The 104,799-nt window shown below is 67.1% G+C and carries 96 protein-coding genes and 2 pseudogenes; 32 read left to right on the forward strand and 66 right to left on the reverse strand.

Annotated features, from left to right (window positions below; translation table 11 throughout):
* Nucleotides 1–759 precede the first annotated feature (759 nt).
* The 5 genes from SPF06_RS18520 to SPF06_RS18540 all read left to right on the forward strand — a co-directional run bounded on the left by SPF06_RS18520 (nucleotide 760) and on the right by SPF06_RS18540 (nucleotide 4,161).
* Nucleotides 760–1,479 (forward strand): DNA polymerase III subunit beta family protein, encoded by a 720-nt coding sequence (locus tag SPF06_RS18520; protein ID WP_323280621.1) that lies wholly within the window; start codon nucleotides 760–762, stop codon nucleotides 1,477–1,479.
* A gap of 345 nt (nucleotides 1,480–1,824) precedes the next feature.
* Nucleotides 1,825–2,277, forward strand: coding sequence for a hypothetical protein (locus SPF06_RS18525; RefSeq protein ID WP_323280622.1), 453 nt, complete (start codon nucleotides 1,825–1,827; stop codon nucleotides 2,275–2,277).
* Nucleotides 2,277–2,900 carry a hypothetical protein gene (locus SPF06_RS18530; RefSeq protein ID WP_323280623.1) on the forward strand — a complete coding sequence of 208 codons (624 nt, stop codon included), beginning with the start codon at nucleotides 2,277–2,279 and terminating at the stop codon, nucleotides 2,898–2,900. The genes SPF06_RS18525 and SPF06_RS18530 overlap by 1 nt, the downstream gene beginning before the upstream one ends.
* A 65-nt stretch (nucleotides 2,901–2,965) precedes the next feature.
* Nucleotides 2,966–3,541 (forward strand): hypothetical protein, encoded by a 576-nt coding sequence (locus tag SPF06_RS18535; protein ID WP_323280624.1) that lies wholly within the window; start codon nucleotides 2,966–2,968, stop codon nucleotides 3,539–3,541.
* 110 nt (nucleotides 3,542–3,651) lie between these two features.
* Nucleotides 3,652–4,161 (forward strand): hypothetical protein, encoded by a 510-nt coding sequence (locus SPF06_RS18540; protein WP_323280625.1) that lies wholly within the window; start codon nucleotides 3,652–3,654, stop codon nucleotides 4,159–4,161.
* A 96-nt stretch (nucleotides 4,162–4,257) separates the two neighbouring features.
* Here the strand turns inward: SPF06_RS18540 and SPF06_RS18545 are convergent, their stop codons facing one another.
* Both SPF06_RS18545 and SPF06_RS18550 read right to left on the reverse strand, forming a co-directional pair.
* Nucleotides 4,258–4,530, reverse strand: a complete 273-nt coding sequence (locus tag SPF06_RS18545) for a hypothetical protein (protein WP_323280626.1) — start codon at nucleotides 4,528–4,530, stop codon at nucleotides 4,258–4,260.
* A 49-nt stretch (nucleotides 4,531–4,579) separates the two neighbouring features.
* Complete coding sequence (locus SPF06_RS18550) at nucleotides 4,580–4,951, reverse strand: hypothetical protein (RefSeq protein WP_323280627.1); 372 nt, start codon at nucleotides 4,949–4,951, stop codon at nucleotides 4,580–4,582.
* Nucleotides 4,952–5,162: 211 nt separating this feature from the next.
* On the opposite strand from SPF06_RS18550, the gene SPF06_RS18555 reads away from it, so the two are divergent.
* From SPF06_RS18555 to SPF06_RS18590, 8 genes are all read left to right on the forward strand, one after another.
* A complete protein-coding gene (locus tag SPF06_RS18555; RefSeq protein ID WP_323280628.1) occupies nucleotides 5,163–5,450 on the forward strand; it encodes a hypothetical protein in 288 nt (95 codons plus the stop codon).
* A gap of 102 nt (nucleotides 5,451–5,552) precedes the next feature.
* Complete coding sequence (locus SPF06_RS18560; protein WP_323280629.1) at nucleotides 5,553–5,819, forward strand: hypothetical protein; 267 nt, start codon at nucleotides 5,553–5,555, stop codon at nucleotides 5,817–5,819.
* A complete protein-coding gene (locus SPF06_RS18565) occupies nucleotides 5,816–6,046 on the forward strand; it encodes a hypothetical protein (RefSeq protein WP_323280630.1) in 231 nt (76 codons plus the stop codon). The genes SPF06_RS18560 and SPF06_RS18565 overlap by 4 nt, the downstream gene beginning before the upstream one ends.
* Nucleotides 6,047–6,189: 143 nt before the next feature.
* Nucleotides 6,190–6,387, forward strand: a complete 198-nt coding sequence (locus tag SPF06_RS18570) for a hypothetical protein (RefSeq protein ID WP_323280631.1) — start codon at nucleotides 6,190–6,192, stop codon at nucleotides 6,385–6,387.
* A gap of 95 nt (nucleotides 6,388–6,482) precedes the next feature.
* Nucleotides 6,483–7,106, forward strand: a complete 624-nt coding sequence (locus SPF06_RS18575) for a hypothetical protein (protein ID WP_323280632.1) — start codon at nucleotides 6,483–6,485, stop codon at nucleotides 7,104–7,106.
* Between the two features lie 90 nt (nucleotides 7,107–7,196).
* Nucleotides 7,197–7,637: a hypothetical protein gene (locus SPF06_RS18580; protein WP_323280633.1), complete on the forward strand. Its 441-nt coding sequence runs from the start codon at nucleotides 7,197–7,199 to the stop codon at nucleotides 7,635–7,637.
* A gap of 188 nt (nucleotides 7,638–7,825) precedes the next feature.
* Entirely contained in the window at nucleotides 7,826–8,590 is a 765-nt protein-coding gene (locus tag SPF06_RS18585) for a hypothetical protein (protein ID WP_323280634.1), read from the forward strand.
* A gap of 212 nt (nucleotides 8,591–8,802) precedes the next feature.
* On the forward strand, nucleotides 8,803–9,744 hold the full coding sequence (locus tag SPF06_RS18590) for a DUF3560 domain-containing protein (RefSeq protein WP_323280635.1): 942 nt from the start codon (nucleotides 8,803–8,805) through the stop codon (nucleotides 9,742–9,744).
* 109 nt (nucleotides 9,745–9,853) lie between these two features.
* Here the strand turns inward: SPF06_RS18590 and SPF06_RS18595 are convergent, their stop codons facing one another.
* A complete protein-coding gene (locus tag SPF06_RS18595; protein ID WP_323280636.1) occupies nucleotides 9,854–10,021 on the reverse strand; it encodes a hypothetical protein in 168 nt (55 codons plus the stop codon).
* Nucleotides 10,022–10,089: 68 nt separating this feature from the next.
* Nucleotides 10,090–11,235 (reverse strand): phospholipase D-like domain-containing protein, encoded by a 1,146-nt coding sequence (locus SPF06_RS18600; RefSeq protein ID WP_323280637.1) that lies wholly within the window; start codon nucleotides 11,233–11,235, stop codon nucleotides 10,090–10,092.
* A gap of 60 nt (nucleotides 11,236–11,295) precedes the next feature.
* On the opposite strand from SPF06_RS18600, the gene SPF06_RS18605 reads away from it, so the two are divergent.
* On the forward strand, nucleotides 11,296–11,460 hold the full coding sequence (locus SPF06_RS18605) for a hypothetical protein (RefSeq protein ID WP_323280638.1): 165 nt from the start codon (nucleotides 11,296–11,298) through the stop codon (nucleotides 11,458–11,460).
* 8 nt (nucleotides 11,461–11,468) lie between these two features.
* Here the strand turns inward: SPF06_RS18605 and SPF06_RS18610 are convergent, their stop codons facing one another.
* The 15 genes from SPF06_RS18610 to SPF06_RS18680 all read right to left on the reverse strand — a co-directional run bounded on the left by SPF06_RS18610 (nucleotide 11,469) and on the right by SPF06_RS18680 (nucleotide 31,362).
* The gene (locus SPF06_RS18610; RefSeq protein WP_323280639.1) at nucleotides 11,469–14,885 is read right to left on the reverse strand and encodes an AAA domain-containing protein; all 3,417 of its coding nucleotides are present in this window, start codon (nucleotides 14,883–14,885) and stop codon (nucleotides 11,469–11,471) included.
* A gap of 167 nt (nucleotides 14,886–15,052) precedes the next feature.
* Nucleotides 15,053–18,409, reverse strand: coding sequence for a DUF499 family protein (locus SPF06_RS18615; RefSeq protein ID WP_323280640.1), 3,357 nt, complete (start codon nucleotides 18,407–18,409; stop codon nucleotides 15,053–15,055).
* Complete coding sequence (locus SPF06_RS18620; RefSeq protein ID WP_323280641.1) at nucleotides 18,409–21,096, reverse strand: DUF1156 domain-containing protein; 2,688 nt, start codon at nucleotides 21,094–21,096, stop codon at nucleotides 18,409–18,411. Before SPF06_RS18620 ends, SPF06_RS18615 begins: the two co-directional genes overlap by 1 nt.
* The gene (locus SPF06_RS18625; protein WP_323280642.1) at nucleotides 21,093–24,563 is read right to left on the reverse strand and encodes a helicase-related protein; all 3,471 of its coding nucleotides are present in this window, start codon (nucleotides 24,561–24,563) and stop codon (nucleotides 21,093–21,095) included. The genes SPF06_RS18620 and SPF06_RS18625 overlap by 4 nt, the downstream gene beginning before the upstream one ends.
* A gap of 174 nt (nucleotides 24,564–24,737) precedes the next feature.
* A complete protein-coding gene (locus SPF06_RS18630) occupies nucleotides 24,738–25,280 on the reverse strand; it encodes a hypothetical protein (protein WP_323280643.1) in 543 nt (180 codons plus the stop codon).
* On the reverse strand, nucleotides 25,280–26,056 hold the full coding sequence (locus SPF06_RS18635; protein WP_323280644.1) for a hypothetical protein: 777 nt from the start codon (nucleotides 26,054–26,056) through the stop codon (nucleotides 25,280–25,282). Before SPF06_RS18635 ends, SPF06_RS18630 begins: the two co-directional genes overlap by 1 nt.
* Nucleotides 26,037–26,504 (reverse strand): HD domain-containing protein, encoded by a 468-nt coding sequence (locus SPF06_RS18640; RefSeq protein WP_323280645.1) that lies wholly within the window; start codon nucleotides 26,502–26,504, stop codon nucleotides 26,037–26,039. The genes SPF06_RS18635 and SPF06_RS18640 overlap by 20 nt, the downstream gene beginning before the upstream one ends.
* Nucleotides 26,505–26,747: 243 nt before the next feature.
* Entirely contained in the window at nucleotides 26,748–26,987 is a 240-nt protein-coding gene (locus SPF06_RS18645; RefSeq protein ID WP_323280646.1) for a hypothetical protein, read from the reverse strand.
* Nucleotides 26,988–27,039: 52 nt separating this feature from the next.
* Complete coding sequence (locus tag SPF06_RS18650) at nucleotides 27,040–27,264, reverse strand: hypothetical protein (protein ID WP_323280647.1); 225 nt, start codon at nucleotides 27,262–27,264, stop codon at nucleotides 27,040–27,042.
* A gap of 109 nt (nucleotides 27,265–27,373) precedes the next feature.
* Nucleotides 27,374–29,236, reverse strand: coding sequence for a DNA cytosine methyltransferase (locus tag SPF06_RS18655; RefSeq protein ID WP_323280648.1), 1,863 nt, complete (start codon nucleotides 29,234–29,236; stop codon nucleotides 27,374–27,376).
* Nucleotides 29,233–29,424: a hypothetical protein gene (locus SPF06_RS18660; protein ID WP_323280649.1), complete on the reverse strand. Its 192-nt coding sequence runs from the start codon at nucleotides 29,422–29,424 to the stop codon at nucleotides 29,233–29,235. Before SPF06_RS18660 ends, SPF06_RS18655 begins: the two co-directional genes overlap by 4 nt.
* Nucleotides 29,421–29,696, reverse strand: coding sequence for a hypothetical protein (locus tag SPF06_RS18665; RefSeq protein ID WP_323280650.1), 276 nt, complete (start codon nucleotides 29,694–29,696; stop codon nucleotides 29,421–29,423). Before SPF06_RS18665 ends, SPF06_RS18660 begins: the two co-directional genes overlap by 4 nt.
* A gap of 90 nt (nucleotides 29,697–29,786) precedes the next feature.
* Complete coding sequence (locus SPF06_RS18670; protein WP_323280651.1) at nucleotides 29,787–30,242, reverse strand: hypothetical protein; 456 nt, start codon at nucleotides 30,240–30,242, stop codon at nucleotides 29,787–29,789.
* Nucleotides 30,239–30,817 (reverse strand): hypothetical protein, encoded by a 579-nt coding sequence (locus SPF06_RS18675; RefSeq protein ID WP_323280652.1) that lies wholly within the window; start codon nucleotides 30,815–30,817, stop codon nucleotides 30,239–30,241. The genes SPF06_RS18670 and SPF06_RS18675 overlap by 4 nt, the downstream gene beginning before the upstream one ends.
* 395 nt (nucleotides 30,818–31,212) lie before the next feature.
* Nucleotides 31,213–31,362 carry a hypothetical protein gene (locus tag SPF06_RS18680; RefSeq protein ID WP_323280653.1) on the reverse strand — a complete coding sequence of 50 codons (150 nt, stop codon included), beginning with the start codon at nucleotides 31,360–31,362 and terminating at the stop codon, nucleotides 31,213–31,215.
* Between the two features lie 207 nt (nucleotides 31,363–31,569).
* Between SPF06_RS18680 and SPF06_RS18685 the strand changes: the two genes are divergently transcribed.
* Together SPF06_RS18685 and SPF06_RS18690 are read left to right on the forward strand one after the other, a co-directional pair.
* Nucleotides 31,570–31,971: a LexA family protein gene (locus SPF06_RS18685; protein ID WP_323280723.1), complete on the forward strand. Its 402-nt coding sequence runs from the start codon at nucleotides 31,570–31,572 to the stop codon at nucleotides 31,969–31,971.
* A 182-nt stretch (nucleotides 31,972–32,153) separates the two neighbouring features.
* Nucleotides 32,154–32,363, forward strand: a complete 210-nt coding sequence (locus tag SPF06_RS18690; protein ID WP_323280654.1) for a hypothetical protein — start codon at nucleotides 32,154–32,156, stop codon at nucleotides 32,361–32,363.
* 121 nt (nucleotides 32,364–32,484) lie between these two features.
* On the opposite strand, the gene SPF06_RS18695 is transcribed toward SPF06_RS18690, so the two are convergent.
* The 5 genes from SPF06_RS18695 to SPF06_RS18715 form a co-directional block, all read right to left on the reverse strand.
* The gene (locus SPF06_RS18695; protein WP_323280655.1) at nucleotides 32,485–32,820 is read right to left on the reverse strand and encodes a helix-turn-helix domain-containing protein; all 336 of its coding nucleotides are present in this window, start codon (nucleotides 32,818–32,820) and stop codon (nucleotides 32,485–32,487) included.
* Between the two features lie 188 nt (nucleotides 32,821–33,008).
* On the reverse strand, nucleotides 33,009–33,851 hold the full coding sequence (locus tag SPF06_RS18700) for an ATP-binding cassette domain-containing protein (RefSeq protein WP_323280656.1): 843 nt from the start codon (nucleotides 33,849–33,851) through the stop codon (nucleotides 33,009–33,011).
* Nucleotides 33,852–33,856: 5 nt separating this feature from the next.
* Complete coding sequence (locus SPF06_RS18705) at nucleotides 33,857–34,921, reverse strand: ABC transporter permease (protein WP_323280657.1); 1,065 nt, start codon at nucleotides 34,919–34,921, stop codon at nucleotides 33,857–33,859.
* 101 nt (nucleotides 34,922–35,022) lie between these two features.
* Complete coding sequence (locus SPF06_RS18710) at nucleotides 35,023–36,069, reverse strand: sugar ABC transporter substrate-binding protein (protein ID WP_323280658.1); 1,047 nt, start codon at nucleotides 36,067–36,069, stop codon at nucleotides 35,023–35,025.
* 241 nt (nucleotides 36,070–36,310) lie between these two features.
* Nucleotides 36,311–37,360 carry a LacI family DNA-binding transcriptional regulator gene (locus SPF06_RS18715; RefSeq protein ID WP_323280659.1) on the reverse strand — a complete coding sequence of 350 codons (1,050 nt, stop codon included), beginning with the start codon at nucleotides 37,358–37,360 and terminating at the stop codon, nucleotides 36,311–36,313.
* A 148-nt stretch (nucleotides 37,361–37,508) separates the two neighbouring features.
* Between SPF06_RS18715 and SPF06_RS18720 the strand changes: the two genes are divergently transcribed.
* On the forward strand, nucleotides 37,509–38,696 hold the full coding sequence (locus tag SPF06_RS18720; protein WP_323280660.1) for a Gfo/Idh/MocA family protein: 1,188 nt from the start codon (nucleotides 37,509–37,511) through the stop codon (nucleotides 38,694–38,696).
* Nucleotides 38,693–39,706: a sugar phosphate isomerase/epimerase family protein gene (locus SPF06_RS18725; protein ID WP_323280661.1), complete on the forward strand. Its 1,014-nt coding sequence runs from the start codon at nucleotides 38,693–38,695 to the stop codon at nucleotides 39,704–39,706. Before SPF06_RS18720 ends, SPF06_RS18725 begins: the two co-directional genes overlap by 4 nt.
* Before the next feature lie 420 nt (nucleotides 39,707–40,126).
* Here SPF06_RS18725 and SPF06_RS18730 read toward each other — a convergent pair whose 3' ends face one another.
* From SPF06_RS18730 to SPF06_RS18755, 7 genes are all read right to left on the reverse strand, one after another.
* Nucleotides 40,127–41,353 (reverse strand): LacI family DNA-binding transcriptional regulator, encoded by a 1,227-nt coding sequence (locus SPF06_RS18730; RefSeq protein ID WP_323280662.1) that lies wholly within the window; start codon nucleotides 41,351–41,353, stop codon nucleotides 40,127–40,129.
* 57 nt (nucleotides 41,354–41,410) lie between these two features.
* A complete protein-coding gene (locus tag SPF06_RS18735) occupies nucleotides 41,411–42,442 on the reverse strand; it encodes a Gfo/Idh/MocA family oxidoreductase (RefSeq protein ID WP_323280663.1) in 1,032 nt (343 codons plus the stop codon).
* Nucleotides 42,443–42,778: 336 nt separating this feature from the next.
* Nucleotides 42,779–43,183, reverse strand: coding sequence for an ArsR/SmtB family transcription factor (locus tag SPF06_RS22175; protein WP_428985800.1), 405 nt, complete (start codon nucleotides 43,181–43,183; stop codon nucleotides 42,779–42,781).
* A gap of 12 nt (nucleotides 43,184–43,195) precedes the next feature.
* Nucleotides 43,196–44,008: an ATP-binding cassette domain-containing protein gene (locus tag SPF06_RS18740; RefSeq protein ID WP_323280664.1), complete on the reverse strand. Its 813-nt coding sequence runs from the start codon at nucleotides 44,006–44,008 to the stop codon at nucleotides 43,196–43,198.
* Nucleotides 44,005–45,102, reverse strand: a complete 1,098-nt coding sequence (locus SPF06_RS18745) for an ABC transporter permease (RefSeq protein WP_323280665.1) — start codon at nucleotides 45,100–45,102, stop codon at nucleotides 44,005–44,007. Before SPF06_RS18745 ends, SPF06_RS18740 begins: the two co-directional genes overlap by 4 nt.
* Before the next feature lie 95 nt (nucleotides 45,103–45,197).
* Nucleotides 45,198–46,232, reverse strand: coding sequence for a substrate-binding domain-containing protein (locus tag SPF06_RS18750; RefSeq protein WP_323280666.1), 1,035 nt, complete (start codon nucleotides 46,230–46,232; stop codon nucleotides 45,198–45,200).
* A gap of 114 nt (nucleotides 46,233–46,346) precedes the next feature.
* On the reverse strand, nucleotides 46,347–47,252 hold the full coding sequence (locus SPF06_RS18755; protein ID WP_323280667.1) for an alpha/beta fold hydrolase: 906 nt from the start codon (nucleotides 47,250–47,252) through the stop codon (nucleotides 46,347–46,349).
* Between the two features lie 135 nt (nucleotides 47,253–47,387).
* On the opposite strand from SPF06_RS18755, the gene SPF06_RS18760 reads away from it, so the two are divergent.
* The gene (locus SPF06_RS18760) at nucleotides 47,388–48,392 is read left to right on the forward strand and encodes a LacI family DNA-binding transcriptional regulator (protein ID WP_323280668.1); all 1,005 of its coding nucleotides are present in this window, start codon (nucleotides 47,388–47,390) and stop codon (nucleotides 48,390–48,392) included.
* Between the two features lie 421 nt (nucleotides 48,393–48,813).
* Here SPF06_RS18760 and SPF06_RS18765 read toward each other — a convergent pair whose 3' ends face one another.
* Nucleotides 48,814–48,891: a helix-turn-helix domain-containing protein gene (locus SPF06_RS18765; RefSeq protein WP_323280724.1), complete on the reverse strand. Its 78-nt coding sequence runs from the start codon at nucleotides 48,889–48,891 to the stop codon at nucleotides 48,814–48,816.
* 151 nt (nucleotides 48,892–49,042) lie between these two features.
* Here SPF06_RS18765 and SPF06_RS18770 point away from each other — a divergent pair, with 151 nt between their 5' ends.
* Entirely contained in the window at nucleotides 49,043–49,657 is a 615-nt protein-coding gene (locus SPF06_RS18770; protein ID WP_323280669.1) for an aldose epimerase family protein, read from the forward strand.
* Nucleotides 49,658–49,825: 168 nt separating this feature from the next.
* Here SPF06_RS18770 and SPF06_RS18775 read toward each other — a convergent pair whose 3' ends face one another.
* From SPF06_RS18775 to SPF06_RS18815, 9 genes are all read right to left on the reverse strand, one after another.
* Nucleotides 49,826–52,003, reverse strand: a complete 2,178-nt coding sequence (locus SPF06_RS18775; RefSeq protein WP_323280670.1) for an RICIN domain-containing protein — start codon at nucleotides 52,001–52,003, stop codon at nucleotides 49,826–49,828.
* Nucleotides 52,004–52,201: 198 nt separating this feature from the next.
* Nucleotides 52,202–54,163, reverse strand: a complete 1,962-nt coding sequence (locus SPF06_RS18780; protein WP_323280671.1) for a glycoside hydrolase family 127 protein — start codon at nucleotides 54,161–54,163, stop codon at nucleotides 52,202–52,204.
* A 163-nt stretch (nucleotides 54,164–54,326) separates the two neighbouring features.
* A complete protein-coding gene (locus SPF06_RS18785; protein ID WP_323280673.1) occupies nucleotides 54,327–55,142 on the reverse strand; it encodes a carbohydrate ABC transporter permease in 816 nt (271 codons plus the stop codon).
* A complete protein-coding gene (locus SPF06_RS18790; RefSeq protein ID WP_323280674.1) occupies nucleotides 55,139–56,116 on the reverse strand; it encodes a carbohydrate ABC transporter permease in 978 nt (325 codons plus the stop codon). The genes SPF06_RS18785 and SPF06_RS18790 overlap by 4 nt, the downstream gene beginning before the upstream one ends.
* Nucleotides 56,117–56,138: 22 nt before the next feature.
* Nucleotides 56,139–57,389 (reverse strand): sugar ABC transporter substrate-binding protein, encoded by a 1,251-nt coding sequence (locus SPF06_RS18795; RefSeq protein WP_323280676.1) that lies wholly within the window; start codon nucleotides 57,387–57,389, stop codon nucleotides 56,139–56,141.
* Nucleotides 57,390–57,472: 83 nt separating this feature from the next.
* Nucleotides 57,473–58,477 (reverse strand): LacI family DNA-binding transcriptional regulator, encoded by a 1,005-nt coding sequence (locus SPF06_RS18800; protein WP_323280677.1) that lies wholly within the window; start codon nucleotides 58,475–58,477, stop codon nucleotides 57,473–57,475.
* Nucleotides 58,478–58,677: 200 nt separating this feature from the next.
* Complete coding sequence (locus SPF06_RS18805; protein ID WP_323280678.1) at nucleotides 58,678–59,676, reverse strand: MBL fold metallo-hydrolase; 999 nt, start codon at nucleotides 59,674–59,676, stop codon at nucleotides 58,678–58,680.
* 34 nt (nucleotides 59,677–59,710) lie between these two features.
* Complete coding sequence (gene panB / locus SPF06_RS18810; protein ID WP_323280681.1) at nucleotides 59,711–60,556, reverse strand: 3-methyl-2-oxobutanoate hydroxymethyltransferase; 846 nt, start codon at nucleotides 60,554–60,556, stop codon at nucleotides 59,711–59,713.
* A 37-nt stretch (nucleotides 60,557–60,593) separates the two neighbouring features.
* Entirely contained in the window at nucleotides 60,594–61,214 is a 621-nt protein-coding gene (locus SPF06_RS18815) for a LysE family translocator (RefSeq protein ID WP_323280682.1), read from the reverse strand.
* A gap of 115 nt (nucleotides 61,215–61,329) precedes the next feature.
* Here SPF06_RS18815 and SPF06_RS18820 point away from each other — a divergent pair, with 115 nt between their 5' ends.
* Nucleotides 61,330–61,782, forward strand: coding sequence for an Lrp/AsnC family transcriptional regulator (locus SPF06_RS18820; protein ID WP_323280683.1), 453 nt, complete (start codon nucleotides 61,330–61,332; stop codon nucleotides 61,780–61,782).
* A gap of 394 nt (nucleotides 61,783–62,176) precedes the next feature.
* On the opposite strand, the gene SPF06_RS18825 is transcribed toward SPF06_RS18820, so the two are convergent.
* From SPF06_RS18825 to SPF06_RS18850, 6 genes are read right to left on the reverse strand one after another with little or no spacing between them, the layout of a single operon-like run.
* Nucleotides 62,177–63,550 carry an LLM class flavin-dependent oxidoreductase gene (locus SPF06_RS18825; protein WP_323280684.1) on the reverse strand — a complete coding sequence of 458 codons (1,374 nt, stop codon included), beginning with the start codon at nucleotides 63,548–63,550 and terminating at the stop codon, nucleotides 62,177–62,179.
* A 53-nt stretch (nucleotides 63,551–63,603) separates the two neighbouring features.
* A complete protein-coding gene (locus SPF06_RS18830; RefSeq protein WP_323280685.1) occupies nucleotides 63,604–64,731 on the reverse strand; it encodes a flavin reductase in 1,128 nt (375 codons plus the stop codon).
* Nucleotides 64,728–65,642, reverse strand: coding sequence for an ABC transporter substrate-binding protein (locus tag SPF06_RS18835; RefSeq protein WP_323280687.1), 915 nt, complete (start codon nucleotides 65,640–65,642; stop codon nucleotides 64,728–64,730). Before SPF06_RS18835 ends, SPF06_RS18830 begins: the two co-directional genes overlap by 4 nt.
* Nucleotides 65,639–66,367, reverse strand: coding sequence for an ABC transporter permease (locus SPF06_RS18840; RefSeq protein ID WP_323280688.1), 729 nt, complete (start codon nucleotides 66,365–66,367; stop codon nucleotides 65,639–65,641). Before SPF06_RS18840 ends, SPF06_RS18835 begins: the two co-directional genes overlap by 4 nt.
* Nucleotides 66,364–67,008: an ABC transporter permease gene (locus SPF06_RS18845; RefSeq protein WP_323280689.1), complete on the reverse strand. Its 645-nt coding sequence runs from the start codon at nucleotides 67,006–67,008 to the stop codon at nucleotides 66,364–66,366. The genes SPF06_RS18840 and SPF06_RS18845 overlap by 4 nt, the downstream gene beginning before the upstream one ends.
* Nucleotides 67,001–68,116 carry an ABC transporter ATP-binding protein gene (locus SPF06_RS18850; protein WP_323280690.1) on the reverse strand — a complete coding sequence of 372 codons (1,116 nt, stop codon included), beginning with the start codon at nucleotides 68,114–68,116 and terminating at the stop codon, nucleotides 67,001–67,003. Before SPF06_RS18850 ends, SPF06_RS18845 begins: the two co-directional genes overlap by 8 nt.
* A 197-nt stretch (nucleotides 68,117–68,313) precedes the next feature.
* On the opposite strand from SPF06_RS18850, the gene SPF06_RS18855 reads away from it, so the two are divergent.
* The 5 genes and pseudogenes from SPF06_RS18855 (at nucleotide 68,314) to istB (ending at nucleotide 73,806) form a co-directional block, all read left to right on the forward strand.
* Nucleotides 68,314–69,108 carry an IclR family transcriptional regulator gene (locus tag SPF06_RS18855; protein ID WP_323280691.1) on the forward strand — a complete coding sequence of 265 codons (795 nt, stop codon included), beginning with the start codon at nucleotides 68,314–68,316 and terminating at the stop codon, nucleotides 69,106–69,108.
* 298 nt (nucleotides 69,109–69,406) lie between these two features.
* Nucleotides 69,407–69,700: pseudogene (locus tag SPF06_RS18860) on the forward strand (Tn3 family transposase); the annotation flags it as partial.
* A gap of 1,059 nt (nucleotides 69,701–70,759) precedes the next feature.
* The gene (locus SPF06_RS18865; RefSeq protein ID WP_323280692.1) at nucleotides 70,760–70,972 is read left to right on the forward strand and encodes a hypothetical protein; all 213 of its coding nucleotides are present in this window, start codon (nucleotides 70,760–70,762) and stop codon (nucleotides 70,970–70,972) included.
* A gap of 449 nt (nucleotides 70,973–71,421) precedes the next feature.
* On the forward strand, nucleotides 71,422–72,945 hold the full coding sequence (gene istA / locus SPF06_RS18870; protein WP_323280693.1) for an IS21 family transposase: 1,524 nt from the start codon (nucleotides 71,422–71,424) through the stop codon (nucleotides 72,943–72,945).
* 84 nt (nucleotides 72,946–73,029) lie between these two features.
* Nucleotides 73,030–73,806, forward strand: a complete 777-nt coding sequence (istB, locus tag SPF06_RS18875) for an IS21-like element helper ATPase IstB (RefSeq protein ID WP_323280695.1) — start codon at nucleotides 73,030–73,032, stop codon at nucleotides 73,804–73,806.
* A 305-nt stretch (nucleotides 73,807–74,111) separates the two neighbouring features.
* Here the strand turns inward: istB and SPF06_RS18880 are convergent, their stop codons facing one another.
* The 6 genes from SPF06_RS18880 to SPF06_RS18905 form a co-directional block, all read right to left on the reverse strand.
* A complete protein-coding gene (locus tag SPF06_RS18880) occupies nucleotides 74,112–78,935 on the reverse strand; it encodes an ATP-binding protein (RefSeq protein ID WP_323280696.1) in 4,824 nt (1,607 codons plus the stop codon).
* Between the two features lie 766 nt (nucleotides 78,936–79,701).
* The gene (locus tag SPF06_RS18885; protein WP_323280697.1) at nucleotides 79,702–81,825 is read right to left on the reverse strand and encodes a hypothetical protein; all 2,124 of its coding nucleotides are present in this window, start codon (nucleotides 81,823–81,825) and stop codon (nucleotides 79,702–79,704) included.
* Between the two features lie 183 nt (nucleotides 81,826–82,008).
* On the reverse strand, nucleotides 82,009–82,401 hold the full coding sequence (locus SPF06_RS18890) for a hypothetical protein (RefSeq protein ID WP_323280698.1): 393 nt from the start codon (nucleotides 82,399–82,401) through the stop codon (nucleotides 82,009–82,011).
* A complete protein-coding gene (locus SPF06_RS18895) occupies nucleotides 82,398–84,503 on the reverse strand; it encodes a site-specific integrase (RefSeq protein WP_323280699.1) in 2,106 nt (701 codons plus the stop codon). The genes SPF06_RS18890 and SPF06_RS18895 overlap by 4 nt, the downstream gene beginning before the upstream one ends.
* Nucleotides 84,500–85,486, reverse strand: coding sequence for a hypothetical protein (locus SPF06_RS18900; RefSeq protein WP_323280700.1), 987 nt, complete (start codon nucleotides 85,484–85,486; stop codon nucleotides 84,500–84,502). Before SPF06_RS18900 ends, SPF06_RS18895 begins: the two co-directional genes overlap by 4 nt.
* Before the next feature lie 64 nt (nucleotides 85,487–85,550).
* A complete protein-coding gene (locus SPF06_RS18905) occupies nucleotides 85,551–87,155 on the reverse strand; it encodes a site-specific integrase (protein WP_323280701.1) in 1,605 nt (534 codons plus the stop codon).
* A 62-nt stretch (nucleotides 87,156–87,217) separates the two neighbouring features.
* Between SPF06_RS18905 and SPF06_RS18910 the strand changes: the two genes are divergently transcribed.
* Nucleotides 87,218–88,468: a Y-family DNA polymerase gene (locus SPF06_RS18910; protein WP_323280725.1), complete on the forward strand. Its 1,251-nt coding sequence runs from the start codon at nucleotides 87,218–87,220 to the stop codon at nucleotides 88,466–88,468.
* A 9-nt stretch (nucleotides 88,469–88,477) separates the two neighbouring features.
* Here SPF06_RS18910 and SPF06_RS18915 read toward each other — a convergent pair whose 3' ends face one another.
* Entirely contained in the window at nucleotides 88,478–89,467 is a 990-nt protein-coding gene (locus tag SPF06_RS18915; RefSeq protein ID WP_323280703.1) for an ATP-dependent DNA ligase, read from the reverse strand.
* Complete coding sequence (locus tag SPF06_RS18920) at nucleotides 89,448–89,654, reverse strand: hypothetical protein (protein ID WP_323280705.1); 207 nt, start codon at nucleotides 89,652–89,654, stop codon at nucleotides 89,448–89,450. The genes SPF06_RS18915 and SPF06_RS18920 overlap by 20 nt, the downstream gene beginning before the upstream one ends.
* Between SPF06_RS18920 and SPF06_RS18925 the strand changes: the two are divergent.
* Together SPF06_RS18925 and SPF06_RS18930 are read left to right on the forward strand one after the other, a co-directional pair.
* Nucleotides 89,653–90,144: pseudogene (locus tag SPF06_RS18925) on the forward strand (SOS response-associated peptidase); the annotation flags it as partial. The gene SPF06_RS18920 and the pseudogene SPF06_RS18925 overlap by 2 nt on opposite strands.
* Before the next feature lie 106 nt (nucleotides 90,145–90,250).
* Entirely contained in the window at nucleotides 90,251–90,496 is a 246-nt protein-coding gene (locus SPF06_RS18930) for an SOS response-associated peptidase family protein (protein ID WP_323280707.1), read from the forward strand.
* Here the strand turns inward: SPF06_RS18930 and SPF06_RS18935 are convergent.
* Complete coding sequence (locus SPF06_RS18935; RefSeq protein WP_323280708.1) at nucleotides 90,489–90,830, reverse strand: histone-like nucleoid-structuring protein Lsr2; 342 nt, start codon at nucleotides 90,828–90,830, stop codon at nucleotides 90,489–90,491. The two genes, SPF06_RS18930 and SPF06_RS18935, sit on opposite strands and share 8 nt — an antisense overlap.
* Nucleotides 90,831–91,379: 549 nt before the next feature.
* Between SPF06_RS18935 and SPF06_RS18940 the strand changes: the two genes are divergently transcribed.
* The 3 genes from SPF06_RS18940 (at nucleotide 91,380) to SPF06_RS18950 (ending at nucleotide 92,465) form a co-directional block, all read left to right on the forward strand.
* Nucleotides 91,380–91,625 carry a hypothetical protein gene (locus SPF06_RS18940; protein ID WP_323280710.1) on the forward strand — a complete coding sequence of 82 codons (246 nt, stop codon included), beginning with the start codon at nucleotides 91,380–91,382 and terminating at the stop codon, nucleotides 91,623–91,625.
* A gap of 154 nt (nucleotides 91,626–91,779) precedes the next feature.
* On the forward strand, nucleotides 91,780–91,959 hold the full coding sequence (locus SPF06_RS18945) for a hypothetical protein (RefSeq protein WP_323280711.1): 180 nt from the start codon (nucleotides 91,780–91,782) through the stop codon (nucleotides 91,957–91,959).
* A 65-nt stretch (nucleotides 91,960–92,024) separates the two neighbouring features.
* Nucleotides 92,025–92,465 carry a hypothetical protein gene (locus SPF06_RS18950; protein WP_323280712.1) on the forward strand — a complete coding sequence of 147 codons (441 nt, stop codon included), beginning with the start codon at nucleotides 92,025–92,027 and terminating at the stop codon, nucleotides 92,463–92,465.
* An 81-nt stretch (nucleotides 92,466–92,546) separates the two neighbouring features.
* On the opposite strand, the gene SPF06_RS18955 is transcribed toward SPF06_RS18950, so the two are convergent.
* From SPF06_RS18955 to SPF06_RS19000, 10 genes are all read right to left on the reverse strand, one after another.
* Entirely contained in the window at nucleotides 92,547–92,852 is a 306-nt protein-coding gene (locus tag SPF06_RS18955) for a hypothetical protein (protein ID WP_323280713.1), read from the reverse strand.
* Between the two features lie 116 nt (nucleotides 92,853–92,968).
* On the reverse strand, nucleotides 92,969–95,242 hold the full coding sequence (locus SPF06_RS18960; protein WP_323280714.1) for a hypothetical protein: 2,274 nt from the start codon (nucleotides 95,240–95,242) through the stop codon (nucleotides 92,969–92,971).
* 589 nt (nucleotides 95,243–95,831) lie between these two features.
* Nucleotides 95,832–96,458 carry a hypothetical protein gene (locus SPF06_RS18965; RefSeq protein WP_323280715.1) on the reverse strand — a complete coding sequence of 209 codons (627 nt, stop codon included), beginning with the start codon at nucleotides 96,456–96,458 and terminating at the stop codon, nucleotides 95,832–95,834.
* Between the two features lie 15 nt (nucleotides 96,459–96,473).
* The gene (locus SPF06_RS18970) at nucleotides 96,474–98,027 is read right to left on the reverse strand and encodes a peptidoglycan DD-metalloendopeptidase family protein (RefSeq protein WP_323280716.1); all 1,554 of its coding nucleotides are present in this window, start codon (nucleotides 98,025–98,027) and stop codon (nucleotides 96,474–96,476) included.
* Nucleotides 98,024–100,003 carry a hypothetical protein gene (locus SPF06_RS18975; RefSeq protein ID WP_323280717.1) on the reverse strand — a complete coding sequence of 660 codons (1,980 nt, stop codon included), beginning with the start codon at nucleotides 100,001–100,003 and terminating at the stop codon, nucleotides 98,024–98,026. The genes SPF06_RS18970 and SPF06_RS18975 overlap by 4 nt, the downstream gene beginning before the upstream one ends.
* A complete protein-coding gene (locus SPF06_RS18980; protein ID WP_323280718.1) occupies nucleotides 100,000–102,513 on the reverse strand; it encodes an ATP-binding protein in 2,514 nt (837 codons plus the stop codon). The genes SPF06_RS18975 and SPF06_RS18980 overlap by 4 nt, the downstream gene beginning before the upstream one ends.
* Complete coding sequence (locus tag SPF06_RS18985) at nucleotides 102,510–103,055, reverse strand: hypothetical protein (RefSeq protein WP_323280719.1); 546 nt, start codon at nucleotides 103,053–103,055, stop codon at nucleotides 102,510–102,512. The genes SPF06_RS18980 and SPF06_RS18985 overlap by 4 nt, the downstream gene beginning before the upstream one ends.
* A gap of 1 nt (nucleotide 103,056) precedes the next feature.
* Nucleotides 103,057–103,371 (reverse strand): hypothetical protein, encoded by a 315-nt coding sequence (locus SPF06_RS18990; protein ID WP_323280720.1) that lies wholly within the window; start codon nucleotides 103,369–103,371, stop codon nucleotides 103,057–103,059.
* 11 nt (nucleotides 103,372–103,382) lie between these two features.
* On the reverse strand, nucleotides 103,383–104,276 hold the full coding sequence (locus tag SPF06_RS18995; RefSeq protein ID WP_323280721.1) for a conjugal transfer protein: 894 nt from the start codon (nucleotides 104,274–104,276) through the stop codon (nucleotides 103,383–103,385).
* A 95-nt stretch (nucleotides 104,277–104,371) separates the two neighbouring features.
* A complete protein-coding gene (locus SPF06_RS19000; protein WP_323280722.1) occupies nucleotides 104,372–104,623 on the reverse strand; it encodes a hypothetical protein in 252 nt (83 codons plus the stop codon).
* Nucleotides 104,624–104,799 lie beyond the last annotated feature (176 nt).

A 104,799-nucleotide genomic window follows, 5' to 3' on the forward strand; every position in this document is an offset into this window, starting at 1 on the left:
CCTGCGGGGTAGGGGAATGCGCTGCGCGCATTCCACCCCGGCGGCCCGGCAAGCCGGTCCGGCAGGGCTTCCTGGCGCAGTGCTGCGCACTGCGTTGGCCGGGCCGTGCTGGGTGGGCTGCTTTGGGTTCCGGCTCCCCCTTCTGTAGCTTTTTCATGCGGGTTTTCGGGGATACAAGGCCTTCCGAAAGTCCGAGCCCAAGGTGTCAGGATCTTGCGTTCTCTCGGTGTCCCTTTCGGGTTCTTCCTTACGCTGGCGCCTACCCTCCCCCACGGGGCCGGCCACCCATGCGGGCGCCTTGGATACTGGATTCGTTACTTTTCTGTGATGTACTCAAATTGTTCGGAAGGAAGCTTATTTTGTCGGTCCCTCTCGATATCTTCTAAATGTCAGATCGAGTTAGGGAGGAATTCCGATGATCACGTCCCCCGCCCTGTCCGCTCCCCTGCTGAACGGCTTCACCAAGCGTGTGCTGTGCGATGCGCGGGAGCGGGGCTTCCGTGTCGATGTGCGGAAGCGCGGAGGACGCCTGGTCTTCCTCCTGAACCAGCCGGGCCGGGGCGGATGTTTCGGCTCCGTCTATGTGGGCGCCCGCAGTGGGCGCATCACGGGCGGGGTGCTGTACCGGGGCCCAAGCGATCCCAACGGGACTCGCTTCCGAGGAGCGAGGGATGTTGCCCGGGCGGTCCGGGGAGCCCACTATGTTGCGGTCCCTCTGGCAGACAACCCATCCACCAATTGAGAGGAAGGACCCTCACCATGACTACGACTACCGCTGAGGCTGTTGCCCAGAGCGCTCCGGAGACGAACGGCTCCGTGAAGATTCGGGCCGGCCGGCTCCTGAACGTCCTCGTCAACGCGGCCCTGTTCGCCAGCACCGACAGCACCCTCCCGGTGCTGTGCTGCGTACAGCTCACCGTGTCCGGAAAGTACCTCGTTGGAGGGGCAACCGACCGGTACGCGCTCGCCTACGTCAAGGCCGAGCTCGAGGAGGACGGAACGGGCGAGGCGTTCCGTGCCGTGGTGCCGACGGCGGCCCTGAAGTCGCTGACTCCGGTGCTGAAGGCCGCGGCCCGGATCGACGACACCGTCACGCTCGCGGTCGAGGGAGCCACGCTGCTCTACCAGACCGCGGAGAGCACTGGGACGGTCTCGCTCCACGATGCCGAGGCCTTCCCCAAGATCGGATCGCTCGTCGACTCAGCGGCCGCGAACATCGCGGGGCCGGTCGAGCTGTCCACCGTGCCGCTGATCTCGGTCGACCCGGGTCTGCTGGCCCGCGTCGGCAAGGTCAAGGACCACCGCGGCAAGGGCGACCCCACCCGCTCCTACGGGAAGGTTCCGGTGGGCATCCTCGCCCAGGGGGACCCCCGCAAGGCCGTCTACTGGGCACTCGAGGACTGGGCGCGAGGGCTCATCATGCCCGTCCGCAGGGACGACTACAGCCCCGAGGCTGTTATCGGAGCGTGGAACGCCTAGAGCGCCCCGCTCCCCAACAGGGGCTTTCCGCCATCAGGCGGGAGGCCCCTGCTGCCTGTCCCTTACGCGGTTTTTCCTGACGGTACGGCGGGGACCTGACTCGCGATGGTCGCGCCGTGCAGGCCCTAAGTGCGAGGGAGCCGGCAGCGATTGCGCGTACAACGAAATTGCGCGTGGCGGGAAGCATTTGGAGCCTTCGTACATTTCGCCCTGTTGGCGGGCGAGGCAGGAATTCTTCTCTCCCTGAGCCTCGCGTGCCCCGTCTGAGGCCGGGATGGGCGCTTATTTTGTCGGTCCCTCTCGATATCTTCAAAGTGTCAGATCGAGTTAGGGAGGGAAACCCACATGATTGCTCTTGACGGTTCCGACCACGCCGAAGTCATCGCTTTCGGCCTCTATGAATTCCCCGAGGCCTCCGAAGGAGACTCGTTCACGATCCACGGATTCGAGGGGCAGGCCCTGGCCTTCTCAGGCGTCATTCCGCTCCAGGGCACCGACCCTGCGCGGCCTGACCCGAAGATCGCCCGCGGGCTGCGCTGGGTCCTCTCGGACCACGGCAGCGGGGGAGGCGTCCTCGAGGCCAACACCATCTACCTCGCCGTCCATTCGAGCGCCGCTGGAGCAGGCGGAGAGCTCCTGCCGTTCTCGTGGGTCGCCGATGCTGTGCTGGAGCTCGCACAGGGGAAGGCGGACGTGATCGGGTACCTCGTCGGTCCCGGCACGACTGCCCCATACCCGCAGGCGAACGGCGACTTCGCGTTCCCCACCTCTCGGGTGCGGGCTGCTATCTGGACCTGATGGCCAACCACGGGTACATGGATCCCCGGCCCTTCGCGCCCGCCTCCGTACGGGTCACAGCCTTCGACGGGCTCTCCCCCCAAGAGATCCGGGCGAAGCTCGAGGCGGAGGTCCCCCTCGCGAAGGCCGTGATCCGGCAGTCGGACTTCACGTCCACGCTGGACCTATGGGATGAGGCGGTCGACGAGATGCGCGCCACGGGAACCCTGGACCTCGCGGACGACGTCGTCGTGCTGCTCGCGGCCCTCGCCGACCCGGACGCTCCGATGTGCATCACCGCCCGCAGTGTGGCCGCGGGGATCCCGATCTCCTCGCTCGCTCCGTACTTCTGCGGCGATCCCTCCGTCACCCCGGACTGGGGGCGCGCCAAGGCCGCCAATGCCGCGCTCGACATCCTCGCCTGCGCAGCCGAAGGCACACCTCTCGCGGCCGGTCCGCTCGCCGTGAAGGCACACCTCGCGTGGCTGGCAGGAGCCGGCCGCAACTGCCGCCGGCTCGAGGAGATGGCCTCGGACGCCGACCCACGGGAGAGCACGGTCACGTTCTTCAGCCGCCAGCTCAACAAGGCCCAAGGCATGTCCGGATGGGCTCGTGAGCCCCGAACGGCGTACCCCCGCCACTGACCCCCTCGGCCTCGCCGGGCGAAAGCGCCCGGCGAGGCCCCTCAGACCGAAAGGAAGGGCACCCCATGGCACCGAACCAGCAGGCCCGGCGCGTCCGCGGCGAGTACCGCGCCATCATCGACGAGCTCCTCGCAGAGACCGCAAGCTTCGAGGCCAACGTCTACAACGCCGTCGACCCAAGCCATGAACACATCCATGCGCAGTCCCCCGGGGAACTGGCAGCACAGCTCACCGCAGCGCTCGGAATCCCAAACCCGCTCATGTCACCCGCCGGAGAGTCCCTGATAGCGCGGATCGCGGCCTCGCTCGAGACCGGCGAGCTCGCCGACGCGCTCCGGGCCGCCGCTGCCCTCGATGTCGGCCTCGAGGTCCTCGGAGCCGACGGGAAGCGCCTGCTCATCGACGACTACTTCGCAGCCCGCGCCGCCCTCATCGGGCTCGCCGACGGCGAAGCTCGACGGGCGAAGGGCCAGCCCCTGCCCATCGACCGGTACGACCCCGGCCTCGCGGCAGCCCTCGGGACGCTTGCAGAGCGCCTCGGCTACCCGTCGACGTGGGAGGAGATGATCGACCCGGCAGAGCACTACCTCGCAGGGCTCGGCGCCGCCTACGGAAAACAGGCGTGGGAAGACGAAATCTGACACCGCCAGGACAATCAATATCGCCCGCCCGGGAATTCCCGGGCGGGCCTTATTCTGTCGGACCCTCCCGATATTCTCAGAGTGTCAGATCGAGAAATGGAGGAAACAGAATGAGCGCATGGATTGTGAGCCAAGACCATATCGACCTCATGGTCACCGTGGCACTCCGCATCGCCGAATTCAACCCCCGGTACGTCGACGTCGCCGCAGCAGGAGACGCCCTCGGCACGGACCTCTGGGAGGAGAACCACCGAAGCGTGAACCACCGCTACAGCGAATCAACACCGACCCCCGCCTACAGCTGGACGCCAGTGGCCGACGTCGAAGGCGGCGCCCCGCTCGTGGGCGCGCATCTGGTCCAGATCCTCAAGGCCGTGCACTGCTACGACTACCAGACCTGCGAACACCCCGAGTGGACCAGCAGCAAGGCCTTCTACGTCAGCCGGACCATCGAGCAGTGGGCCGAGCGACAGCTCGGGGCGATGGACTGGCCCGAGGACGAGGCCACCGTCTTCCCCGACCACCCGCCGCGGTGGCGTGGCATGGACGACGCCGCCTGGGGATGGGACCGGGAGAACGGATTCAAGGCATCTCATCCAGCCTCCCCAGCGGGAGAATGAGAAATCGGGAGGCCAGCGAAATGCGGGCCTCCCGATCCCCTTCTTCACCAATCGCGACCGGCAGGGGCGCTTTGGCTTCGCCCCGTCACCGCTCGGTCACCGTGTGTGGAGGACCGCCGCGGGCGCGTTGACTGTCAGGGGTGCGCCGACGTTCTCGAGGTGCAGTGTGTAGCCGTCTCCGCTGCGCTCGACGTAGGCCGTGAGCACGGTAGCTCCCTCGTCGTCGTCGAAGTCGACCCGCCCGTAGTCGTCGGAGTTCACCACGCGGGGAAGGCCCGTGGTGGGGTGCGCGATGGGGCCGCGTACCCAAGGGTGCGGCTCCAGTCGGTCACCGCGGTCGTACGGGGTGAGTGCGGGCTGCTTGCCCATGGCTTGTCCTTCCGTCGTGTCGGTTTGGCGGCCGGACGGCCCGGGATCGTCACGGGCAGCCCGGCCGGGCTTTGCTCAGGACTTGGCAGGCGGCGTGGAAGCGCGAGGCGGCCCGGCACCGCTCTGCAGCGGCCCGACGGATCTTCGCTCCGTCGTGGAGGCCATGGCAGACCGCGAGTACTGCGGCGAGGCCTTCGGCCATCTGTGCGGCCGAGGCCGCCCGGGCGGCGCGCAGTCGGGCATCTGCCTCGTTGAGGAGCGCTGCGGCCGCGCCTTCGTTCTCGCGCGCCTTGGCGAGGTAGAGCGCTTCCCGCTCCTCGGCTGGGGCAAGGGGGCTGATGCTGACAAAGCCGCGGAACTCCTCGGTGTCGAGGGCTTCCAGCGGCTCCGTAGAGCCAATGTGCTCGTCAATCGTGGTCATCGTGTCCTCCGTGCATCTCGATCTGACATTTATAATATATCTGACTTAGATGGTTTTTTCAAGCGGGGCGCCTCCGGGATCCGTGCTGTGAGCCTGTGGGGGGCCTCGACTGCGTGCGCCGACAAATCCCGGGAAGCTGAATTAGGGCGCTATTCTGTCGGACCCTCCCGATATCCTCAGAGTGTCAGATCGAGAAAATGGAGGAACCAAGTTGGAAGCGCAGCTCATCCCCGAAGACGAATTCGACAGCTCCTATCGGCCCATTCCCACCGAGTGCGGCGACCTCGTCCGCTTCGGCCGCGACATGGAAGGCTTTCCAGTCGATCAGATATGGGCCATAGTCGAGCCCGGGGACGGAAGCCTCTACGCCATCCTCGGCTACCATTTCGTCAACGTCATCGGGTACGTCGTCACCGAAGTCCCATGGCCGAACGAGGACATCGAAGCAGAATGGCACGTCTCCGAAGGCGACGAAGAAGATCCAGAGCAAAACGGCTGATATTCACATCCCGCCCGCCCCGGAATCGTCCCGGGCGGGCGCTTATTTTGTCAGACCCTCCCGATATCCTCAAAGTGTCAGATCGAGAGGGAGGAAGACCCCATGGCCATCAGGAAATACAAGATCTCGCGGGAAGAGCGGGTGACCCACACGGCACTGATCGAAGTAGACGACAGCAGGATTGCCCCTTACCTGTCGTCCGGCTTCGACCACTGCGCGGTGGACGCACACCGCAGCCGCGAATGGGCGCTCTGCGCAGCCTTCATGGAATCCGTCGTCGAGCTCCCGGAAGGCGAGACCACCGCGGTCCCCCCAGCCGATGACTACTGGCCCGCCGCCGACGCCCACGTCCGGGAGGTAGCGGAATGAAGTACGACGGCCGCAGCCAGACCGTGAAGGCGTTCCTCGTCATCCACGCCGACGTCGCCGACGCGATCCATGCCATCTGCCCAACCCGAGGCGAGGGAGTCTACGAGAACCACTCAACCGACGCACTCGAATGCCTCCTAGGAACACCCGACCAGGAATCTCCGGGCCACTCGACCACCTCCTCGGCCTCCGAGTGCAGGAACACATCCGCCTCTTCGGACGAATGACCTTCATCAGAGCCGCGGCCAGAGAACACGGCCTCAGCGGAATCGTCGAAGAATACGCGCAGAAAGACTGAAGACAGTCCCTGCCCCGGCAATATCCCGGGCAGGGACCTGAATCACCCATCACAGAAGGAAAGGAGAGGCCAATGGAAGCAAGCATCGAATGGTTTAGCCGAACCGGATTCGCCGTGATGATCGACGGCAACGACATCATCCACGTCAACAACATCGACCGCGAAACCGGCGACGCACTCGCGGGAATATTCGAAAGCACGGCGGAGGAAGCACCCCTGATCGTTTCACGAAAAGTAAACCTGCAGGCCCACAAAGCCATGCAGAACTGACACCCGGCCCCGGAGGCATTCTCCGGGGCTTATTATGTCGGACCCTCCCGGTATCCTCAGAGTGTCAGATCGAGAAAAGGGGAGGAAACCCGAAAATGAAACTCACCGAGAATCCATCAGGGGTCCAGGCAACTATCGCGCGGGACGACCTCGAACAGCTGCTCGCTGCCGCCGAGAGCTGGCACAGCGAGCTGGTCGACTACATCGAGAAGGACCCCGGCAACGGGCACGACGGCTCGGGCAGCGACAATCTCTGGGACGTCATCGGCCGGGTACGCAGGCAGCACCCGGCCACCATCGTGCCCGACCACGGGCGCAGGCTGCGCACGATGCGCGACGAGGCCGCCGACCCGCTCGCCCGGGACATCCTCACCCGCTTCATCGCAGCCCCCGAGGCCGCAGCCGCGATCCTGCTGGAGAACTTCGCGTTCCTCGGGTCGAAGACCGAATGGAACGGAGGCGACTTCCTCGAAGGCTTCGCCCTCGACGCCCGCAAGCTGGGCCTGCCCCGCGTGGGTGACCAGAGCCGCGAGGAACTCCGCGCGTGGCGCTCGCTCGCCCTAGCCCTCGGGCACGACGCGGACGCCCTCGGCTTCGACCCCTGCTCGGAGTGCGGCGACGACCTCGAAGACAGCGCCGGAGAGGGCTACGACGGGCTCTGCGGAGACTGTGCAGACCAAGCCGAACGGCAAGGCCGCTGGTCCCACCACTATGCCTGACCAAAAGGCCCCCAGGACCCCCGGGGGCCGCATATTCTGTCGGACCCCATCGATAGATTGAAGGTGTCAGATCGAGAGAGGGAGCACCCCATGGAACACCCCACCAAGGCCACAATTCCAGACCAGGACGGCGAGTACAGCCGGGTCGAAGGCTGGACGAACGTCACCCACCACATCGGCTACGACCGTGCGGCACTGAATGTCTGGGTCGCAGACGGCGCGCTCCACGTTGCCGCCGACGCCCCAGCGCCTCCAGAATCCGGGACAGCCCCGACCGTGCACCTCACCGTCAACGGCCAGCCGGTCTACCCGCTGGTTCCGCCGCCCTACAAGTACGAAGAGACCATCGTCGAGCCGGACACAGCCGACGGAGAGCCATGGATAAGCCTCCAGCTCGCACCGGAGGACGACGGCGGATTCTTCCCATCCCTCGGCTGCACCTCCCACGAGGCCCGTCTTCTGGCGCAGAATCTCCTCGCGGCCGCCGACGAAGCAGACCGGGTCATCTCCGAACACGAATCACACCGCTAGGAAGGCCAAGCCGCCGTCGGGGCACGCCCGAGGCCCCGGCGGCCGCCCTTCCCTGACAGAACCGGCCACGACCGACCTCCCCCCATCAGCAAGAGGCTCTTCACAACCCAAGGGAGCAGTGCGGTGTCCTGCGATCGGCGGGCGGCGAACGAACGCGGCTACACTTCGGCCATGAGGACGGCGATCGCATGAGCCACGATGAAGAGCTGCGCTGGGTGCGACGCCGCGAGGGGACACACCGCCCTGGCTCCAGGGAGACCCCCGGCTATGACCGAGACCTCCTCCGCGAGGACGACACTGAAAACCTCCTGGGACCGACCGAATCACGTCCAGCAGATATCGACGAAATTGTTCGATCGCACGCCCCTGCCGTGCCGCCCCGCCCAACCGCAGCACAGGAGCTTCGTTACCAGCTCGGCGATGCGATCATGGACGCGCTCCGGCCACATATCGAGCGCGGTGTCGACGTTGCGGTCGACACTGCTGTGCTCGGCGTTTCCAAACTGTGGAAGTGGGCCACAAGCAAGTCGGGGCAACGAAAGGGTGAGGAGGGCGACGAGAACGAAAGCCAACCCGCCAGCGTCCCACTGGGTGCGCTGCACGCAGAGTCGACCACGGATATCGTTGACGAAACCGATGCGCTCGCGGTGCGGATGCCAAGCATGACCGCCGAACAATACCAGGCGATCCTCCTCTCCGCTCTCCTCGCCGACCAGTACGCAGCTCACCTGAGGCTTGTTCTCTCCAACGTCCGCGTTCGTGATGACGTCCTCCCGGCAGGGCTCGAGAGTGCGATCCAGGCAGCTCTGGAGGGTCCTGTTTCCTCGATCGATAAGGCGACACTCGCGAGTGTCGTGGAGTTGCTGGGCGGCAGCCGCACCGTCGATGGGGAGTTCATGCTTGTCAGGACCCTGGACCCGGACGCGCGGCAGATAATCGACGAACAGCCGTAGTGGCTTTGTCGGCTTCAACTGACACCGCTTGTCGGCCTGAGCCAAGCCGGAACCGGGGGATTGCTCGGCTTACGCTCCGCCTCTGACTGAAAGTCGTGTTCAGCGGACGCGGATCGAGAATCCAGCACTCCAACACCGGTCGTGATTGAAGCCGATTCTGTCGGACCCCGCCGATAGCTTGAGAGTGTCAGATCGAGTTACGGAGGAATCCAATGACCACCCTCATCATCAACCACTCGCACGAAGCCGGGACCCTGCTCGAAGGAACCACCCGCGGCGACGGATCAGCTCCTATCCTCAAGGCCTATGGCTGGCGCTGGGGTCGGAGCATCAACGCCTGGTACATTCCCATGAGCCGCGACCGACACCCAAAGACGCACAAGATCGACGCCACGGCCGCAGGCCTCCGAGCTAAAGGATTCGAGGTCGAGACCGACATCGACACCACAGTCCGCAGCACCGCAGAAGTCGAGGCCGGAAAGCTCGCGCGCCAGAACCAGCGCGTCGGGGCCCTGGCCGCCAAAGCCGACCGGAAAGCCACCGAGGCCAACGTGGCACGAAACCGTGCCGACGCGGCCCACGCCCGCCTGCCATGGGGCGGCGAGCCGATCAAGATCGGGCACCGCAGCGAGAGCCAGCACCGCCGCGACATCGAACGCGCCCACACCACGCAAGGACAGGCGATCAAAGCCGACGCGGACGCCGGCCAGGCCGCGATACGGGCGGAGACGGCAGCGAGGACGAACACCCTGCGCTACAGCCCCCAGCCGGTCGCCAATCGGATCGAGAAGCTCGGCGCCGAGATCCGCCGGCTCGAACGCGAGCTCAAAGGTCACACGCGGGTCAGCGGCCCCTACCGAGACGTCTTCCCGCCGGCCGAGGGCGAGTACCGCGAACGGATCCTCTCCCAGCTCGACGAGCAGAAAGACGCCCTGGCGTACTGGCAGGGGATCCGGGCCGATCAGCTCGCGAGTGGCCAGGCCGTCGAGTACGGGCCCGAGCAGATCAAGAAGGGCGACGCAGTTAAGATCGGCGGCCACTGGCGCGAAGTCGTCCGGGCAAACAGGAAAACAGTCTCGGTCGCCACAGGGTACAGCTGGACCGCCCGGGCACCGTACACCGACGTCCAAGGCCATCGGCCCGCACAGGACTAGGCATAGGCGAGGCGGGGGCGCCTCCAAGAGACGGCCCCGCCTTCACGCAAGTTGCGGCCTTCAGCCCATTCAAGGGCCGCCACAAAGGCACAACCCGCCCTTAGGCGCCCTACCCCTGCTCGTCATCGTCGGAATCGGGCTCATCGATCTCGTCCTGGCTACCGCTGTCCTCCCTGAACTTTCTCGACTGGGCTGCCACAATGGCCTTCGTGGCCTCAGAGAGGATGACGTTCAACCGCGCAGCACGTGCCTCGTCAAAGCCGCTGTACTTACCCATCGTTCTCGCTCCTGTGCTCTCGGCAGAGCCCCGTGCCCTGCTGCCAGGCGCTAAAGTAGCGGGCTGAGTCAGGCGCGCTCGCGCGGGTCCACTCCGTCCGCGTCGAGCACGTCGACGTACCGCTTGAACGCCTTGTCGACCTCGTTCGGGATCTGGACGAGCGTGCCCTCTTCCATGCGGTAGGTCCGGTTCGGATCACCCCTGAAGGACAACCAGTTGAAGCTCGTAGTGACCCATAGGTCATCGGAGATCAGGATCTTGGCGTGGGTGTTCTGCAGTCGAACGACCCGCAGCTTGTCGTAGCGGGCAGCAAGGTTGTTGAGCTTGCGAAGCGCGAAGTCATCGGACCCGCTGTCATCGGGGCCATAGCCGTGGCCGATATGGACTTCAACGCCAGCCCTCAGGCGGCGCTCGAGGGCGGCGACGAAATCAGTGTTCACCACTCCGCCTTTCACCCACGGCGCGATGATCAGAAGTCGCTTCTTCGCACCGTTCAACGCCGTATTAAGCAACTGAGGATGCTCATGGACATCGACGCTGCGCACCGCGATGTCCTCGACGCGCTGAGGCTTGTCCGCCGGGTCTCCGTCGCTCTTGGCAACCTGTTCGCCCGCGGCCCTGATGATCTCGACCTGCTCAATCGCCACTCGCTGCTCCTCGAGATCGGGAGCGAGCGTGGGGCGCGGTTCAGGACGAGCCACCGAGATGCCGAGCTTCACGACGGCGCCAGCGGCCGCAAGCTCAAGCCCGTGCGCAGGCTGGAGATCACCGTCCACGCAAAGGCCCAGCTCCACCTCGCCAGAGTCCGGATCGCCGTAGACGAGCAATTGCGCCGGCATGTACAGGTGCAGGTTCTGCGAGGCGATCTTCCGAATGCGTAGCACTTCAACCTGCCGTGTGCGATCGTCGCGTGACTCGACGAGCTCGTTGAAGCGCTCGACAGGGAGGTCGTTGAGGTCGACCCGCGAGGTCTTCTTGGCAGGCAGGATCTCGAGGCCTGCGTCTTGGGCATCCTGCTTCTTGATCAGGCTTGAGCGGGCGTAGTCCTGGGCCTTCCATACGAGTCGATCGAAGGGCACGTTGAGCTGGGTTAGAACGGGCTGCACCGCCGCATGATTGCGAGCGGCTTCAAGGCCCAGCGCCGTGAGACCGAGTTGTCCGTTCCACCCTCGCGTGAGGTTGTTAGAGCTGATCTGGTCGGCGACGGTGGTCACAACCTGGTCGCGCCGTAGTCCGAGGAGCGCTGCGATCTCATCGATCTCGCGGACTCCCGCGTGCACAAACCGCAAGATGAACTCTTCAAGGAGGGGAAGCGGCTTGCGCTGCTGCGCGAGAACATCGACGCGGAGCATCGTGACCGGCAAGGCCGCGTCGACGACGCTGATCAACTGAAGACCAGGGCGGTGATCGCCGAACCGGCGCCGGATCATATCCCCTGAGGTCAGGCTCATCGTTCGGCCGTCCTAAGCTCGCAGTCGTCCGGATGAGTGTCGATGTATGTCAGCACCTTCTTCAATGCGCCGGTCGTCCCCCGGATGAAACCCGCGTCGCCAACGATCGTGAGGCCGAAGCGTGCACGGGATAGCGCGACGTTGATGCGTCGCCAGTAATCCGGTCCGATGAAGCCCAGTTCGGCCCTCGCGTTGCTCCGCGTAACCGAGAAGATGGCCACGTCCGACTCGCGCCCCTGGACGGCGTCCACGCTCATCACGGTGATCGAAAGATGCCTCAGCCGGTCCCGTAGGGGAGCTAGCTGCTGCTTGAGGTCGGCGACTTGGGCGACGTATGGCGCGATGACGAGTACATCAAGTTGCTCGCTGCTCTTGGGAAGCTGGACGACCTCCTTGTCGATGGAGCCATTGAGCACCTTGAGTCGGTCAATGACGATGCGGGCCTCCGCGCGGTTTGCGAAGCTCTTGCCCTTGCCGTGAGGAGCCGCCTCACGTCGGTCTTCGCCGTGAGCGGAGGTGTCGAGCCACAGTACGGGCTTCCCGTACCCGAGGGGATACCCCTCTAGTCCCCCGTCGTTCGGCGATCGCAACTCCTCGCCGTAGAAGCAGGTCGAGATCATGTCCCCGATCGGACGGATCATTCGGTACTGCTGGTTCAGCATGACCTGCGAGTGCTCCGGCAGGCGGTCGGTCAGCCTCTGGAACAGCGTCTCCTTGACGTCTCCGGGATGGAGCTGATGGTCACTCATCAGCTCCTTGTTCCGCAGCAGCTCCTCATCGATGGGAGGCAGCTGGTTCGTATCCCCAACGACCACCCATCGCTTGGCCTGGGAAACTGGCACCAACGCTTCGGTCAGGGTCGCCCGCGAAGCCTCGTCGACGATGCACAGGTCGATTTCGAGGTGGCGCACCGCTGGGTGCCTCAGGTAGCCGACGCAGGTTCCCGCGATGACGCTCGTCTGGTCGAGGAACGTGTTGGCTAGCCCGGCGTCGGAGGAAATCCGCTGCAGCCACTCGCCTTGGAGCCGAAGGCGAGTGAGCAGTTGCTGCGCATCGGCGCTCTCGCCGATGAGAGCCTCAACTGCGTTGAGGGCATCCCGAGCGCTCATGTCGGCGGAGAGAGTCAGGTCGCTTCCCAACTCCGACTGTGCCTCCGCCAGCAGCTCATCGCGCCAGTCAGCCAGCGAGTCGACCTTCTCCTGGACCGATGTCGAAATTGTCGATTCAGTCAGCGAGGTCGCAAGGTCAGACCGCTGCTCGTCCTCGTCCTCGGGCCGGACGGTCTGGAGGTAGTCGAGCTGGGACAGTGTTGCCGAGAGCTGCTGCAGGGCGAGAGCCGCACGAAGGTGCGACGGGGCAAGTCCCGCTTCGGTCGCCCGCGCGCCCATGTGGCTCTCAGCATTCTTGCGGACTTCGCGCGCCCAGCGCTTCATCTGGGCATCAAGGAGAAGATGGCGCACGGACTCATCGACGCGGTTCGGGTCGGCGCTCGCCAGCCTGACCATGCCCGCCTGCCCGCCATCTGCCAGACGCTGCAGGGCATTGTCCACCGCAACGTTGGTCTGGGAGGCGATGAGTACCCGCGCTTCAGGGTCTGCGCTCAGGGTCTGCTCCACGAGCTCGGCAATGAAGCTCGTCTTGCCCGTTCCCGGTGGGCCTTGAACAACGTAGATGTCGGGCGACCCAAGGGCGGTCTCGATAGCCTCCCGCTTACGGTCATCAAGCTCCCGATTCCATTTGGAGATTGAGATCGCTTTCGGTTCGGTGTTCCGGCCGGGGTCGAGGAGCAGCTCACGCAAATCCGGACGGGCCGACTTATCCCGCTGCACGTCATCGACGGCCTGGCGCTGTCGGTTGAGTGCAGCCTCGTCCGGGCCGAGGTGGGGGTCGAGCACCGCACGATCGGGCAGGCCCTCCCAGCGCCGCGCACTCAAGATGACGACTCGATCGACGTCGTGGTCGATGACCTCGCCCCAGGCGAACTTGCGGTCGGTCACCTGATCTCTCACGCGCCACTCCGTGCCGACCAGGTCGTGGTCCACCGCGGACTCCAGCGTGAAGGTGGCCTCGCGGCCGCGGGCCTGCACCTTCTTGTAAGGGAGCGGCTTCTTCTCTCCCCGTGCGAGTTCCTCGCGGGCGTTCAGGACCCGGCGCCACGTGTCGAAGAGCTCATCGCCGTCGCGCTCGTCCTCGCCAGCCTCTTCTGCCTGGTTCTTGGCCTCATAGAAGGCATCGATGGCGTCGATCAGGGTTGCCACGCCCGCCAGTGCGAGGGCGGGGTTAGCCGGCTGCGCGAACGTCCAGTCGAAGACCTGCGGCAGCAGTAGCGCCCGCCGTCGGTGATTCTCAAGTCGCTCGAAGTCGAGTTCTGCAGCCCTGATGACCGTAGCGCCGCTCTCATCGGACTTCAGAGTGAAGCTCCAAGCCGATCCGTCGACACGAATGCTGTCGCGCTGGAGCTGGCCCGACGCCTGATCGTTGAAGAACGATGCATAGACGTCGCCCGAAAGGTCAGCTTGAATCTTGCCGATGGCCTCCCGTCGAGAGTCGTCGCTGCCTCCCAGCGACCTAATTGCCGATCTCGTCAAACGAAGCCAAATGGGGTTACGCGCGACCTGTTGTTGAGCCTGGCGCCGCTGCTGGATTGCCTTGAGGGCACTGAGAAGATCACTTGCATTCTTTGGCCGGTCGTCCGCCTGGGTCGCGATGCAGGATCCGAGCAGGCGTCGAACATCAGGCGGGACAGGGATCGACTCCAAGGCCCGCTCGACACCCGCGAGGTCCTTCAGCTGCTCCTTCGTCATGCACTGGATGAGAAGGACGCCCATCGAATAGACGTCGCGCACGTATCGAACGTCCGCGTTCAGCTCAGGTGGCGCATACGGCTTGGAGTGCCAACCTGCGACGGTCTGAAGAGTCGTCTGCTCTTCGCCTCGGATCTTCGCGATTCCGAAGTCCGCAAGCAGGGGGACACCTGCATCGGTGACAAGGACGTTCTGAGGCTTGATATCCCGGTGCTCGATCTGCTTCAGATGCGTATACGCCAATGCGTCCACGAGGGGCAGCGCGATGTCAGCTGCGAGGCGGTCCCAGGACTCCCAGGGCCCCGAAACCTTGAGTAAGTCGTCGAGGTTGCGCTCGACCCAGTCCAAGACAAGAACGTAGTTCTCGCTCTCATCGGTGCCAGCCCAGCGGCAGCGAACGATGTGGGGGTGGGACAGGCTCTTCAGAGTCTTGGCCTCGTTGTTGAAGACCTTGCGCGTCACGTCGTCGGAATGTCCCGACAGGAGGAGCTTGACCGCAACGAACGATCCGTCGCGATCGTCGACCGCCTTGCGAACGACAGAGAACGTCCCGCCACGGCGCTCCACCACGTTCAGGAGCATGAAATGGTCGCCGACGACGTCTGGCACGCCCAGCCCCCCCTTGGTGTCGACACTGGCTTTGGCTAGGACCCATTGAAACACGGACCCCCGACACGGTCCGAGGGGGTCCGGCCGGGGTCCTTTCCGGGCCGCAATTCCACGCGATTCGAGCGACTGCGAGCATACCTCGGCGTGTGGGCATTTCGATCGGGCGATCAGTCCATTGACCAGTCCTCGGCCCCGAATCCAAGGGTCCTGAGGTTCTCTCGAATCGTTGTTCGTTGGTCGTCGGAGAGCTTGTTCAATTGATCGGACTCGATGTCGATCGAGATCCGAACTGATGCGCCGCTTGTGACGAAGTGGGACATGATCTCTTCGTAGATCTGCCCAACATCACGGACGACTCGGTTGACGGTCACTTCCTTCGTGGCGTGGAACCGCGTGGGCACCGTGACGGCCGTTGTGCCCCGATCTGTCCGGTCCGATCTTGAGGCGTCTGTTCCCTCTCCAGTTGCGGTGGATCCCCCTGCTACGGTGTTCCCTGTTTGTTGTTCCTTGGGCGGCCTGGTGTCGTTTGCGATCTGCCCGAGCGCGGTTCTGGGGTCGACGAGGAGCCCGTCCCTGCGCACGGCGGGCGGCGCTGTAACCGTCAGACCGACGAACCGCCCATCCTCGTACGCATCTGCGTAGGCAAAGCCATCGATCTCGATCGCCGAGACCTGGTCAAGCCGCCGGACAGCATCGATTACGACCTTTGGCTGGACGACTTTTGGCATGTAGACGTACTGGGAGAAATATCCGGCGACCAGTTCGACCGGAACATACGGTTTGTCTTTCCACAGGTTGAGCCGGTTGATCTGAATCCGCAGCAGCGACGGGGAGAACGATCTGACGACGAATTCGCCGGCATCAGCCTTCTTCGTGGCGCGTTCGGCGAGGGTGCCGTCACCGTTCATGAGGACAGGTTCGATCTCGATCTCCGACTGGCCTGGCTCTTGCGTCGGCACGAGGATCCAGCGGTACGCCTCCCGGATAGCATCAGCGACTGTCTGCTTCGCTTGGGCTACCCGCGATTCGGCAACTTTGATGTTGTGCTGGTCGAGGTTGAGGGAGTCTCGGTTGGTGAGGATGTACTCCCACGCCATGCGCTGCCGGACGGCGTTGAGGAGGACATCGACTCGGTCCACTTCGGGAGCGAGGAAGATGAGGCTGTTCTTATGGATCCGGGCGTTGGTGCCTCTCTTCTGGATGAACTCGACTGCGGCGTCTTCGGCCACCGACTTCGCCCGTTTGGAGAACGGCCGGTCGGGGCCGAAGACGACCAGGGCGATGCCAGGGTCGTCTTCGACGTCGATGCTGTCGTGGGGGAATCGGTGGACTCTTTCAAACAGTCCCTTGTCCGTCTCTAGTCGAACTGCTGCCGCGAGCTCGTCGAAAACTTGGTCGTCGTGATACGCGTCAGCGCGTTCTTGGACGATCTGGGAGACCGTCTGCTGGAGGGAGAGCCAGTAGCGATCTTGGTCGCGGTTCATGTACTTGCCAAGGTCGCCGAGGCGGCGCAGACCGTCCGAGACGTGGGCCGGGTTGTCGCCAGGGTAGGTGGAGCCGAGGACAACCCGTTTCTGCTCGAGGCCTCGAATCGTTGCGGCGCTCCCATCGCGTTGGCGCAGGTTCGCCATCGGGGCCGTGCCGAGGAACACGCAGCGGGCGGCACGCTTGGTCGCCATCGACTTCCCGAGGATCTTGATTTCGCTGTCAACGAGATTCGCGGTCGAAGCCTCGCCGGCGATGTCGGCATCAACGATCGGCTTCCACGAGTCATCCAGGTGGTTGGCCAACTCGTCGAACACCTTGGCACTGTCGAGGGGCACTGATGCCGGGAGGATCATGGGTGAGCGGTCGCCGCTGATCCAAAGTGCGTAGACGACGGTGGCCATGAGCCTCAGTACGCCTCTGGTCCGCTGGAACCGTTCGAGAGTCGACCAGTCCTTGTACAGGCGGTCAAAAAGCTCCGGATGGATGGGGTAGGCCGTTCGCATCGAGGCGCGGTAGCCGGGTTGCATAACTTCGCTAGGCAGGTCGGAGGCGTGCCTCGAGTAGTGGTCAATGAACTTATGGACAACCAGATCGCGGGCGGCGTCCTGCTCACGGCCGAACGGCTTGAAGATCCGCCGGCGGACGATTTCGAAGGACTCTTCGATTGTTGCGGGCTGCCATGGCGATTCCAGCCGGTGGATCACCGAGCGAAGATGGCGTAGGGCCTCGAGGCCTGCTGTTCCGCCGATCTCGTGCTCGTTCTCGATAGGCGTCTCGCCCGGCATGTCGCGGACGACATCCGATGCGGGGAGTGAGACGACGAGCAATGCCGTAGGAACCGACTTGACCGCCTCGGTGAGGGACTGGACGAAGGTCATATGGGCGTCGAAGGTGCCTGCTGGGGTGGCCTTCTCCAAGGACCATAGCTGCCGGAGGTACGCCACCCACTCGTCCACGAGCACGACGCACGGTCCGCAGGCCGCGAAGAGTGCAGCGAGATCGGTCGTCGTCGGGGGGACAGACTCGCGGTCATATCTGGCCAAGATCTCGTATCCGGCGCGGCCGCCAAGCTGGTAGGCGAGCTCGCCCCACATCGTGTTGACGGTGGTGCCGTCTTGCTTCTGCGACCCCAAAACTGAGAGATCGTTGCCGACGAGGACTGCGCGGTTGACCTTCTCCGGAAGCTCCGCGAGGTCGAGCTCGTCAAGCATTTCTCGGATCCCGGGAAGTTGCTCTGCGCGAACGCCGGCCGCGGCATGGTAGACCGCAAGGAGCGAATGGGTCTTGCCGCCGCCGAAGGTGGTCATCAGATCGATCACAGGTTCGCCACCGACCCCGCTCAGGCGCCTAATTGCCTGTTCCAGGAGATAGCGGAGCCCTCGAGTTAGATAGGTTCGGCCGAAGAATTCGACAGGATCTCCGTATTCCGGACCGGCAACACCTTGATGCACCTGACGAAGGTCTGCGGCGAACTGGGCGAGTTCAAAGGTGCCTCGCGCGACGTCGTCGTGAGGCTCTACCACGTCGCGCCAAGCCGGCAGACCTGTTGAATCAACTTGCACCGAGAGTGCCTTTTCCTGGGCCCTCTGGAGACGCTTCTGATCTTCTTCGAACATGAGGCGGCGGAATTCGCGCCGCATCTCGTCGGCCTGGTCGGCTTGCTTTACAGCACCAATGGAGCGCAGGATGTGCTCTCCGTCCATGAGCACTCTCTCGGTTCGCTCCGATGAGATTCGCTCGCCGTGTGCCCATTCCTTCCGCGCATCCCACAGCGCAGACACCACTCGCTTGTCCTCGAACGAAAGTTGGTCCTTGAAGACCACGTGCCACTGTTTGTCGAATACCCAGAACAGATATGCCGGGTCTGAAGGGTTCGGGGTTGAATCTCGGCCGGTGAGGCCTGCCGTCCGGCCGACGACCGAGGGCCATTCCTCGCCGTACTTGGCTTGAAGCTGCGCAATCATCCATGGTCCGAGCCCTTCGGCGACCAAGTCGAGAACTCGCCCCAGGCGTTCCTTGTTTGTCAGGCCTGCCATCAGAAGATCCTCCCCGCCACAGTGGTTGCCGCAGTGGAGCCGAGCTTGATGAGCTCGCTCCAAGCACTAATCAATGCGTTGTAACGTTCTTGATCGCTTGTCCGCGAGCTCTTGGCTGCGATGTCGTGCAGACGGTAGGTGAGTTCCATTGCTGGGTCTTGAAGCGGTCCGAGTTCGCCCATTAGCCGCGCAGCTTCAAGTTCTCCCCTGCCATCGATCAGCCGGTCAGCCAGGTGATGAACCGCCTCCCATGCCGTCGGGCTGATGTCGTTGGAGGGGATCCAATCGCGGTCAAGCCCACTTCTCCCCAACAACTGCACCTTGTTCGCGTGGCTGGTAGCAACTTGAGCCCGGACCACGTCGTCGACGCTGATCCCGAGTGGCCGCACAGCTTTGTCGGCTTCGCCGAACGCGCCCGGAGCCCACCCATGTGTCGCCCACCATCTGACAGCGAACCTCGACTCGGAATCGAGATCGCCCTCCTGCTCATCCAGGACCTCCCCCAATGCGCTATTGATCGCACGGAGAGCTTGATCGACCTGAACCCTTGCGCCGCTTTGATCCAGCACGGCTCGGTACCGGGAAAAGATCTGCATGCCGGGGCCCATCGCAGCTTGGGCAAGGTCAACGGGGAGGATGGATGCAGCCTGGAGGTCGCGGACTGCCGATCCCAACTCCCTGCGCAATGAGCGATTGAAGTCGGCCAGGCTGCAGGTCTGGGCACTCTGCGACCGCGGACGGCAGACCATGACGATGTAGGAAGACACCGCATTTGTACCTGCGGAGACCATTCTCGCTTCTGTTGTGCCCCGAATTGGCCATGAACCGGTGATTTCTAGATCGGCCGCGATCATCGCGGATAGTATTGCTGACCATCTGGTTTCCTCGCCCTTGCCTGCCTTCTGCTCTTTCGAGGCATAGACAACAAGCATGGGTAGTTCTGGCAGCAATTGTCCCTTCAGATTCCTGAAGGTCTCTGTGAATCCCTCGATAAAGTACCGCTGGGCTTCCCTCTTGTTATTGCCGTGTCTTGACGCGACCGCCGTTAGCTCGCCATTTTTGGGTGTGGCTATGGTGCCGTAGAGGTCTGGGTGGACTGTTCTCAGAGCCCTTCGATGCCAGACGTAGAAGAAGTCGGAGATGTCCGCATACCCGATGGCGTCGAAGTACGGCGGATCAGTAGCCACGAGCCCGGGGCTCGGAAGTGTCGCGGACCGAGCATCACCTTGAATGACAGTCGCCGAGGCTGTGGGGGCATCGGACACAAAGGGGAGCGCGCGAAGTGCGGTTTTCACTAGGCCGCGCCAGTCTCCTACGGACGTCCCGAAGACGTTCACTTCAGGAAAATCCCAAGTCATTGGAAGGTTGTGGGTAGAGAGAGCGGCCTCAGTCTTAGCCTGGGGCTGGTTCCTCCAAATGGCCATCGAGGATGAGAACTGGGCCATCTTCCCCACGGCGAGCCCTAGGAGAGTGGTGATCGCGGTCGCCCATGTCTCGTCACCCCCGTCCGAGATGATCCGTTCACGGTTCGCAGCGACCAAATCGGCAAACGTGGCAAGAGTGAGACGCTGACGCGAGTTCATAAGGCTTCCCCATGAAGTCATTCCATACAGCCCGACGCGAATGCTCTGCCCGTCGATGTTGATCGGAACATCAAATTCCTCCGCGTCCGTCGGAATCCGTTGCAGAACCGACGACTCTTCGTCCGTGGGGGATCTATAGATCCGCTTCTTGCCGACATTGGCCACGACGCAGATCATGCGGAGGCCGAGCCGCCCTGCCTTCCCCTCGGCCCGCAGGTACGGGCCGTCGAGCGTGGCGTCGCACCGAGCACATGCGAAGACGCCGTCGCCGATCTTGAGGGATTCCGCTGGCGCGCCGTCGGCCCTTCCGCTCACGACTCGGAGGACGATGCCTTGGCCGTCAGGCTCGGCGACAAGCCATGCCCTGTCGCCCGACTTCTTTGATAGCCAGTACGTGGTCAGGAGCGGGGTGACTACTCCGCAGGTGGGGTTTGGGCAAGCCGCAGTTCGGGCCCAGAGCCACGCGATCGGGGATTCTCCCGCGAGCGTCTCGTAGTAGGGCTCGAGGACATCCAGTGCCTGCGCTCGGACGAGTTCTGCATAGTGCATCACGTCGTTGACCAAGCCGGAGAAGCGGCCAGAAGGTCCGAGTGAGAATAGGCCGCTCTCAGGTTCCTGGCCCTTGTGCAGAGCAGGACGAGCAGCTAGAGGCGGAAGTGTCTCGGTCAATGTCCGTGAGATGAGAACAGGGACCGGGTTGAGGTCGGAGCCGTAGGTTGGCAGACCGAGGCGTTGCGATTCTATGAGCGTCGATCCCCCGCCGCAGAACGGGTCAAGAACGGGCGGGAGACCGTCTGGGAACTGCTTTTCGAGGCGATCCCGCGCCTCGACGAGCGTCTCGTCGTCTGGGAGGTCGGCTCCGTTGGCGACGAGCCGTTTGATGAGATCAAGAAGGCCCACGCGAAGGTTGTCGTCTTCGGGGTCATCGATGAGCGATGCGAAGAGCAGTGCGCGCCATGCCGGCAGCGGCATGGGAGCGAACCACTTGTGGAGGTTGCGAATCGTCCCGGTTTTTCGGTCTTTGTCCGCCTTGCAGGCGGCATTGATCTCGTCGAGGGGCAGGGCAACCTCGATCAGCTTCCTGCGTCGGGTCGTCTCGCTCACTCTTGGCTCATCTCTGTTGCATCGGTCCAGAAGGGTTCCCAGTCGTACTCGACGCGGGCTGCTCGAGGGTCAATCGGCTGGGTGATCGGGTGGCGTAGGTAACGCACAGTAGTCCCGTCATCTGCGGAGACCTGGACTAACGCCAGGACTGAGCGAAGTCCCTTGTTGAGTGCGGTTACTGCCTCTTGTCGCGTCAGCACGAAAGTCTTCCCACCCGCTACCCGGCCCTTGACCTCGATGAAGTCGATGCCCTGTTCGGTGTCGGATTCGATGTCGAAGCCGGGGTTGTTATGGTGCATCTCGGTAGGACGGTGGCAGAGGGCTTCTTCGACGCGGAGCACCGCGTCAACGGCCAGACGTTCAACCCGGGCTGTTTCCTTGGCGCGGGCTTCGGCGCCGGAGGGGTCTTCCTGGGCGTCAAGCCATCCTTGAGTGACGACGAGGCAGGCGCCGGTGACGCGTGGCGGGCGGACCGCGATGTCGCGTTCCTTCTCGAGTTCCTTGAGGCGGCGATCGAGTCGTCGGGCCAGAGCCTCGGCGCGGTCCCGCATCTGCGAGGCCGGGAGCCTGGTCTTCTTGCCTGAGCGTTCCTGCTCGGCGAGCTCGAAGGCCCGTTGGTCCCAGTAGTTGATTTCGCGCGTGAGGCGTTCGCGCACCAGCCGTTCGGTCTTGTCGACGCGCTCTCGCGTCCGTTCGGTGATCTCCAACGCGTGCTTACGGGCGATGGTGACTGAGGCCTGCCTGATGACGCGCTCTTCGAGATCGGACGCTCGGGCCCATGGCTCGGCGAGGACGGTCACAGCGCGCGCGAGCTCGTCCTCCCTCGGAGGTTCGAAGTTCGGGATAGGTGAGCCCTCTAGCGGGGTGATCGCGCCGTCGGGATCGACGCGGACGTATTGGGCGCGCCGCGAGATGACCTGTGGCTGTCCGTCCCGGCCGGTTCTGCCGTCGGTGACGTCGTGTTCGAGCAGGCTCACCACGTACGGGAGAGTCGCGACGTCGGAGCGGTCGACGAGGATCGCCCCGCGGCGCAGGGCATCGTGGTAGCGGTCTGAGATGAGGCTCATCGTGGCCGCCATGAGCGGATGCCCTGGGTGGAGGAGCGTCGCGAGGTGATCGTTGCCGGCGACCTTGGTGTAGGCAGGGTCGAACGTCACGCGATGGTAAGTGTCCACGACCGGCTGGCCGTATCCGGTGACGCGGTCGCGTTCCTTGATCTCCCCCGGGACGCGTTTGATCTCAAAGCGGTGGCTCTCACGCATGCGCAGTGATCCGCCGATTTCGGCGAACGCCCTGTGGAAGAAAGCCTCGACATGGTGGGGCTGGAGGCGGGCTGCCTCTGCCCGCTCCATCTCGCGCCGGATGTCGTCTACTTCGGTTTGTTCCATGTGGGATGGGACGAGCTGGTTCGCTCGCAGCAGATCGGGGATTCCGTCGGAGATCTTGGGGTCGACGATCTCGGTGAGGTAGCGCTGGCGCTCTGGCGCCTTCGATTCCTTGATCGCCGCGATCATGAGGTCGCGGAGTGCGTTGCCTTGGAAGAGCTGGCCGAGGACGTCGTAGACCCGTCCTCCGAGGGTCGCGCGCTGCTCCTCGAGCTTTTCTAGGAGGCGGGTGTAGACGTCGCCTTCGCGGGTGTCCTTCGCGACGAGCGACCACATGAAGCAGGTGTTGGGCTGGCCGATGCGGTGCACCCGTCCGAAGCGCTGCTCAATTCGGTTGGGGTTCCATGGGAGGTCGTAGTTGATCAGCAGGTGCGCGTTCTTGTGCAGGTTCACGCCCTCGCCTGCGGCGTCGGTGGCGATGAGGAACACGCAGCGTTCGTTCTGTTCGAAGGTCTCCTTCGCCTTCTTGCGGTCTTCGCGTTTGGTGCCGCCGTGGATGGTGATGACGGCGTCGTCTCGCCCCAAGTGCTGGGTGAGGCGGGCGACGAGGTCGTCGAGGGTGTCTTTGTGCTCGGTGAAGATGATGACCTTGCGGCGGGCGCCGGTGTCATCGCGCATCTCTTCGTTGTCGTCGAGGGTGTCCCGCAGGGCGTTCCATTTCGCGTACGTCGGCGAGAACCGCACGGAGGCTGACTTGACCAGGAGCCGGTCCAGGACCGCGATCTCGGCCTCAAGCTCCTCCGGGGTGCGCGCGGTGGTCACCCCGGCCACTGCGCGGTCTTCCAGCGCCTCGCGCTCTTCGTCGGTGAGGTCGTCGAGGTCGTCCCAGTCGGGAACGTCGAGGTCGTCGCTGATCCTAGAGGAGCGGATGCGTGCGTCTTGGAGCTCGGATTCCAGCTTTCGCCGGCGACGTTCGAGCGAGCGGTGGATGGCCGCGGGCGACGACGCCAGGCGGCGCTGCAGGGTGGTGAGGGCGAATCCGACCGCCGTGCGCCGACGGTTGTCGCCCTTGATCGCGTCGGCTCGGTTCATCTCGTCGCGCACGTAGCTCGTCACGTCGGCGTACAGGCTCTGCTCCTCCGGAGTCAGGTCGTATTGGACCGTGAACGCGAACCGCTCTGGGAAGAGGCGCGTGCCCTCGAACGTGAGGAGCTCCTCTTTGACGAGGCGTCGCATGAGGTCGGAGACGTCGACCTTCCGGGTGCCTTCGCGGGCGACTCCCTCGAACCGGTCCGAGTCGAGCAGGGCCATGAAGAGCTGGAACTGCTGCTCCTTGCCGGAGTGCGGGGTCGCCGTCATGAGCAGGAGGTTGCGCGCGTGCTTCCCGATCTCCTCGGCCATCTGGTAGCGCTTGGTCTTCTTGACCTCGGTTCCCCAGACCGAGGCAGACATCTTGTGCGCCTCGTCGAAGATGACGAGGTCCCAGTCGACCTCGCATGCCTTGTCGAGGATGCCTTCGCTGTTGCGGGCGAGCACGTCCAGGCGGGCGAGCCAGAGCCCGCCTCGGGCGAACGGGTTGCCTTCGTGGAGCACCTTGTCGCGGGTGAGGACCTCGAACTCGAGGCTGAACTTCTCGCGCATCTCGTCGTCCCATTGGTCGACGAGGACCCCCGGGGAGACAACCATGACGTTCATCGCCGCTCCTCTGAGGAGCAGCTCTTTGACCAGGAGGCCAGCCATAACCGTCTTGCCGGCGCCTGGGTCGTCGGCAAGCACGTAGCGGAGCGGCTGCTTGCCCAGCATGATTCCGTACACCGCTCGGAGCTGGTGGGGCAGGGGCTGGACATCGCTTGTGCCGAGTGCTGCGAGATGGTCGAAGAGGTAGGCGAGCCTCATCCGCCTTGACTCGGCGGCCAGGAGGAACGCGTTGGGGTCAGCCTGGAAGCTGAAGGGAAGGCCTGGCTGGACTCCGCGGATCTCGCCCATGGCGTCGGCGAAGACGATCTTCTCGACAATGCCTGCCTCGGTTCTGAAGGCGACGCTGGCCGAATCCTCCGTGAGCCGGTCGACGGCGAGGATCTTCACCGGCTCCTGCCCGGCTAGGCCGGTGACTGTTGCACCGACGCGAAGCAGCTCGGACATGGCAGTCGCATGTTCGTCGCCCATTCGCGATACCCCCGGTTGCAGGATCTAGCTGAGCTCTTATTGCGCCCGCTCGCGAATCGTACCGCGACTGCTGTTCCGAATTTCGCACGCTCCCGGCAATGATTGCAGTGAGGGGGTCAACGACTCCACTGGCCTCTCCGCATTGTGAGGCTAGGCAGTTGCGGACATACGTGAGGCGCTGACGACAATGCGCTCGTCCGCGGGCTGCACCAGAGCTTGGGTGCTGCCCGCCGGGAATCCTGCCCTCTTCCCGGTCCGCAGGTCCGAGGCGAGGGAACGTGCCGGGGCGTCCGCGTCAGACGCGAACGCCGCGACCTCGACCCACGAGCCGTCTTCTGGGAGATCGTCGACGCTCAGGCCAGTGAGGGGCCGGGCCTCGCGCACGCCGAGCTGGGCGGAGAGGCGGATCTCGCCGCGGGGCTGGGCGGCGAACTCATCCAGGAGCCAGGACCAGCTGCGGCTGTCGAGCTTGGGCCGGTCGGCGATGAGGGCCTCGGCCTCTTCGCGGCCGATTCCGACCATGCGGACGCCCTCCACGTAGGCGGGGCCCGCCTCGAGCTCGCGCATGCGGTGCCACCGGCGCGTGTTGGGGACCCAGACGAAGACGTGCCAGGGTGCGCTCTTCTGCCGGGCTGCGACCCAGCTGAGCTTGCCCTGGTCGTCCTCGATCCGCTCGAATGCGACCTTCTCCATCACTTCACCTTCCTCTCCACCGGGACTCCCCCGAGCTCGTGCAGCGCGCTGATCCCGTCGGGGATGCCCACCGTATCGCTCATCGTGCGCATCTTGCGCTCGAGGACCTCCCTCCGCGGATCCTGGGGCGGCAGCCGCCGCGCCTCTTCGTAGAGGACGTGCAGGCGGTCCTTGACCGACTGCGACGTCTCCGTGTGGACCTGCACCTCGAACCGGAGCCCGTCGGACTCGTAGACCATGTGCAGGCCCTTGTACGTCGATCCCTCGACGAACGAGTGGTCTGCCTCGGCCAGCTTCGCCCCCGAGGCCGACAGGGACGCCTGGATGTCCCGGGCCGTCTCGGCGACGTCACCCTGGCCGGCGATGACCGTGTACCGGGCAACGTCGCTGAGCCGGGCCGATATCCCGTGCAGCCCGCTGTCGCTGCTGCCGGCGAGCATCCTGCTCCGGGCCCGAATCTTCCGGGCGAGGGAACCCGGGGACTTGAGCCGGAACTCCAGACCGTGGAGCCGCCGGCCCTTCTCCTCGAGCGCCGTCAGCGACTTCGTGATCTCCGGCTCCCTCCTCCCGACGTCGCGGAGCACCCCGATCGCCTCGGCCGCGACGGCCGGCGGATGCTCGCTCCACACCTGGGCGATCTCCGCATCGCCCCTGCCGAGCCACTCGACCTCGGGCAGGTCCGACGCCGTGCGCACCAAGTCGGCCGCGGTCAGGCTCCGTGTGCCCGACGGCGTGCGGTCGCAGCGGCGCCCGCCCTCAGCGATCGCCCGGCACAAGATTTTCGAGGAGCCGGCGGGCCTTGGCGTACTTCGCTTCCAGCCGGGCCCTGGTCTCCTCGGGGAGACGTCCAAGCCTGACGGGATCGGTGTTGTCTGCGAGATCGGCCGCCTTCACCCAGGGGGCGAGCGCGTCCGAGCGGATCCTGGCGAAATACTCCTCGGTGCTCTCCCCTGCGCGCTTCGTGACCGCGTCGACGGCGGTGAGCACCGCATCGGGGAACCCCGCGGAGCGCAGCTGCGCGATGGTGACCGGGGTGTCCTCCACGACGTCGTGGAGCAGGGCAGCAGCCTGGGCTTCCGCCGGCGCATGCGGCCACAGCTCGAGGAGCCTGCGGGTGACCCGGCGGGGATGCTCGATGTACGGAGCGCCTGCCTTGTCCACCTGCCCCTGATGCGCCCGTGCCGCGATGCCGTCGGCCAGGGCGACGAGATCAACTCCTGCCATGTGTCCCATTCGACCATTTCCTGACATCCAGACCGGGGATGTCCAGAGTCGGCGCGCCGGGGCGTGGCATTGGTGCCCCCTTGGGTCTCCTCCGGGATCCAATGCCATTGCGCCGATGGAATGCGACCCCAACGCGGCCTGTGCCATCTCCGGCCCTCCGATAGATTACTCGATCTGACATATATAGTTTATGCCGCGAAAGCCGGTGGACCAATACCCCTTTCCCAGGGGGAGCCTCGTCGGTCATGAGCCCTCGTCCGCTCTGCGATGCACGGTGGCCTGCACTTCGTTCATGTGATCGTCGTAGGAGCCGAACACAGCGTGGTCGTCCCAGGTCGGAGTGGTCCATTCGCCACATGAGCAGGTGCCGAATGTTGCACGGTATCCCCGCCGGACCGATTCTTCCTCGTCGGTGTGCAGACTGAGCCGGTGCGCGTTCAAGTCCACGAGCGGATCGTCGATATAGAAGGGCAGATCGCTCACGCGGCGTACCTCCAGCCTTGTTGCAGCGCCCCTGTCCGGCTGGCTGGTTTGATCATCCGTCCAAGCCCTCCTCGAAGATGAGCGTGACCAGGGCACCAGCCTGATCTGTGAATGTGACCGTGTTGGCCTCACGCGTGAATGGCGTCCGAGAGGCGCGAAGTCCGGCGGTGCGATCCTCCAGGGCCTCTGCAGCGGTGCTGAAGTGGTCCTCCAGTCGAGTCACGCTCACCGCGCGCATCACGAGAACCGACAAGACGGGCCGTGGGTCGACGGTCATTGTCCGGCCTCCTCTCCGGCGAGCTGCTCGATGCGCGGCGGGTACACGGACCTCAGCTCCCCGCCGTCGCTCCAGCCCATCGCGTGCAGGGTGGGGGTCTCGTCCCGGCTCATGGCGCCATCCCATGCAATACCGCCCGGAGGCGGAGCCCAATCCACGTCCCGACCTGCGGGGAGACGGCGTTGCCAAAGCCGTCGACCTGATCCCGGGCGCTGCCCCAGACCTTGAAGGTGCCCTGGTGCTGACCGAAGTCGACGTCGAATCCGCAGCCACGCCCCACCTCGCGGCTCTTCATCATGCGGAAGTAGCAGTCCTCCAGGGAGACTGTCGCCAGAGCCTCGAGCCACCCTGCCGCCAAGAGCGCCGTGGTGTCCCGAGAGGTGAGGGTGCCCATCGGGTCGTCCAGGGGGTGCGCTGCGGTGTCGGCCGCGCTGGATCCGTTCTGCTTGAGCCAGCCGACGGCCAGCGTCTGGGTCAGAAGCCCCGGGATCTGCTCCGAGGTGACGGTCGGCATGGCCTCGGCGTGCGTGGTCGGGACGGTGTGCCGGCGGAAGGGAACGACACCGCTCGAGAGCAGGCCGAGCCCTCCGGAGCCTGCACTGCCCACCAGGGTCTCCATGGGCTCGCCCAGGCCCCTGCTGGTGCCGTTGGTACGGTTGGGCAGGACTCTGGCCGAGAGCATTCCCAGGGTCTCCGAACCGCCCTGGGTCGGGAGCGGCTCGTCCCCGCCCCGGGGCGCGCCCTGGAAGTTGGCCACCGCCAGCGCCACGGGAGGGGTGAGTACCGCTGTCGACGGGCTCGCGGGCTGAGTCCACAGCGGCTGGGACAGGTCCCGGGCCCGGCAGTGCGACCCGGGGCGCTCGTAGCCGTTGGCCATCTGCATGACGGCGCCGGTGGACAGCAGTGCGGCCTCCTGCTGGCTGGTCTGTGTGGGCAGCGGCTGCCACGGGTGCCGCTCCGATCCCCTGGTGGCCTTTGCCGGCATCAGGACGGCGGGGAACTCGGCGAAGCGCTGCCGGCACCGCTCGGCCCGGGCCATGGTGGAGGCCGCCAGCGGCCGCTCGCGATCGCCGATGCGGGTGCCCAGGTCGCTGAGGTCCAGGGACCTGAGGGAGTACCCGGAAGGCGGGACGACCTCGTCCCGGCAGCCAGGGCAGCGGTAGACGTACTGCTTGCCGTACCGGACAGAGCCGGTGACGGGGATCCCGGTCTTCCACGACTGTGCGGCCTGCACGACGGTGTCGCAGCGCTGGCACCAGGTCTCGGGGCGGTGGTCCAGGTCAGGGGCGGGAATCGCCTTGTCCCAGAAGACCCAGTACGCCCGATCCCTCGACTGGTCGACGTCGAAGAATCGGCTGTTGAGGAACAGGACCCTGTGCCTGTAGCCCAGGATCTCGAACTGCTTCAGCCACCAGCGGTACGTAGAGCCGTCGCCGACTTTGCGGCTGCCGGGCACGAGCCGGCCCCAGGACTGCAGCTCGGTGGTGCATTCGACCAGGATCATGCGCGGATGGTGCTGCGCCGCGTAGTGCAGCACGCAGTTCGCGGTCGCGCGGTCCCGCTCGGAGCGCGTGACCCGCTCTTCGTACTCCGGGTCCAGCATGTCGAACAGGGACACGGCATGCTCATAGGCCCGCTTCGTGTTGGCCTGCGAGTGATTGGTGCACGAGACCCCCGCGACGAGCAAGTCGGCGGCGGGCAGGTCCCTGGCGGAGTGGTAGTCAGAGGACTCCGGATCGACCAGGTCCGCGATCCAGTGCTCCGCGTTCGGGTGGTTTGCCTCGTGCACTTCGACCTTGTACGCGTTGTGGTTGGCGGCCATGATCGTCGTGAATCCAGCCATCTCGATGCCGCGGGTGAGGCCTCCGAAGCCGCTGAAGAGGTCCACGGCGACCAGATCGTCGTGACGGAACGAGCGCGTCCTGGTTGCGGGCCTGTGCTCTGCGGTCCGCTCGGTCAGAGCCGGGGTCACGGCCGCTCCTCCCCCATGGCAAGGCGCCCGGCACGGCGGGCACGAAGGTGCTGCCCGAGCTCCCTTATGGCCCGGTCGCCCAGGCAGTCGAAAATGCTGGTCTGGCCCGGAAGCTCGGCTTCAGGAACGGCCGGGTCGTCCGTGAGGGCGACGTCGCGGGGGTCATGGCCGCTGCGACGGCTGGTCATGGCTCCCGCCGCTCGAGCGCGCTGCGGATGCGCTGGCGGGCGGATCTGATCGCCGTGGCTGCGGCAGGATCGCTCTGCCTCGCGCAGTCGTGCAGCTCGTCGTCGATCCGGGAGAGCTCGTCGGAGCCGAGGCTGGCAAGTTGTGCGTCGTCGAAGCCCGCGATGCGCATGTAGATGTCCTCGCCCCGGCGGCGGAGCCGAAGCGACAGGATGACAGCGCCGGCGATCAGCGCCGGGGCGAAGAACGCGATCGACCACGTGACCGCGCTCATCGCATGACTGCCTCTCTGGCGGTCTTGGTCTCGATCTGGGTTTTCATGCTGCTGTCCTCTCGTCCGGGTGGCTGGCCACGGGTGGGGTTCTCAGACGGCTGCGGCCGCCTTGACCAGCCCGATCTCGGCCGCGAGTGCGTAGCGGACCTCGTCCCACGATGGGCCGGTGAGCTTTCGCACCGGCTCGGTGATGGCCGCCAGGGCGGCCTCGGCGCTGATGGCCTCGAGGGCGACCCTGCGTTCGGCTTGGTGGAGGTATCGGACGAACGCGGGGAAGAAGGCTCGTGCCCAGTCCTGGTGCCCGTCGTCGAGTAGCGCCGCGATCGCCTCGGCGGGCCATGTCCGGAATGCGCGGGCCAGCTTTCCTGCCGCCTCCGTGCTCTGTGCCTCGGCGACCTGTGCTGCGCATTCGCGGGCGCTGCAGTCGACCATGAAGGCCATGAGCCTGCGGTTGGGCGGCATTGACCGGTGTCCGATATCGAGGGGGCCGGCGGTGAATGCGGGATGGGGGGTGGCGAGTGGCTCGCGGTGGGTGATCTTCTTCATCTCCGACTCCTGTTCGTGGCTTCTGCCCCCAAAGGTCCTCCGGAGGGACGGTTCGGGACACCGGCGTCACGGTTGGATGGGCTGTGGCCGGTGAGCTCGTGGTGGGGGACGGCTTCGTTTCCCCACGGCGAGGAGACGATGACGCTGCGGGCGTTCGCCCTGAGGACGGGGAGCCATTGGCCGTGCCACCGGACTTGGTCTCCCTTGCTGATGCCGGAGCGGTCGGCGGCGATTCCCTGGGCGATCTGCTCGCGGCGGACCGCGGCCCAGCGCTCGGCTTGTGTGGCAAGCTCGCGTTCACGGGCCTCGAGTGCCGGGGCCTTGCCTGGAGTGCGGGCTGCGTTTTTGAGCTGCCGTCGGATGCGCCGCTGTTCGTTCTCGATCGCGTCGAGCCGGTGGGCGACCGCGGACGGCGCGAAGCGCCGGGCCTCGGTCTCGGGTGTGCCGGGGGCATCGTGTGCGGCCTTGTGGGAGGCCCTGTGGGCTTCGAGGTCTGCGTCGGCTGCGGCTCGGAGCCGGTCGATGGCTCCGACGTCGTCGACAGCCTCTTTGGGGGTGCGGGATACGGCGGGCATGCCACCCTCCTGATTAATACTCGATCTGACATCTATAGATTATCGAGGTGGAGGAGGCTCGGCAAGATCCCCCTCCTGCCAGCCCAAGGTCGCGGGACTGGGCCGAATCGGACATCGGCCCGAGGACTTGTGGGGCAGGGATGCGGGGATGCTCGCCTGAGGGCTCGAAAAAGCCCCTGCCGGAGACTTGGGGGGTGTCTCGACGGCAGGGGCTCTGTCACGAATGTACCGCACAGCACGGGCACGAATCAGCACCCTCGCCGGAGCTCGCGCGACCGGGCTCAGGGTCGCTGACTCTCAGGTCAGACCAGCCCGTGCGCAGCGTCGGGGCGCGGAGGACAGGGAAGGGCAAGTGCCCAGGTGGTGCCGTGCAGTCCGCCCGGCACCCTCAGCAGCTAGTCGCGATCGGTGCGGATGGCGATCATGTTCCAGCCCTCGGGGACCTTCTCCCGGGCCGCGGAGAGGGCTTGTTCGTAGGTGGGGGCCTCGGCGTCGACGCGGTCTGTCGCGTCGGAGCCGTCCCTGATCGTCACAGTCACCAGCACCCACCCATTGTCTCAGTCGGCCAAGGAGCCCGTGCCCCTCGAACGCGGACAGTTGGGGACATCCGCCGGCATCCCTTGTCGGCCGCCGGATCTACCATTGGAACAGGTGTATGAGTGATAGTTGCATCGCTCAGATAAATATTCGACTCAGTGGAGGTGCAGGCCGTGGCCTTCGTGCTGAACTCCTTGCGGGTCGACGCGGAGCCGATGCTCCTGCCGGTCGCCCCGCAGCCTGTTCCGGCCGGGTTCCCGAGTCCCGCCCAGGACTACTACGACGGACCGATCGACCTCACCGAGCAGCTGGTGAAAGACAAGGCCGCGACCTTCATCGTCCGCGTCGTGGGGGACTCTATGGAGCAGGCCGGCGTCAGCGACGGCGATGAGCTCCTCGTCGATCGCTCCCTCGTCCCACGCCACGGTGACGTTGTCGTGGCCGTCCTCGACGGCGAGCTGACCGTCAAGCGCCTCTGGCTCACCGCGCGCGGCGTCGTCCTGCACGCCGAGAACCCGAAGTACCCGGACATCCTGGTCCCCGAGCTCACAGAATTCCTGGTCTGGGGCGTGGCAACCTACTGCATCCATCACCTATACGGCCGGAAGTTGCATTAGATGCACGAGCTCATCGCCCATGTGGACGCCTACGTTCACTTACCTCAAACCTGTTGTTGCTTGACTAGCATGGCTAGCGATCGCCGAGCTCGAGGCAGGCTGCATCCGGCCGCCACGTGGGGCGGTGGCGGATGCCGAGGTCCAATGGGTCCGGTGCGGCCTCGGGGAAGCCGGAGAGTGTCGTGCAGGATTTGCTCTGCCCGGTCCAGGATGGCGAGGCTCAGGCCTTCTGGGCCGTCTTCGAACTCGGCCCGGGCCAAGAGGGAGGCGCCACTGAGCAGCACCGGGATGGCCTCGTCCTGGTTTCCGAGCGCAAGAGCATGCTCGAGGTCCGCAGCCGCGGTGCGGTGGACCGTGGACGCGGCGCGGATGAGTGCTTCCGGCGTGTATAAAAGAGGTCTCTTGGTCGCTTCGGCCGGTGTCGGATCCACGATTCTCCTTCCTCGGCGATCTCCCTGGTCGCAGTTGTATGCGCCCCTCCGATCGAATACCGGAGGGCGCAGTCAGATTCGCTCAGGAGGCCTTGGGAGTCGAGGCCCATTCGCGGAGGTGGTCTAGATGGGCCTCGCCGCTGCGAATCGCGGTGCCTTTCAGGGCTGCGTTGAGCAGCGCGTGCCGCAGGGCTCTCTCGTCGACTGCGGGGGCGAGGGCGAATGTCTTCCTCCGGCCTTGGACGGAGCTGGTGACAAGGCCCCGGCCGTGGAGCCAGGCGAGGTGCTGGTAGACGCTGGACGGGGAGATGTCCAGCGTCAATGCGAGGTCGCCGACAGTGTCCATCCCCTCCAGGAGGAGGGCCAGCAGGTGAAGCTTCGCGGGGCTGGCGAGCAGGTTCTGGTCGAGAACGGGCATGCGGCCTTCCTTTCCTTGGATGGTGCCCACGGGTCACCCGGCATCTGGTTCCGAGGCCGGTGTCCTTGGGTTGGTCCAGGACTCCTCGACTGGGGTCATGGCTGCCCTGCCGGCACGACTCGTCATCTGGCGGCGGCCTAGGAGCCGGGCGCGGCTGCTAGCCGGCCCCGCTCCGGGGACGGGCCGTCTCACTTCTCGTTGAGCATCCTCTCGAGGTCTCCGGCTTCGGGGGCGTGGCCCTCGTGGGCGGTCTCGTAGGCTGCTATCTCGGCTTCGAGCTCGGCCATGGCCTCGCCGCCGGCCATGAGGTCGGTGATCTCCTCCCGGGTGCGCTCGCCCTTGCGGAAGTCGGCGGCGAGGGCTCCGTGGATGAGGACGGCGAAGTGGTCCCCGACCTTCATCGCGTGGGTGACGTTGTGGGTGACGAGGATGACGGCGAGGCCCTGTTGGCGTGCCTGCATAATGATGCGCAGCACGTGGGTGGCCTCCTTGACGCCCAGGGCAGCCGTGGGCTCGTCGAGGATCAGCAGCTTGGCGCCGAAGTGCACGGCGCGCCCGATCGCGAGGGCCTGCCGCTCGCCGCCGGAGAGGCCGCCGACGAGGCGGTTGCCGTCGGTGATGCGGGTGATGCCAAGGCTGCGCATCTCCCGGACGGCGATCTCGCCGGCGAACTTGTTGTCGAAGCGCTTGAACGGCCCCCATCCCTTCTTTGGCTCGGCGCCGACGAAGAAGGAGCGGCCGATGCTCATCAGGGGGAAGGTGCCGCCGAACTGGTGCACCGTGGCGATGCCGCGGTCGCTGGCGTCGCGGGGGCTCTTGAACTTCACCGGCTCGCCCTCGACCTCCATGGTGCCGCTGGTGGGCTCGTGGAAGCCGGAGAGGACCTTGATGAGGGTGGACTTGCCGGCGCCGTTGTCGCCGAGCAGGCACAGGACCTCGCCGGGCTTGACCTCGAGGGAGATGTCCTTGAGAACCTGGGTGGAGCCGAAGGACTTGCAGACGTCGGTCAGCTTCAGGAATGGAGCGGTCATGGTGGTCAGGCCTTCTTCTTCGGGGTTCCGGAGGACAGCGCCATCTTCCGGAAGGTGTTGTTCATCAGGACAGCGACGAGGAGCAGGATGCCCAGGATCAGCGCGGCCCAGTCGGAGTTCCAGCCGGTGTAGTAGATGCCCTGGCTGACGATGGCGAAGGTGAGGGTGCCCAGGAGGACGCCGACGACGGAGCCATAGCCTCCGGTGAGCAGAACCCCGCCGACGACGACGGCGATGATCGAGTTGAAGACGAAGGCCTGGCCGTTCGCGACCTGGGCGCCGTTGTAGAGGACGGTCTGGATCACGCCCACGAGGGAGGCCCCAAGGGCGGAGCTCATGTAGAGGCCGATCTTGACCTTCTCCACCGGGATGCCAGTAGAGCGAGCGCTGATCGTGTCCCCGCCGACGGCGAGGATCCAGTTGCCCCGGGGGGCGAAGTGCAGGAACCATCCCACGCCCAGGATGACGGCGATCCACCAGAAGATGGCGACCTCGAACTGGCCGCCGATGAGGGTGCCGAAGATGCTCTTGGCCCACGCTTCCGGGGCGAGCGAGACGCTCGTGGTCCCGGTGATCACGCGGGAGAAGCCCAGCGTGATGCCGGCGAGACCGAAGTTGGTCGCGAGGGTCACGACGAACGAGGGCACGTTGGTGCGGGTGACGACGAGCCCGTTGACAAACCCAACGAGGCCTCCGACGACGAGGGCGGCGACGATGCCGACCGCGGTGGGCAGGCCCCAGTAGCCGGAGATGATCGCCGTGGTCATCGAGCTCGCGGCGATCACCGAGCCGACCGAGAGGTCGAGCTCGCCGGCGATCATCAGCAGGCCGACAGGGATGGCGACTATGCCGAGCTCGGCGGCTACGTTGAGCCAGCTGGCTGCACCGCCGCTGGAGAGGAACTGTCCTCCGCCGAAGATGGCGAAGAAGACGAAGACTGCCACGGTCCCTATCAGCGCGCCGGTCTCGGGCCGGCGCAGGAGCGAGCCGAGCGATGTCGTTGACGGCGCGGTCCGCGCCTTGCGGTTCGCGGAGACCCCGGATGGGCCGTGGGTCGTATTCACTGCCATGGTTGGACTACCACCTTAAGTACTGAGGACGCGACGGCTGTGACGCGTCCGGGGGGTCTGGAACCGGGCCCCGGGGCATTCCGGGACCCGGCTCGTCGTTGTTAGCGGACGCCGGCCTGCTCGCCGGCGAGGGCCTGGTCGACGTTCTGGGAGTCGATGATCGCGGGGCCGGTCAGGATCGGGCGCTGTGGGAGGTTGATCCCGTAGGCGACGTAGGAGTTGGCCATGGATACCGAGAGGTAGCCCTGCATGTAGGGCTGCTGGTCGATCGCGAAAAGCGTGGTGCCGTTCTTGATGTTGTTCAGCGTTGCGGTGTCCATGTCGAAGGTCGCGGGCTTGACCTTGCCCGTGAGGTTCGCCTGCTGCACGGCGCTGACCGCGCTGCCGGCGTCGGAGGTGCTGATCGTGACGACCGAGTCGATGCTCGAGTCCTTCAGGAGCGCCGCCTTGATCGCCTGGGCGACGGCAGTCTGGTTGCCAAACTGGGACGAGGGCAGCGGCAGCTCGGTCGACGTCCCGCCATTGGCCTTGATGCCATCGCCGATGCCGCGGCACCGGTCCTCGGTGTTCGTCGAGCCGGGCAGGGTGTTCACGCACAGGGAGTGCTTCGCGCTGTGCTGCCCGAGGTACGTACCCCCGGCCTTGCCCGCAGTGTACTCCTCGCTGCCCACGTAGTTGACCGCCCCGACCTTGTCAGCAGCAGGCAGGCCCCCTGCGTTGTAGATGAAGAGCGGGACCTTCTGGTCGGTCACGTGCTTCAGGGCCGCGTCCTCTGCATCGGGCACCCAGTCAGGTGCGATGACCGCCGTCGCGCCCTGGCTCAGCGTCGAGTCGATCAGCTTGGCAGCATCGGGGCCCAGATTGTCGTAGTTCTGCGGGCCCAGGAACGTCACCGAGCCACCCTGGGCCTGGACCACCTTGGCCGCATCGTCGACGCCGCGCTTGACCTTGGACCAGAACGGGTCATCGGACTTGCCGCCGATGACGAAGATCTTGGCCTTGCCGTTCCCGCCGGCGGCTGCGCCGCTGGTCGAGCTCGAGGAGTTCCCGGACTGGGAGCACGCGCTTGTCGCCAGCACGGCCAGGACCCCGGCCACGGCCAGCACCCGGCGGTTCCACACCACACGGGCAATTGACTTCATCGTCATCAGCAATTTCCTTTTCTCAGAGCCGACCGCACCGATATGGAGCGGTCCACATCTTGGCCATCGGTGTGATGCCATTCACACGATGACTCAGGGGGTGGCTGGATGTCAATACTTTGTCCAGACAATTTGGAGCGCTCTGATGATTCAATCTCAAGAGGTGGATGGCTGGTCGGAGCGCCGCTTCCAAGGCCAGGTGGGGACCACGGATGAGGGTCCTGCCGCGAGCGATTTGCGGGCCGTGTCAGGGCTCGTGGATTTGCCCGTTCCGGGACGGTCCCGTGCTCGGGCGGGTCGCGAGGGCGGGCTCGATGAGGGCGTAGCGCCTCGGTGCGTCCGGGTTTTCAAGGCGGGCGAGCAGCGTGCGGGCGGCCTCTGCGCCGATCTCCCGGCTGTGCGGATCGACGCTCGTCAGCGCGAGGTAGCCGTAGGCGGCGAGCGGGGAGTTGTCATAGCCGACGACGGCGACATCCGCCGGCGCCTTCAGCCCCCTTTCGCGAAGCGCGGCGAGGGCGCCGACGGCCATGACATCATTCGCGGCAACAATCGCCGTGACCGGCGGAACGCGGTCCAGGAGTTCGAGCGCGCCCGAGCGGCCATCCTGTTCCGAGGTCCCTTTGCCCGCACCGACGACCAAGGGTCGCAGGCCAGCTGCCGTCATCGCTCTCTCGTAGCCTTTCCGGCGGTGGGCTGCGGGACCGCCTCGGCCGGTCACATGCCCTATACGGCGGTGGCCCAGGTCGAGCAGGTGCCGCGTGGCGAGCTCGCCCCCTCGTTCGTCGTCGCCCGCCACCACGTCCGCCCTGGGGAGCACCGCCGGGCCCAGCTCGCGGACGCCCGCCACGACCACGGGCACCGGGATGTTGCGGAGGAGCTCGGCCCTGGGCTCGGCGGCGAGGACGAGCGTATCGACGTGCTGGGCGAGGAAGCCGTCCACCGGGTTGCGGCCCGATGCTGCCTCGAGCTGGAGGTCGGCGACGCTGACTGTATACCCGGCAGGGTCGAGAACGGAGCGCAGGCCCGCGAGGAGCTCGACGAACCACGGGTTGCGGAAGTCGTCGATCAGCACGCCGACAGACCGGGTCTGCTGGCTCGCGAGGGCGCTTGCTGCCCGGCTCGGACGGTAGCCGAGCTCCTCGATCGCCTCGAGCACCGCCTGACGGCGCGCATCGCTCACGTGCGGCTCGTCCCGCAGCACGAGCGAGACGAGCGACTTGGAGACGCCAGCCCGGGACGCGACGTCGTAGATCGTCGGCCGGGTGCGGGCGGATGCAGATGTCGGATGGGCGCACACGCGATCATCATGACACTCGTCGGGGCGAGACGCCCCCGTCATCTTCTGGATATTGACAGGACAAACCTGTATTCGTACTCTCATTGCTGGAGCGCTCCAAGAGCTTCCGCACAAGACTTCCACCCCTTCCCGCCTCAAAGGAGAGATCATGCCCGAGTCCCTCGGCGTCGCCGTCATCGGCGCCGGCATGGCCGGCAAGGCCCACGCCGCTGCCTACCGCGCCGCGAGCACCCTGTACCGCCCCACGCTTCCGGAGATCCGCCTCGTCTCGATCGGCGACGTCAACGCCGAGTTCGGCCAGGCCGCGGCCCGCCGCTTCGGCTACGAGCGCCACGACGCCTCGTGGCAGGCCATCGCGGAGGCGGACGACATCGACGTCGTCAGCGTCGTGATCGCGAACTCCCTGCACCGCGAGGTCGTCGAGGGCCTCCTCGCCGCGGGCAAGCACGTGCTGTGCGAGAAGCCCCTCTCCGACTCGCTCAAGGACGCCCGGGCCATGGCAGATGCCGCGCGCTCCGCCGAGGCCCGCGGCACACTGGGCCGCATCGGCTTCACCTTCCGCCGAACGCCCGGCATCGCCGCGATCCGCGAGCTCATCCAGAACGGCACCTTGGGGCGGCCCCTGCACTTCTCCGGAAGGTACTGGACGGACTACGGCTGCAGCCCCGACGCCCCCATGAGCTGGCGCTACAAGGGCGCCCTGGGCTCGGGCGCACTGGCCGACGTCGGAAGCCACCTCGCCTACGTGGGCGAGTTCCTCTGCGGGGAAATCCAGGCGGTCTCCGGCGGCCAGCTCTCCACCGCCATCACGAAGCGCCCGCTCCCGCTCGGGGCCGTCATGGGCCACGACCACACGGCCGTAAGCGACACGTTCGAACCCGTCGAGAACGACGACGTTGCCTCCTTCTCCGCCGAGTTCGCCCAGTGCATCGGGTCGCTTTCCGTCTCCCGGGTTGCGGCCGGCCACGCCAACTCGCTCATGTTCGAGGTGTTCTGCGAGAAGGGCGCTGCGCTCTTCGACCAGCGCCGCCCGTCGGAGATCGGCCTGTTCCTCTCCGACGGTCCGGCCTCGGAGAACGGCTACCGCCAAGTGATCCTCGGCCCCGACCACCCGTACATCGCCGGCGGCCTCGCGATGGATGCGCCGAGCGTCGGCTTCGGCCAGAACGACGCGTTCGGTTATCAGGCCCGGGCGTTCCTCGAAGAGGTCGCCGGCCTGCCGGAGTCCGAGTCGCTCCCGCGGTGCGCGACGTTCGACGAGGGCGTGCGCAACATGGAGGTCCTCGACGCGGTGGCCGAGTCCGCGCAGAATAACGGGAAGCGGGTGGCGCTGTGAAGCTCGGGGTCTACAACGCGATCCTGCACGACCGCCCGCTTCCGGAGGCGCTCAAGGTCATCGCGGGGCTGGGCCTGAGCGGGATCGAGATCAACACCGGCGGGTTCCTCCCGGCCGTGCACGTTCCGACCTTCGAGGACATCCTCGTCTCCGACGCGGCCCGGGACGATTACCTCGGCCTCTTCGAGGGGACCGGGGTCTCGATCGCGGGCCTGAACTGCAACGGCAACCCGCTGCACCCCAAGCCCGAGATCGGCGGCAAGCACGCCGAGGACGTCCGCCGCTCCATCCGCCTCGCGGAGCGCCTCGGCCAGAACCGGGTCGTGACCATGTCCGGCCTGCCCGGGGGCGAGCCCGGGGCGAGCGTGACCAACTGGATCGTCAACGCCTGGAACTCCGCTGCCCTGGACGTGCTGGACTACCAGTGGGACATCGCCGCGAAATTCTGGCGCGAGACCGACCGCCTGGCCGCCGACCACGGGGTCAAGATCGCGCTCGAGTTGCACCCGCAGAACCTCGTATTCAACACCGCCGACGTCTACAAGCTCGTCGAGCTCACCGGCGCCACGCACGTGGGTGTCGAGCTGGACGCCTCGCACCTATTCTGGCAGCAGATGGACCCCGTCGCCGTCGTCCGCGAGCTCGGCCCGCTCGTGTTCCACGCCGCCGCGAAGGACGTCCGCGTCAACACCGAGAACGCCAGGCTCTACGGCGTCCTCGACAACCGCTTCCGCCGGCTCTCCCCGGACGAGCCGCGCACGAACCTCGGAGGCGACGAGTGGGCCAACGAATGGCCCAAAGACTCCGCCTGGGACTTCGTGGCCCTCGGCCGAGGGCACGACACCGCCTACTGGGCCGAATTCCTCCGCGCCCTGTACGAGGTGGACCCGGACATGATGGTCAACATCGAGCACGAGGACACCTCCCTCGGCCGGATCGAAGGCCTCGAGGTCGCCGCGAAGGTCCTGCTCGACGCAGCGAAGTCCGTCGGAGTGCTGGCCGGGGCCTAGCGGCTATTTTCGGCGCCGCCCGCCGGTTGCCCGTCACCTCGCTTGCGCTGTCACTCTTGCAAGGGTCCCCCGCAAGAGTGACGGCGCAAGCGACCCCGGCCTCGACGCCCCGAGACTGGCACCGCAGCGTCCGGACCGAAAGGCAGAGTAGTGCTCTAGCGCTTCGACTTGAGGGCGTCGCCCTCTCCCATCCCCAACCGATCGGAGGGGGCCCGATTCGGCGCGGGCTGGACCATCGCGTCCTACGCCCAGCCTCGCGCACTGCATCCCGGCGCGAGCCAGGCGCCTTCGCCGCCGCTGCAGCGGAGCGAGGACAGCTCACGGCCGCCGACGGCGCGAGGCACTTTGGCGCCGCCCAAGGCAGCATCGTCGGCCATCGGGGTCAACTCGAGTCGAACTTGAGAGCGCAACGGCGTGCCGCTAGGGGATGGCCACGAATGGCTGGGCCGTGCTGGATCGGATCACGAGCGTCGGCTCAAGGACGACTTCGCGTTCTTCGATCTCGACCCCGTCGCATCGCGCGACGATGCGCTCGATCGCGGCCCGGGCCATCTCGTGGGGACGCTGGGCCACGCTGGTTAGGTCGAAGTCCGGATTCTGCGCCAGATGGCTGTCGTCCCATCCGATCACCGAAATCCTGCCGGGAACATCGATCCCTTCCTGAGCGAAGAGGCTCACCGCCGCCGCAGCCGTATCGTCATTGAAGGCGACCACCGCCGTGGGCAGGTGGGCCGAGGCAAGCAGCTTGCCTGCCGCTCGGAGCCCGGCCAAGGAGTCCTCCCCCCCGGAGACGATGAGGACATCGTCTCCGAGCCCGTGCTCTCCCATGGCCTCGACATAGGCCTCCCGTCGCGCCACAGCGACCAGACCGCTGCCACCGTCCAGATGGGCGATCCTCCGGTGGCCAAGCTGAACCAGATGATCTACCGCCAAGGACATGCCGTGCTCGTCGGACGTCCGGACGACATCGACGGAGTCGTCCTTGACGCTCCACCCCATCACGGCGACGGGAATGCTCCCCGCCATCCCCGGCTCCGCCACGGGCGGACCGAGCATCACGAGTCCATCGAATCTGAAGTCGGCAAGGGATTCCAATGCCTGCTGTTCACCCCTCTCGGGGGTGACGGCACTGAGGATCAGGTCGTATCCATGGTCGGCCGCCGCAGCATAGAGACCCTCGAGCAGGTCGAAATGGAAGCGACCGCCTCCACCGAACGTCACCCCGATCAGACGAGACGTCGGGCTGGCCAAGGACCTTGCCCGACGGTCCGGCCGATAGCCGAGCGCACGCGCCGCGGCCAGCACCCTCGAACGGGTCATGGATGTGGGGCCCGGCTCTTCCCTGATCACCAAGGACGCCATCGCACGCGACACACCGGCCCGTCTGGCAACGTCCTCCAAAGTCACACGACGGCCAGGGGCCCGATCCCGATCGTGGAGCATCAGCGCGTCATCTCGAATGCGTTTCCCATCACCGGCCGCGACCGGAGGCCTTCTGGATCCTGTTGACATACTAGACGCCGATCCGACCCCGTCGACGTCTCCCGGACAACGCTCACGCACCTCCGGCGGCTCGAATCCAAAGACAGGCCGCAGACACAAACAAGCCTGCCTCGGATTCGGCAGACTCGTCGAGTAGTGACGCATGGGCGTCTCCCCCGGTCCGGGGGAATGCACGGCCGCGCTCACTTCACTGGCCGAGCGTTAGCACAGGCGCACGGTGCGTCGTTCCGCGGCGCTGGTGCGCGCCGCGTCTAGTACCCGGAGCGTCTCGACGGCCTGGCGGGCCGGAACTGGAAGGGGTGAGCCGCATTCGATGGCCGCTCCGAGCTTGTCGTAGTAGTCGGTGTAATCGCCCTGCAAAGATGGCACCCTCTTCGAGCCTGCCGCGGTGCGGAGGGTTCCCCATCGCTCGGGGCTCTCATAGCCCCAGCGGGCTCGATCGTCTGCAGGGCGGGTGCCCGCGAGGATGGCCTGCGTCTGGACGTCGGCGTAGCTGGACTCATAGCTTCCGAGACTCCCCAGGACCCGCAGCTCCTTCGAGACGAGGCGGTTGAGCTTACTGGCTGACAGGTGGGAATGGACGCCACCCTCGTGCTCGATGGCGAGGGCGAAGCCTGCATCGGTGGGTCCTTCAGGGAGGGCGACCCAGTCGAGTTGCGCGCTGACTTGCGAGGCGGGGCCCAACAGATGCAGGGCCTGGTCGACGAGGTGGCTTCCCAGATCGCGAAGCAGTCCGCCTGCGGGGCCGGTCTCGAGGCTTTCGGGGTCGTCCAGGTCGAAGCGGGCGTCGTACCGCCAGACCTGACCGGTTTCGGCGCGGTCGAGGACACCGCGGAGGGTGACGAAGTCCGTGTCCCATCGTCGGTTGTGGTATACGCCGAGCAGCACTCCGGCCGATTCGGCCGCGTCGATCAGTTCCTGACCGGATTTGGCGGTGGGGGCGAAGGGCTTGTCTGCGACGACGTGCACGCCGCACCCTATCGCTTCTAGGACCAGGTTCCGCCGCGTCGCAGGCGGGGTGGAGATGACCACGGCGTCGACGCCGTAGTCGATCAGATCATCGAGGGTATCGAACACGCGAGCCTCGGGGGCGTCCCTGTTCGCCTCCGACCTGCGGTCTGGCGAGCGGGTGACGATGCCGACGAGTTCACAGGCAGACGACGCCCGGATGAACGGAGTATGGAAGTAGCGGCCGCCGGGGCCGTAGCCGACGAGTCCGACGCGAGCTGTCACTGGGGTTCTCCTCGAACTCGGCCCACGGTCGGGCGTTCAGCTGATGAAGCGGGGGCGTGGGTCTGAACACGGGCTGCGGGCGATTCCGGCGTTGCTTGGCAGGTGCCGAGAAGGTCGCGGCCGGCATGCGATGGTCAGGACCAGATGGTGATGTCGTCGTAGTCGCGGTGGATGAAGAGTCGGGGGTCTGCTCCGTCTGCCGCGATCCAGAAGCCGGAGCCATCGGGCATGACAGATTCGACTTTCCCTCGCCGGATTGGGATTCCCCAGCGGCGTATTTCAACTGACTGTCCACTGCCGGGCATCCAGGCGCCCCTGAGGATGTCGGGGGTGCGATCAGCGAACATCGGGGTTATGCCATTCACCTTGGGAGGGGGAGCCGTCGCGGCAGCAGGATCGATAGCAGACCGCGAGCGTGGTGCGTTCCTCGCTGAGTGAGCTCGTGTCGAAATCGGCTTGGACCGAGTGGATTCGATTGCGCCCTGAGGCGGTCGAACTCACGAGGCCCAGAGCGTGGAGGGCGGCGAGGTGGTTCGAGGCGGTCGCCGGGGAAATCTGCAGGATTTCTGCGATGGCGCATGTCGTCCGTGGCCCGTCCAGGAGGACCCGCAGGACGCGGGTCCTCCCGGGGGTGGAGGCTACCCTCTGGAGCGCACGTCTGGGCGTCATGGATGTTGACTCGTCTGATTCCCACTGGTCGGCTCGCTTTGGGGGAGATCCGTTCGGGTGCTGTGTGGCCATCCGGCGGGACTCTCAGGCGAGCGGGCCCGGTGCGTCGCCGATCTCGGCGAGGGGCCTGCCGGTGCGGAATCGCCTGACTCCCTCGACGCCTTCGACCACAGCTGCCGTGAGCTCTGCGACGCTGGTGTCCTCCCGTCTGATGTCGAGGATCTTGCGGCCGTGGTTCATCACAACGTGCCGGTCGCAGACCTGGTAGGCGTGGTGGAGGTTGTGGGTGACCAGGACGGAGCTGACGCCTTCGGCCTTGAGCTGGACGAGATAGTTCAGCAGGGCCTCCGTCGCGCGCACGGCCAGGGCGCTGGTGGGTTCGTCGAGGATCAGGAGGGAGCGCTTGAAGTGGACCGCCCGGGCGATGGCCACGGCCTGTGCCTGCCCTCCGGAGAGGGAGGAGACCAGCTGCTTGGCGCTCTTGATGCCCTCGATGCTCACGACGCTGTCGAGGATCTCGGTGGTGATGCGGTCCATTTCGCGGATCTTCATGAAGCCGAGCCTGTTGGTGATCTCCCGGCCCGCGAAGATATTCCGGGTGATGGACATGGAGGGGACGAGTGCGGAGTCCTGGAAGATCGTCTCCACGCCCCGTCGCTCGGTCTCCGGACGGGTGACGTGCTTGATCTCCTCGCCCTCCCACAGGTACCGGCCGCTGGTCATGGGCACGACGCCGGACATGATCTTCACCAGGGTGGATTTGCCGGCTCCGTTGTCCCCGAGCAGGCCGACGACCTCGCCGCGGCCGACGGTGAAGGAAACGTCGTTCAGGACCGTGTTGGGGCCGTACTCCTTGGTGACGCCGTCGAGTCTGATCAGCTCGCTGTCGGTGGTCATGTTGCTTTGCCTTCCATGAGCTTGTTGAACACCGCGGCGACGACGATGCAGACGCCGACGAAGAGCTGAACGTAGAAGCCGGGTGCGTTGCCGAGGATCAGGACGTTCTGGATGGTCTGGATCAGGGCAGCGCCGACGATCATCCCGATGATGGTTCCGCGTCCGCCGGTGAGGGAGCACCCGCCGACAACGGCAGCCGCGACGGCCAGGAGCGTGTAGTCCTCGGTGGTGGCAGGCTGCATGGTCGAGGTCCTCACGGCGATGAGGACGCCGGCGATGCTCGTGGTGATGCCGAGGATGGCGAAGGCCTGGAGCTTGACCCGGTTGGGCTTGATGGAGACGGCCGCGGCCGCCGCCCGGTTGCCTCCGACCGCGTAGATCTTGTTCCCGAGCCGGTGGCGGTGCAGCAGCGCCCAGGCCACGGTGCCGATGCCCAGGAGCCACAGCAGCTGGGAGTGGAAGTACCCGAAGTCGCCGGCAAAGACCATCTTCATGGTTTCGTCCTTGACCCCTGGCAGGAAGATCGCCGGGGTCACGCCATTGACGTAGATGCTCGCCCCAGTCCAGAAGAAGGACAGGCCGAGGGTGGCGATGAACGACGGTATCCGGGTGATGACCACGACGAGGCCGTTGATGAGCGCGATGCCGACCCCGCACACGATGGTGGCGGCCAGTGCCAGGGGCCAGGGCACGTTGTTGGACATCCGGATGAAAACGATCGCCGTGAAGCCGATGGCAGCCCCGATCGAGAGGTCGAATTCGCCAGCGACCATGAGCACCCCGGCTCCGATGGCCAGGATCCCCAGGACCGGGATGCTCTGGGTCAGGACACCGGAGAGGTTGCTCTGGCTCAGGAACGGGAAGGCCGGGTTGAGGATGGAGAAGACTATGGCCGCGGCGAGGATCACGAGGTAGATGCCCGTAATCTCGAGCGCACCTCGGCCGCGAAGATAGTAGATGTCGTCCTTGAGCCGTCCCCAACGGGTGGTCGGCTGGTTGTCGGCGAGGCGACGACGTGTGGCCTGCTCCTCCAGTGGGAGGGCGAGTCTCGGCTCACGGTCGCTGGGCGCCTGTTGTGTTGCGTGGGGCGTCATTGCAGTTCACGTCTCTCTGTGTTTCGCGTGCTCACGTCGGCGCGAGCGGATCGAGGCCCCCCGAGGCCGGGTGACCGGCCCCGGGTTCCCCGTCTCTACCAGCGGACGCCCTGAAGTTCCTTGGCCTCAAGGTTTGCGACATTGGACTTGTCGATCAGGGCATTGCCGCCGGAGTTGATGTCGGAGGCTGAAAGCCCGAAGTCGAGGTTCAGTGCAGCTTGTGTCACCGATTGGAAGCCCTCGATGTAGGGCTGCTGGTCGGCTGTGGCGATGATCCGACCGGACTTGATGCCGTCGATGACCTGTGGGGAGGTGTCGAAGCCGATGATCGGGGCCTTGACCCCGACGGCGTCCTCGGCGGCCACGGAGTTGCGGTTGGGCGTACCGCCCAAAGGCACGATGGCCTTGACGTCTCGGTTGGCGCCCAGCCAGGTGTTCATCGCGTTGAGGGCCTGCTCGTCGGCCCCGGTGGTCTCGAGCGGGATGCACTGCACTCCGACGGACTTGAGTGCTTCGTTGACGCCCGCGCCTCTCTGCACGGCATAGGAGGCAGTGGGCATTTCGGCAGGGCAGAGCACCTTGTCGCCGGGCTTGAGGCTGACGGACTGGAGCAGTTTCTCGCCGATGATCTTCCCGACGACGGTGAAGTCCTGGCCGACGAATGCCGATACGCACTTCGCTGTGTCCCCGGTGGCCGGGATGCCATAGGCATAGACCTTGATTCCGGCGTCGTGGGCCTTGCAGACGACGTCGTTCCACGACGGGTCCTGGAACATGACGAACATCGCGTCGGGCTTGTTCGCGATCGCGGTCTGAATCAGCTGCACGTAGTTGGCCACCTGGCCGCCGGCGTTCTGCTCATTCAGGTGCACGTTGGCGAGCTTGGCCGCGTCCTCGGCTCCTTTGGAGATCTGGGCGAATGTGGGCTCGGTGGCCGGGTCGTAGTACAGGAAGAAGTCCATGGTCCGGTTCTGGCCCCGGCTGCCGAAACCATCGGCCAGCCCGCCCGAGGACGAAGAGGACGACGAGCCTGCTGAACAGCCGGCGGCTGCAAGGGCCAAGGACGCCGTCGCGGCCAGAATGGCGAGTCGACGGCGACCGGATCCCGGCCTGCGCGTGGATGCTGACATGTTTTTCTCCTAGATGGGGGCGCTGTCCGACCTTCGGGACAGCGGCGTTGTCGTTCGGGAATTCGGCAGACCCTGGGGTCCTTGGTGCTGCAGTGCGCCCGGGCGGGCAGGCCGCTAGGTGAACCGCCGGGGCGCGCTTCCGTCCTCCCATCCGCCGCCGACGCGGACTGGCTGATCGGTCGGGGCGGCCGCGTTCTGGTCGATACCGCGCTGGGCCGTGCGGGCGATGACGTGCACGAAGTCGCCCCAGAGGCCGGGCTTCACCTGGTGCCCCATCCCGGAGTAGACGTGCAGCTCGGCGTCCGGGATGGCCAGAGCCGAGGCGATCCCCCCGCGGAAGCTGATCAGCCGATCGTTCCGTCCGTGGATCACGGCGGTCGGGACCTTGACGCCCTGCAGCATCCCGGTCAGGTCGCGGCAGGTGCGCAGCGCGCGCGCCTGCCGCTCGAATCCCTCCGGGCAATAGCTCCTGTCGTAGATGGCGGCCGCGAACTCAGCCACCCATTCCTCGTCGAAGCCGTCCAGGCCGGAGATCCGCTCGCTGTCGATCCACCGCCTGATCGCGGACTCCCGATCCGGTGCCGGCCCCTGGTCCAGGACCGCCATCGCCTCTTCGTCGTCTTCGATCAGGTACGCGGGGCTCGGAGCCGAGTAGATCACGCACAGGCTCCTGACCCGCTGCGGATGCGAGGCCGCGAGGATCTGCGCGATCATCCCTCCCATCGACTGCCCTGCCACGTGCGCCGAGGGAAGACCGAGCGCATCGAGCAGGCCGACCACGTCTCGGGCCATGTCCTCGAGGGTGTAGTGAGGCGCGTGGTCCATCTTCGACGAGAGGCCGATGTCGCGGTTGTCCACCCTGATCACCCTGAAGCCCTGCTCCTCGAGCGCCCGGCAGAATCCGGGGTACCAGGCGACGAGCTGGGCACCCAGCCCATGGATCAGGACGAGGGGCTCGCCCGCCGGCGGTCCGCTGGCCTCGTAGCACAGTCGGACCTCGCCCACATCGGCATACGGCAATGGAAGCCTCCTTGATTCTCTGCCACGCGGAGCGCCTCAGCCGATCTCTCGCGGATCCTTTGTTGAAGCGCTCTAACGAGATATAGTTTGAAGCGCTCCAACAAGAGTGTCAAGGGTCCACCTTCGGAGGTTTGCGTGAGCGTGACGCTGGACGATGTCGCCGGACGGGCGGGCGTCTCGAGGGCCTTGGTCAGCTTGGCCCTCAATGGGTCCACCAGGGTCTCGGAGCGCAGCCGCGAGAAGATCTTGGCGGCGGTTGCCGAGCTGGGCTACCGGCCGAACCTCAACGCGCGCCGTCTGGCCAGCAGGCGGACCGGGACGATCGGCGTGCTCCTGACTGACCTGCACAACCCGATCTTCGCCGATGTCCTCGACGGCCTCGACGAAGGCCTGGGCCCCCTCCGGGACCAGATCCTCCTGGCCTCAGGATTCAACCAACCCAGCCGCGAGCGGACTGCGATCGAGTCCTTCCTCGCCCTCCAGGCCGACGCCATCATCCTGCTCGGCTGCCAGCTCCCGGTCACCGAGATCGAGGAACTCGCGAACACCATCCCCACTGTCGTCGTCGGCCGCAAGACCCGAGTCGCCGACTCGCTCATCATCGACGACACGATGGGCGTCCGGCTCGTCATGGAGCACCTCACCGGCCTCGGCCACACACGTATCGCACACGTCGACGGCGGCCGAGGGGCACGCGCCGTCGCACGACGGCAGGCCTACACCGAGTTCATGAAGGACCTCGGCCTCGAACGCAACGTGGAGATCTACCACGGCGACTACACCGAGAAGGGAGGCGAGGCCGGATTCGACCAGATGTGGGCGCAGTCAAAGCCGACTGCCGTGTTCGCGGCCAACGACCTCTCCGCAATCGGAGTCCTCGGCCGGGCCCGGAACCAGAGGGTCGAGATCCCCGCCGAGCTGTCCGTCGCAGGATTCGACAACACAAGCCTCGCCCAGTCCTCAGGAATCTCCCTCACAACGGTAGGCCGACCTGGCATCGACATGGGCCACGCGGCCGCCGAGCTCCTCACCGAACGACTCGAGGACCGCTCGAAGAAGGCCAGTCACGTCCTGATGGAGCCTGCGCTATTCGTTCGGAGCACCACAGCCCAGGCATCGACCGCATCTGTCCAAGGCTGAGGCAGAGGCATTCGTCGAAGCGCGTTCCCTCGCTGTGGTCCATGGGCACGACTCGCTCGGGTCAGCTCGTTCCGTTGCGACGACCTGAGGCCCGGCCGAGCATCACGAGTCCGTCGAATCTGAAGTCGGCAAGGGATTCCAGCGCCTGCTGTTCACCCCTGTCCGGGGTAACGGCACTGAGAATCAGGTCGTACCCGTGATCGGCCACGGCAGCATAGAGACTCTCGAGCAGGTCGAAATGGAAGCGACCGCCTCCACCGAACGTCGCACCGATCGTAATGGGCAGCCGAATCCGTGACGTGCGCGTGTTAGTCGGCCATTCATCGGATGCATCTGCACTGTTGGGCGCCGGTGTGACGGGCGTCCTCGCCTCTCCGAGTCGCCAGTCTGCGGTGCGGTCTCGATGCTGCTGCGGGTCGGTTCAGGGCCCCGGCTGCTTCGAGAGGTAGCGGTAGATCGTGGGCCGGGTGACACCGAACTCGGAGGCGATCTGCGCCACGGTATGGGCGCGCTTCCCGTCCGCCCCCGGTCCCCTCGTACATCTGGCGGGCCAGGCGCACCTTCCGGGGTCCGAGCTCGGGCTTCTGCCCTCCTGTGCGGCCCCGTGCCCTGGCCGCGTTCAGGCCGTCCCGGGTCCAGATGAGCATTCGGTGACCCTTGCGTTCGAGCTCGCGCCGAGCGAGGGCTGCCCCTTTGGGCTGAGGCTAGAGGCCGCCTACACGGTCGACGGCGGGGGCTCGCCGCGGGAGGGCGGGCTCGCGTGGACCGTGCGCGCCACGAACACGGGCGACGCCGCCTCCCCCTACGGCGTCTGCCCCCACCCGTACCTGGTCGCCGGAGCTTCGCCGCTCGATGCCTTGGAGCTCGAGATCCCGGCCGAGCGGTTCCTCGAGGTCACCCCTGATCGCCTCCCGCCGGTGGAACAGCGCCGCGTCGAGGGGCACGATTTCGACTTCTGGACGCCGCGGGCCATCGGGGCCACGGAGATCGACCACGCGTTCACCGGGATCGGCTTCGATGCCGACGGTGAGGCTGGTGTCGCGCTGAGAGACCGCGAGCACGGCACCGGGGTTGCGATGGTGTGGGACCGGAGCTGCCCGTGGCTTCAGATCCACACCGGGGACAAGCAGCCGCCCGCACCTAACCGGCTGGGCCTGGCCGTGGAGCCCATGACCTGCTCGCCCGACGCCTTCAACAGCGGAAGCGACCTGGTGACCCTCCCCCCGGAGAGGAGCACACCGCCCGATGGCGCGTCAGTGCCCTAGACGACAGCCCGCAGTGAAAATGCCCAACGCCTCACCCAGTATCTCTTGGGGCCGGCAGGCACGGAGGGGCCGCATGCATGGCGTGCTGGCCCCTCCCGGCGCTTGTCGGGCCTCCTGCCCCGAACTCAAGTCAGGTCGGGTTATGGATCGGCTAAGGCGGGTTGCCTTTCAGTTCTGCGGGTTCAGTCGCCAGCGGTGGTCCGGTGTGCCGTTGTCGCCCCACTGCAGGGCCTGGGCACCGGCAGATGTGCTCTTGTTGGTGATGCCCAGGACCAGGCCGCTGTTGGCATTGGCGATGAGGAAGGAGCCGTCGCCGCCCGGTTCGACCTGCCAGAGGTGGTCGCTGGTGCCGTTGTCGCTCCAGATCAGGGCGCTGGCGCCTTGGCTGGTGCTAGCGTTCTGGATCCCGAGGAGGAGGCCGCTGGCGACGTTCTTGATCTTGTACTCGCCGTTGCCGGCGTCGATGAACTGCCAGGTCTGGCTCGCGCCTCCGGGGGCGTCCTGATCGACCAGGGTGCCGGCAGCGGTTCCGTTTGCCGCGGTGGCGAGGTTGAGTCCGCTGTTGACGTTGCTGATGGTGTAGGTCTGCGTGGTGGTGACGCGGGGTGCGGCGACGAGGTTCCAGAGGTGGTCTTGGGTTCCGTTGTCGCCCCACTGGAGGGCGGTGGCCCCGGCTGCGGTGCTGGAGTTGGTGATACCGAGGACGAGGCCGCTGCCCTGGTTGACGAGCTTGTACGATCCGCCGGTGGCGGCGACGGCGGTCCAGTGCTGGGTCAGGTCCCCGGTGTCGGTGACCTGCTGGGCTGCGGCGCCCTGCGAGGTGGAGTTTCCGGCGGTGCCGAGGACGAGTCCGCTGTTCTCGTTGATGATCTTGTAGGCGCCGTTGCCGTCGGCGACTAAGTCCCACAGATGGTCGCGGGTGCCGTTGTCGCTCCACTGCAGGGCCTGGGTTCCGGATGCCGTCGACGTGTTGGCGATGCCGAGGTCGAGGGCGCTGTTGACGTTCTGGAGCTTGTAGGTGCCGTTCAGGCTGGTGCTTGCGGTTCCGGCCGGGGTGACGACGAGGTGGTAGCCGTTGGTGGGGTTCATCGCGTTGACGGGAACTGTGATTGATCCGTTGGTGATGGGGAAGTCGCCGACACTGATCGTGTAGGGGGCCGAGGTCGGGGTGGTGCGTCCGGCGGAGGCGACCTGCTCGAGGACAACGTGGGCGGATGTTCCGAAGGCCGCCAGGGCACCGAGCCCGTTCACGGTCACGGCCGAAGAGCCGCTCCCGCCGCCGAAGACGACGCTGACGGCGTTGTTGGCCGAGTTGACCGAGGCCGCGCCGTCGATTCCGGTCTGGGCCGGTGGGGTGGTCTGCACCATCTGGCCGGTCATGTCCCCGTACCACTTGTAGAGCCACCATGACGCGTTCGGGAGCCCGCCGGTGGAGACGAGGGTGTCCCCGAGGGTCCCGTACTGGTTCCAGAAGGCCAGCTCGGCGTTGTCGACACCGGCCCGCTCGAACTTGGCCACATATCCGACCAGGGCGCCAGGGACGCCGACCTCGGACGTGGTGCCGTACTCTTCGATTTCGATGGGGCGCGGGCTGATTCCGAGGCTCGCTTCCAGGGAGCGGTACGCGGAGACGTCAGCGGCGATGTTGGCATCGCCTTGGAGTTCGTGCCAGCTGATCACGTCAGGGACGGCGTTGTTCGCCTTCGCGTTCGAGAGGAAGGACTGCATGAACGAGGCGCCGTAGATCGATGTGCTGGGGCCGAGGATGGGTGTGGCGGTGTCGTGGGCACGCACCTCGTTGTAGGTCCGGACCCAGCCGTCGTTGAAGGGTCCGGCGTTGGTGCTGTCCCATGTCCAGTCGGGTTCGTTCCAGAGGGCATAGCCGCCGATGTTGGTGGCGCCGGAGCTCTTCACGGAGGCGATCTGCGTGTCGACTGCGCTGAGCCAGTCTGACCAGCTGACCCATTTGTAGGGGAAGTTCGGATACCAGTCCGGCATGCGGACGATGACCTTCGCCCCTACCGCCTGGGCTTCCGGGGCGACGACGAGGGCGTCCCCGGCCGGGGCGGGCTCGCCGTTGGGCAGCTGCTTGCCGCCGGGGGCCATCTGGACGAATGTTGTCTGGTGCAACGGTGCGACATACCGCTGGGCCGGGGTTCCGTTGGCCGAGAGCCCGTAGAGGGACCCGGCCATTCCATGGGTGACGGCGCGGAACGGCTGGTTCGCGTTCACCACCAGGGTCGAGGATGCTGGGGCTGCGAGTGCGGGGGGCACCGCGCTCAGCCCCAGTATTCCGAGGGACAGCGCTGAGGCAATGCCAGCGGCCAGCTTCGTTGATTGGCGCATCGATCATCTCTTCTCTTCTGGGGTCCTGTGCGCGTTCTCTGTCTAGCCCTCAGCACCTCGCCGCACAGCACGGGGTGCCGGACCTCTCGGTCGCCGACTCTTCGGCAGTCGCGCTGGGCGTCCACGTCTGCCTGCGCATCCACATCTGGGGCGGTTCCGGACGGTGATCGCGAGTGCGGCGTTGTCCCTGTTGGGGTCTCACGTCCCGCAGTGGGAGGCCGCGGCAGGCGCAGGTTCGGGTTGTCCGGCGCTGCCGGCGGGGATCCAGACCCGCATCTTGCCGGGGCCCCGGTTGGCCCACGTCGCGTAGGGCACGAGCCTGGCGGTGATCTCCTTGGCGCGGATCGGGCGGGTCTGGCCTCCATAGGGCCACGACTGGCTGTCCGGTTCGGCCTCGATGAGCAGGTGTGCGAGGGCGCCGTCGGGGGTGGTAGCCAGGGGGAGAGCGGGGTTGAGCCGGATGTACTCGAAGGGGACTCCCTCGGGGAGGTCGACCGATTCGAGGCAGAGCACCTGGGGGCCGCGTTCGACTGCGGCCGTCCCGCGGAGGGCGTCGATCCTCGGCGAGGGCCACGCAAGGCGGGCGTCCATGGGCAGGCGCAGTCGCAGGACGGCTCCGCGCGCGAAGTCGCGGCGGACTCTGAGGTAGTCGCCCTCGACGGCCAGGGATTCGCCGTCGAGGTCTGCGCCGGTTCGCCCGCGGGCCCATGCGGGGATGCGCACGCTGAGGGTGAATTCGGCGTCCTCCTCGATAGTGATCCGGATCTCGCCCTCGGCCGGGTAGGCCGTGCGCATGGCGAGGCGCACGGAGTGCCCGGCGCCGGTGGCCGTGGCGATGTCGATGTCGCCGAACTGGTGGAGCTGGATGCCGTGGGGGTCCGCTGTGGCGAAGTAGGAGTGGATGCCCGCCAGGGTCCGGGCGATGTTGGTCGGGCAGCAGGAGACTTCGAACCAGGGGGCTCGGGTGGAGGCCTCGGCCCGCTCGCTGAGTTCGTCTTGGGCGAGTTCGGCGCCGACGGCGCGCTGGTGCAGGGTGTTGGCGTAGTAGAAGGCCCTGCCGTCGATGCGCGGCGAGGCGAGGATGTTGTTGAACAGGGTGCGCTCGATCAGGTCGGCGTACTTTGCTTCCCCCGTCTCCAGCAGGAGGCGCCAGCTGAGCATGACGGAGGCGATGCCCGCGCAGGTCTCGGAGTAGGCGCGGTCTGGCGGGAGCTCGTAGTCCTCGCCGAACTCCTCGTTCTGGTGGTGGGACCCCATCCCTCCGGTGATGTGGGTCCGTCGGGAGACGGTGCGCTGCCATTGGCTCTCAACCGCGGAGAGCAGCTCGCGGTCGCCGGTGTCGGATGCGAGGTCGACGGCGCCTGCCGCGAGGTAGAGGGCGCGGACGGCATGGCCGCGGAGCACTTCGGCTTCGCGGACCGGGACGTCGTCCTGGAAGTACTCCGGGCCTTGGAACAGTGTCGTCTTGAGGGTGCGGCGGCCGCGGCGCTCGATGAACAGCCGCGCCATGTCGCGGTAGCGGTCCTCTCCGGTGGCCCGTGCGAATTCGGCCAGGGCTGGTTCGATCTCGGGGTGCCCGCAGATGGCGTCCCGGCCGTCGGGGCCGAACTCGCGGCAGACGTGGTCGGCGAGCCGTCGGGCGACCCCGACCAGGAGGTCGTCGTGACCGGTCCGGAGCCGCGCGACGGCGGCCTGGATGAGATGCCCCGCACAGTAGAGCTCATGGCCCCATTCGAGATCGGAGTACCGACCCCGCTGGCCCTGGTGTCCGAAGGCGGTGTGGAGGTAGCCGTCAGGATCCTGCGCAGCTGCGATCCTGCAGACGAGGTCGTTGTACCGTTGCTCGAGCTCGGGGTCCGGTCGGCGGCCCAGCTCCCAGGCCAGGGCCTCGAGGAGCTTGTACACCTCGGAGTCGACGAACTCGACGCCTTGGCGCGCCTGTCCGATGGTGCCGTCGACGACGCGGTCGAAGTTGGCGATCCAGCCGATGCGCTCCATCCAGTGGAGGCAGTGCGCGATGATCGCCTCCGCGTTCAATGCCTGCTTCTGTCCCCAGAAGCCCCCGGCGATGCGCACCTCGTCCGTGCCGAGCGGCCGGAGCAGGGACATCGGGGGGTGGACGGGTCCCCCGCGGGCGAGAGCCGTCTCAGTGCTGGTCATGGAATATGCCTTCCGACGAGGGTGGGATTGCTGCGCGGAGATCGGTGTTTCGGCGATGTCGAATGTGGGCGCGGCCGGGCCAGCCGAGGAGGGCTCGCCTTTTCTCGGCCGTATCTGGTCTTGGCCTCGGGCCGCTCCTGCTGGGCGGCCGACGCGAACGGGCTTAGTCCTTGACAGCTCCCGCCGTCACGCCGGCGGCGACGTACTTCTGGGCGATCACCAGCAGGACAGTGGCCGGGATGGAGGCGACGACGGCGGTGGCCATGATTGCGTTCCATTCCTGGTTGTTGTTGCCGATGTACTTGTAGATGCCGAGCGTGATGGTCTGCATCGGGCCGCCGCCGTTGAGGGTGGAGGAGAAGATGAAGTCCGACCACGCCCACAGGAACGAGAACAGGGACACGGTCACGACCGAGTTCCGGCTCACGGGCATCACGACCGAGCGGAAGATCCGCCAGGGGCCGGCCCCGTCGATCCGTGCCGCCTGCATGAGCTCGTTCGGTATGCCGGACATGAAGGCGGTGAAGATCAGCACGCCGAAGGGGACGGCGATCGTCGAGTCTGCGACGATGAGCCCCCACACGGTGTTGAGGATGCCGATGCTGAGGTAGATGGCGTAGAAGCCCATTGCCATGATGATGCTGGGGATCATCTGCGCGATCAGCAGGACGAAGTTCAGGAGCCCGCGCCCCGCCGGGCGCAGCTTGGCCAATGAGAACGCCGCGGGCGCCGAGATCGCCACCGTGAGGGCCACGGTCCCCAGCCCGACGATCAGGCTGTTCCCGAGGTATGGGAGCTGCTGGTCCAGGACGGCCCGGTAGCCGGAGAACGTCGGGTGGAGCGGGAACCAGTCGGGCGGGCTTTTGCGCATCTCGCCGGTCGGGGTAAGTGAGACGTTGACCATCCAGTAGACGGGGAAGAGCATCACCGCGGTCAGCAGCACGCCGACGGCGCTCTTCCACACGGGGCGTCGGGTCATGACTGGTCCTGCTTTCGCTGGGTGCGCACGTAGATGAGCCCGAAGACGAGGGCCAGGATGATCAGGAGATTGCCGACGGCGGCGGCCGGGCTGAGGGCGGGCAGCACCGAGCCGAAGCCGAGCTGGTAAGCCCACGTGGCGAAGGTCGACGACGAGCTGCCAGGGCCGCCCCGGGTCATGATCCAGATGATGTCGAACACCTTGAGCGTGTAGACGAGGCCCAGGACGAGCGTGATGGCAGACACCGGCCTGAGCAGGGGCAGCGTGATCCGCCAGAACTTCTGCCAGGAGCCGGCCCCGTCCAGGGATGCGGCTTCGTACAGCTCGGCCGGGATGTTCTGCAGACCGCTGTAGAGGATCACGAGGTTGAACGGGATCCCGATCCAGATGTTCGCGATCGTCACGGACGCCAGCGCCAAGTCCGGGGAGGTCAGCCAATTGATCTGGCCGATCCCGAAGGCGGAGAGGAAGGAGTTGACGACCCCCGAGTCGCTGTTGAGCATCCACGACCACGTCGAAGCCGAGACGATCAGCGGAAGCAGCCAGGGGACGAGGAACAGTGCGCGCAGGGTCGCCGAGAGGCGGAAGCTCTGGTGGAAGAACAGCGCCAGGGCAAGCCCAATGGTGAACTGGAACGCGATCGAGACGCCCGTGAACAGCGCTGTGTGCACGAGTGCCGGGACGAACGTGGGGCTCTGGAAGACGGTCGCGTAGTTGTCGAGGCCGACGAACGGAGCGTTGCCCTGGACGAAGGCCCGGACCGTGTAGTCCTTGAGGCTGAGCTCGATGTTCCGGTACAGGGGGTAGGCGTAGAAGACGGCCAGATAGGCCGCGAGCGGCGCGACGAACGCCCAGGCCGCCCATTGGCCCGTGCGCCTCCTGGGCTTGGCTGCCCCGAGGCGGGGAAAGACGACGGCGTGCGTCCTTCCCCGACCACGGACAGACCGCTCGGCAAGGGTCTGCGGCTGAATCATGGCGAAACGTCCAGTCGAAGGGTCACTTGGTCGCTGCCGCCGCGGCGGACTGTGCCGCCTGCATGGCCGCCTGCGGCGACTGGGAGCCGCTCAGGGCGTTCTGCACGGCGCCCCACATCTGCTGCGAGATCTTCGGGTAGTTCGTGCCGAGGTTGTCGCTCGTGCGGCCCTTCGCGGCTGCGACGGCATCCACCCACGGCTTCAGCTCGGCCTTCTGCGAGACCTGCTGCGCCTGCGCGTCCTTGGTCGGAGCGACGTAGGAGAGGGTGTTGTCCGTGGTGACGAGGTTCGTCGTGCTCGTGAGGCACTGGGCGATCTTGACCGAGGTGGCGTAGCGGGCGGTGTCCTTCTGCACCGGGATCGTCATGAACTCGCCCCCGGTGGGGACCGCCGCCGAGCCGCCGTTCGCGCCGGGGATGGCGAGGATGCCGTAGTCGATCCCGGCCTTCTTGACGTTGTCGAGCTGCCACGTGCCGTTCTCGCCGAACGCGAAGTCCCCGGTCGCGAACTCCTGCCAGCTCGTCGTCTGGGTGTTGTTGATGACAGAGTTCGGCGCGTAGCCGTTCTTGATCCAGCCCGCCCAGAGCGAGACCGCGTCGACGCCCTGGCTCGAGTCGAGCTGCTTGAGGCTCGCTCCAGACCCCCAGAACCAGGGCAGGAACTGGAAGCTGCCCTCCTCGGTGCCGATCGCGGAGAACGTGATGCCCTTCTTGCCGGCCGCCTTCACCTTGGCAAGGGCGTCGGTGAAGGACTTCCAGTCCTTGATCGTGCTCACGTCCACGCCTGCCTGGGCGAGGACATTCTTGTTGTAGTACAGGGCCAGGGTGTTCGCGCCGATCGGGACGCCGTAGGCCTTTCCGTCGAGGACGCCGGCCTGGAGGATGTTCTGCTGGATCGCGCTCGTGTCGAGCTTCGTGTCGTCGGTGCTGGTCAGGACGCCGGCCTGGGCGAGGGTCGAGACCACGGGGTTGTCCACCAGAAGCAGGTCCGCGGAGTTGCCCTGCTGGCCGGCCAGAAGGGCCTTGTTGGTCAGGTCCGTGGTGTCGTAGCCGGTCCGCTTGATCGTGACCCCAGCCTGCTGGCCGCACTGCTCGACCAGCTTTGTCCAGGCTGCGCTCTCGTCGAACTGCGGGTAGGGGTCCCAGAAGGTGTAGGCGGCTCTGCCTCCCGCGGACGCCCCGGCATTCGATGTGCCGCTCGTGCTGCACGCGGTGGCTCCGCCTGCCAGGGCCGCGGCCAGCACAGCCGCCGCGAGGATCTTGGTCTTCGTCACTGCATTCCTCCTTGAATAGCGTTTTCTTAATCGAACCGGTTCGATATTGCGGTCGCACCCAGCGGTTCCGCCGAAAGGGCGGTCTACTTGGTGCTTCCCCGGTCGGTGAGCTCAGGTGCGATGAAACGGGTCACGGGGGTGCCTGCCCCGGCAGGGTCCATGATGCGCCGCACCAGCAGTTGGACGGCCTGCTGGCCCAACCGGTCGGGCGCGGTCTCGACGGCCGTGTACGGCAGAGAGAACGCCCTTCCGAAGTTCTTCGAGTAGAGGCTGACGACCGAGAGGTCGTCGGGAACCCTTACCCCCCGGCTGTTCAGGATGGCCGGCAGGGCGGCGATCGAGGCGTCGTTGTGCACGATCATCGCGGTCGCATTAGGCCTGGCATCAAGGAATGCATTGACGCTGACGGCGATCGCGGGCTGCCTCGACTCTCCGAAGTACGGGAACACCTGGATGCCGTACTTGGCCGCACGTTCCATCGCGGCGTCGCGGAAGCGCCACGAATAGGCGCCGCCGCGCTCGAAGACGTGCTTCGGCGGGGAGATGAGGATGATCTCGCGGTGGCCCAGGCCGTAGAGGTGGTCGACAAGCTGCCGCGCCGCCTCGCCGAAGTCCAGGTCAAGGACCTCGAGCCCTTCCGTGCTCGCCGGCAGTCCCACCAGGGCGCCGGGCTGTCTGGCGCCCCTCAGGACCGGGAGCCTCGGGTCGTCGTGCGTGACGTCGAGCAGCACGACTCCGTCGACCATGCCGGACCGGGTGATCCGGTCCAACGCCTGGGGAGCGTTGGCGTCGGTCACCATGAGGATGTCGTACCCGTTCTCCCGTGCCTCGTCGGCGATGGGAAGCATGTACTCAAGCATCGCCGGAGCGAACTCGTCCTGGTGGAACTGCAGCAGCAGTCCGAGGACCATCGTCTGGGACGTCTTGAGCGCGCGGGCCCCGGCATTGGGGGTGAAACCGAGCGCGGAGATCGCCTCCTCGATCCGACGCCTCGTCTCGTCGGAGATCGAGCGCTTGCCCGAGAGGGCGTAGGAGACCGTGCTCCTCGATACCCCTGCTATCCGGGCTACGTCTGCGATGGTCGCCATTGTCATCCTTGTCTGCGAACCGGTTCGATTATGCTAACGGACTGTGACCGGTCACACAAGTCGAATCGGATCGATTCTTCGATCCCGGATTCCAGTGCCGTCGCGGGGATTCGGGCTGGGGGAACACCCTCCTCCGCGACTGAAGCACCAACAGACGCCAAACGACCGTGCACCCGGGCCCTGCCGGGTCCGGGTCGCGTTCATTGGTGAACGTCGTGCTCCACCCAGGCGTACGCGGCCCAGTCTCGTGGGAGGGGCTGCACCAATGCCGCTGGTGGGACGCTGGTGTGCCCGGCGGTGGCATGCAGACGCCGGTCGCGGACGAGGGCGGCGCCGACCCTGAGCATGGCGTCGACAAGATCGGTGGCGAGCAGTTCGGGGGACGTGTCCAGGATCCGTGCGGCGTCGGTGAGCCAGGACCGTGCGCAGAGGTACGCCTCTGCGTCGTCGACCGGGATCCCGTCGCGGATCATGAGGGCGAAGGCGAAGATCCTGCGCATGCCGTACCATACTGCCCCGGCGGGGTCGTCGACGAGGCGCTGGGCGCGGCGGGCGGCGTGGGCGAACGCGGTTTTGGGGTCGGCAGGGATCGGTCCGTGCGCGGGCATGATCACTCGCGGTTCGAGGATGGCGAGGCGCTGGATGGAGGCCTGGGCGGTGGCGGCTGCTTCGCGGCCGTCGAGGGCGAGGTTGACCCATCCGACGTCGTAGTCCGAGAGCGCGTCGCCGACGACCAGCAGCCGCTCCTCGGGCTGCCACAGTGCGAGGTGGCCCGGGGTGTGCCCGGGTGTGCTGACGACCTCCCAGTCGGCGGAGCCGAGCCGGAGGAGCTGTCCGTCCTCGAGCGGGACGTCGACGGTGTAGGGGGCGACGGGCTGGTCGAGGTATTCGGCGGCGCAGCAGGCGGGATCACGGCTGGCGATGGCACAGGCGTCCGGGGTGCTGGCGGCGATCCCGGCGCCCGCGGCCTGCAGAAGCGCGTTCCCGCCCACGTGGTCGGAGTGCCAGTGGGTGTTAACGACGAGCTCGAGGCCGCGGGCACGGTGGGCGTGGACCCAGTCCGCGGTCTGCTGCGCGTGGCCGACGAAGCCGCTGTCCACGAGGGCCGGCCGCCCGCCGTTGAGCAGGAGCAGGTTCGCGTCCGGGAAGGGCCGCTGCTCCCAGTGCACCCAGGAGGGCAGCCGCGGGTCGGGGGCCACGGGGTCTCCTCTCGATGGTTCTTCCAATTGCCGGTCAGAAGGCGTGCTCGGGCCCCGGGAACGTCCCTGCCGCCACGTCCGCAGCGTAGTCCCGCGCCGCGCGCAGGAGGATGCCGTGCTGGTCGGCGTACTGCTTCACGAAACGCGGGAGGCGCCCGGTGCGCAGGCCGGCCATGTCCTGCCAGACCAGCACCTGGGCGTCGCAGCCGTTCCCGGCTCCGATGCCCACGGTCGGGATCGACACCGCACCGGTGATCTCCGCCGCGACGTCGGCCGGTACCATCTCGATCAGGAGGGCGAACGCGCCCGCGGCCTCGAAGGCCTTCGCGGCGGCGATGAGACGGGCGGCGTCCTCGCCGCGGCCCTGCACCCGGTAGCCGCCGAGGCTGTGCTCCGACTGCGGGGTAAAGCCGATATGCGCCATCACCGGGATCCCGGCGGCCGCAAGCTTCTCTACCTGCGGCACCATCTCTGCCCCGCCTTCGAGCTTGACCGCATGGGCGCCGCCCACCTTCATGAACCTCACGGCCGTGTGAAAGCATTGCTCCGGGGAGCCTTGGTAGGACCCGAAGGGCAGGTCGGCGATCACCATCGCCCGGCGCGCCGAGCGGGCCACCGCCCGCACCAGCGGGATCAGCTCATCGACGGTCGCCGGCAGCGAGGATTCGTAGCCGAAGACGTTGTTCGACGCGGAATCGCCCACCAGCAGCACCGGGATGCCGGCCTGTTCGAACACCGCGGCTGTGTACATGTCGTACGCGGTGAGCATCGCCCACTTCTCCCCGCGCTCCTTCATCTGCTGCAGGTGCGGGATGCGGATCCGTCCGCTCGGCCGCGCGCCATCCGTGCCGCCGCCGTACGGGGCAGGCTGCTCACTCATGATGTCCTTCCATCTCGATGTCCTTCTATCTCTGATTTCATTGCACGAGCCGTTCGACCAGGAGCAGCGCTCCGATACCGACCATGGCGACGCCGGAGAATCGTGCCACGGCACGCGCCGCCGTCGGACGCGCGCGCAGCACCACCCTCGCTCCCGTGCCCACCACGGTGTAGACGACCGCGCAGCTGGCCAGGTGCACCAGCCCGAGCACCGCGATCTGCGCCGCGGGCGCCCACGCGGCCCCGCGGTCGACGAACTGCGGCAACAGGGCCAGGAACAGCAGGAACACCTTCGGATTGAGCCCGCTGATCCCTGCGCCCTTGACCGCCTGCCGCACCCACGAGCCAGCGACCGCCTGCTCAGTTGCCGCGTGCGGGGCCGAGGGGCGTGCCAGCGTCTGGATCCCCAGCCACACCAGATACACCGCGCCCGCGACGGTAAGGACGGTCAGCACCCACGGGGTGCCAGCCACGACAGCCCCCACCCCTGCGGCGACGACCGCAGTGGCCGCGAGATGCCCCGTGAGGAGGCCGCCCACCGAGGGAAGAACCGACCTGTGCCGGAGTCCTGCCGCGATCGCGTACGCCCAGTCTGCCCCCGGCGTCACCACGAACAGGAACGACACCACCCAGAACGCCGCGATACTCCCAAGCGCCATCGCTGATTTCTCCTTCCCTGGGCCAAATTCCCCTGAAGAAAGGTTAGGTCGCATCGCCTGGGAAGTGCTTCCAAGTTTTTCCGCTGGAGCCTTGCAGCGTGGAAAGATTCTTGCCATGGACGCGATCGACCGGAAAATCCTTTCGGAGCTTCAACAGGACGGGCGGCTCACCCTCACCGAGCTCGCCGAGCGAGTGCGGCTCAGTGTGTCGCCCTGCCACCGGCGCCTGCGGGCCCTGGAGCAGTCCGGTGCCATCAGCGGCTACCGTGCGCACCTGGACGCCGACGCGTTGGGCCTCAGGTTCGAGGCGCTCGTCTTTGTCACCATGCGCGAGGCCGTCAGGGGCACGCTCGACGCTTTCGAGGGGGCCGTCGCGGCCATTCCGCACGTGCTCCAGGCCCAGCGCCTCTTCGGTGACCCCGACTACCTTCTGCGCGTCATCGCCCGCGACCGCACTGCGTTCCAGAAGATCTACGACGACGACCTCGCCACCCTGCCCGGCGTCCAGCGGCTCAGCTCTACCCTCGTCATGAAGAACGTCGTCGACAACCGCCCGCTTCCGCTCTGAACAGGCCCGCAGACCCGCCATGAATCAGCCAGGCTCTGTGGGCGTTCAGATCGACGCAGTACCCGGACCCGGGCCTTCGTTATACAGCCGCACGTCGACGCCGACAGCACCGACGTCGGCCATTGCGACGGTTGCGGCCTCGTGGCCGAGCGGAGGTGAAAGGGAAGCCCTGGCTGGTGAGGTGGCTGATGAGGTGGGCGTTGCCGTTGCCCATCAGGCCTAACAGGTGGTCGGTGGGCTCGGCCAGCGCGTCGGCTATCGCCTTGGACACGGTGGCGAGGGCTCTTTCGTTCGGTTCGGGCATTGTCCAGGATCCTTTCGGGTGGTCGCTGGTGGGCGGGGTGTGGGACGGCTGCCTTCCTGACCCACACGCCGCTGTCGATTCGGCTAGGCCTCAGACTGCCGCCGTGGCCTGTTCCTCGGCTTGGAACTCGCCGCGTGCGGGCCGTGCCAGGGCGAGGTGGTCGCGGAACGTCGACCCGGTGTACTCGGTGCGGAACAGCCCCCGTTCCCTCAGGAGGGGAAGGACCCGGTTGCGGAATTCGTCGAAGCCGGCGGGCAGGTAGGTGGGCGAGAGGATGTAGCCGTCGACGGCGCCGGCCTCGAACCAGGCGGCGAGCTCGTCGGCGACGGATTCGGGGGTGCCGATGACCACGCGGTGCCCGTATGCGCCGACGACGCGGCGGTAGAGCTCCCGGAGCGTGAGGTTCTCCCTGCGGGCGGTCTCGACGATGAGCTGCTGGCGGCTTTTGTAGGACTCGGTCTCCGGGATGATGTCTGGGAGCGGGCCGTCCAGGGGCAGGGTGGTCACGTCGAAGCCCAGGAGCTGGGAGAGCCGGGCGAGGCCGACCTCGGGGTGGATGAGCTCCTGCATCTGGCGGTACTTGGCCTGGGCGTCTTCGACGGTGTCCCCGATGATGGCCTGCACTCCGGCGATGACGCGGATGCTGTCGCGGGGCCGGCCTGCCTTCTCGGTGCGGTCCTTGAGGTCGCGGGTGAACGCGAGGGCCGATTCGAGGTTGTTCTGGGCGGTGAACGCGACTTCTGCGTACCGGGCGGCGAGGTTTTTGCCGGCCTCGGAGGAGCCTGCCTGGACCTGGACGGGGCGGCCCTGCGGGGGGCGGAGCACGTTCAGGGGCCCGCGGACTGAGAAGTGCTGGCCGTGGTGGTTCAGGATGTGCATCTTGTCCGGGTCGAAGTAGCGGCCGGAGTCCTTGTCCAGGACGAATGCGTCGTCGTCCCAGCTGTCCCACAGGCCGGCGGCGACGCGGAGGAATTCCTCGGCGCGCTCGTAGCGGTCGGCGTTCCTGAGGTGCTCGGAGCGGCTGAAGTTCCGTGCCTCGGCCTCGACGTAGGAGGTCACGAGGTTCCATCCGGTCCGGCCGTGGCTGAGGTGGTCGAGCGAGGCGAACTTGCGGGCGATGTGGTAGGGCTCGTTGTAAGTGGTGGTCTGGGTGGCCACGAGCCCGATCCGGTCGGTGCTCACGGACAGGGCTGCCAGTAGGGTCAGGGGCTCGAAGCGGTAGATCACCGGGTCCCGGCTCAGGGTCTCGGCGTCGCCTTCGGGGGCGCAGAGCTCGTCGGCGAGGAAGACGAAGTCGAGCTTGGCGTCCTCGGCCGAGCGGGCGATGCGGAGCACGTCTGGGAAGTCCCAGCCTGCGTTTGAGATGGCGTCCGGGTGGCGCCAGCCGGCGATGTGCGAGCTGGCCGGGGAGAGCAGCAGTCCCAGGACCATCTGCCTGCGGCTGTCGGGGGTGTTGTTGTCCATGCTGGTGTCCGTTCTGGTGTGTCGGCGGCGTGGAAGGTTCGGCCTGCAGGGGGTCAGAGTGCCTGGTAGGCGGCGGCGCCGGAGATGTGCCGGGCCGCTGCCAGCAGCTCGGCCGCGCAGCGCTCGACTCCGTCGGCGTCGAGCTCGGGCGGGAGGCCGTAGAGCGAGAGGACGAGCACGGCCGTCCCGTCGGGGCCGAAGACGGGGGCGGAGATGGAGTGCACCTTCGCCTCCGCTCGGGCGCCGAGGGCTTCGGCCCCCGGGTCCATGACGTCGCGCACCGCGCTCGGGGGTGTCGTCGGCCCGAACTCGCCGGCGCCGACGCTGACGGAGTAGCCTCGGGCGCGGATCCTGTCGAGCAGGGCGTACGCCTCTGGCCGGGTGAGCGTCTCGGAAGCGGCGATCCAGCGTTCGATGTCCGCATCCTCGGCCCAGGCCATGGCGGTTCGGCCGAAGGGTGCGGCGGCCGTAACGCGCCGGCCGACGACGGAGGGGATCCACTCGGTCCTGCCGGGGCCTGCGCTGGCGAGCAGGACGAATTCGTCCCGGACCCTGGCACCGGCCAGGCAGTCGCACCCGAGCCTGCCGGCCAGGGCTTCCATGCTAAGCCGGGCACTGTCGACGAGGGCGAGCTCGCGGGCGAGGTCCGGCCCGGCGACGGCCATGGAATGCGGGGTGAACCGCCCGTAGCCGCCTTGGAAGAAGAGCAGGGGCAGGTCGGGGGAGGCGATGTCCATGGTGTCGACGCGGCCCAGGACGATCTCGTGGTCGCCGGCGTCCATGACGTCCTCGATGGTGCAGTCCAGCCACGCCACGGACCGCTCGAGGAAGGGGGTGCCGGACACGGAGGGGTGCCAGGGCACGTTCTCGTACTTGCTGCCGGTCTTGCTGCTGAAGGCTCGGCAGACGTCCTCCTGGCCAGCGCCGAGGACGTTGACGGCGAACCGGCCTGTTGCTCGGATGCGGGGCCATGTCGTCGAGGTGCGTGCCGGGAGGAAGGCGACCAGCGGCGGGTCGAGGGAGACGGAGGTGAAGGTGCCCACGACCATCCCCACCGGGGTGCCGTCGGCTTCGGCCGAGGAGATCAGGGCGACCCCGGTCGGGTAGCGGCCCAAGACCTGGCGGAACCACTGCGGGTCCGCCGGGCTCGTGCCCAGTGCGTTCTGGCTGTTCTGGTTCATTTCAGGTTCTGCTTTCCGACCCATTCGGCGGCGACGTCGGAGGCGTCGCGGTGGTCGAGGGAGTAGGCGGCGTTCATCGAGATCAGGGCGTCGGTGCTGAGGGCCTTGCTGACGGCGTCGAGGACCGACTGGGCGTTCTCGGGCACAGCGTTCTTGCAGATCAGCGGCGTGACGTTGTTGACCCCGATGGCGTTCTTCGGGTCGTCGAGGATGGTGTAGCCGTTGGACTTGATCTGCGGGACGGTCGAGAACAGCAGGGCGGCATCGACGTCGCCCTTGTCGAGGGCGGAGATGGTGATGGGCCCGGAGTAGTCCAGGAGCTTGTACTCCTTGAACTGGACGTTGTAGTCCTTCTGCAGGCCCGCGTATCCGTCGGCCCTGGTCTTCCACTCGGTGGGGCCGCCGAACGTCATCCCGGTGGAGACCTTGGCCAGGTCCTCGATGGTCTTGAGCCCGTGCTGCAGGGCGGTGGAGTTCTTGACCGCCACCGCGTTGTTGTCCTGGGCGGCGGAGGAGTCGAGGATTCCCAGATTCGAGGGCAGGGCCTCGGACAGGGCCGCGTCGACCGCGGACGTGCCCGAGGCCTGGGTGCTGGGGGCGACGAATGCCAGCAGGGCCTGGTTGTACTCCGGGACCACGTCCACGGAGCAGTTCTGGACCTGGCCGTAGAGGACCTCGCGGGCGCCGACGTTCAGCTTGCGCTCGACCGTGTAGCCGGCGTTCTCGAGGGCCTTGGCGTAGACCTCGCCGAGGATGACGTTCTCGGAGAAGTTGGCCGATCCGACGGTGATCTTCTGTCCGCCGCCGGTGGTCCCAGTGCTGCTGGCCGCGAGGGGGTTGGAGGCGCAGCCGGAGGCGAGGGCGAGGACGGCCGCCGCTGCGGCGCCGGTCAGGATGGTGCGGAGTTTCATGCGATCTGCTTTCGTGGTTGGAGGGTGAACCGGACGAGGGATCCGAGCGAGCCGATCCGGCTGCGCCGTGAGACGCCCGGGGATGTGGCAAATGCGGTCAGGAGGACGAAGACGACCTCTGTGGCGACGGCCAGCACGGCCGCCACGATCGAGCCCCCGGCCATCTGGCCGAAGTCCCGTCGGCCGAGGCCGTCGAAGATGAACCGGCCCAGGCCGCCGAGGCCGACGTAGGCGGCGATCGTGGCCGCGGACACGACTTGGATGGCGGCGACGCGGACTCCGAGGAGGATGATCGGCAGGGCCACGGGGATCTCGACTCCGAGGAGCGTCGCTGTCCCGCGCAGCCCGACTCCGCGCGCGGCGTCCACCACGCTCGGATCGACGTTCCTCACCCCTTCGAAGGAGTTGACGAGCATGGGGGGTACCGCCAGGACGATCAGGGCGATCAGCGGGGGAAGGAGCCCGATGCCCGAGAGGATCACCACGAGCGTCACGAGCCCGAGGGTGGGCAGGGCTCGGATGGTGTTGGCGATGGTCAGGACCAGCGCCTGGCCCCGGTGCAGGTGTCCTAGCACCGTGCCCAGGGGAAGGGCGATGACGGCGGCGATGAGCATGGCCAGGGCGGTGTACTGGAGGTGCTCGGCCACCCGTGTGGGGATGGAGTCCGGGCCGGACCATGTGGAGGGTTCTGCGAACCAGGCGGCGACGAGGTCGAAGAGGTTCATCGTGTTCTCCTTGTCCGCGACCAGGGTGTGAGGCCGCGCTGAACGCCGACGAGGGCGAGGTCGGTGGCCGCCGCGAGGCCGGCGGTGAGCAGGATGCCCACGAGGATGGGGGTGGCGAAGAACCGCTGGGTGCCGTCGATGAAGAGGTCTCCCAGCGAGGAGACCCCGATGACGGAGACCACGGAGACCATGCTGATGTTGGCCACGGCGGCCACCCGGAGACCGCCCAGGATCAGCGGGGTGGCGATGGGCAGTTCGACCGCCACGAGCCGGTGGAGGCCCCGATAGCCCATTGCGGCTGCGGCCTGCCGGACGGATTCGTCAGTGGACCTGATGCCGTCCACGACGTTGCGCAGCAGCAGGGCGGCGGTGTAAAGGGTCAGGGGCACGATGGCCGTTACCTGGCTGAGCCCGGTGTAGGGCAGGACGAAGACGAACAGGGCCAGAGAGGGGATCGCGAAGAACGCCGAGCTCGCGGCCAAGGCGAGCGGGTACAGCCAGCCCCATCGCACGCACGCCACCCCGAGCGGCACGGCGAGGACCAGGCCGACCAGGACCGGCAGGAACGAGAGCAGCATGTGCTGCTCAAGCAGCTCCCACACGTGAGGCGTGTTGCGGGCGATCCAGTTCAGGTCAAGCATGTGCCCGGCTCCGGTGGTCTTCGATGGCCGGCTCCAGGGACGCGAAGTCCACCAGGCCCAGGACCCGTTGACCGCTGTCGGTCGCCACAGCCTGACCCACGGGAGACAGCAGGGCGGAGTCGAGCGCGGTGCGCATCGGGTCCGCGCCCAGGACGAAGGTCCGCCGGCATGGGACGAACTCGTCGCCGGCCGTCGCCCCGGGGCGCAGCCAGCCCAGGGCTCGATGCTCGCCGTCGATCTGGAGCCGCCATCGGTCGAGTCCGGCGAAGGAGTCGAGCTCGGCCACGACGTCATCCGTACGGGGCTCCAGCCCTCCGGTGCCCATCAGCGAGAGCCACTTGATGCCGCTGTCCCCGGTGAAGTCCCTGACGAACGCGCTGGCGGGCTCCGTCAGGAGCCTCTCCGGGGTGTCGGACTGCGCGATGGTCCCGCCCCGCTGGAAGACCACGATGCGGTCGGCCAGCCGGATGGCCTCGTCCATGTCGTGGGTGACGAAGACGATCGTCTTGCCGATCTCGCGCTGCAGTCGCAGGAGCTCGTTCTGCAGGTCGTGGCGCACGACCGGGTCGACGGCCGAGAATGGCTCGTCCATGAGCAGCACGGGAGGGTCGGCGGCGAGGGCACGCGCGACCCCGACCCTCTGCTGCTGGCCGCCCGAGAGCTGGTAGGGGTACTTGCGGCCCAGGGCGGGGTCGAGCCCGACACGCTCCATGAGCTCGGCAGCCGCGAGCCGGGCAGTGCGCCGCCTGATCCCTTGCAGGACCGGGACCGTCGCGATGTTGTCGGCGACCGTCCGATGTGGGAAGAGGCCTGCGTTCTGGATGACGTACCCGATGCCGCGTCTGAGCGAGGCCTCCTCGAGGTCCGCAGCGTCCCGCCCGCTGATGAGGATCCGCCCGCTCGTGGGGCTGATCATCCGGTTGATCATCCGCAGGGTTGTCGTCTTGCCGCATCCCGAGGGGCCCACGAACACGGTCACCTTGCCGGCTTCGCACTCCAGGCCGATGCTGTCGACGCCGACCGTCCCGTCCGCGTAGCGCTTGCTCACGGACTCGAAGACGACGTTTGCCGGGCTATGCCCGGGGGGTTGGCGCATTCCAGATGCCATCGGAACTCCTTGTGTAAGGCGAACGACGGGACCTGTCGAGCTCGCAGGGCCCCGTCGCCCCGGCTGTGATGCAGCTCATGCTCACCCAACTATGACCGTAAGACGGTTACTTAGCAACCACTTTGCGGTCACAAGATTCTTCGCTATGCTCAGCGCAAGGCTTCAGAGCGAGTTTCTCCACCAGGGGGTCCCAGCCGATGACCGCAGTGAACAGCGGCACGATCGAAGCCAATCCCCTTCTGCCGGGGACTGGCCGCAACGAGTCCCTCCGTCGCGCCTTCGACCTGCTCGAACTGCTCGCACGCCACCCTCACGGCGCCTCGGTGGCGGAGCTCTGCCAGGATTCCGACCTCCCCCGCTCGACCGTGTCCCGCCTGCTGGCCTCGCTCTTCGACGCGGGCGCCGTGTCCCGTCCCGGAAACGACCGGAAATGGGTCCTAGGGCCCACGATCATGCGACTCACCAACGCCGTGGCCCCACTCGCAGGGCTCCAGGAGCGCAGCAGGGAAGTGCTGGAGCAGATCACGACCGACATCGGGGAAACATCGATGGTTGCCGTGCCGACGGGCCCGGCCACCGCGCGGGTTATCGACGAAGTCCGCGGCCCGAAACTCGTAGGCGTCCTCGACCCCTGGGCTGGCGAGACGATCAGCTCCGCTGCCTCCGGCTTCGTCCGCATGCTCCTCGCCGAGCTGCCCGAGGCGGAATTGGACAGGATCATCAGCCGGATGGAACTCGTCCGCCACACCCCGAAGACCATCACGGACCCCCTGCTGCTCGCCCGAGCCATCGAGGACATACGCCGGCAAGGGCATGTCGTCGTCGTCGACGAACTCGAAGACGGCCTCGCGGGCCTCGGATACCCCGTCCGCAAGGGCGGCCAACTCGTGGCCATGCTGGCCGTCTACCTGCCTACCATCCGCTTCACCCCCGAACTCCAAAGCAAAGCTCTTGCAGTCCTCGAACGCGGCGCCCGCGAACTGGGCGACTGAAGGACAGCCTCACGCTCAACCAGAACCGCCCCGGGCCAGAGGCGGCATCCGTTTCGGCCGCAGGTAGCCGCCAAGGAACGGCCTCTCTCATTCCGGCACAGGGACTCCGTCGGAGCGCGCCAGCCGCTCTGCTTCTTCCCCTCGCCGCCGAGGTGCACGAGGTTATCTTCGAGGGCCCTGACCGCGGCCGAGCCTTTGGTGTTCTCGGGCCGCGGCGAGCCGCGCCTCGGCGTTCGCGGTCGTGTCCTCGAGGCGCCTGGGCAGGGTCGATCTGGAGGAACCGGCATTTGACACAGGCGCCGTCTTCTTCAACAGGCTCGGCGAGATCCGCGACCGCTCCTTCGAACAACAGCGCTACCGCGCCTCCGGACTGAACCTCGTCACCGCTGCCATCGTCCTGTGGAACACGGTCTACCTCGACCGGACCGTCACAGCCCTCAACAACACCAGCGCCCCGCCCCCGCCAGAACTGCTCCGCTATCTCTCACCCCTGAGCTGGGAACACATCAACCTCACCGGCAACTACACCTGGCCCCGCGCCAACCACCTCAACGGCCGATACCGACCCCTCCGGCGACCCACCAAACCTTAGCGTCGGATATTTCACGAATTCACAAGCCGCCCGAAGGTGACAGCCGCACCGACGGCCTGAGCGGAGATGGCCGGCTAGGAAGGGTCGGCCATCTCCGTGTCCATGTCCGACCAGTGGCCACGCCGACCGGCCGAGCCATTGCGGCTCGATCACCCGCCGCTTCACCTGGCTCGCTTCGACCCTGAATTCCCGGGCGCCTCGGTAGTAGGAGATCAGCCACAGCACCTGCACCAGCACCTGCCGGTCCGTCCACGCCAGAGCGAAGCCTTTCTCGGTGCGATCGGGGCGGCTGTCGTCGAACACCAGCCGTACCCACGCCGGGATGGCTTTGTGCGCTCGGGTGATCCCTTCCTGGTCGATCTCCGTGTCCGGGACCAGAACCGGATCGGGCTCGGGTTCGCCGCGCTGGTTCAGTCCGCTCACGCTCGGATCATGGCACCGGGGTCCGACAGCGGAACGGCCCGGATCAGCGGGCTTCCGTCAGTCGGGTCCTGGGGTAGTCGGTCCAGTCGTGGCCGCTGATGGCGCTCCACCGGGCTGCGGCGCCGTTCGCCACACTCCCGCAATTGTCCAACGCGACTTTGGACAATTGCGCTGGGCCACCAGCGGACAATGGTTGTGTAGTCCTTCGCAGACACCCCCGGCCTCAATGGGTGGTGGCGCCCGCTGCAGTCTTCGGCACGGGTCCGGTGCGGCGAGGTCTCCGACCCCCGGCGGGGCCGCGGTCACTGCGGGCTCTTGCTGGCATGGCTCATCTCCTTGGACGGCGGTCGGATGGCTGTGCGCGATGGGCGGGTCCGCTGCGCGGATTCCGCCCATCGGCTTGTCGGTCTCTTCCTCCGCCCCACCGCAGGAAGAAGGCCCCGCGACACTCCTTGGATGACCCACAGCCGAGCTCGCGTCGTCCGGCCTAAGATCGGTGCCGACCGTCGAGAAAGGGAAGGCTTGAACATGCCACGACGACGCTATCGCCACATTCCGCGGCGTTCCTCGATCGGGACCGCTCGTTTCACGGGGCGCACCCAACCTTGGCAAAGAACGCGAGGACGGCCCTCGACCATGAAGGCGAGTCATCGCTTCGACGTCGATGCAGAGGGCATGGAAAGCCTGATCGATGCCGCGCGCTGCCTCCATGAAATCGATTCACTTAGGCCCGCAGAAATCACCACTCTGTTCAGGTTGATGCAGTACGACAACCTCCTCGTCATCCTGCGAGAGGTGCTGGACGTCCTCGGACTCAGGCGAAGCGGTCTGCTGAGCCGCTGGGACTGAGACGTCGCAGAACCCTCAGTGTCGCTGAAGGCTCGAAGGAAGGCGCGGCCCAACTGTGCCCCCCAGGACCCTGAAGACCGCCGACGCGCGGTGGAGAGCTCCCCAAATCTGCCGGGGCGCATAACGTAACGCCCGACCGCGCTTCTTATAGACGTCGAGTCCTGTAGAAAACGACAACTGCCCAAGGGCCGTCGGTACACCGGGGGCTCCTCGGACGGGTCGACTAGCTTGGGCGTTCTCCGGCGCCCCGCTTGTCGTCCGCCACGTAATTCCCCACCCGTAGGTCGGTTTTCGCCACGGAATTCCCCACCTTGAGCGGTGGTTCGCCACGGAATTCCCATGGGGACGACGTCACGCGCCGCCGGTGCCTTGTCCGAGAGCCTTGCCTCGGGTCCGATGGTCGGGCCGGAGGTGGGGTTCGTGGTTTGACGCGTAGGAGTGTGGCAGCGATGGATCTGATCGAACTGTTCATGCACTGGGACGCTGGCCGCTCGAAGAGCGAGCTCGCGGTGTCACTGGGCATGGACCGCAAGACCGTGCAGAAGTACCTGGCCCCGGCCGAGGCCGAGGGCCTGGCCCCGGGGCTCGGGCTGAACGCCGACGAATGGCGGGACATGGTCGCCGGATGGTTCCCGACCGTCGTGGACGGGAGGCTGCGGCAGATCTCCTGGCCGGAGTTCGACGCCCGGATCGAGTGGATCAGGGAGCAGCTGGAGGCCGGGGTTGCCGGGGCCGTGGTCCACCAGCGCCTCGTCGACGACCACGGGGTCATGGCCTCGCAGCGGTCGTTCTACCGGTGGCTGGCCGCGACCATGCCGGATGCGGGGCGGGCGGGGCGGAAGCCCACGGTACTCAAACCCCCGTCCGCGCCGGGAGAGCTCGGCGAGGTCGACTACGGCATGCTCGGACACTGGCGCGACCCGGAGACCGGCAAGGGCCACCGAGTGTGGGCGTTCGTGCTCACGCTGCCGTTCTCGAAGCAGCCCTTCGTCTACCCGACGACCCGGATGGACCAGACGGCGTGGACGAACGCGCACGTGGCCGCGTTCGAGCTCTTCGACGGCGTCCCGCGCCGGATCACCTCGGACAACCTCAAGACCGGGGTCATCAGGCCTGATCTCTACGACCCGAAGCTCAATCGGGCCTACGCCGAGCTGGCCGAGCACTACGGGACCCTGCTCGACCCGGCCCGGGCCAACAGGCCCAAGGACAAGCCGCACGTGGAGCGGATGGTCCAGTACGTGCGCGGCTCGTTCTGGGCCGGCAGGTCCTTCACCTCGATGGCGCAGATGCGCGCCGAGGCCGAGCGCTGGTGCCGCGAGGTCGCCGGGGCCCGCAAGCCCAGGGCCCTGGCCGGGCAGAGCCCGTGGGAGGTCATGACCGCCGTGGAGCGCCCGGCCATGGTCCCGCTGCCGCCCCGCAGGCTCGAGCCCGCAGAGTGGCGCACCGCCATCGTCGGATCGGACTGCCACGCCTCCGTCGGGGGCGTGCTCTACTCGGTGCCCTACCAGCTCGTCGGCGCCCGCCTGGATGTGCGCCTGAGCGGCACGACGGTGGAGTTCCACCTCGACGGGGCGATCGCGAAGGTCCACCCCAGGATCGCCAAGGGCCGCCAGACCGACCTGTCCGACTACCCGCCTGCGGCGGCGGGGTTCTTCACCCGGGACGCGGCATGGTGCCGGGAGAATTCGTCCCTGATCGGCCCCGCGGCCGCGGCCCTCGTCGAAGGGCTGCTGGAGGAGCCGGCGGTGCACCGGATCCGCGCCGCGCAGGGCATCATCCGCCTCGCCGGCACCCGCCGCCCCGAGGCGGTGGAGACCGCCTGCGCCGCGGCGATCGCGGCCGGGGACCCGACGCTGAAGACGGTCCGGGGCCTCCTGGCCGCAGGCGTGACCGTCCTGCCCGTGCGCTCGAACGGCGACAACGGCGCCGGCGCCTACCTCCGTGGCCCCGGCGCATTCACCGCCAGCTGAACCCCTTCACCCGCATGCCCCCAGGGGTCGCCGTTACAGCGGCCCGGGAACGTGCGTCCCTCACCGACGAGACAGGAGACCACCATGACCACCACTCCCAGCACCGCCCAGGGGCCCGTGGGCGCCGACCGCACCCAGCTCGCCGCCTCCCTGCGCACCCTGCGCCTCTCCGGCATGCTCGACTCCCTCGAGAACCGGCTCGCCCAGGCCGCCGAGGGCCAGCTCGGGTTCCTGGACTTCCTCCAGGCCCTGTGCCTGGACGAGATCAATCGCCGCGACTCCGCGGCATTGGAGCGGCGCACCAGGGCCGCGAAGTTCGAATCTGACGGCAGGATCGAGAACTTCGACTTCACCGCGGACCCCGGCATCCCCGCTGCGCGCATCCGCGACCTCGCCAACGCCGAATGGGTCCGCACCGGCCAGCACGTGATCATCAGCGGCCCCGTCGGCTCGGGCAAGACACACGTCGCCACAGCCTTCGGGGATCAGGCCATCCGCGTCGGGCACACCGTCCGGTTCGCCGCCACCTCCCGGGTCCTGGCCGACCTCGCCGGCGGCCACGCCGACGGGAGCTGGGCCCATCGCCTGCGTGGCTACACCAAGCCCGACCTGCTGATCCTGGACGACTTCGCGATGCGCGAGTTCACCCCGGCCCAGGGCGACGACCTCTACGAGATCGTCAATGAGCGCCCCGCCCGCTCCATCATCGTCACCACCAACCGAGCGCCCCAGGAGTGGTACCCCCTGTTCCCGAACCAGGTCGTCGCCGAGTCCCTCCTCGACCGGCTCGTGAACAACGCCTACCAGATCACCATCCAGGCCGGCTCCTACCGGGCGCGCCGACGACCTGCCACGCACTGACCAAAACAGGACCGAAACGCCTGCCCTAAACGAGCGCCGCCAAAGCCGTCAGCGAGGCACTCTCAGGGCTCCCTGCTCACTCCGCCGTGCGGCTACCATCGCATCAGGCACTGGGGAATTCCGTGGCGAAAGCCCTGGGGAATTACGTGGCGGTCGACACCCCGCCTTAGTCCAACGCCATCCAGTCCGCCTGCCGGACCGTCGAGGACACGCATCGAGGCCAAAGCGAGATGCAGGCTCTGAGAACAAGTTTGTCCCCAAGCCTTGACTCGGCGTGGCACCTCTCGTCCTGACCCCGTGCGGTGTCACTCGTCTAGTTGCTGGAGTCTCACGGCCCGCTGATCACCGGCAGCGGCGAGTCCGTCCACGATCCTGTGGTACTGGGCACGGACGTCTGCAGTGACTGCGTCTGCCTCGTGGAGGTCCGTGAACCACTCACCGAGGAGCCAGATGCGGTTCGCGAAGAGGTCGAATCGCCCTCCGATGATCGACTCGATCCATGTCAGTGCCGTTGTCGTCTGCCACGCTCGCGGGGCACTCCGCGCGAACGTAACCACGGCGTCGACAGCCTTTGGCTCCCCTTGAGCCAGTCGGAGCCAACGCTCGTCGAGTCCTTCCAGAGCGTCAGGTTGGATCCAGTTGCCCCTGCATGTTTGCAATGTGGCGCCGATGTCGGGGTCCGATGATCTTGGGTGCGGGACGGGCAGGATGGCCGCCACGGCGTAGTCGAACCAGTGGCGCTCAGCGCGGAGGGTAGTACCGTCGCCGATCGCGTCGAGGGCCACCCGCATTGCCCACGGCCAAAAGTCTGGAAGCGAGAGCCGCAGCCGTGCGTCGTAGGTGAAGACCCTGGCGAGGCCCTCAAGCAAGAGATGCAGGGTTTTGGAATTCTCGGCGAAGGTCTTGATGTGGGCTTCGAGGACATCAGACTCGCCGCTGATGGTGATTTCGACAAGCCGCTGGGCGATCGGCTCGTGGTGCACGATTTCGCCGTGGTCGTAGCCCTCTCGCCACCACTGCTCGAGGCCGCGCTGGTGCGCGCTCCACAGTGGCATCCAGAGGTGAAGGGCATCGTCCGCCGAGCAGCCGGACGTCCTCGCGTCCACCATGCATGCCACCGGCATTCGCAGGTGGTTCACCAGCAGGTCCCTGCTGTCGACGCCTGAGAGCGTCTCGTGAAATGGAGGAGTCAGAGGATCCGGCACGCGCCGCTGACCTTCTTGGCTCCATGGCCCCAGCCTGCAGTCGGCCAAGCTGGCAACCGCCGCGTCCCATGCTGGCTGGTGCCGTATGCATCGATCTGAGTTCGCGTCGAACGAGCAGGCAGCATCCCAGATCGGCTCGCAGCCCTTGGCGTAGGCCATGCGCACCTCGTCGTACAGGCTGGAGGCGAGTGCGCGCAGGCTGCCCTCAAGACGTTGTCGGTCAAGGCCCAGGTCGTCGAAGGGCTCGAGCAGCAACAGCGGCGCGGCGACAGCGGCTGGCCGGTCTGCGCCCATGGGGAACACGGTTCCTGGGTAGCTGGTGCTGTCAACGCGCGGATTCTCGGCGGCCCACATTACCGCCTCGGCCGCCCAGACGAGGTCGGATTTCTCTATGGTCGTCAGCCCAAGCGCGTGCGCCCGGACGGCAGCAGCCGCCACGGCGACGAGACTGTTCTCCGGCCATAGAAACCCCTCCGGTATGGCACCTTCGGAGATGCTGCGTGCGGTCGCAAGGTCGGCTCTCAGGTCGTCGATTGACCAGTCTTTCGGACCGTCATTCGCCCGGGAGTATCGGTTCTGGAATCTGTACAGCGTGCTCGTCGTCTGCAGCTCCAGGTTCCGCGGCGCAAGCACCCGTTCGACCTGTTCGGGACGCTCGAACTCAATGAGGACACCACCGTCAACTTCGCTCGCCCGATAGTTCTCCAGACGGAACTCCGCTGCCCAGCCCTCGACCATCGCGATATATTCGTCCTCGCCGGGTGCGCCGGTCAGCCGGCTGCGGGCATTTTCGAGGAGGTGGTCTCCCACCTGCTCGAGTTGGGTGAGGCGATCCACATCCCCGCGGCGCCGGGCATTGACGACCATCCAGCCCACGACGTCGTGCGGTGTATGGCGCCTCAGGTCGGCTCCGGTGAGCTTGTCTGCATCCGAGTCACGCACGCGAAAGCCGTCTTCGCCTGTCCTTCGGGCGATCTCCAGGTCCCAGACATCGGGATCGGCGAGAAAGGGATCCAAGAGGTCCTCAGATGCGTCTGGATGCCGCACCAGGAAGCCGACCAACAGCCCGGGAACGGCGAGGTTGTGACACTCCCGCAGCAGCAGTTCGGCGATCGTTCGCGCCGGGATCGCGCGCTTCTCGTGCAGATGGTCGACGAACCGTTCGAGGGCGAGAAGAGCGCTCATGCAGGAATTGGAGCCGGCGGTGGTTCCCCGGTACCAGGCCCAGACCTGGCTGTCCCCAAGGTATCGGCGCATGCCCAGACCGACGATGTCCAGCTCGACCCCGTCGGGCACCTCGGATTCGCCAAGATAGCTTCCAAGCTTCTCGACGCGGAATGCGGCGGCATGGTCCAGCATCCGATTCGTGAATGCGATTGCCTCGGCTGGCACCGTGTTCAGGAGCCGGAAGAACGGACCGTAGTACCAAGCGGCCTGCGGGTCCCCGACCCCGGCCATTCCGTGCCTGGAGTCTCGGATGCCGTCCCCGAGAGGGCCCATGCCGCGCCAGTGGTCGTCTGGGTCGGGGTGCTCGATGTAGTAGGCCTCTGCCAGGTGCAACAGCAGTTCCGGACGGGATGCCGACATGCTCAGGGCGACGACCGGTGACTCGACCGCGGGATAGAGGCTGCTGGGCCGTTGCTCACCCACGTCTCGGAGCCACGCCTCGCTTCGACCGTCGATATCCGGACCTAGCATGGCCAGTGCTTCGATCGTGAACTCGTCCCAGAGCTGTGGTTCGCCGTCCAAGACCACGTCGCGTATTGTCTGGCGCAGTTCGTCTTGCCCGCGGCCGTAGACCGCCATTCCCCGGAGCCATGCGAGCACGACAGACCGGATCGCATCCGTCAGCTCCGATCGGCCCGCTCCTGGGCGTTGGTCGAAGACAGGGCGGTCACCGAACGCGGCCTTGACGATTGGTGCGAGCGCGAAGGGGTCGCCAATCGTGTTCTTGACGTACCGCAAGTGGGCGAGGCGAAGCAGGGTCCTAAGCCCTCGCTGGCCTCCCTCCGTGAGCGTTACCCAGAGATCCCGAATTGCGGATTCGGCGTCGCCGAGAGTGAGCAGCGCTTCGTACGGCACTTCGACCCATCGGTCGCCGTGGTCGTGCGCGATCTGGTCGAAGCGTGCGACGAGCGTCGCCCAGGCGGTTCGACGGTCGCCATAGTTGAGGAATGCCTGGCACGCTAGGCGGGCAGCACGGATCGCCCAGCGCGGCGCACCGGCGTCGGCGAGCGGATTCCACCCATCTCGGATGAACAGACGGCAGAGCGCGAAATCTCTGAAGAGGTCGGTCGAGAACTCATCCCCGGATGAAAATGCTGGATCGTGCGGAACCCTGAGCACGCCGTCGGACTTGAGCTCTGCGGCGGCGGTCCCGGACGATTGGATCGGGAGTAACCCAAGGGTCCGCCGGGCCACGCTGAGGGCCGCTTGCTCTCGGTCGTCGGCCGAAGCAGCACCGGGCTCGTGAACCTCGTCCTGACGGACGAGATCACGCCAGACCGCGGAGAACACGTCGGCCTCGCACAGGGCGGTCGTTGGCTCCACGACCCTCCCCGAGCGAAGAAGTGCGTCCACAAGGCCGGGTCGCCCGAGCAGCCACTCGGCGCGGGGGTCGCCGCTCAGCCGCGCCAGAGCACCGAAGGTGTCTGGCAGGGATCTGCGCTCCTCCTCAGAGAGAGGGCCAACCACATGCTGTACCGGTGCCAAGGCCGTGCCCGCGATCTCGCTTGCACGGACGAGCGATTTGAGGACTTGCCCGGCTCCGTCCGTCCTAGTGATCGCGACCACGCCCAGACCCGTTTCGAGGGCCACGGCGGCGAGTTCCCGGAAGACGTCCCTCCTGCCCTCGAGCACCGACTCGCTGCCGTCGATGAGCAGCAGTCGTCTGGGCCGGGCCGCCCCTGTGGAGAGCACATCGCTCAATGGTGCTCCGCCTAGCAGGGCCTCGAATTCGGCGACGCGTGGTGGGAGATCCCGCAGGCTGAGGCTCACCACAGAGGCACCCTCGCTGCGCAGGGCTTCCAGTACGCGGAGGGATAGAGCGGACTTGCCGACGTCAGGCTCACCGGTGACTACCAAGGATCCGCCAGACTCGCCTACATTCCTCATCAGACTTTCGAGGCGGGCCCTTTCGTCGGCGCGTTCGAACTCGAGTGCCTCTGCACCGAGGCCGGGCCGTATGGAATCGCGAAGCCGGACGCCAAAGCGATCGAGGACGTCCCAAGCTCTTGCGTGGGATGAAGATCGCTTCAGGCCGTAGCCACTCAGCTCCTTGCGGAGCATGGGCTCCGTGATCACGGAGCCCCGAGCCGCCCAGGCTCTGGTGAGCTCTGCGATCTTCAGGAACACGGTGTCTGCAGTCTGGACGGAGTCGTCGGCAATCACTTTGCGCAGGGCCGCGACGGCGGTGGTCTGGTCGCGTGTATTGGTGCCTTCAAGGCGCAGATTGTGAACTTTCAGACACGACAGCAGTCTCCATGTGAGTTCATCCGGGCTAAGCGATGAGGCACCGGTAAGACCGGTTGCTGCCTGACGCACGAGGTCTTTGACGTGGTCCAGCCGCCCTCTCACTTCTGCGTTGGTCGCTCCCGGGCGGGCCATCAAGGCGGCGAACTCTGCTGAGTTTGGGACGGACCGGGCTGACGCGGCGAGCGTGTTCAGCTCTGTCTGCGCTGGCCTTTGGGTTGCGGCGGCCAGTGCCATCGACCATGTTCCTGAGGAGACCTCAGGCCAGTTGTCGATCACGATCCGCAGGTAGTCGCGGAAGAGTGGAACCGATGATTCTTCGCTTTTGACCAGATGCGGGTCACGCCGCACCCCGATTGACACGCGATGGATGATCCCGCTCGGGTCCTGGCCTTCGACCACGATGTCGTCGATCGGGCTGACATCGCTGGCTTGCAGGCGAATCGAGGCCACAGTCAAATGGTCCCCGAGCTCTGCGATGGGGTCCCCAGCAAGGAACGCCGCCAACAGGCATGCGGCATATCGGTGTTCCAAGGTGACGCCTCCGCCACCCGTGGAGTAAGGAGATGCGCTTGTCCCCGCCATGTTAGCCCCCCATCAATCCATGGTTCACCGTCGGAACCGATACTGTGCGATTACCGTTGTTCGGCGTGAGCGGTGCTCAATCGAGTCGCCGGATCAAGCTGACTGGTGTCGTGCTCCGAAGGGTCGGTACGCCGTCGCCCCGCAAGTCCACCAGGAAGTGGGCCTCCCGCCCCAGCTCCACCCGCAAGACCTCAAGCAGTGGAACCGGCGTGCCGTCTTTTCGCAGGTCAGCGCTTGGGTGTGAGCCGATCGGGGTCCCCGCCGGAGCCCGCGTCAAGGATCTGTGCTCAGTTCCCAGCTCGATGATGTAAATCGAACCGGAAGCTGTCAGAAGGCAGTAGGTTCCTCTTTCATGCTCTGCCAATCTGGCAATCTGCCCGTCCACCCTTGCCCCCAACTACCCCTCAATCTTGGTCAGGACTATACGGCTTGCCGGACGCTTTCGCTCTGGTGGAGAGCGCCAACCTGAGCACGTGGAGAGTTCCCGATTGGCAATGGCGCCATGGGACCGACCTCCGCCACAAATCCAGCGCCCGAGTTGTTGGCACCGCTCCTGTCGAACCCCTGTGTGTACGTTGATCCCAGGCGGCCGAACATGCATCTCAGATTCATCGTCGGCTGGCCGTAACCAGATTCACGGTCTCAGTTCTGTCCTGTCAAGGAGGATCAGCTCGATGCCGGCATCCGTGGATCGGGCCCGCGCAGTCGACTTTGTTTCTTCCGAGATCTCGTCGGGGGCGGAGAGGACATAGATGTCTGCGCCGAGCCGTTCGGCCAGATTGATGTCCCGCTCGATCTGCTCAGCGGTGAACTCCGCGCCGCGTGTCTTGACCTCTCCTACCGTGAGTTGTCCTGCATACAGCCCGACGATGTCTGCCTCTCGGCGGTCGCCGCCTCCGAACGTAAAGTCGACACCGGGAAGGAACCACGACATCGGTTCCTTCTTCTGCAGCGCCGCAATCGTCAGAAGGTGAGGGAAGACGCCTTGGTCGCTCGCCCGGTCGATGAGTCCGTCGAGTCTGTAGAAGACGCTGGGCCCAGCATTTGCGCTGGTGTAGTCCCCAGCCGCTCGGCAAGCTGGGCAGGCTGCCCCGGTCTGCGGAACGCTCGCGAGCGGTACAAAGCTGGGAGTTCGACACGACAGGCATCTGAGCTCGAAGCCCCGTTCCGCCCACCCGAGACCGCACAGGCGCTCCAGTGCAACACCGGCTTTGACGGCGGGAAGGCCGACGTTCCCGGGCAGCCGGTAGGCTCTCTTGCTCTGTGATGCCCAGTCGCGGGCGAAGTCGCTTAGGTCTTCGGACGAGGCGCTGGTTCCGGTGATCCTCTCGAGCTCATCCAAGAAACGCCTGGAGCGAGGTGTTGTGAGACCCCGAATTGCCTCGAAGATGTCCGGCTCCAGAAGGGCGGCCGCCTCGTCCTCGCGAGCAAGGAACATCGAAGCAATGCTTCCCTTGTCAGACGGAGCGTGGCTCTCGGCCGCCGTGTCCAGGAGGGCGATCAAGGCATCGCGCAGCTCCGGAACCTTCATTTCGAACCGGTATTGGGCCAAGGCAGGAACTGCGATCTCGAGCTCGTCGCCGCGCCAGACCGCCCCCGGGATCATGGACGACGAAATCGCCTCCCTCTTTGGCAGGCCGTCGAAAAGGGTTGAACGCAAACGCACTTTGGTGGCCCCGCCGCCAGCGAAGGCAATTGGCGAAGCGAACTGCAGGATGGTCGATCGGCCTGTGAAAGCGTGTGCGTCCAGAAGGGTGGCGACTCCGTAGCGCCTGTCGAAGCTGACGTACTGATCCACCCCCGCCATGATGCGATAGGTGAAGGGAGCCTGTCGGCGCTCAACCGGCGGCGGGAAGCGGACCGAGGTCCGCGTCTCCTCGTCTGTAGCGGGTACGAGTCCAAGGGCGCCGGCAATGCTGGCGAGTTCCTCTGAAGACGCGCTTGAGCTTGTGAGAAAGACATCGGGCGAGATTTCGTCCGGCCTGCTGAGGGCGCTCGCCAGCTGTGCCTCGAAGCCGAGCCAGTACGGGACGTCCTCGGCAGGAAGAAGAAACATCGGCATGGTGGCGATGCCCCTGGGCCTGAGAGCCCTGACGTTCCAGAAGTCCAAGGAATCGTCGAGGCTGTCGTTCGCGGTTATCCAGACGACGGTGGGAATGTTGGCGGGAGCGGGCGAGGCGTACGTCTCGCCGAACGCGGCGACGGTCTGGTCAATCCACGTTGCGTTGCGAAGCTGGGCGCGGCCGACCCCGTCCGCAGAGCCTGATGTGGATACGTTGACGCCTTGGCGTTGGGCTTCCTCGAGGTGATCAGCTGGCAGATCGCCGGCGGCCACGGCCTCCCAGAGGCGACTGGTTGGAGCTGCGGTGATGCGGGAGCCGAGGCTGTCGATTGAGGTCGAGGGCAGTGATAGCGGATGGGTGTTGATGTACACCGGTCCCCGTCGGTCGATTGCCTTCAGTGGTACCCAGGGAAGGTCCAACGCATTCGCCGTGCGTTCTGCAACGGATTCTGCTAGGTCTACGTTGACGAGGCCGTCGATATGGGTCAGCTCGAGTAGGGCATTCACCCAAGGTGCAGGATTCGCGTCGTCCGGGATAGGAAATATCGGTTCCGCAGCGCCGCCCCATCTGGTGCTGGCCTCCTGCACTGCGCGGCGGAAGCCTGTCCGACTTCCTGCTTGAATGAGGTATCCAGCGCGGGCGGGCGCGAACGTTGCCTGCACGGGGTACAGCCCTTTGTACTTGTCCGAGTCCACGGTGGGAAGTTTCGCATTTGGTGATCGAGTAGGCCAGACTTTCGCTCGCTGTTTCCCCCGCGAACGGCCAGTCGAACGAAACTTGCAGTGAGCCTCACGGCCGGGTGTCCGTGGAATTGTCGGCGAACGTGGATCTTCCGGACCGAGGGGAGTCGGCGAGAGCTGCCCATTTGTGCGGTTCCCTCATCTGCGGAGGGGTGCGATCTTGTTCATGTCACCCAGCTGGGTTAGCAGCTGGTCGCGTTCGTCGGTGACGGCGACGAGGGCTGCGGCGTAGTTCCGCAGCTGTGCCGCGAGCGTGTGGCGTTCGCGGCTCAGGCGCGCGGTGCGCTCGCGTTCGAGCGCGAGCTGGTTCCGGAGGGTCTCGACTTCCGGTTTGGTGCGGTTGATCTGGCGGGCCCGTTCCCGGAACGCTTCGTTGATGTCGGGGTTGTCGTGGGTGAGGCGGTGCCGTTTGACGCCTGCGAGTTCAGCGAGCCGCACGCCGGTCAGGGGACCTGGGGCGCGGCCTTCGAGGAGGTCGTCTGCGGCCTTCTGCAGGGCTTCCCGGATGTCTTCGGGGCCGGTGTCGGTCAACGTTGGCCGTCCTCGTGGTCGTGGATGATCCTGGTGAGCCGGTCGGTGATCTGCCGGCCGCGTTCGTACCGGATCGGGGGAGCGAACCTGTCCTCGCAGACCTGTGCCCGGGTGGCCTTCACCTCGAGTATGTCGGTGTCGGTGCGCGCGATGTTGGTGCAAGCGCTCTGGCAAGCGCCGAGATTGGGTCCGTCCGCCTCGCGGGTGCACAGGGCCGAGAGCAGGTCGAAGACACAGTGGATTCCGTCGCCCTTGAAGACCTGCAGCACTGGGTCCTTGAGCAGTTTGTCGGCCTGGCGGCCGGTGGGAATGGTGCGTCCGGCGAACTTGGCTGTAGCGTGCCGGGTGCGTTCGCGGAGCTTCTGGGCTGCTGGGCCGCTGACGTGTCCGCCGCCTTCGAGGTAGCTGTCGACGTCGGCGATCCCTTCGATTCGTTCTAGCCATCGTTCCATGGCCAGCTCGTTGGGGAACCCGGACTGGTAGCTGCCGGAGTACCCCTGTGTGACGAGGTCGGAGACGTGCCCGTACTGGATGGCTGCGGCCACCAGCCCGCGCGGGCGCCGGACGATGTGCCAGGCGAGGGTGCGGCGGAACCGGGTCGGGGTCACGCGCCCGTCCGGGTCCTCGGGGATGGTGTCCTTGCGCTGGTGGCGGGCGCAGTACTCGTTCACCCAGCGGGTGAAGTGGCCGATGTCGCCTGTGGTCTTCGGGGAGGTCTGGCCGTTGCCGGCCCGCCCGTCGGTACGGTGGTTTGCCCAGCGCACTGCCTGCGGGCGCAGGGTGCGCGGGAAGAGCAGGTCCATGTCGTGAAGGCCTTCGAGGACGTCGATGGCTTTTGCTGTCAGGGGTTGGACGATCCAGGGATTCTCCCGGTGTTGGCCTTCTGGGATCTTGGTGCCCTCGATGTTGCGGGTGCTCTTCCATCGTTTGCCGCGGAGTTCGTCCAGCTTCGTGCGTGGGTTCACGCTGTGGCAGCCCCTCCGCAGGTTCAGCACTTCCCCTGGGCGCATGCCGGAGAGGTAGCTGATGACGATGAAGCAGGCCGTCTGCAGGTGCAGGGCCAGAGGGATAGCGTCTTCCCAGTCGATGAAAGGCCCGTGCCAGAGGCGCCCGTCCAACTGGGCCGTGCACCGGGTAGTGAGATAGCTCTTGGGCTCGATGTGCAGGCCGCTCTCCTCGACGATCTCCCGGTCCCAGACAGCGTGGGTGTGGCCCAGATACCCCGTGAGTCGGGCCAGGTGCGTCCAGTTGACCACCAGCTTCCCGCCGAAGTCTGGCTGCCCGGGCAGGCCGAGGCCGAGGCCGCGGAGCCGTTCGAGGGTTGCGCGCAGTACCGGCTTGCGGGCCCCGGGGGTCGGTGCTTCGCGGGCTCCAGCCGGCATGTGGCGGTGGCCGCTGCTGAGGAGTGCGCAGTATTCCCGGTAGACGGCGGTGATGTCGGGGGCGAAGTCCTCGACGAAGCGCAGCGCCCACCACAGCAGCGGGACGAGGGTCTCGTCGCCGATCCGGGCCGTGAGGTTCCCCGGCTTCCGGCTGCGCTGTGAGAGAAGGTTTCCCGCGGTTTCCTCCTGCCAAGGCGATGACTCCGGCAGGCGCAGCTGTGCCGGCACAACGTCACGGTAAGCCCAGAGGCGCCGTGTCTCCGTGATGATCTGGCGTTTCTGGGTGAAGCTAAGGCCCGCTTCGCCCATCTCGGCCAGGAGCCGGTCGAGCACCTTCGGGATAGCACGCTGGAGGGAGCTGTAGCCGTGCTCCTCGAACCACACGATCAGCCGGCGCACATGCGTAGGCAGCCTCGCGATGGTGGAGAGGGCAAGCTGAGCCGGCGCGCTAGGCCCGCCCTGGATGGGCCGCTGGGCTTCCTCGTTGATAAGGATCCAGACGTAGGACTTCACGGCTCTCTCCCACGCCGGCGGGAACAGCGCGAAGTTGATGCTGTACTTCTGCGCATGGTCCTCGAAGATGCCCGGGGTAAGGTCCCAGACGGCGTCTTTGAACCGGGACAGCGCTGCATTCTTCGAATCAGGGCGGAGCGTCCGCTGGGACAGGACCACGACGTTCTCGTCGATGTCGCTCGCACGCTGGGACAGGTTGTACGTCATCTCAGGTCCAGTCCTCTGTCCAGGAGCAGCTCGACGAGCCGCCCGTCCTCGTCTGTGGCTTTCTTGGCTGCGGCTTCGGGGTCGGCATGCTGCCGGTCGAGCAGGTCGGTGAGCTGCTCGTGCGCGGTGGCGTAGCGCGCTTCCCATTCCGACGGGGAGAATTCGGTGCGGCGTCGGGTGATGCTCTGGAGCATCACGGCCTGGGTCGGGATGTGCCTGGGCTCCGAGCGTGCGTTAGGGCATCCCAGGCAGAGCAGGAACGACGCAGTGCACGGGGTACCGGCCCGCCCGTAGGGGCTGTTGGTATGGTCCATACAGGCGGCAGCGACCGTGTCGAGCCGGCCCTCGAGCATTAGCTTGAGCCGTTCCACAGTTGTTCCGAGCCTCTGCGCGACAGGCCCGGGATCGTCCGCCGCCGCGCGCACCTCCTCGTCCGTGAGGGTCAGGACGCTGTGCCCGACGCAGACACGCTCGACCTCGCTGTGCAGGACATCGCTGACGACTGCCTGGTATTCGGGCAGCGCGGTGACGTCCTTGGCCAGGTATTCGCTGACAAGGGTCGCGGCAGTGTGGGCTACAGGGCGCTGGTGGCGCTGGACGAACGCGACCCGCAGTCTGCGTGAGTCCACTCGGGGCAGGACGGTTCCGTTCGGCGAAGTCCCTCGCCACCACTCCAAGGCATGCGTTGGCAGGGGCCGGAGCTTGGATCCGCCGCGGGTGCGGTCGACGGGGTTGACCCCGAGGAACACTAGGAGTGCGTCCGAGCCGATGAGCCTCCGGGCGCGGCCGCACAGTTCCAGGGCGATCCGGTAGACCCCCGAGGCGGATGCGAAGTCGTCCGGGCCGTCGGCCCGAACCGTGCCCGGTGCCATGGCCAGGTCCATCTCCGCCGCATGGCGGCCGCGCCGCGGCTTCGATGCCCGCGTCAGGATCACCGGCTCCTCCCGGAGCTGATCGTCTGCACGGACATGGGATGCGGTCATCCCGCAGACCGTGCTCAGGTTGTGCCCGGTCACGCTGACCATTAAGACGGCCAGCGCTGTCACTTCAAGAGCGCTCGGGAAGATGCTGCGCAACAGCTCGAGCGACCCTCGGTTCTTCGCGGAAAGGTCTTGCTGGCCGTGGCCCCAGCGCGGGACATCCGCAGTGCGTGCGACCAGCGCGAGCAGCTCGCCGCGCCGCTGCGCCTCGGGATCTGGGTCCGTCCGGCCTGCTCCCCAGTCGGCGAGGTCGGCCTCCGCCTGCCGGACCCGGGCCAGCGCCGCCTTGACCTCTGTGCGTGTTCACATCCGCGTGTCCGAGCATGGTCTGAACCAGGGACCAGGTGTCGCCGAACTGCTCCCGCAGATCGCGCTGTTGCTCGGCGTCCATGCCCACGACCTGCTGCGACCAGATCAGCCGGCCCACAGCGAACCAGCGCAGCGCGAAACTGTGCCGGAGCATATGCGGATGGCACTCCAACCGCTCGATGCCCGCCTTCCTCACCCGGGCGTTCGCCCGGTCGAACGCCTTGTACCAGGCCGACTTCTGCCGCGGGCTCCCGTCTTCGTTCAGCCATAGGGCAGCCGGCTCGAGACCGTCCTCAGTGCGCACCATCAACCTCAGCCTTTCCTCGGGGGACAGATCGTTCACCTGCACCGTCGAAGGGAATGACGTCCGGCTCTGGAAGGTGCTCACGCGAAGCAGGCCGTTCCTAGCTTCCTCGATGACCATCCGCCTGGGCAGCCCCTCGTACAGGCCGCTCGCATGCCCGGACCGCACGGCCGCCGCACGCTCGGACTCCTTGTAGATGGCCACCTGATCCAGCACATCGCCCCGCAGCCAATAGCTGTGCCCGCGGCCGCCCTTGGCGCACGCGTCCGCCAGCCGTGAAGCGGCATACTGGCGACCCGCCACCGCACGGTCCACCTCCAGCACCAGCACGCTCGCCCACTCCTGCAGACGCAGCCCGCAACCGTACAGGCCGTCGACGAAAGCCGCGTCTCTGGACTGGGACCGGGGACGCCACCTCGCACGCTCGGCCCCCTTCGGCGTCAGACCATGGATCCCGACGTCACGCCATCGCGCATAGGCCCGAGGCGAGAGCCACTTCACATCTGCGCCGCGAACAGTGGCGGGCCGCAGATCCGAACCAGTCGGACGGGACCCCGCAAACGGTTTCTGCCGTTTTGGGGCCAGCTCCGGAGCCGCGAACAGCGACGGCCCGCCCAGCACCCTCCTCGCCCAGTCATAGAACGTCGCAAGTGCGGCCAGATCATTCGCCCACGCCGACCCCGAGACCCGTCGCGGATTCCGTGCATCGCTGCGACGCCAGAACTTGAAATCCATCACGTCGTTCTCGACCGCCGAATCCCAGACCTTGCCACGCGCCGCCAGGAAATTCACCCACACCGACAACGTGTACGCATACCGCTTGTTCGTCGACGCCGCACGGTTCCGCATCTTCGCCCCAGCGAAGAACCCATTCAAGGCAGTATGCGGAACACCCGACCCGTCGAGGAAGATCGGACGTCCCGCCCACGACAGCCACACACCCGATGGATCATCGTCCCCGGCAACCGAACACAGGGCACGGCAAAGCAGCTCATCATCATTCAGATCGATGTGATCAGGCGCAAAGAAGACCTTCCACACGACCGGACTCTCACTCATGGGCCACATCCTCACCACCGTCCGCCACAACCCCAGAGCAACACGCCGGAGGGGGGTGGAGAATCAATTCGGCGTACGCGTCCTTCGAGCGGGTCTTCGACCCAGCTCTCGACGGCCGACCGGTCGTCGTGCTGTCGAACAACGACGGCTGCGTGGTCACCGCCAGCCGCGAGGCCAAGGCCCTCGGCGTCGAGGTCGGCGAGCCCTGGTTCAAGCTCGCCCCCCTCGCGCCCCGCACCGGGCTGATCGCCAAGAGCAGCAACTACGAGCTCTACGGCGACCTGTCCCGCCGTGTGATGGAGGTCCTGGCCCGGTTCGGGCCCTGGCTGGAGGTCTACTCGATCGACGAGGCCTTCCTCGGACTCGGCCCCCGCGCCGCCGCCGGGGACCTCACCGCCCTCGGCCGCGAGATCCGCAACACCCTCCGCAAGCTCGTCGGAGTCCCCGTCTGCGTCGGCATCGCGAGGACGAAGACCGCTGCCAAGCTGGCGAACAAGACGGCCAAGAAGATGCCCGTCTTCGACGGCGTCTGCGTCTGGGACGGCACTTCGCCGCAGTGGCGGGCAAAGCTGATGGCCCAGCTGCCCGTCTCGGAGGTCTGGGGTATCGCCGGACGGCTCGAGAGGCGACTGAACGCCCTGGGCATCTTCTCGATCGCCGACCTCGCGGCCGCGGACCCGGTCATGATCCGGGACCGATTCAACGTGGTCGTCATGCGCACCGTCCTCGAGCTCCAGGGCACCCCGTGCATCCCGTTCGAAGAGGCCAGAGAGGGCAAGGAGCAGCTCATCGTCTCCCGCTCCTTCTCCACCCCCGTCACCACCCGGGCGGAGATGCGCCAGGTCCTTTCCGTCTACGCCCAGCAGAGCGCCGCCCGCCTCGAGCGTCACCACCAGGCCGCCAAACTCCTGACCGCCTTCGCCGGCACGAGCCACTTCGCCCAGGAACGCTCCTTCCCCACCGTCCTCGTGCCTCTGCCGGCCCCGACCACGGACCCCGTCGTGCTCGCGAAGGCGGCGCAGCGGCTCCTCCCGCACCTCGATGAGGGCACCCGGTACGCAAGGGCCGGGATCATGCTCACGGACCTCCGCCCCGCCACCGGGCAGCAGGCCCTCGAACCTTTCCGGTACCGGCACGAAGAACAGGGCATCGCCACCCTCGTCGACCACGTCCACAGGAAGGTCGGAAAGGACATGCTCGGCCTCGGCGTCGGGGGCATCCGCCCGGGTCCCCAATGGCGCATGAAACGCGACATGCTCTCCCCACGCGCCACGACCCATTGGGACGAGCTCGCCACCGTGAGGGCAGGCTGACCCAAGACCCTAGTCGATGCGGACCTCTGCGGGGTCGAGCTCGGGACGCGCCCTGATCAGGCGCACGACGTGGCGGAATGCGATCCCCGACCGCGCCGAGTCGGCGGACACTTCCACGACCACGGGCTCCACGAGTGTCAGGTGGACCAGTGTGCGCTCGCGCGCGAACCTGTCGATCAGGGTCGAGGGGACCTCCTCCGGCCAGGGATGCTCTCTGGCAGGCCTGCGGAGGAACGGGGCGACCCTCGCCGCCTGAGCGGCTGAGAGCGGACCTGTGCGGCCGGCGAACCGCAGGCGGCCCGCGTCATCGAAAATTCCGAGCACGAGCTGGGACGGCCTCGCGCGGGAGCCGATGACCGCCGCGACCACCGCATCCTCGGCCTCGAGGCGCTTCGACTTCATCCATCGGCGTTCGCCCCCGTAGTAGGGCTCGTCGAGGCGCTTGGCCATGATGCCTTCGACCTTCGCGCCTGCGAGGCCGGCCCACCATGCCCGCGCCACGTCGACGTCGGTGGTCGCCGGGGAGAGCTGGAGGGGCGGGGCGAATCCTTCGGCGAGCTCCTCGAGCAGGGCCCGGCGGTCCTTCAGGGCCATGGGCCGGACGTCCCGGCCCAGGATTGCCAGGACGTCGAAAGCCACGAACGAGGCGGGCCGCTGCCGTGCGCGCTGTCGGGCCAGGGCTGGTCCGACACCGAGCCGGCGCTGCAGGGAGTCGAAGTCGAGTCGGCCTCGGTTCCATATGACGGCCTCGCCGTCGACGACCGTCGAGTCCGGGATCTGGGCGGCCGCGGCCTCGGCGAGCTCGGGGAAGCGGGCCGTCAGGTCCGTTCCCGTCCGTGAGCGGATCCGCACTGCGCCATGTGCGACCGAAATGCTGACGCGGAAGCCATCGACCTTGGCCTCGTAGAGCAGCCCGGGACCCTCGGGGATGCCATGGACCGCTTTGGCGAGCCCGAGGTCGAATGCCCCACCGAGGACCTCAGCGCTTCCCGCCGGCATCGCCAGTCCCGGACGGGTTGGAAGGCGATCTGGTTCCGCTGCCGGCTGGCCCTTCTTTCGGCGGCTGTCCGTCCTCCGCGAACTCGCGGTCCTCGTAGTGGCGCATGAGCCGGATCCCGAACCACGGGTTGTGCCCTGACTGGGTCCTGCGGAGCTCGTCGCGAAGGCGCAGGCTCAGATCGTCCATGTCGCTGCACATTTTCAGCCTCCACCCCCAGTGTGATCTCCGCGCCCGAGGCCGGGTAGGGGGTCGTCGCAAGGCTGTGCCGCGATGCCGGGCGCGCACTCCCCGCCCCTGTATCCTGCGGGATGTGTGCGGACGCTATGTGATCACGCGGACCCCGGCGGAGCTCGAGCCGATCTTCGGCGCGACATGGACTGCGGGCGAGGACTTGCGCCCGTCGTGGAACGTGGCCCCGACCCAGCGGGTGCCGATCGTGCTCGAGCGCCCCGACCCCGCCACCGGCGAAGTGGCCCGCAGGATCGAGACCGCGCGCTGGGGCCTTGTGCCCGGCTGGGCCAAGGACCTCTCCGTCGGGTCGCGCGCGATCAATTCGCGCAGCGAGACCTTCCTGGAGAAGCCCACGTTCCGCTCGGCCGCGGTCAGGAAGCGCTCCCTGTCGGTCCTCGACGGCTACTACGAGTGGCAGAAGAACGCGGACGGCAGCAAGACCCCGACCTACCTCCACCCCTCGGACGGCAGCGTGCTCGGCGTGGCCGGGCTCTATGAGTTCTGGCGGGACAGGAGCGTCGAAGACGAAGACGGCCCCGGGGGCATGGATCATGACGTCGACGATCCTCACCCGCCCGGCCGCGGACGCCCTCGGGCACATCCACGACCGCACGCCCGTGATCCTCCCCCCGGAGATGTGGGACGAGTGGCTGGACCCGGAGCTCACCGACAGGTCCAGGATTGCCGCCTTCGTCGACGCCGTCCCGGAGCCCCGGCTCACCCCGCGCATCGTCGGCCAGGCAGTAGGGAACGTGAGGAACAACGGCCCCGAGCTGATCGAGGCCGTCCTCAGCTGAGAGCCGCTGCCTGCGCCTTGTCGTAGGCGGCCTCGACCTCGCGGTGGATCCGCCCCCGGGCGCTGACCTGGTAGCCGTTCTCCTGCGCCCACTGCCGGATCGTCGCGGACCGGCTCCCGGACCGCTGCGGACGTCGCACGGCTGTGCGGGCACCGCCGCGGGGCGATTTCCGTGCCGCGGCCGCGAACGGCGCGATCTTCTCCCGCAGGCCCGAGGCGTTCACCCCGTTGAGGTCGATCTCGTAGGAAACGCCGTCGAGGGAGAACGCCACCGTTTCCGTGGCTTCGCTTCCGTCGATGTCGTCGGTGAGCTCGATCCTGAAATGCTGCGCCACGTCTCCTCCTGCGAATTGCTGCAGTTTTCCCGGAGCCTAACAGGGCAGACGGCGGCACCCGGGGATCCCGGGGCCTTGGATCAGGGAACGAGTCCGCGGTGGGCCAGGTGCTCCCCCAGACTCAGGATCGCGCCGCTGTCCTGTAGTGGACGCTCCCCTGGTCGACCTCGAAGGCCCGGATATCGCATCGGCACTCGTGGCAGCCCTCGTGGGCGCAGTCCCTGCCGCACCTCATGTGATGCTGGAGCGGATGTCCGCAGGCGCAGGTGTCCATGGCGTCGGATCCGTCCCGGAATGGTGAAGCGGTCCCCGCGGACTCGACAAAGGCTTGGGGACCGCCTCGCTGCCGAGGCTAGAGGGCAAGTTGGTGGAACGTCCACCACCCTGCCACTATGATCTGAGAAGCCCTGCCAGGGCACGATTGCTCGATCTGACAGTTGAGGGTCCTCCGTCCTGGCAGGGTTTCTTCTTGCCCGCGCATGCTTGACCGCCCACCCCTCCCCTGACATATTTCTATATGTCAGATCGAGTATTTTCGGAGGGGGTTCCATGTGCCATGCGGACACGCTGGCAGCCGGCATCGACGTCCCGCTCGAGGACGTCGTCTCCTGGGCCGTGTCGAACCCCGCGATCGCAGGACTCGGCTGGATCTCCGCCCGGGGCGAGGCGATCCGGCAGCTCGTCGACGCCAACCCCCATTTCGGCCGACGCCTTGCCTCCCTCTACGCCGCCTCGCTCGTCCCGCATTCGGCCACCCACGCCGCGCGGAAGGCCTCGCGGATGAAGAAGTCCTGACCGCGGCGTCCGAAGCGGCCCGCTTCTTCGACCTTGGGCCATTGAGGCGGGGTGAGGTCGCAGGCTCCGCGGAGAACGGACCGAGGAGGAAATCGCCATGGCGGACCCGAAGAGCGGACCCGCGCCAACCCTGCGCAGCTCCGTCAGGAGACCGGTGGCCACACCGCCCCCTTCCTACCCGCTGCCGAGCGATGACGAATCGATCTCCTCGCTTGCGCTCGAGCTCGGCTGGGCGCCGGACCTGGAGGACCGGGAGAAGGAGGACATCCTCGACGAGGCCGAATGGATCCTCGAGGAGGCAGGTGCCCTGGATGAGGGACGGCGGCAGCGATGAGCCTTGCGCCCGCACGGCAAGCCCATATAATTATCGATGTCAGATCGAGTAATAGAGGGGCTTCCATGTCCATACCTCAGGCACCGTGCAACGGCCCGGCGCGCGCCGACCAGGCCGAGGCACTCACGGGCCTCCGGGCCATCCGCGACCGGATATCCCTTCTCGCCGATGAGCGCGAGAAGATCCTCGTCGCGACCGTCGACGAGATCACCCGCCGCTCCCAGAGCGAGGACGTGATCCGCACGCTCCTGCCCGAAGCCGGGATCTCGCGCAACACGTACTACCCCCGCCGGAACAGCCGCCCGGCGGCTCGCAGCGTGCATCCGAGCCAGACGAGCCTCTCCGAGCTCAAGCACCGCAGGCGGCGCCTCGAGACGCAGATCGAATCGGCGACGGCCGACCGCAACCGGGCCCTCCGGTGCGCGGAGGGCATTGAGACAGCCGCCCTGGCCGCCGCCGCGGGCGTTACGGAGACGTGGGTCCGGCTACTCCGGAGGAGCGGCTGACGCTGCGCAGAACCCACGCGGAAGGGGGCGGGTCCAGATGATGGCCCGCCCCCTTCCGCGTGCAGACGCACAGGTGCCCTGCTAGAGCTCCCTCCGACGATGCCTGGCTCGGGCCGCGCTCCACACGGCCACCAGGAGGAAGAACGCCAGGACTGCCCCGGCGACGAGCGTCCTGCCCAGATCGAGTCCCACACCGGAGCCTGGGAGGGCGATCAGCACTGAATCGCCTGAGACAACGATCCCGCTGTCCAGGGCCCACCGCTGCACTGGTGCGAGGAAGGCGGCACCGGCAGACCCGAAGACGCCCAGGCCAGCCGCTGCGAGGGCGAGGACGATGAAGTCCGTCGTGTAGTCCTTCCCCTGTCCGCTGTTGCCGTCCTGGCTCATCGCTGCTCCCGTACGGTGTGGCCCGAGGCGGGATGGGCGTGCAGGCGGCGGCATGGCGTGGGCGGGCACGTGCTTTTCTTCATCGGCTTTCCTTTCGTTGCTTCCGGTTCTGAGCGCTATTCCGAGACGCGGACGGCGACGGCCTCCCCGCATGGGGCAGAGTAGATGGCCTCCTCGCCGGAATCCGTGACGATGAGCAGGTTCCAGAGGTCTTCGTCGTCCTCGTCGGCCAGGCTCTCCTGCACTGCTGCCCACCCGCCGTCGTCGAGGTGGATGTCGAATCCGGCCTCGACGTGCTCGATGCTGAGCATGTCGAGCCGCCAGCCGGAGCGCGGATCGTCATAGCCAGCCTCCGGCTCCGGCTCATCCTGCGGTCCGGGTTGGGCGGGGGCAGGGCGGAGGGGCACGACCTCGGCCCCCGGATGCCCTGTGCCGGCGTTGCCGTGGCGGATCTCCAGGACCGTCCTCTCGTTCCGGTGGTCCCTGGCTTGGAGGGGGACCACGCCCGCCGCTCCCGTCCCGCCTTCGGTCGGGGCCGCGGGCTCGGCGGCTCGGCTGTCCTGTGTGCCGGAATCCTGGTCCGTCTCCTCCTGGTCGGCGGGGACCATCCTGGCGGAGGCGTATTCGCTGTACGAGGGGGGCAGGACGCTCGCGCTCTTGTCGTCGAAGACGGACGGCTTAGGGAGGATGATCTTCATCTTCCCGTGGAGCTCCTGGGCCGGACGGAGCCCGGCGAGGATCGCCATGTCCTTGGGCTTCTCCAGACTGGTCTTGCGCGGGTCCGGGGTCCAGTAGGCCTGGAAGTCCACGACCTCGCCGTTCTCGTTGAACGTGGTGCCCCGGCCGCGCACGCTGCGGTCGACGGCCATGCCCAATCCACCGAGTCCCCACATCATGCGGGAGCCGTCGAAGTCGAGCGGGCCAAGGGAGACGCGGCAGGAGTAATTCGTGCGGGTCTCGCCGTTGCCGAAGGTCTCCGCGTCGGGCCGCTGGGTCAGGGTCACGAGGTGGACGCGGGCGGTCCTTCCCGCTCGGACGATGGCCGCGACCTTCCGGGGCGCGGGCGCCTTCGACGGGTCCCCGCTCCTCTTGATGTCCATGTACCAGTCGGTAAGGTCCTCGCGCCAGAGCGCGAACTCATCGACAACGAGGCAATAAGGTTCGAAGTCCTCCTCCTTCGCCGACCCGTCGACGATCTGCGCATAGCGCTCCTTCATCAGGTCATGGGCGGCGTGGATGAGGCGTACCTGCTCCTCGAGCCGGGAGGCGACGCACCGCACGTTCGGCCAGGACTTGTAGCCGATGAACTCGACCAACTTGGCATCGGAGACGTCGATGATCCAGCCGCGGGCGGCGAGCTCGGTGAGCACCGAGTGCGCGACGACGGTCTTGCCCCGGCCTGTGACGCCGGTGATCAGCATCATCGGCTGCAGCCACGGCCGCCATGCCATGACCGTGCCGAACTCGTCGACGCCGTAGGCGATCGGCGTCTCGTAGTTCTCCTTGTCCTGGGGCCTGCCTGTCATCTCCGGGATCGGGGGGTGGGCGACGAACGTGGGCAGCTCTGGCCGCCGCGCGAAGACGACCTGGTCGCCGGAGGTGTCCCATGTGGCGCGCCAACGGCCCGGGACCATGTTGGAGAACTTGCGCTCCTTGACGCGGCGCACCGCCGATTCGGCGATAAGGTCGCCGATGTCGTGGCGGACGCTGATCGCAGCTACGCCTGCGTCGTCCCATTCGAGGTCGACGTCGGGCGGGTTCCCGCCCTTGCCCGAGAACAGCTTCTCGACGACCTTGTCGATCCGCTGCTCGATCTCGCTCAGCTCGGGCTCTTCCGGCTCGGGGTCGGGCGTGTACTCTTCGTAGACGAGTCGACGGCGACGGGGGTCGTCCTTGGCCAGGCGGTAGGAGCGGCCGAAGCGCGAGCTCAGTGCATGGGCGAGCTCCTCGCGCAGCCCGGGGGTTTCCGCCGCACCCTGGGCGTAGGAGATCCGCACGAGCTTGGGGTGCCCGATCCAGCCGCCCTCCCAGCGAAGCACCTTCAGGCATTGGCGCGTCAGGCGGGTGGCGACCAGGTACGCGATGTCCTCTGTCGCCCGGTCGGAGATCGCGTCCCGCTCCCTGCGGCGGAGCCCGAATGCGGTGATGGCCCCCGAGGCTGCGACCGCGCCCACGGCGGCAGGCGCGATCGTCCACGGCGTGCCGGCGACAAGCTGCGCTCCGGCATATGCGACAGCGACCAGCGGGGGGACCCCTGCACCGAAGCCCCACCGCTGGGGCCTGGGGCTGAGTGTGGGCGCCACCGTGGGAGACGGGCGCGTGTACCCCCATTGGTGGACGTCGGGCTCGGCGACCCGGGCCGGCACTGGCTGCCGCCTCTCCTTCAGCATCTGCTGACCTCCTCGGCCTTGGGGAGCATCCCCATCACCTGCCCAAGGTCGCGGGATCGCGGAAATCCGGACAGGCGCATGGCCGAAAAGTCCGATTTGGCCCCGTTGCTTATGACTTGACACGGGGAATAGGCTCGGGATCGAGGGCGTCCCGAAGGGACCGTCCCGAGTAGCTACCGAGCCTCGCTCCCCCGCCGTCTTCGTCAGCAATATGTTCTCTGCGCGGTATCGATGCAGTAGCGACACAGCTAACGCATCGTCAGGGAATGTCCAGCACGTAGGACACGGCCCATCCCTGCGCGTCCCCTCCCCTGCCGCTGTGCAGCACGAGGATGGCATCGACCCGAGCCTCATTGACTCTGACGCCAGCTGCTCGAGCAGCCGCAAAGAGCTAGGGGTTTCAGGTTCGCCGACGTAGGGAGTCGAGGCGGAGCTGAACAGCACAAGCCGTCACCACGAGCGTCCCAGTGATGTCACGGTGAGCACGAGATTGCGGAGATTCGAGACGGCGCAACCAGCGCGAGCGACGGCTCGGCCGCCGGTTCTGGGCTGCGCGGCGGCGCAGCCACTTGGGATCAGCCGATATCCCTCAGTCCGCGTCGGACACTGTCGGAGGGGCAGCGGGCGTGGTTGCGGGAGACTGTGCGATGCCTCCCGAGGCCACCGGGCCGAATGCGGCGACCCTCCACTGCCCGTGCTCGGGCACAAGGTCTACGAGGGCTGTGCCCGCCACGGCGTGCCCTGAGCCTGTGGCCACGGTCAGCGTCCGGTAGAGGACGATGTAGGCGCGGTGGCCCGTGGCCGCGGGGGCCGGGTCGAGGCGGTCGACGACGTTCTGGACGAGGCCGCGGGAGCCGACGAGGTCGGTCCAGGCTGTTCCTCCGCTGCCTCCTCGGTAGGCGGATCTGAGCTGGGCTGCGAAGGCGTCGGTTGCGTGGCCTGCTGCCCGGTCGGCCCAGGCCCCGGGTGCCGGGTCGTCCCATCGCGGAGTGCCCCAGGCTGCGACGAAGGCGGTCGCCTCGGCTCTGGGAGCGGCATCGTCCGCCGTAGCAAGGGGCGATGCGGGCGGGGCTGCGGGGCTTGGGGGCGTCTGGGAAGCGGCCGTGCTCACCGGCTGCCCGTGCCCGTCCTGGCCCTGGGCGAGGGAGGCGGCGGCTGTTCCGATGGCGGCCGCGAGGACTGCGGTGGCGGCGATCGCTTTGGCTCGTGTGCGCATTCGGTGGCCCCTTGCTCAGCTGTCCGTCAGGGTGAAGTAGGAGGTCCCCTGGTTCCAGTCGACCGGGTGGAGGACGGTGCCGACGCCGGGGTTGAGGGCGCTGTACATCTTGCCGTCCCCGGCGTAGATCCCGACGTGGGCCCAGTGGCTGGGGCCGTCCGGGATCTGGACGACGAGGTCTCCTGGCTGGGGGGAGCTGGTGGGCTTGCCGTACTGCCACTGCTCGGTCCGCGGCACTCCCTTGAGCCCTGCGCTGGTCATGGCCCACTGGACGAAGCCGGAGCAGTCCCAGCCGGTGTCCTTGCTGGTTCCTCCCCAGACGTAGGGTGTGCCGAGCCCCTGCTTGGCGTACTCGACGATCTTGGCCCGGATGCCGGTCTGGTCGGCGCCGGGCAGCGGCTGGCCGGCGCCGAAGCCGCTCGCGGGGGTGCACCCGCCGGGGACGACGGCGTTCGAGCCGAAGCTGACCCCGGAGGCTGCGAGGAGCTGCCGTGCGGTGGACTCCCATCTGCCGTATGCGTTCGGCGTCGCCGATCCCTGGACGGCCTGGGCGGCGTCGTTCAGGCTCATCTGCTGCCAGCCCGGCACGTCGAGGAGGCCGCGGGGGGTTCCCCGGTTCGGCCCGCCGGGGCCGCCGAAGAACGCCTGCGCGCTCCGCCGGGAGTCCATCAGCTGGGGCGCTGTTCCCCATCCCGCCGCGGGCCGCTGCTGGAAGAGCCCGACCGAGTCGTGGTCGGATCCGACTCGGTCGTGGGGCTGCTGGAGGGAGGCGGGAACCGTGCTGTTGGCGTATATCCACAGCCCCGACTCCTGGAGGGCGACCATGACGGCGACGAGGATGCCGCGGTCTCCGGCCCCGGCCTTGCGGCCCTCGTCGACGATGTCGGCGACCCTGCGGGTCTGGGCGGTGGAGAACGGGATGCTGCCGCCGTCGGGGCCGCTGGCCGTGGTGCTGTCCGTTTTCGCCTGCTGCCCCGAGGCGTCCGCAGGAGTCCCGGTCTGGGGCGCGTCGGCGCCGAGTTTGACGCCCCTTGCTGCCATGAAGGGCACGGGGTCGACGGGGGCGCCGTTGACCATGACCTGGAAGTGGAGGTGGGGCCCGTCGGCCTTGCCGGTTGAGCCGACCCGTGCCAGGACGGTGCCGGCCTGTACCTTCTGGCCCTTGCGGACGAGGGTGGACCCGTCCTGGGCGTGCCAGTACCAGAATTGCAGCCCGTCCCCCGCGTCGACGATGATGCCGTTCCCGGTGTCCCCGGTGGGGTTGGCGTCACCGGCGCCGTAGGCAGCGATCACGGTCCCGGCCGAGGCGGAGACGAATGGAGTCCCTGCTGGGGGAGCGATGTCGGTCCCGTCGTGGTAGCCGCTTCCGCGGGGGCCGAATGGGCTCGTGATGGGCCCGAACACAGGGTTTCCCCACGCTCCCCTTACGGCGGCCCCGCCCGGGAGGCAGGACGCGGGCGAGGCGGACTGCTGGGCGATGACCGCGACGATGACCGCCGGCCCGGTCGCGGCGAGGCCGAGGGCGACGAGCGATGCGCTCACGAGCGCGGCGAGGGCCTTCTGGTTCACGGCTTGGGCGGCCTGGGGTTCAGGACCGTGTCGGCGGCCCGCCGGGCGGCGGCGTTCTTGCCGAGCTTCCTGTCGATGCGCTCGTTGCGCTCGAGCTTCGCGCGCAGGCGCTCGGCGTGGACGGCGGCGCGGTTCGAGTTCGCGGCCTTCCCGCGGATGAGGGCCTCCTTGGCGTCGAAGCCGGCGCGGCGGGCGTCTCTGCTGCCGAAGCGCTCCCGCTGGGCGTCGACCGCGTCGAGGCGGCGGTGCATCCTCTCCTGGGCTTTGCCTGCCTTGGCCTCGCTGCGCCCGAGGCGCGAGCGGAGCAGGGTGTTGTGCGCGGAGCGGAGGGCCCGCCCGTCGCCGGCCCGCCGTACCCCCTCGGCGGCGGCCAGGGCACCGGCCTTGACGCCCTTCGCTGCCTGGTGGATGCGCAGGGCGGCCATCGTCCCGGTGGCGACCGCTCCCCCGACTCCGGGGATCTTGGAGGCCAGGCGCAGCGCGGCCTGCGTCTTGGGGCCCCCGATCCTGGGGGCGGGCTTCGCGGCCGTCGAAGGCGAGGCGGAGCGGGAGGCCGCCGCATCGTGGAGTGCGTTGGCGGTGCGAAGGCCGTTCGCGGCGTTGTAGCCCCGCCGGACGGTGTTGACCACGCTGCGGGCCGTAACAGGCTGGCGGGGCTGGGCCGCGGGAGCCGAGCGCATGGCCCGTGAGAGCGCCGCTGCGGCACGGGCCCCCATCTCCTTCAGACGCTTTCGGAAGCGGACGAAGACGACGATGCCTCCGGCGAAAAGGCTGGCCAGGAGCAGGTACTTCATGGGCCCGAGGCTGTCGAGGGACTTCATGAGCTCGATGACGAGCCTCAGGTACATCACGAGCACGACGAGGGATCCGGCGAGGAACGCCACGGCCGCGCCGGCGAATCCGAGGTCGCGCAGGAGGTCGGCCTTGGAGTCCCCGGGGAATAAGGCCTTGTAGAGGTCGATGAGCAGTACCACGCACCGGAAGCCGAGGAAAAGCACCGCGGCGCCGACTAGGAGCGCCAGGACGAACACCATCAGCAGCAGGACCCCCACTGTGATGCTCACTCCGATGAGGACCACGATCTGCCCCTGGGGGTGGTCGATGAAGTACTTCGCCTGCGGGTCGCATGCCGCGACGGCGTCCCGGACGGAGTTGCTGGAGGTGTCCCCGGCGGCGACCGCCTTCATCTTCTCGTCGAAGACCTGTTCGCAGTTGCCGGTGAGGCGCTTTCCGAAGGCCACATACATCACCGGCTCCCGGAGGAAGACGTCGGCGAGCTTCTGGTTGACGCTGGCGTTCACGGCGTCCTCGGGCGTGAGCCCGCGCCCGCTCGTGTCTGATCCGTCGGTGGCCATGGACACGGCGATCTGCCCGCCGAAGTCGGTGGCGTTCTTCACGAGCCCGCCCGGGCCGAAGAACGTGGTGGCGGGGTTTGCGAGGATCCCGGTCAGGAGCGAGGCTGCGATGACCGTGCTGACGATGGCGATCCCGCCGCTGGCGTGGCGGCCTCGCCCGAAGGCGATGCCGGCGACGAGGCCGGTGATCGAGAGCGCGAGGGGGATGATCGCGAACCCGCCCATCAGGTTCTGGAGGGTCGTGGTGAAGGTCACGAAGGGGGCGGCGAGGAAGTCGACCCATTTGAAGGACAGGACCAGGCTCAACAGCCACATGCCGCCCTTGACCACATAGACGATCCCCGGCCAGCCCTGGTCGATGTAGATCCCGGTGACGAGCTTGGAGAGGTTGTCCATGCCGCCGCGGTCGAAGGGGACCACGGTGTACTTGTCGGCGGGGACCCCGTGGGAGTCGGTGAGGCCGTTGAAGACGTCGTCGGACGGCAGCGACGGAGACGGCGAGGGCCCGGCGTCGGCGTGGGCGGGGCCCGCTGCGGCGATGCCGATGCCGGCCAGCAGGAGCAGCGCCAGGACCCCCCGTGCGGCCCACGGGCTTCGGATGGCTGCGCTGTTGTTCCTCATGCTGCCGCCTCCGGGGTGGAGACGATCGCCTCGTGCCGGCGCTGGCGCCCGGGCCTGGTGACCTGGATGAGCCCGTACCGGACTGCCTGGTCGCGCATGAGGCCCTCGCCTTCCCTGCCTGCGACGATCCGGTTGCTCTCGTCCATGGGGGAGAGCCCTTGGACGGTTTCGACGAGGGAGTCGTCCTGGTGGTTCAGGCCGATCCACTCGAGTGCGCGCGCGGCGAGCTTGGGGTCGGTGTGGCGCATGACGACCCGTACGGGGATGAGGCCGCGGACGGCCTCGTTGCCGAAGTCGAGCGCGGCGTCGTGGCTTCCGAGTCCGATCGCGGCGCGGCTGCGGCGGCCCTCGCGGACGAAGAGCTCGACGATCCCGGTGGTCTCGGGCGAGACGGTCACGTGGTGTGCTTCGTCGACGATGAACAGTGCGAGCTGGTCGATGTCCTTGAAGCACACGTACTGGGCGATGCGGGCCAGCAGCGCATAGACGCTGCGTCCGAAGACCTTGGCTACGGGGAGCTGGCGGAACAGGTGGGCGTTGGCGAGCTCGTCTGCGGTGGGCAGGTCGCATCCTCTGGTGCACATGACGAGGGCGTCGGAGTCCAGCGGCAGGGGGGCGAGGGAGGGATCGAAGATCACCTTTCCGAGGCCCTTGCGTGCCCACCCGTTCATCCTCCGCGCCAGCGACTGGGCTCCCGCGACGGGGCAGTCCTGGGACTTCAGGTGCTCGAGGAGCTCGGATGCGGAGCCAATGCCGTTCCGGTGGAGGTAGTCGGCATCGAGCGCCTCGCTGAGGGCTACGCCGAGCTCGTCGGAGGGTGCGATGTTCAGCAGGGTCGTGAAGAACGCCTCGAGGATGGGCCCGCCGTCGCGGGGGCCGAACAGGCGCAGCGCGTCCAGGCTGTGGCTGGGGTTGACCACCTCTAGCGAGACGCTGTCGGTGACGGATCCGGCGAAGTCGGCCCATTCCTTGGTGTCCGAGTGGTCGAGCACGAAGACCCGGCCTCCCCGGTCGATCACGTCCCCTGCGATCTTCTTCAGCGCATAGCTCTTCCCCGCCCCCGATTCGGCGCAGAAGGCGAACGACCCCGATTTGTTCCCCAGGACTGATCCTTCGATGTCGAGGAACACCGGCGTCCGGCGGGCGCTGGAGACGTTCATTCCGAGGATGGATCCCTTCTGGGACCCGAGGTCGGTCGACGCCAGGGGGATGGCAGCGGCCAGGTCGCGTCCGGTGGTCAGCTGGGCGAGGGCACGGACCTCCCGCGACGTGGGCACGCCTGGCTGCATCGCCCACCACAGCTCCTCCTGAAGGCCGAGCTGGGGGTCGAAGGTGAACTCGAACTCGTTGTAGAAGGCCTTGACCCGGTCTGTCTTGGCTCGGACCTCGTCGGCGGTGTCAGCGCCCACGGCGAGGACGGCGGTGACCTGGACCCGGGTCTCCTTGTCGGAGCGGTCGAGGGCCTTCTGCAGGAGCACGAGGTCCTCGACGGTTGCGTCGAGCTCGGTGCTGGAGCCGGTGATCCCGCCGTCGGTGCGCTGGTTGTACTGCTCGTTGATGGTGTTCTCGGCCTTGCGGTTGCGGGCCTTGGCCGCGGTGGCGGGCATGATGTGCATCCGCAGGGCGATGTCCAGGTCCATGTCGAGCTCGTCGGCGAGGGCGAGCCACTCGGTGCCGGGGAAGGTGATCCCTCCGCGGGGGGTGCCCGTCATGGCCAGGAGGGACTGGTAGCTGGGGGTCTCCCCTGCGGCTCCCCCTGCGACCTTGAGGTAGCGGCGGCTGAAGGGGTTCTGGCCGAGCCTCTTCGCGGCGGGGACCTCGGCCAGGTCCGTCTGGGCCCCTTCGTCGAGCCATACCCGCGGGATCACCGACCCGAGCTGCAGGATCTCCTGCTGGACGTCGCCGCCATGGGACATGGACGGGATCCTCCGGTCGAGCCCGAGGCCGCGGCTCTGGTGGTGGAGGCCTATCCAGATGTGCTCGGCGACCGTGGCCGGGCGGGGGTTGAACATCGTCGGCAGGGACCGCTCGATCGCCGCGGCCTGGACCAGGAGCTCGTCGATCTCCCCCTGGCCCGGCATCCACGGGGCGAGGCCGAATGCCTCGCCGAACTCGGTGGCAGTTCGGCGGGCCATCTCCTTCCAGGCGCTGTGGGGCCCGAGCCTGAGCGGCACCGAGAACCACCAGGCCCTCGTCCCGAGCCTGAGGTCCTCGAGGGCGTCGAGGGTCAGGAGGGCCTCCTCCCGCCATTCGTCGCACTCGGACACGTCGACGCCCTCGAGCATCTGCTCGACGACGGAGGCCGGGTCGACGTCTGCCGTAAGGCCGAACAGGAGGGCCTCGCCGTGCACGGCCTGGAAGAGGGCCTGGTGGCCGATCTTGACGGCCTTCTTCCGCTTGGCAGGGGCGAAGCCGTATGCGACCGGGCTCAGGCGCCACGTCGCCCAGACGGTCCCGTGACGGGTGAAGAGGAGATTGCAGGCGAGCGCCTTGGTGGGGGCTTTCTTCATCGCGATGGTCCCTTCGACTGGGCTTGGAAGCGCTCGAGCGCCGTGACCGGCCGCCGCTCCGGGGAGGCGCTGCGCCGCGGCTGTTCCGGTGCCGGTCCGGGCGCAACCGGCGGCACCGGATCGGGCAGGCCTGTGGGGGCGGGCTGGGCCTCGTACAGTGCGTGCGTCGCGGCGGTGTGGGGCTTCGGGAACTTCAGCGGGAGCCCGTCAATCGTGCCGGTCCTGGACGCTGAGGCGAATCGCCCCAGGCCCTGGGCGAGGATCAGCGGGCTCCGTGCGGTCGTCTTGGCCATCCCGGCGAGGTAGACGGGGACGACGAGCATGAGGAGGAAGAAGGCGATGTTGCCCAGGAATCCGAACTTGGCCCACAGGCCCCAGGTCGTGACGAGGCCGATCAGCATGGCGGCGAGCACCGCGAACTGGAGCGCGGTGTAGGGCCCGCCTGGGATCTTGGACCCGTCCGGCAGGCGCCCGACCATCGTCGGGATCCGGCTCACCCGGTAGAACCGGGCGATCTCGACCTCTTCCTCCTCAAGAGCCATCTCAGACCACGTCGGGCAATGTCACGACGGCGGCGGCCGTCTTCACGGTGCCGCCCCACATGTTGGAAAGGGTCTCGAGGCCGCCGGCGCACAGCCAGATCAGGCCGGCGCCGATCAGGGCGGCGACGATCGAGGGGACGACGGACTTCGTCTTGATGATGGTGCCGATCACGAGGAAGATCGCGCCGAGGATCGATACCGCGACGGCGGCACCGCGGGCCTGGGCGATCTGGTCGTTGAGGAACGTCCAGAAGTTCCCGCCGGCAGCGGGCACGACGGCCGGGACCGTCAATGCGAGGGAGTGGATGCTGTTCATGGGTGTTCCTTTCATTGCGTGGTTCGGGCGGTCGAGGTGGACCGCGGGGGCGGGTTGAGCTGGGCGACTTCCCACCGGCCGGCGCGCCCGAGCATCTTGAGCGTGTAGTCGGCGGTGGCCATGCGCCCGTCGGCGGTGCTGAGCTGGACCCGCAGGAGCAGGAGGGCCTGGGCGCCGTCCTGGGGCACTTCCGCGGGGGTGTCCTGGGCTGCGACGCTGATCGGCTTGGCGTCCCGGTACGGGGCCGGGGAGATGGCGGTGATTCCCGACCCGGGGCTGGTGTACCTGGAGGCGTCGCCTGCGCCGCAGCAGTAGGCGGCGATGAAGGCCTGGGCTGCCTGCGCCGCCGGGTGGGTCGTGCTCAGCGTGGACCCGTACCCCGGGATGGGCTCCGTCTTGGCCGCCGGCGCAGCGACCGCGCGGGGCAGGCCGAGCGGGGCGAGGGCACCGCCCTGCTTCTCCACGACGTCGACCTGGAAGAACCGCATGGGCCAGCCGTCCGAGGCCTTCCCATCCGGGCTGGCCGAGACCTCGTGCACCGCGGCCGAGACAGTGACCGTCGACGCGGCACCGTTGCTGACGCTGGAGGCGATCCCAAGATCCCGGGCCTCGGTCGGACGGTCGGGGAGGACGAGGCCGCCGATGTCGCCGAAGCGTGCGAGGTCGTCTGAGCTGGTGCGCGTCGCGCGGAGCCAGGCGGAGACGTAAGCCTCGGCGATCGCCCCGGCCCTCTGCCTGGACTCGGGCTGCTCGACGGGTTTGGCCTCCTGGGCCACATGCGCAGGTGCCGGGACGAAGGCCCTGGCAGCGAGAACCGGCCACAGGACGATCAGCGCCCAGACGCCCACGACCGCGGCCCTGCCCTTCAGCGCCGACGCAGCAGTCGAATGATGGGTCTGCGGCACTCCCGTCCCAGACGATGCCCCAGCGGCTGGCTTCGCTGCAGGCCCCGTCCCCGGGCGGCGTCCACGGGCGGGGCCGCGCTTGGGCTTCCAGAGCATCACGCCTCCCCCGCCCTTACGACGAGGCAGGCCGGGGCTGATGCCCGTCCGGCCCGGATCCTTGCCGCGGCCGCGACGCCGGTGAGGTAGCGGTCGGACGCGAGATAGGCAGACAGGGCATCGCGTGCGGATGCGTCGAACGGGTCCGCGTGGAGGCGGACCAGCCGGTCGCAGACCTCCCCGCTCACGGCGAACGACGTTGCGGCGTCGGCGAGCTCTGCCATGTCCTCGCCCAGCTCATCACTGGTCATCTGGGTCCCTTCCTCTGACGGGTTCACCGCTCCAAGGTCGGCAGGGACCGCGGTTTCGGACACCGGGCGCCGAAAAATATCAAGAAATCTCCAGACCAGCCTCTGACGCGAAGATTTAGTTGGTTGGTGATCTCGTTAGCTGGCGCGAGCGAGGGTGACCTGGTAGCCCATGGCTT

The sequence above is a fragment of the Sinomonas terricola genome (assembly GCF_034931225.1).
Taxonomy (GTDB): Bacteria; Actinomycetota; Actinomycetes; order Actinomycetales; family Micrococcaceae; genus Sinomonas; species Sinomonas terricola.

Excerpts from the sequence above, each read along its gene's own strand:
- SPF06_RS18520 (WP_323280621.1), top strand. The coding sequence starts at position 760 with ATGACTACGACTACCGCTGAGGCTGTTGCCCAGAGCGCTCCGGAGACG.
- SPF06_RS18525 (WP_323280622.1), top strand. The coding sequence starts at position 1,825 with ATGATTGCTCTTGACGGTTCCGACCACGCCGAAGTCATCGCTTTCGGC.
- SPF06_RS18530 (WP_323280623.1), top strand. The coding sequence starts at position 2,277 with ATGGCCAACCACGGGTACATGGATCCCCGGCCCTTCGCGCCCGCCTCC.
- SPF06_RS18535 (WP_323280624.1), top strand. The coding sequence starts at position 2,966 with ATGGCACCGAACCAGCAGGCCCGGCGCGTCCGCGGCGAGTACCGCGCC.
- SPF06_RS18540 (WP_323280625.1), top strand. The coding sequence starts at position 3,652 with ATGAGCGCATGGATTGTGAGCCAAGACCATATCGACCTCATGGTCACC.
- SPF06_RS18545 (WP_323280626.1), bottom strand. The coding sequence starts at position 4,530 with ATGGGCAAGCAGCCCGCACTCACCCCGTACGACCGCGGTGACCGACTG.
- SPF06_RS18550 (WP_323280627.1), bottom strand. The coding sequence starts at position 4,951 with ATGACCACGATTGACGAGCACATTGGCTCTACGGAGCCGCTGGAAGCC.
- SPF06_RS18560 (WP_323280629.1), top strand. The coding sequence starts at position 5,553 with ATGGCCATCAGGAAATACAAGATCTCGCGGGAAGAGCGGGTGACCCAC.
- SPF06_RS18565 (WP_323280630.1), top strand. The coding sequence starts at position 5,816 with ATGAAGTACGACGGCCGCAGCCAGACCGTGAAGGCGTTCCTCGTCATC.
- SPF06_RS18570 (WP_323280631.1), top strand. The coding sequence starts at position 6,190 with ATGGAAGCAAGCATCGAATGGTTTAGCCGAACCGGATTCGCCGTGATG.
- SPF06_RS18575 (WP_323280632.1), top strand. The coding sequence starts at position 6,483 with ATGAAACTCACCGAGAATCCATCAGGGGTCCAGGCAACTATCGCGCGG.
- SPF06_RS18580 (WP_323280633.1), top strand. The coding sequence starts at position 7,197 with ATGGAACACCCCACCAAGGCCACAATTCCAGACCAGGACGGCGAGTAC.
- SPF06_RS18585 (WP_323280634.1), top strand. The coding sequence starts at position 7,826 with ATGAGCCACGATGAAGAGCTGCGCTGGGTGCGACGCCGCGAGGGGACA.
- SPF06_RS18590 (WP_323280635.1), top strand. The coding sequence starts at position 8,803 with ATGACCACCCTCATCATCAACCACTCGCACGAAGCCGGGACCCTGCTC.
- SPF06_RS18595 (WP_323280636.1), bottom strand. The coding sequence starts at position 10,021 with ATGGGTAAGTACAGCGGCTTTGACGAGGCACGTGCTGCGCGGTTGAAC.
- SPF06_RS18615 (WP_323280640.1), bottom strand. The coding sequence starts at position 18,409 with ATGGCAGGCCTGACAAACAAGGAACGCCTGGGGCGAGTTCTCGACTTG.
- SPF06_RS18625 (WP_323280642.1), bottom strand. The coding sequence starts at position 24,563 with ATGTCCGAGCTGCTTCGCGTCGGTGCAACAGTCACCGGCCTAGCCGGG.
- SPF06_RS18630 (WP_323280643.1), bottom strand. The coding sequence starts at position 25,280 with ATGGAGAAGGTCGCATTCGAGCGGATCGAGGACGACCAGGGCAAGCTC.
- SPF06_RS18640 (WP_323280645.1), bottom strand. The coding sequence starts at position 26,504 with ATGGCAGGAGTTGATCTCGTCGCCCTGGCCGACGGCATCGCGGCACGG.
- SPF06_RS18650 (WP_323280647.1), bottom strand. The coding sequence starts at position 27,264 with ATGACCGTCGACCCACGGCCCGTCTTGTCGGTTCTCGTGATGCGCGCG.
- SPF06_RS18660 (WP_323280649.1), bottom strand. The coding sequence starts at position 29,424 with ATGACCAGCCGTCGCAGCGGCCATGACCCCCGCGACGTCGCCCTCACG.
- SPF06_RS18665 (WP_323280650.1), bottom strand. The coding sequence starts at position 29,696 with ATGAGCGCGGTCACGTGGTCGATCGCGTTCTTCGCCCCGGCGCTGATC.
- SPF06_RS18670 (WP_323280651.1), bottom strand. The coding sequence starts at position 30,242 with ATGAAGAAGATCACCCACCGCGAGCCACTCGCCACCCCCCATCCCGCA.
- SPF06_RS18675 (WP_323280652.1), bottom strand. The coding sequence starts at position 30,817 with ATGCCCGCCGTATCCCGCACCCCCAAAGAGGCTGTCGACGACGTCGGA.
- SPF06_RS18685 (WP_323280723.1), top strand. The coding sequence starts at position 31,570 with ATGCTCCTGCCGGTCGCCCCGCAGCCTGTTCCGGCCGGGTTCCCGAGT.
- SPF06_RS18695 (WP_323280655.1), bottom strand. The coding sequence starts at position 32,820 with ATGCCCGTTCTCGACCAGAACCTGCTCGCCAGCCCCGCGAAGCTTCAC.
- SPF06_RS18700 (WP_323280656.1), bottom strand. The coding sequence starts at position 33,851 with ATGACCGCTCCATTCCTGAAGCTGACCGACGTCTGCAAGTCCTTCGGC.
- SPF06_RS18705 (WP_323280657.1), bottom strand. The coding sequence starts at position 34,921 with ATGGCAGTGAATACGACCCACGGCCCATCCGGGGTCTCCGCGAACCGC.
- SPF06_RS18710 (WP_323280658.1), bottom strand. The coding sequence starts at position 36,069 with ATGACGATGAAGTCAATTGCCCGTGTGGTGTGGAACCGCCGGGTGCTG.
- SPF06_RS18720 (WP_323280660.1), top strand. The coding sequence starts at position 37,509 with ATGCCCGAGTCCCTCGGCGTCGCCGTCATCGGCGCCGGCATGGCCGGC.
- SPF06_RS18730 (WP_323280662.1), bottom strand. The coding sequence starts at position 41,353 with ATGCGTCACTACTCGACGAGTCTGCCGAATCCGAGGCAGGCTTGTTTG.
- SPF06_RS22175 (WP_428985800.1), bottom strand. The coding sequence starts at position 43,183 with ATGGCCACACAGCACCCGAACGGATCTCCCCCAAAGCGAGCCGACCAG.
- SPF06_RS18740 (WP_323280664.1), bottom strand. The coding sequence starts at position 44,008 with ATGACCACCGACAGCGAGCTGATCAGACTCGACGGCGTCACCAAGGAG.
- SPF06_RS18745 (WP_323280665.1), bottom strand. The coding sequence starts at position 45,102 with ATGACGCCCCACGCAACACAACAGGCGCCCAGCGACCGTGAGCCGAGA.
- SPF06_RS18750 (WP_323280666.1), bottom strand. The coding sequence starts at position 46,232 with ATGTCAGCATCCACGCGCAGGCCGGGATCCGGTCGCCGTCGACTCGCC.
- SPF06_RS18775 (WP_323280670.1), bottom strand. The coding sequence starts at position 52,003 with ATGCGCCAATCAACGAAGCTGGCCGCTGGCATTGCCTCAGCGCTGTCC.
- SPF06_RS18780 (WP_323280671.1), bottom strand. The coding sequence starts at position 54,163 with ATGACCAGCACTGAGACGGCTCTCGCCCGCGGGGGACCCGTCCACCCC.
- SPF06_RS18785 (WP_323280673.1), bottom strand. The coding sequence starts at position 55,142 with ATGACCCGACGCCCCGTGTGGAAGAGCGCCGTCGGCGTGCTGCTGACC.
- SPF06_RS18790 (WP_323280674.1), bottom strand. The coding sequence starts at position 56,116 with ATGATTCAGCCGCAGACCCTTGCCGAGCGGTCTGTCCGTGGTCGGGGA.
- SPF06_RS18800 (WP_323280677.1), bottom strand. The coding sequence starts at position 58,477 with ATGGCGACCATCGCAGACGTAGCCCGGATAGCAGGGGTATCGAGGAGC.
- panB (WP_323280681.1), bottom strand. The coding sequence starts at position 60,556 with ATGAGTGAGCAGCCTGCCCCGTACGGCGGCGGCACGGATGGCGCGCGG.
- SPF06_RS18815 (WP_323280682.1), bottom strand. The coding sequence starts at position 61,214 with ATGGCGCTTGGGAGTATCGCGGCGTTCTGGGTGGTGTCGTTCCTGTTC.
- SPF06_RS18820 (WP_323280683.1), top strand. The coding sequence starts at position 61,330 with ATGGACGCGATCGACCGGAAAATCCTTTCGGAGCTTCAACAGGACGGG.
- SPF06_RS18825 (WP_323280684.1), bottom strand. The coding sequence starts at position 63,550 with ATGGACAACAACACCCCCGACAGCCGCAGGCAGATGGTCCTGGGACTG.
- SPF06_RS18830 (WP_323280685.1), bottom strand. The coding sequence starts at position 64,731 with ATGAACCAGAACAGCCAGAACGCACTGGGCACGAGCCCGGCGGACCCG.
- SPF06_RS18835 (WP_323280687.1), bottom strand. The coding sequence starts at position 65,642 with ATGAAACTCCGCACCATCCTGACCGGCGCCGCAGCGGCGGCCGTCCTC.
- SPF06_RS18840 (WP_323280688.1), bottom strand. The coding sequence starts at position 66,367 with ATGAACCTCTTCGACCTCGTCGCCGCCTGGTTCGCAGAACCCTCCACA.
- SPF06_RS18845 (WP_323280689.1), bottom strand. The coding sequence starts at position 67,008 with ATGCTTGACCTGAACTGGATCGCCCGCAACACGCCTCACGTGTGGGAG.
- SPF06_RS18850 (WP_323280690.1), bottom strand. The coding sequence starts at position 68,116 with ATGGCATCTGGAATGCGCCAACCCCCCGGGCATAGCCCGGCAAACGTC.
- SPF06_RS18855 (WP_323280691.1), top strand. The coding sequence starts at position 68,314 with ATGACCGCAGTGAACAGCGGCACGATCGAAGCCAATCCCCTTCTGCCG.
- SPF06_RS18865 (WP_323280692.1), top strand. The coding sequence starts at position 70,760 with ATGAAGGCGAGTCATCGCTTCGACGTCGATGCAGAGGGCATGGAAAGC.
- istA (WP_323280693.1), top strand. The coding sequence starts at position 71,422 with ATGGATCTGATCGAACTGTTCATGCACTGGGACGCTGGCCGCTCGAAG.
- istB (WP_323280695.1), top strand. The coding sequence starts at position 73,030 with ATGACCACCACTCCCAGCACCGCCCAGGGGCCCGTGGGCGCCGACCGC.
- SPF06_RS18895 (WP_323280699.1), bottom strand. The coding sequence starts at position 84,503 with ATGACGTACAACCTGTCCCAGCGTGCGAGCGACATCGACGAGAACGTC.
- SPF06_RS18900 (WP_323280700.1), bottom strand. The coding sequence starts at position 85,486 with ATGACCGCATCCCATGTCCGTGCAGACGATCAGCTCCGGGAGGAGCCG.
- SPF06_RS18905 (WP_323280701.1), bottom strand. The coding sequence starts at position 87,155 with ATGAGTGAGAGTCCGGTCGTGTGGAAGGTCTTCTTTGCGCCTGATCAC.
- SPF06_RS18915 (WP_323280703.1), bottom strand. The coding sequence starts at position 89,467 with ATGCCGGCGGGAAGCGCTGAGGTCCTCGGTGGGGCATTCGACCTCGGG.
- SPF06_RS18920 (WP_323280705.1), bottom strand. The coding sequence starts at position 89,654 with ATGGACGATCTGAGCCTGCGCCTTCGCGACGAGCTCCGCAGGACCCAG.
- SPF06_RS18930 (WP_323280707.1), top strand. The coding sequence starts at position 90,251 with ATGACGTCGACGATCCTCACCCGCCCGGCCGCGGACGCCCTCGGGCAC.
- SPF06_RS18940 (WP_323280710.1), top strand. The coding sequence starts at position 91,380 with ATGTGCCATGCGGACACGCTGGCAGCCGGCATCGACGTCCCGCTCGAG.
- SPF06_RS18950 (WP_323280712.1), top strand. The coding sequence starts at position 92,025 with ATGTCCATACCTCAGGCACCGTGCAACGGCCCGGCGCGCGCCGACCAG.
- SPF06_RS18955 (WP_323280713.1), bottom strand. The coding sequence starts at position 92,852 with ATGAGCCAGGACGGCAACAGCGGACAGGGGAAGGACTACACGACGGAC.
- SPF06_RS18960 (WP_323280714.1), bottom strand. The coding sequence starts at position 95,242 with ATGCTGAAGGAGAGGCGGCAGCCAGTGCCGGCCCGGGTCGCCGAGCCC.
- SPF06_RS18965 (WP_323280715.1), bottom strand. The coding sequence starts at position 96,458 with ATGCGCACACGAGCCAAAGCGATCGCCGCCACCGCAGTCCTCGCGGCC.
- SPF06_RS18975 (WP_323280717.1), bottom strand. The coding sequence starts at position 100,003 with ATGAGGAACAACAGCGCAGCCATCCGAAGCCCGTGGGCCGCACGGGGG.
- SPF06_RS18980 (WP_323280718.1), bottom strand. The coding sequence starts at position 102,513 with ATGAAGAAAGCCCCCACCAAGGCGCTCGCCTGCAATCTCCTCTTCACC.
- SPF06_RS18985 (WP_323280719.1), bottom strand. The coding sequence starts at position 103,055 with ATGGCTCTTGAGGAGGAAGAGGTCGAGATCGCCCGGTTCTACCGGGTG.
- SPF06_RS18990 (WP_323280720.1), bottom strand. The coding sequence starts at position 103,371 with ATGAACAGCATCCACTCCCTCGCATTGACGGTCCCGGCCGTCGTGCCC.
- SPF06_RS19000 (WP_323280722.1), bottom strand. The coding sequence starts at position 104,623 with ATGACCAGTGATGAGCTGGGCGAGGACATGGCAGAGCTCGCCGACGCC.